At 33.8% G+C, this 115,343-nt stretch carries 91 protein-coding genes and 5 pseudogenes (2 of these 96 cut by a window edge); 54 read left to right on the top strand and 42 right to left on the bottom strand.

All coding sequences use genetic code 11. The features are described 5' to 3' along the window. From CYAN10605_RS06485 to CYAN10605_RS06455, 7 genes are all read right to left on the bottom strand, one after another. Positions 1–184: the 5' end (the start) of an IucA/IucC family protein gene (locus CYAN10605_RS06485; RefSeq protein WP_015219140.1), read on the bottom strand. 1,640 nt of this gene lie to the left of the window's left edge; 184 of the gene's 1,824 nt are visible here — the first part of the coding sequence; the start codon lies at positions 182–184; its stop codon lies beyond the left edge, outside the window. A 68-nt stretch (positions 185–252) separates the two neighbouring features. After that, positions 253–1,440, bottom strand: a complete 1,188-nt coding sequence (locus CYAN10605_RS06480; RefSeq protein WP_015219139.1) for an MFS transporter — start codon at positions 1,438–1,440, stop codon at positions 253–255. Continuing rightward, positions 1,437–2,738 (bottom strand): lysine N(6)-hydroxylase/L-ornithine N(5)-oxygenase family protein, encoded by a 1,302-nt coding sequence (locus CYAN10605_RS06475; protein WP_015219138.1) that lies wholly within the window; start codon positions 2,736–2,738, stop codon positions 1,437–1,439. The genes CYAN10605_RS06480 and CYAN10605_RS06475 overlap by 4 nt, the downstream gene beginning before the upstream one ends. 182 nt (positions 2,739–2,920) lie before the next feature. Beyond that, the gene (locus CYAN10605_RS06470) at positions 2,921–3,532 is read right to left on the bottom strand and encodes a GNAT family N-acetyltransferase (RefSeq protein ID WP_015219137.1); all 612 of its coding nucleotides are present in this window, start codon (positions 3,530–3,532) and stop codon (positions 2,921–2,923) included. Continuing rightward, complete coding sequence (locus CYAN10605_RS06465; RefSeq protein WP_015219136.1) at positions 3,525–5,375, bottom strand: IucA/IucC family protein; 1,851 nt, start codon at positions 5,373–5,375, stop codon at positions 3,525–3,527. Before CYAN10605_RS06465 ends, CYAN10605_RS06470 begins: the two co-directional genes overlap by 8 nt. Then, positions 5,353–6,876 (bottom strand): pyridoxal phosphate-dependent decarboxylase family protein, encoded by a 1,524-nt coding sequence (locus tag CYAN10605_RS06460; protein WP_015219135.1) that lies wholly within the window; start codon positions 6,874–6,876, stop codon positions 5,353–5,355. The genes CYAN10605_RS06465 and CYAN10605_RS06460 overlap by 23 nt, the downstream gene beginning before the upstream one ends. Positions 6,877–7,069: 193 nt before the next feature. Next, positions 7,070–8,506 (bottom strand): aspartate aminotransferase family protein, encoded by a 1,437-nt coding sequence (locus CYAN10605_RS06455; protein ID WP_041922437.1) that lies wholly within the window; start codon positions 8,504–8,506, stop codon positions 7,070–7,072. A 286-nt stretch (positions 8,507–8,792) separates the two neighbouring features. Between CYAN10605_RS06455 and ilvN the strand changes: the two genes are divergently transcribed. Next, the gene (gene ilvN, locus CYAN10605_RS06450; protein WP_015219133.1) at positions 8,793–9,311 is read left to right on the top strand and encodes an acetolactate synthase small subunit; all 519 of its coding nucleotides are present in this window, start codon (positions 8,793–8,795) and stop codon (positions 9,309–9,311) included. Between the two features lie 245 nt (positions 9,312–9,556). On the opposite strand, the gene CYAN10605_RS06445 is transcribed toward ilvN, so the two are convergent. After that, on the bottom strand, positions 9,557–10,513 hold the full coding sequence (locus CYAN10605_RS06445; RefSeq protein WP_015219132.1) for an MBL fold metallo-hydrolase: 957 nt from the start codon (positions 10,511–10,513) through the stop codon (positions 9,557–9,559). A gap of 341 nt (positions 10,514–10,854) precedes the next feature. Here CYAN10605_RS06445 and CYAN10605_RS06440 point away from each other — a divergent pair, with 341 nt between their 5' ends. Continuing rightward, positions 10,855–11,676 carry a DUF4382 domain-containing protein gene (locus CYAN10605_RS06440; protein WP_150108934.1) on the top strand — a complete coding sequence of 274 codons (822 nt, stop codon included), beginning with the start codon at positions 10,855–10,857 and terminating at the stop codon, positions 11,674–11,676. A 412-nt stretch (positions 11,677–12,088) separates the two neighbouring features. On the opposite strand, the gene CYAN10605_RS06435 is transcribed toward CYAN10605_RS06440, so the two are convergent. Then, a complete protein-coding gene (locus tag CYAN10605_RS06435; protein WP_015219129.1) occupies positions 12,089–13,000 on the bottom strand; it encodes a septal ring lytic transglycosylase RlpA family protein in 912 nt (303 codons plus the stop codon). 608 nt (positions 13,001–13,608) lie between these two features. Between CYAN10605_RS06435 and purM the strand changes: the two genes are divergently transcribed. The 4 genes from purM (at position 13,609) to CYAN10605_RS06415 (ending at position 17,951) form a co-directional block, all read left to right on the top strand. Continuing rightward, the gene (gene purM, locus CYAN10605_RS06430) at positions 13,609–14,631 is read left to right on the top strand and encodes a phosphoribosylformylglycinamidine cyclo-ligase (protein ID WP_015219128.1); all 1,023 of its coding nucleotides are present in this window, start codon (positions 13,609–13,611) and stop codon (positions 14,629–14,631) included. Positions 14,632–14,690: 59 nt separating this feature from the next. After that, positions 14,691–15,515 (top strand): septum site-determining protein MinC, encoded by an 825-nt coding sequence (gene minC, locus CYAN10605_RS06425; protein ID WP_015219127.1) that lies wholly within the window; start codon positions 14,691–14,693, stop codon positions 15,513–15,515. Between the two features lie 301 nt (positions 15,516–15,816). Then, on the top strand, positions 15,817–17,112 hold the full coding sequence (locus CYAN10605_RS06420) for a lipid-A-disaccharide synthase-related protein (protein WP_015219126.1): 1,296 nt from the start codon (positions 15,817–15,819) through the stop codon (positions 17,110–17,112). Between the two features lie 17 nt (positions 17,113–17,129). Next, positions 17,130–17,951 carry a pentapeptide repeat-containing protein gene (locus tag CYAN10605_RS06415; protein ID WP_015219125.1) on the top strand — a complete coding sequence of 274 codons (822 nt, stop codon included), beginning with the start codon at positions 17,130–17,132 and terminating at the stop codon, positions 17,949–17,951. A gap of 317 nt (positions 17,952–18,268) precedes the next feature. Here CYAN10605_RS06415 and CYAN10605_RS06410 read toward each other — a convergent pair whose 3' ends face one another. Together CYAN10605_RS06410 and CYAN10605_RS06405 are read right to left on the bottom strand one after the other, a co-directional pair. Next, positions 18,269–19,003: a precorrin-2 C(20)-methyltransferase gene (locus CYAN10605_RS06410; protein ID WP_015219124.1), complete on the bottom strand. Its 735-nt coding sequence runs from the start codon at positions 19,001–19,003 to the stop codon at positions 18,269–18,271. 356 nt (positions 19,004–19,359) lie between these two features. After that, a complete protein-coding gene (locus tag CYAN10605_RS06405; RefSeq protein ID WP_015219123.1) occupies positions 19,360–20,283 on the bottom strand; it encodes an SPOR domain-containing protein in 924 nt (307 codons plus the stop codon). Positions 20,284–20,725: 442 nt separating this feature from the next. On the opposite strand from CYAN10605_RS06405, the gene glcD reads away from it, so the two are divergent. Beyond that, positions 20,726–22,192 (top strand): glycolate oxidase subunit GlcD, encoded by a 1,467-nt coding sequence (gene glcD, locus CYAN10605_RS06400; RefSeq protein WP_015219122.1) that lies wholly within the window; start codon positions 20,726–20,728, stop codon positions 22,190–22,192. A gap of 172 nt (positions 22,193–22,364) precedes the next feature. Further along, a complete protein-coding gene (locus tag CYAN10605_RS06395) occupies positions 22,365–22,577 on the top strand; it encodes a hypothetical protein (RefSeq protein ID WP_015219121.1) in 213 nt (70 codons plus the stop codon). Positions 22,578–22,657: 80 nt separating this feature from the next. Here the strand turns inward: CYAN10605_RS06395 and CYAN10605_RS06390 are convergent. The 7 genes and pseudogenes from CYAN10605_RS06390 to CYAN10605_RS06360 form a co-directional block, all read right to left on the bottom strand. After that, positions 22,658–23,581, bottom strand: a pseudogene (locus CYAN10605_RS06390) (IS5 family transposase). 73 nt (positions 23,582–23,654) lie between these two features. Continuing rightward, positions 23,655–23,840 carry a hypothetical protein gene (locus CYAN10605_RS06385; RefSeq protein WP_015219120.1) on the bottom strand — a complete coding sequence of 62 codons (186 nt, stop codon included), beginning with the start codon at positions 23,838–23,840 and terminating at the stop codon, positions 23,655–23,657. A 76-nt stretch (positions 23,841–23,916) separates the two neighbouring features. Beyond that, entirely contained in the window at positions 23,917–24,912 is a 996-nt protein-coding gene (gene hpnA, locus CYAN10605_RS06380; protein ID WP_015219119.1) for a hopanoid-associated sugar epimerase, read from the bottom strand. 89 nt (positions 24,913–25,001) lie between these two features. Beyond that, positions 25,002–25,412, bottom strand: a complete 411-nt coding sequence (locus CYAN10605_RS06375; RefSeq protein WP_015219118.1) for an archaeosortase/exosortase family protein — start codon at positions 25,410–25,412, stop codon at positions 25,002–25,004. A 102-nt stretch (positions 25,413–25,514) separates the two neighbouring features. Beyond that, the gene (locus CYAN10605_RS06370) at positions 25,515–27,257 is read right to left on the bottom strand and encodes a two-component system response regulator (protein WP_015219117.1); all 1,743 of its coding nucleotides are present in this window, start codon (positions 27,255–27,257) and stop codon (positions 25,515–25,517) included. Between the two features lie 285 nt (positions 27,258–27,542). After that, the gene (locus CYAN10605_RS06365; RefSeq protein ID WP_015219116.1) at positions 27,543–28,607 is read right to left on the bottom strand and encodes a hemolysin family protein; all 1,065 of its coding nucleotides are present in this window, start codon (positions 28,605–28,607) and stop codon (positions 27,543–27,545) included. 129 nt (positions 28,608–28,736) lie between these two features. Then, on the bottom strand, positions 28,737–29,438 hold the full coding sequence (locus CYAN10605_RS06360) for a hypothetical protein (protein ID WP_015219115.1): 702 nt from the start codon (positions 29,436–29,438) through the stop codon (positions 28,737–28,739). A 74-nt stretch (positions 29,439–29,512) separates the two neighbouring features. On the opposite strand from CYAN10605_RS06360, the gene CYAN10605_RS06355 reads away from it, so the two are divergent. Continuing rightward, positions 29,513–30,268, top strand: a complete 756-nt coding sequence (locus CYAN10605_RS06355; RefSeq protein WP_015219114.1) for a DUF1995 family protein — start codon at positions 29,513–29,515, stop codon at positions 30,266–30,268. A 23-nt stretch (positions 30,269–30,291) separates the two neighbouring features. Here CYAN10605_RS06355 and CYAN10605_RS06350 read toward each other — a convergent pair whose 3' ends face one another. From CYAN10605_RS06350 to CYAN10605_RS06335, 4 genes are all read right to left on the bottom strand, one after another. Continuing rightward, on the bottom strand, positions 30,292–32,571 hold the full coding sequence (locus tag CYAN10605_RS06350) for a chorismate-binding protein (RefSeq protein ID WP_015219113.1): 2,280 nt from the start codon (positions 32,569–32,571) through the stop codon (positions 30,292–30,294). A gap of 298 nt (positions 32,572–32,869) precedes the next feature. Next, a complete protein-coding gene (locus CYAN10605_RS06345) occupies positions 32,870–33,718 on the bottom strand; it encodes a M56 family metallopeptidase (RefSeq protein WP_015219112.1) in 849 nt (282 codons plus the stop codon). 1 nt (position 33,719) lies between these two features. Beyond that, the gene (locus tag CYAN10605_RS06340) at positions 33,720–34,142 is read right to left on the bottom strand and encodes a BlaI/MecI/CopY family transcriptional regulator (protein ID WP_015219111.1); all 423 of its coding nucleotides are present in this window, start codon (positions 34,140–34,142) and stop codon (positions 33,720–33,722) included. A 175-nt stretch (positions 34,143–34,317) separates the two neighbouring features. Then, on the bottom strand, positions 34,318–35,418 hold the full coding sequence (locus CYAN10605_RS06335; RefSeq protein WP_015219110.1) for a TRAP transporter substrate-binding protein: 1,101 nt from the start codon (positions 35,416–35,418) through the stop codon (positions 34,318–34,320). 98 nt (positions 35,419–35,516) lie between these two features. Here CYAN10605_RS06335 and CYAN10605_RS06330 point away from each other — a divergent pair, with 98 nt between their 5' ends. Continuing rightward, positions 35,517–36,254 carry an HAD family hydrolase gene (locus CYAN10605_RS06330; RefSeq protein ID WP_015219109.1) on the top strand — a complete coding sequence of 246 codons (738 nt, stop codon included), beginning with the start codon at positions 35,517–35,519 and terminating at the stop codon, positions 36,252–36,254. A 101-nt stretch (positions 36,255–36,355) separates the two neighbouring features. Here the strand turns inward: CYAN10605_RS06330 and CYAN10605_RS06325 are convergent, their stop codons facing one another. Further along, entirely contained in the window at positions 36,356–36,898 is a 543-nt protein-coding gene (locus CYAN10605_RS06325) for a late competence development ComFB family protein (protein WP_015219108.1), read from the bottom strand. A gap of 137 nt (positions 36,899–37,035) precedes the next feature. On the opposite strand from CYAN10605_RS06325, the gene CYAN10605_RS06320 reads away from it, so the two are divergent. Both CYAN10605_RS06320 and CYAN10605_RS06315 read left to right on the top strand, forming a co-directional pair. After that, on the top strand, positions 37,036–38,868 hold the full coding sequence (locus CYAN10605_RS06320) for a bifunctional serine/threonine-protein kinase/formylglycine-generating enzyme family protein (RefSeq protein ID WP_015219107.1): 1,833 nt from the start codon (positions 37,036–37,038) through the stop codon (positions 38,866–38,868). A 314-nt stretch (positions 38,869–39,182) separates the two neighbouring features. Continuing rightward, positions 39,183–39,593, top strand: coding sequence for a hypothetical protein (locus tag CYAN10605_RS06315; protein WP_015219106.1), 411 nt, complete (start codon positions 39,183–39,185; stop codon positions 39,591–39,593). 110 nt (positions 39,594–39,703) lie between these two features. Here the strand turns inward: CYAN10605_RS06315 and CYAN10605_RS06310 are convergent, their stop codons facing one another. The 3 genes from CYAN10605_RS06310 to CYAN10605_RS06300 form a co-directional block, all read right to left on the bottom strand. Further along, positions 39,704–40,123, bottom strand: a complete 420-nt coding sequence (locus tag CYAN10605_RS06310; protein WP_015219105.1) for a heavy metal-responsive transcriptional regulator — start codon at positions 40,121–40,123, stop codon at positions 39,704–39,706. An 83-nt stretch (positions 40,124–40,206) separates the two neighbouring features. Continuing rightward, entirely contained in the window at positions 40,207–40,500 is a 294-nt protein-coding gene (locus CYAN10605_RS06305) for a hypothetical protein (RefSeq protein ID WP_015219104.1), read from the bottom strand. Between the two features lie 577 nt (positions 40,501–41,077). Further along, complete coding sequence (locus CYAN10605_RS06300; RefSeq protein WP_015219103.1) at positions 41,078–41,989, bottom strand: branched-chain amino acid transaminase; 912 nt, start codon at positions 41,987–41,989, stop codon at positions 41,078–41,080. A gap of 278 nt (positions 41,990–42,267) precedes the next feature. Between CYAN10605_RS06300 and CYAN10605_RS17800 the strand changes: the two genes are divergently transcribed. After that, positions 42,268–42,909, top strand: coding sequence for a cyclic di-GMP-binding domain-containing protein, MshE-related (locus CYAN10605_RS17800; RefSeq protein WP_015219102.1), 642 nt, complete (start codon positions 42,268–42,270; stop codon positions 42,907–42,909). Positions 42,910–43,458: 549 nt separating this feature from the next. Here the strand turns inward: CYAN10605_RS17800 and CYAN10605_RS06290 are convergent. Further along, positions 43,459–44,442: pseudogene (locus tag CYAN10605_RS06290) on the bottom strand (IS4 family transposase); the annotation flags it as partial. Between the two features lie 173 nt (positions 44,443–44,615). Between CYAN10605_RS06290 and CYAN10605_RS19120 the strand changes: the two are divergent. The 4 genes and pseudogenes from CYAN10605_RS19120 to CYAN10605_RS06260 all read left to right on the top strand — a co-directional run. Further along, positions 44,616–45,136: pseudogene (locus CYAN10605_RS19120) on the top strand (IS5 family transposase); the annotation flags it as partial. A gap of 541 nt (positions 45,137–45,677) precedes the next feature. Further along, positions 45,678–46,370: a photosystem II repair protein Psb32 gene (gene psb32, locus CYAN10605_RS06270; protein ID WP_015219100.1), complete on the top strand. Its 693-nt coding sequence runs from the start codon at positions 45,678–45,680 to the stop codon at positions 46,368–46,370. A 68-nt stretch (positions 46,371–46,438) separates the two neighbouring features. Next, entirely contained in the window at positions 46,439–46,693 is a 255-nt protein-coding gene (locus tag CYAN10605_RS06265; RefSeq protein WP_015219099.1) for a DUF6761 family protein, read from the top strand. Positions 46,694–47,207: 514 nt separating this feature from the next. Beyond that, a complete protein-coding gene (locus tag CYAN10605_RS06260) occupies positions 47,208–48,749 on the top strand; it encodes a phosphomannomutase/phosphoglucomutase (protein WP_015219098.1) in 1,542 nt (513 codons plus the stop codon). Positions 48,750–49,005: 256 nt separating this feature from the next. On the opposite strand, the gene CYAN10605_RS06255 is transcribed toward CYAN10605_RS06260, so the two are convergent. Next, positions 49,006–50,460 (bottom strand): TolC family protein, encoded by a 1,455-nt coding sequence (locus CYAN10605_RS06255; RefSeq protein ID WP_015219097.1) that lies wholly within the window; start codon positions 50,458–50,460, stop codon positions 49,006–49,008. Positions 50,461–50,847: 387 nt separating this feature from the next. On the opposite strand from CYAN10605_RS06255, the gene CYAN10605_RS06250 reads away from it, so the two are divergent. The 4 genes from CYAN10605_RS06250 to murI all read left to right on the top strand — a co-directional run bounded on the left by CYAN10605_RS06250 (position 50,848) and on the right by murI (position 55,713). Next, positions 50,848–51,303, top strand: a complete 456-nt coding sequence (locus CYAN10605_RS06250) for a hypothetical protein (RefSeq protein WP_015219096.1) — start codon at positions 50,848–50,850, stop codon at positions 51,301–51,303. 243 nt (positions 51,304–51,546) lie between these two features. Then, on the top strand, positions 51,547–52,110 hold the full coding sequence (locus tag CYAN10605_RS06245; protein WP_015219095.1) for a glutathione S-transferase family protein: 564 nt from the start codon (positions 51,547–51,549) through the stop codon (positions 52,108–52,110). Between the two features lie 339 nt (positions 52,111–52,449). Then, positions 52,450–54,435: an N-acetylmuramoyl-L-alanine amidase gene (locus CYAN10605_RS06240; RefSeq protein ID WP_041922710.1), complete on the top strand. Its 1,986-nt coding sequence runs from the start codon at positions 52,450–52,452 to the stop codon at positions 54,433–54,435. Positions 54,436–54,831: 396 nt separating this feature from the next. Next, entirely contained in the window at positions 54,832–55,713 is an 882-nt protein-coding gene (murI, locus tag CYAN10605_RS06235; protein WP_015219093.1) for a glutamate racemase, read from the top strand. Between the two features lie 751 nt (positions 55,714–56,464). Here murI and CYAN10605_RS06230 read toward each other — a convergent pair. Further along, positions 56,465–57,601, bottom strand: a complete 1,137-nt coding sequence (locus tag CYAN10605_RS06230; RefSeq protein ID WP_015219092.1) for an LptF/LptG family permease — start codon at positions 57,599–57,601, stop codon at positions 56,465–56,467. Between the two features lie 86 nt (positions 57,602–57,687). Here CYAN10605_RS06230 and CYAN10605_RS06225 point away from each other — a divergent pair, with 86 nt between their 5' ends. From CYAN10605_RS06225 to CYAN10605_RS19435, 6 genes and pseudogenes are all read left to right on the top strand, one after another. After that, a complete protein-coding gene (locus CYAN10605_RS06225; protein ID WP_015219091.1) occupies positions 57,688–59,271 on the top strand; it encodes an ArnT family glycosyltransferase in 1,584 nt (527 codons plus the stop codon). Between the two features lie 275 nt (positions 59,272–59,546). Further along, the gene (locus tag CYAN10605_RS06220; protein ID WP_015219090.1) at positions 59,547–60,455 is read left to right on the top strand and encodes an alpha/beta fold hydrolase; all 909 of its coding nucleotides are present in this window, start codon (positions 59,547–59,549) and stop codon (positions 60,453–60,455) included. 194 nt (positions 60,456–60,649) lie between these two features. Beyond that, on the top strand, positions 60,650–62,428 hold the full coding sequence (locus CYAN10605_RS06215; protein ID WP_015219089.1) for a hypothetical protein: 1,779 nt from the start codon (positions 60,650–60,652) through the stop codon (positions 62,426–62,428). A gap of 165 nt (positions 62,429–62,593) precedes the next feature. Then, entirely contained in the window at positions 62,594–62,824 is a 231-nt protein-coding gene (locus CYAN10605_RS06210) for a hypothetical protein (RefSeq protein ID WP_015219088.1), read from the top strand. Next, positions 62,821–63,084 carry a ParE family toxin-like protein gene (locus tag CYAN10605_RS06205; RefSeq protein WP_015219087.1) on the top strand — a complete coding sequence of 88 codons (264 nt, stop codon included), beginning with the start codon at positions 62,821–62,823 and terminating at the stop codon, positions 63,082–63,084. The genes CYAN10605_RS06210 and CYAN10605_RS06205 overlap by 4 nt, the downstream gene beginning before the upstream one ends. 62 nt (positions 63,085–63,146) lie before the next feature. Continuing rightward, positions 63,147–63,254 (top strand): annotated as a pseudogene (locus CYAN10605_RS19435) (IS982 family transposase); the annotation flags it as partial. Positions 63,255–63,266: 12 nt separating this feature from the next. Here the strand turns inward: CYAN10605_RS19435 and CYAN10605_RS06200 are convergent. Next, positions 63,267–63,626, bottom strand: a complete 360-nt coding sequence (locus CYAN10605_RS06200) for a helix-turn-helix domain-containing protein (protein ID WP_015219086.1) — start codon at positions 63,624–63,626, stop codon at positions 63,267–63,269. 101 nt (positions 63,627–63,727) lie between these two features. On the opposite strand from CYAN10605_RS06200, the pseudogene CYAN10605_RS18360 reads away from it, so the two are divergent. Further along, positions 63,728–64,782, top strand: a pseudogene (locus CYAN10605_RS18360) (IS630 family transposase). Here CYAN10605_RS18360 and CYAN10605_RS06185 read toward each other — a convergent pair. Beyond that, positions 64,779–65,042, bottom strand: coding sequence for a type II toxin-antitoxin system RelE family toxin (locus tag CYAN10605_RS06185; protein ID WP_015219083.1), 264 nt, complete (start codon positions 65,040–65,042; stop codon positions 64,779–64,781). The pseudogene CYAN10605_RS18360 and the gene CYAN10605_RS06185 sit on opposite strands and share 4 nt — an antisense overlap. 9 nt (positions 65,043–65,051) lie before the next feature. Next, positions 65,052–67,940 carry an excinuclease ABC subunit UvrA gene (gene uvrA, locus CYAN10605_RS06180; protein ID WP_015219082.1) on the bottom strand — a complete coding sequence of 963 codons (2,889 nt, stop codon included), beginning with the start codon at positions 67,938–67,940 and terminating at the stop codon, positions 65,052–65,054. A 379-nt stretch (positions 67,941–68,319) separates the two neighbouring features. Here uvrA and CYAN10605_RS06175 point away from each other — a divergent pair, with 379 nt between their 5' ends. The 9 genes from CYAN10605_RS06175 to cas6 all read left to right on the top strand — a co-directional run bounded on the left by CYAN10605_RS06175 (position 68,320) and on the right by cas6 (position 80,535). After that, the gene (locus CYAN10605_RS06175) at positions 68,320–69,636 is read left to right on the top strand and encodes a TIGR03279 family radical SAM protein (protein ID WP_015219081.1); all 1,317 of its coding nucleotides are present in this window, start codon (positions 68,320–68,322) and stop codon (positions 69,634–69,636) included. A gap of 216 nt (positions 69,637–69,852) precedes the next feature. After that, on the top strand, positions 69,853–70,725 hold the full coding sequence (gene folD / locus CYAN10605_RS06170) for a bifunctional methylenetetrahydrofolate dehydrogenase/methenyltetrahydrofolate cyclohydrolase FolD (protein WP_015219080.1): 873 nt from the start codon (positions 69,853–69,855) through the stop codon (positions 70,723–70,725). Between the two features lie 202 nt (positions 70,726–70,927). Then, a complete protein-coding gene (locus tag CYAN10605_RS06165; protein ID WP_015219079.1) occupies positions 70,928–72,913 on the top strand; it encodes an NAD(P)/FAD-dependent oxidoreductase in 1,986 nt (661 codons plus the stop codon). 306 nt (positions 72,914–73,219) lie between these two features. Next, positions 73,220–75,469: a type III-A CRISPR-associated protein Cas10/Csm1 gene (cas10, locus tag CYAN10605_RS06160; protein WP_015219078.1), complete on the top strand. Its 2,250-nt coding sequence runs from the start codon at positions 73,220–73,222 to the stop codon at positions 75,467–75,469. Positions 75,470–75,612: 143 nt separating this feature from the next. Continuing rightward, the gene (gene csm2, locus CYAN10605_RS06155; protein WP_015219077.1) at positions 75,613–76,143 is read left to right on the top strand and encodes a type III-A CRISPR-associated protein Csm2; all 531 of its coding nucleotides are present in this window, start codon (positions 75,613–75,615) and stop codon (positions 76,141–76,143) included. 3 nt (positions 76,144–76,146) lie between these two features. Next, positions 76,147–77,097 (top strand): type III-A CRISPR-associated RAMP protein Csm3, encoded by a 951-nt coding sequence (csm3, locus tag CYAN10605_RS06150; RefSeq protein WP_015219076.1) that lies wholly within the window; start codon positions 76,147–76,149, stop codon positions 77,095–77,097. A 169-nt stretch (positions 77,098–77,266) separates the two neighbouring features. Next, complete coding sequence (csm4, locus tag CYAN10605_RS06145) at positions 77,267–78,346, top strand: type III-A CRISPR-associated RAMP protein Csm4 (protein WP_015219075.1); 1,080 nt, start codon at positions 77,267–77,269, stop codon at positions 78,344–78,346. Positions 78,347–78,348: 2 nt separating this feature from the next. Continuing rightward, positions 78,349–79,626 carry a type III-A CRISPR-associated RAMP protein Csm5 gene (csm5, locus tag CYAN10605_RS06140; RefSeq protein ID WP_015219074.1) on the top strand — a complete coding sequence of 426 codons (1,278 nt, stop codon included), beginning with the start codon at positions 78,349–78,351 and terminating at the stop codon, positions 79,624–79,626. 153 nt (positions 79,627–79,779) lie between these two features. After that, positions 79,780–80,535: a CRISPR system precrRNA processing endoribonuclease RAMP protein Cas6 gene (gene cas6, locus CYAN10605_RS06135; RefSeq protein ID WP_015219073.1), complete on the top strand. Its 756-nt coding sequence runs from the start codon at positions 79,780–79,782 to the stop codon at positions 80,533–80,535. Between the two features lie 435 nt (positions 80,536–80,970). Here the strand turns inward: cas6 and CYAN10605_RS06130 are convergent, their stop codons facing one another. Continuing rightward, a complete protein-coding gene (locus CYAN10605_RS06130; RefSeq protein WP_015219072.1) occupies positions 80,971–81,846 on the bottom strand; it encodes an MOSC domain-containing protein in 876 nt (291 codons plus the stop codon). 131 nt (positions 81,847–81,977) lie between these two features. Here CYAN10605_RS06130 and CYAN10605_RS06125 point away from each other — a divergent pair, with 131 nt between their 5' ends. Beyond that, entirely contained in the window at positions 81,978–84,674 is a 2,697-nt protein-coding gene (locus CYAN10605_RS06125) for a TIGR03960 family B12-binding radical SAM protein (protein WP_015219071.1), read from the top strand. Between the two features lie 345 nt (positions 84,675–85,019). Here the strand turns inward: CYAN10605_RS06125 and CYAN10605_RS06120 are convergent, their stop codons facing one another. The 5 genes from CYAN10605_RS06120 to CYAN10605_RS06100 form a co-directional block, all read right to left on the bottom strand. Further along, on the bottom strand, positions 85,020–85,637 hold the full coding sequence (locus CYAN10605_RS06120) for a cytochrome c oxidase subunit 3 (protein WP_015219070.1): 618 nt from the start codon (positions 85,635–85,637) through the stop codon (positions 85,020–85,022). Positions 85,638–85,754: 117 nt separating this feature from the next. Beyond that, complete coding sequence (gene ctaD / locus CYAN10605_RS06115; RefSeq protein WP_015219069.1) at positions 85,755–87,401, bottom strand: cytochrome c oxidase subunit I; 1,647 nt, start codon at positions 87,399–87,401, stop codon at positions 85,755–85,757. Positions 87,402–87,519: 118 nt separating this feature from the next. Further along, positions 87,520–88,461, bottom strand: coding sequence for a cytochrome c oxidase subunit II (gene coxB, locus CYAN10605_RS06110; RefSeq protein ID WP_015219068.1), 942 nt, complete (start codon positions 88,459–88,461; stop codon positions 87,520–87,522). Positions 88,462–88,943: 482 nt separating this feature from the next. Continuing rightward, the gene (locus CYAN10605_RS06105; RefSeq protein WP_015219067.1) at positions 88,944–89,522 is read right to left on the bottom strand and encodes a TIGR04376 family protein; all 579 of its coding nucleotides are present in this window, start codon (positions 89,520–89,522) and stop codon (positions 88,944–88,946) included. 278 nt (positions 89,523–89,800) lie between these two features. After that, positions 89,801–90,370, bottom strand: a complete 570-nt coding sequence (locus CYAN10605_RS06100) for a Uma2 family endonuclease (RefSeq protein WP_015219066.1) — start codon at positions 90,368–90,370, stop codon at positions 89,801–89,803. 251 nt (positions 90,371–90,621) lie between these two features. Here CYAN10605_RS06100 and CYAN10605_RS06095 point away from each other — a divergent pair, with 251 nt between their 5' ends. Beyond that, a complete protein-coding gene (locus tag CYAN10605_RS06095; RefSeq protein WP_015219065.1) occupies positions 90,622–91,041 on the top strand; it encodes a DUF29 family protein in 420 nt (139 codons plus the stop codon). A gap of 248 nt (positions 91,042–91,289) precedes the next feature. Here CYAN10605_RS06095 and CYAN10605_RS06090 read toward each other — a convergent pair whose 3' ends face one another. Beyond that, positions 91,290–91,595: an endonuclease domain-containing protein gene (locus CYAN10605_RS06090; RefSeq protein WP_083887246.1), complete on the bottom strand. Its 306-nt coding sequence runs from the start codon at positions 91,593–91,595 to the stop codon at positions 91,290–91,292. 276 nt (positions 91,596–91,871) lie between these two features. Between CYAN10605_RS06090 and CYAN10605_RS06085 the strand changes: the two genes are divergently transcribed. The 12 genes from CYAN10605_RS06085 (at position 91,872) to CYAN10605_RS06030 (ending at position 110,261) form a co-directional block, all read left to right on the top strand. Then, a complete protein-coding gene (locus CYAN10605_RS06085) occupies positions 91,872–92,378 on the top strand; it encodes a type IV pilin protein (RefSeq protein WP_015219063.1) in 507 nt (168 codons plus the stop codon). 272 nt (positions 92,379–92,650) lie between these two features. Continuing rightward, positions 92,651–93,181 (top strand): prepilin-type N-terminal cleavage/methylation domain-containing protein, encoded by a 531-nt coding sequence (locus CYAN10605_RS06080; protein ID WP_015219062.1) that lies wholly within the window; start codon positions 92,651–92,653, stop codon positions 93,179–93,181. A gap of 30 nt (positions 93,182–93,211) precedes the next feature. Beyond that, entirely contained in the window at positions 93,212–93,979 is a 768-nt protein-coding gene (locus CYAN10605_RS06075; protein ID WP_015219061.1) for a hypothetical protein, read from the top strand. A gap of 28 nt (positions 93,980–94,007) precedes the next feature. Beyond that, positions 94,008–96,248 (top strand): O-linked N-acetylglucosamine transferase, SPINDLY family protein, encoded by a 2,241-nt coding sequence (locus CYAN10605_RS06070; RefSeq protein ID WP_015219060.1) that lies wholly within the window; start codon positions 94,008–94,010, stop codon positions 96,246–96,248. A 13-nt stretch (positions 96,249–96,261) separates the two neighbouring features. Then, entirely contained in the window at positions 96,262–98,436 is a 2,175-nt protein-coding gene (locus tag CYAN10605_RS06065) for an O-linked N-acetylglucosamine transferase, SPINDLY family protein (RefSeq protein ID WP_015219059.1), read from the top strand. Then, positions 98,437–100,614, top strand: a complete 2,178-nt coding sequence (locus CYAN10605_RS06060) for an O-linked N-acetylglucosamine transferase, SPINDLY family protein (protein WP_015219058.1) — start codon at positions 98,437–98,439, stop codon at positions 100,612–100,614. Further along, positions 100,615–102,471 carry an O-linked N-acetylglucosamine transferase, SPINDLY family protein gene (locus CYAN10605_RS06055; protein ID WP_051018107.1) on the top strand — a complete coding sequence of 619 codons (1,857 nt, stop codon included), beginning with the start codon at positions 100,615–100,617 and terminating at the stop codon, positions 102,469–102,471. Beyond that, entirely contained in the window at positions 102,464–104,494 is a 2,031-nt protein-coding gene (locus CYAN10605_RS06050) for an O-linked N-acetylglucosamine transferase, SPINDLY family protein (protein WP_015219056.1), read from the top strand. The genes CYAN10605_RS06055 and CYAN10605_RS06050 overlap by 8 nt, the downstream gene beginning before the upstream one ends. 9 nt (positions 104,495–104,503) lie before the next feature. Then, complete coding sequence (locus tag CYAN10605_RS17795; RefSeq protein WP_015219055.1) at positions 104,504–106,867, top strand: O-linked N-acetylglucosamine transferase, SPINDLY family protein; 2,364 nt, start codon at positions 104,504–104,506, stop codon at positions 106,865–106,867. Between the two features lie 128 nt (positions 106,868–106,995). Continuing rightward, the gene (locus tag CYAN10605_RS19115) at positions 106,996–108,264 is read left to right on the top strand and encodes a class I SAM-dependent methyltransferase (protein WP_015219054.1); all 1,269 of its coding nucleotides are present in this window, start codon (positions 106,996–106,998) and stop codon (positions 108,262–108,264) included. Positions 108,265–108,353: 89 nt separating this feature from the next. Next, positions 108,354–109,559: a tetratricopeptide repeat protein gene (locus tag CYAN10605_RS17785; RefSeq protein ID WP_015219053.1), complete on the top strand. Its 1,206-nt coding sequence runs from the start codon at positions 108,354–108,356 to the stop codon at positions 109,557–109,559. A gap of 426 nt (positions 109,560–109,985) precedes the next feature. Further along, on the top strand, positions 109,986–110,261 hold the full coding sequence (locus CYAN10605_RS06030) for a hypothetical protein (RefSeq protein WP_015219052.1): 276 nt from the start codon (positions 109,986–109,988) through the stop codon (positions 110,259–110,261). Positions 110,262–110,387: 126 nt separating this feature from the next. Here the strand turns inward: CYAN10605_RS06030 and CYAN10605_RS06025 are convergent, their stop codons facing one another. Next, positions 110,388–111,728: a class I SAM-dependent methyltransferase gene (locus CYAN10605_RS06025; RefSeq protein ID WP_015219051.1), complete on the bottom strand. Its 1,341-nt coding sequence runs from the start codon at positions 111,726–111,728 to the stop codon at positions 110,388–110,390. A 135-nt stretch (positions 111,729–111,863) separates the two neighbouring features. Then, entirely contained in the window at positions 111,864–114,101 is a 2,238-nt protein-coding gene (locus CYAN10605_RS06020) for a glycosyltransferase family protein (RefSeq protein ID WP_015219050.1), read from the bottom strand. Positions 114,102–114,202: 101 nt separating this feature from the next. Here CYAN10605_RS06020 and CYAN10605_RS06015 point away from each other — a divergent pair, with 101 nt between their 5' ends. The 3 genes from CYAN10605_RS06015 to CYAN10605_RS06005 all read left to right on the top strand — a co-directional run bounded on the left by CYAN10605_RS06015 (position 114,203) and on the right by CYAN10605_RS06005 (position 115,285). After that, positions 114,203–114,478 (top strand): hypothetical protein, encoded by a 276-nt coding sequence (locus CYAN10605_RS06015; RefSeq protein ID WP_015219049.1) that lies wholly within the window; start codon positions 114,203–114,205, stop codon positions 114,476–114,478. A 91-nt stretch (positions 114,479–114,569) separates the two neighbouring features. Continuing rightward, the gene (locus CYAN10605_RS06010; protein WP_015219048.1) at positions 114,570–114,908 is read left to right on the top strand and encodes a nucleotidyltransferase domain-containing protein; all 339 of its coding nucleotides are present in this window, start codon (positions 114,570–114,572) and stop codon (positions 114,906–114,908) included. Next, the gene (locus CYAN10605_RS06005; RefSeq protein ID WP_015219047.1) at positions 114,905–115,285 is read left to right on the top strand and encodes a HEPN domain-containing protein; all 381 of its coding nucleotides are present in this window, start codon (positions 114,905–114,907) and stop codon (positions 115,283–115,285) included. The genes CYAN10605_RS06010 and CYAN10605_RS06005 overlap by 4 nt, the downstream gene beginning before the upstream one ends. Here CYAN10605_RS06005 and CYAN10605_RS17780 read toward each other — a convergent pair. Beyond that, positions 115,278–115,343, bottom strand: partial view of a glycosyltransferase gene (locus CYAN10605_RS17780; protein WP_015219046.1) — the end only. The gene runs 2,313 nt beyond the window's last position; the window shows 66 of its 2,379 coding nt (coding positions 2,314–2,379); its start codon lies beyond the right edge, outside the window — the gene reads right to left on this strand; the stop codon is at positions 115,278–115,280. The genes CYAN10605_RS06005 and CYAN10605_RS17780 overlap by 8 nt on opposite strands.

The raw sequence follows: 115,343 nt of genomic DNA, 5'->3' as shown, positions 1-115,343 counted from the left end.
ATTTGTAACCAATACCTTCTGGTAAGTTTAGTTGATAGGAAATCAAAGAATCTCGTTGCTCAACGATTTCAGGGGAAATAATCTCCTCATAGAGAAATTCCGATAGCATTTTCGCTAATAATTTTTGACTGACATTTTGCCAAATAACAGGGTTAAAAGCAGAGTTGAGAGTATTAAATTGCATGGTTTTTTCTCCTAATATTTGCAAGTAATTAAATTCAAAAAAAGATATGGATGTGAAGGGAAATAATCCTATGAAAACCCTTCAGAAAGTTTGAGTCTAAAAATCGTCAATTTCGCCAGAGCTAAATTCAAAATACATAAAGTGGCGGCGGCAATGAGGGGGAATGCCAAACCATAGCTATTCACCAAGCTAGAAGCGAGTAAAGGCGCACCTAGGTGTCCAATGTTAGCAAAGGAAGTAATCAAACCATAATTAAAATGTAGATGATTGGATTTACTATTTTCAAACAGTTTGAGTTCTAAAACCCCTTGGGTAATCGCTAGAAAGAAACCATAAATCACCCTTGCCATAACGAATATAGGTAATGATTGGCTAAAACCTTGGAGGTATAAACTTCCAATTAATAGCATTATTCCCGTGGTATAAAGCATAGACAAACGGCTAGATGTGGCAAAACGGCGGATAAATGGCATAGATGCGATCGCCATTACACTAGGAATAAGAAATAGGAAACTACTGGTGATTAAATCAACACCAAAGGGCGTAGGCTCTGTCACATAGGCAGTAAAATAAGGTCTTACTAAATTATTCGCTAGTTGAAAAGTGAGAACCACCAAACCAATAGCGATAATAAATCCCCACGGGTTTTTCCCTGAATCAACATTTTTAGCAATATTTTTTTGCTGATTTAACTTGGGAATATTCTTAAGTAGCATAAAACATAAAGCGAATTGTAAAACATCACCCAAAGCCACCCCATAAAACAAGTGCAAAGGATGCTGTAAATTGAGAACCCAAGCCCCAACCACCGTCGATGACACAATCGCCCCATGAAAAACCGCCTGATAAACTCCCGTTAAAGTACTTCTCCTATGCTCCCCTCCCAATTCAATAATCAACGGATAAAGCAAAAAGTAACTACTCTTAAAAATAAGTAATAGAACCGTAATAAACGTAAATTGATAAACATTTTGTGTTAATGCCATCATTGCCGTCATTACCGCCGCACCTAATTGTCCAACAGATAAAAGTTTTCTCGCCTCAAACCGCTTCGCTAAAAACCCCCAAATGGGAGTAAAAAGCACCACTGTTAATCGACAAATAAAGATATAGTATCCCGCATAACTTAAATCCTGAACCCCGAAAACCTTACTAAAAAATAAAGGGTAAAAAGGAGACAGCAACACCTCCGAAAACAAAGACAAAAATACACAGAAAAACAAACCGATAATCATTTTTTGTGAAATAGTCTTCATCCAGCAACCCCAAACTCTTGGAAAACATTTTGAGAGGAAACAGGATAAATTTCTTCTCCCAACAGGGTATTAATAATCACAGAACTTCGGTGAGCGCCTAAGCCTAAATCTGGGGTGCCAATGCCATGGGTATGTAGTTCGCCATTTTGAACAAAAATAGAGTTAGGAATATCTTGGGTTAACTGCAAACGATAATCAAAATTAACATCATAGCGATGTTGAGAATCCCACTGAATTAATGAATTTAATCCGTCCATAAATGGGGGAATGGAATGCTGATAACCTGTTGCTAAAATAATACAATCAGTATCATGGCTCACATAAGCATCCTCTTGACAGTGACGATAACTTAATCGATAACCCATCTCGGTTTGTTCAACTTCTTTGACCTCCAACAAAGGACGAAGACGCACATTGAGGGCTTTTTGACCAATAGAACGCTCATACAATAGATTGTAAATATCAGCGATTAAACTAAAGCTAATTCCTTTGTAAAGAAGATTTTGCCTACTTCTGATCTGATCTCGTTTTTCTTGTGGTAAATGATAAAAATATTTGATGTAGTCAGGGGAAAAATGTTCTAGCCCTAACTTAGAATATTCCATGGGAAAGAAGCCCGATGAACGGGTATGCCATTCTAAATGATAGTGATACTTTTCTTGATCTTGCAAAAGCTGATAAAACACTTCGGCGGCACTCTGCCCAGAGCCAATGACGGTGACAGATTTTGCGGTTTGATATTGATTTTGTTTATGTAAAAATTCTGCGGAATGGAAAATATTTTCCTGAGATTGAAAGTTTTTAAAACAAGGGGGCATCGCAGGAGTTGTGCCAACCCCTAAGACTAAGTTTTTAGCTTTGTAACTGCTAGTTTCGGAGGTTAAGACATTTTTTGATTGAACTATAAAATATCCCTCTTCATGCCATGTAATGGACTCCACTTTTTCTGAAAAGCGACAACTTTTAAGCTGTTGTGAAACCCATTGACAATAATGATTGTATTCACGGCGATAAATTTTAAATTCTTCCAGAAAATAAAAATTATAAAGGCGAGAATGTTCTCGTAAATAATTCAAAAAGGTGAAACGACTACAAGGATCTGCCATAGTCACCAAATCCGCAAGAAATGGTACTTGAATGGTTGTTCCTTCCATCAGCAGTCCTTCATGCCATTGAAATTCTGTTTTTTGTTCCAGAAAAATGGTTTCTAGGTGGGAAATGGGTTCTATGAGGGCGGCTAAACTCAAATTAAATGGGCCAATACCAACCCCTAAAAGATCGTAAATTTTTTCGGTCATTGTTGATTGTTTGTCTAAATTTTTAGTGTGTACAAAACTTGCTTATTGAGAGGCTCTAAAATAATACCTTTAGCTCTTACTACGAGCTAATCAAAATTTGCTAATGTGAAAATATCTTGATTCCAGAGTTTTTCAAACTTGGTGCGATTTCCTAACACAAGGGCTAAAGTCCTTACCACGAGCTAATCAAAATTTGCTGGTGAGAAAATATTTTGATCCCAGAGTTTTTCAAATTTGGTGCGATCGCACTTCATCAATGCACCGGTTTTGTCGGGTAAATCAATTTCTTTTTGGAACTCAAAGCCACATTTTTTGAAGATATGGATCATTTTCTGATTTCTGGCATCGGGTTCAGTGATAATTTTTTGAGTTTCTGGGGTCTGAAATTGAAACATAGTCATGGCACGTAATAAAGGTAACGCCAAACCTTGCCCCAAAAATTGGGTATCCCCAATCAATAAATGAATGCCCTGATCAAATTTTTCTGCCGGATAGTAATTAGCAATAATATCATCCATCGCCCAGTAGGATTCCCAATAACTCATGGGAACGCCATTTAATGAACCGATGTACAATGTTTGGTGAGGATCTGCGATCGCCTTAGTGAGATGAGCGTGCATTTTTTCCAAGGAAAAGTTCAATTTCCAAAAAGGAATCACATGGGGGCAATTCATCCATTGATGAATCCGTTGTAAATCCTCCGTGAGAGTCACAGGGCGAAAAGAAATCTCTTTATCAATGGTGCGATCGTAAATAGTAAAATTTTCCTTCCTCGTTAAAATTGATTTAGACATAAGCACCTCCTAAAACGGGATTTTTCTTTTCTACTAAGGGATTGTGAATATCAACATAAACAGATTGAGTGGCCACAGAGCCAACCAATTCGTCCATATCATGGAAACGAGTTAACAAATTAGCTTTACTGCGCAGTGTAGTTTGTTTTAAATTCTCCAGTAATAATGAACCAGACAAATTCACATTTTCAAATTCTGTTAAATGTTTTCTTAGTTCCGCAAAAAGTAACGACTCATCAATCAATCCCGCCACACCAAAAGCATTAATTAAACCAAAAATATTATTAATGAAGAGATAGTACATTAATCGTTCATCAATCACCCCATCATCGCAGATTGTTTCGCTTTTCTCACTGATATTGGGCAAGATACTATTAAGCAAATATTGAAAAGAGCGACGGTAATAATAACCTTGATTGTCTCGATAAAAAAATCGATGGGGATAACCTTCTTTCAACTCTAAAAGACTATTTTGTTGGTGAGCTTCGAGGGCAATGCCATAGGTAAAATAAAGCCAAAGAATAGGTTTTAAGGAAATCTGCAAATACTCTTGAAACCACTTTAAGCTAATTACCTCCATGGAAACATTTTCTTTTTCGGCAAGGGTACGAATAATAGTTCCTAAACGGGAACTTTGACTTGTAACAGAATCTTGACAGAGGGCAATTAAACAGGTTGCATCGGTGGTGACGTTGGTAGGTTGAGCATTGCTATGGCTTTGATAATTTTCCGTGTGAAAAGGATTAGTTCTCAAAATCGTGGCGAATCCAGATTCTAAGCCATCAAGGGGGATGGTAATATAAGCGGGATCTCGAACAATATCAAAGTTAGGAAAATGTGCATACAAATCCTCTCCGATAGGACTAGAAAGGATGCGATTAACTTCTAAACCCCGCTCTAATTCCTTATACAGATTCCCTCGAATGGAGTTGGTAATTTTCACATTTAAGGAAAGTTTAAACATGAATTGTGATTGAGAATTATAAACAGTGCGAATGGAGGAAGTGGGTTGATAGGGTTTGCCCTGTTGTCCTATGTCTTCTAATAAGCCCTCGTTTAACAATTCCTGCACTTTGGGGGAATGTTTTAACCATTTTGCCTGCCATGGATGGACGGGAATCAGGGCATATTCATCTGGGTTACAATATTTATTTTTAAAAGATTCACTGATGGTTTGATCTGCCCGTAGTTCCTCTTTGATCAATTCTGTGGCTGTTTTTTCGAGGGTTGAACCTTCGAGGATGATGGATGAATGGGCGCGGAAGTAGTGTAAAGAAAATGCTCCTTGGGTTTCTGGGGAATAGATGGGTAATTCTTCCTCTAAAAATCCTTGGCGACTTTTGGGGGTGGGGTGAAAATGATGTCCAAAAATCAAAGATTGTTCGCTGTCAATAAAGTTTTGATGGAAGTCATATAAACTATCAATGTCTGGCTGACGATGGTTTAAAAACTGCTCGATGTTTTGGCAACTTTGGATTACCCGTAAAATTAATTCGTCACAGTTTTCTGAGCTATTACTATTTAGGCTTAATTCTTTGGAAATTAGTGCAGTTAAGGTTACGTAGTCTAGTTTTAACAGTTCACTGGTGTTTTGGGATTTGTAAAAAATGGGAAAGGTGAATAAGTGGCGATCGCACAATGACCAATAACGAACTCCTGCAAAAATATCTAAATTTTGACGAGGTAATGGACAACGAAGGACGACTTTCGCTTCGGTTAGTTCACTGATTTGCATTGCCAATGGCATATCGGGTGGTAATTTTTCATAGTCTCTGGTTTCTCGCAGATAACAATTAAGAAAACTTTGAATGGTAGCTTGTTCAGCAATTTTTTTTGAGTTCATGATTTATATCTGTTGTATGTAATGTTTGACCTAGGGATTTGATTTCGATCAGTAGTTTTTGGAGATCCTTCAAGGTTGTCAGAGGATTTAGGAGGGTAAATTTGAGATAGTTTCTGCCCTTGACTTGGGTTTGAGCAATAATCCCTTTGCCTTCGAGCATCAATTTTTTGGGGATTTGTTCATTGATGCGATCAATTTCGGTTGCTGTTCCTTGACTGGGTTGGTAGCGAAAGACAACGGCGTTGATGGTGGGTATATTCGCCAACTCCAATTCTGCATCTTCGGCAATAATAAGTGCGATCGCCCCTGCTAACTCAATGGTGCTATCAATCATTTCCCCAAAGGTTTCCACCCCCAAGGTTTTCAAAGATAGCCATAACTTTAAGGCATCAAACCGTCGGGTAGTTTGAATAGATTTAGTTACTAAATCGGGGATACCCTGAGCTTCATTGCTTTCTGGGTTGAGATAGTCAGCATGGAGCTTGATTAAGCCAAAATTAGCCTGATTTTTGAGCAAAAACGCACCGCAACTAATGGGTTGATAAAAGAGTTTATGAAAGTCAACGGTGATGGAGTCGGCAAGTTCAATGCCTTTGAGTTTATGACCATGATTTTGACTGAGTTTTAAGGCACCACCATAGGCGGCATCAACATGAAACCACAAACCATGATCTCGGGCAATTTTTGCCAATTCAGGTAAGGGATCGATACTACCAAAATCCGTAGTTCCCGCTGTGGCAACGATGGCAATGGGTCGTAAATTATCCTGTTGTAAAGTTCTTAGTTTTGCCGATAAAATCTCTGGTTTAAGCTGGAAATTTTCATCGGTTTCAATGGGAATAACCCCATTTTCCCCCAACCCCAGAATCGCCGCTCCCTGACGAATGGTAAAGTGAGCCACATCGGAACAAAAAATCCGAAATTGTTGGGCTTCTGGGGGTAATCCCTGCCGTTGAATGTGCCATTTTAAATGGGTTTTGGCATAGTTATCCCTCGCCAATAGTAATCCCATCAAATTGGATTGAGTACCACCACTGGTAAAAGTGCCGTCAGCAGAGTTGCTGTAACCAAACAAATCACAGAGCCATCGGGTTAATTGTTGCTCCAAAATAGTTGCACTGGGGCTTTGATCCCAAGAATCCATCGATTGATTTAAACTGCCGATGATCAGTTCAGCAGCGATCGCAGGAATCAGGGGAGGACAGTGGAGATGGGCAACACAGGCGGGGTGAGTCACCATGGCGCCATGGCGGATGATTTCGGCTAATTCAGGCTCAATTTGTGGATAATCTTGCTGAGTAAAGTTTTTTGGACAAAAATCCCGAAAACTCTCTTGCAATAAGGAAGGATTTAACCCAAAATAAGGTTTATCTTCTTGCAAAATATTATTAACTATTAGTTCTTGGGTAAGGGCGATCGCCTCTTGATAACTTTCAATACTTTCTGTTTGAGCCGTCAGAAAATATCGGTCAAAAGGACGTGCCTGACTCGATGATGACATAGAAAAAATGGATAAATGAATAATGGGATGAGGAGAGAGGGGGAGGTTAATTAAACACTTTTGCCCTCCCCCCTCGAGAGGGGGGATAAAGGGGGGTTTGCCCCTTGTCCTAGATAGGTTTACTTTTGCTCCTAGCTCCTTTGAAATCTATTAACTATTGGTCAATTACACTGCTGAAAATTTGATGTAAAAATCAGTTTACAGCCTCTACCGCTTGGGCAAATATTTCACTGATGGCATCAATTTGATCTGCCGTGATAATCAAAGGTGGGAGAAAACGAACTACAGTACCAAAACGTCCGCCCAACTCTAAAATTAAACCCCGTTCCAGACAAGCCTTTTGAATTTTTCTTGCTAGTTCTGGATATGCAGTCTTACCACCATGGGGATTAACAATCTCTACCCCCACCATCAATCCTCGTCCTCGCACATCACCAATACAAGGATGATTCCCTTGAATCTGTTGTAAATTCTGCATCAGGCGATCGCCCAAAACTTTTACAGAATCAACCAGTTGATTTTCCATGATATACTTAAGTGTGGCAGTACCCGCTGCCATAGCCAACTGATTACCTCGGAATGTACCAGCATGGGCGCCCGGTTTCCATAAATCGAGTTTCTCATCATACAGAACCACTGACAAAGGCAAAGAACCACCAATCGCCTTGGACAGTAACAACACATCCGGGGTAATCCCCGACCTTTCAAAGGCATATAAATTTCCCGTGCGTCCCCAGCCGGTTTGAATTTCATCCACAATTAAGGGAATATCCCGTTCGCTGGTAATTCGTCTCATCTCCTGCAACCAAGCATCTGGAGCAGGAATCACCCCCCCTTCACCTTGGACAACCTCCAAAATCATACCCGCAGGTGGCACAATTCCACTTTCTGGATCTTCCAATAAATACTCGATATAACGACTACTAATCTTATGTCCATTGTCACCACCCACCCCAAAGGGGCAACGATAATCATAGGGATAAGGAAGAAAATGAACATCCGCCATCAACCCCGGCACCGCAGACTTGGGAGCAATATTCCCCGTTAAACTTAAAGCTCCGTGACTCATGCCATGATAACCTCCGGAAAACGAGAGGACACTCCGTCGCCCTGTGGCTGTTTTCACCAATTTAAGAGCCGCTTCCACCGCATCAGCCCCCGTGGGACCACAAAATTGAATCTTTGCTCGTTTGGCAAAATTTTCTGGCAAACTGGCGAATAATTCTTCTACGAAACGATCCTTAATCGGTGTGGTCAAATCCAAAGTATGCAAGGGATAATTTCCTGTCAATGTTTGTTGCATTGCTTCGATGACTGCTGGATGATTATGCCCTAGGGCAAGAGTTCCAGCCCCTGCCAGACAGTCAAAATAGACATTTCCGTCCACATCCGTCACAAAAATCCCTTTTGCTTCGCGAATCGCCATGGGAATTCGCCTTGGATAACTACGGGCATTGGATTCTCGGAGTTGTTGACGATCGAGGTATGCCCGAGAATGATTCCCTGGCAGCGATCGCATTTGTACCGTTGTTGAATGAGGGGCTGATGACATCATTTGCCCTAAATCATTACAGAGTTGTTGCATCAGTTTTTTGTAATGAAGATTTTTATTGCGAATATCTACTAACAAGATATGGTTTCATATAATAGCTATAAATAGAAATAAATGTCAATAAATTTTGAAAATAAGGTTAAACTTCTTTTTTCTGATAACAGCTAATAAATTGATGGGTTACTAGCTCGGTGTCGTTGATTTTGATAAAATGGGATGTTGAATTAATTATTTATATTATCAGTGCGATCAACGTAGTCGCACCTTCGGTGACTGCGTCTAAGATAAAATTTCGCATAACGTATCGACAATTAATTCTCTTTCAATCCTTATTATTGTTAACGCATTCAGTATCTAAACATCAATGAAGCATACTATCTCAGTTTTGGTAGAAGATGAAGCAGGGGTTTTAACAAGAATTGCTGGTTTATTTGCCCGTAGGGGTTTTAATATTGAAAGTTTGGCAGTAGGACCTGCTGAACAATCTGGTATTTCAAGAATAACAATGGTTGTCCCCGGTGATGATGATACCATTGAGCAACTAACAAAACAATTACATAAATTAATTAATGTTATTAAAGTTACTGATATTACTAAAATTCCTTGTGTCGAAAGAGAGTTAATGTTAGTAAAAGTCAGTGCTAATAGCAGTAATCGTAGTGAAGTTTTACAAATTGTTCAGATTTTTAGAGCAAAGGTAGTAGATATTTCTGATGATAGTCTTATTTTAGAGGTAGTGGGTGATCCGGGTAAAATGGTGGCAATTATTTCTATGTTAAGTAAATTTGGTATTAAAGAAATAGCCCGAACAGGAAAAGTTGCCCTTGTCAGAGAGTCTGGAGTGAATACCGAATATCTCAAGTCTTTACAAGTAAAAGTTTAATCAACCTCACTTCGGTTTAAGTATATTGGATAAGGGTAGGTATCGGGTTTCAGGTTGCAGGTGTTGGGGATAGGGGGATGAGGGGATGAGGGGATGAGGGGAGAGGGAGAAACAAGTAATAAATAATAAATAAGTAATAAGTAAGTAATAAGTATTCGTGGTTTTTCATTCTTAATTCTTAATTTTTAATTATCAACTATTCACTATTCACTATTTACCTTTGCCCATTGCCCTTTTCTTAATTCTTAATTTTTTATACCTTGATAGGCAATAGTTAAAAATTGATCAGAAGTTAGAAAACCGTCACCCCATTCTTGATCTAAATCTGCAAGGGGTTTTTCTGAGATAATGTCATCTAAAGTCATGTTTTGAGCTATTCTCTCTTTTACTCTTTCATTAACTGTTTTTAACATCTCTTGAAATTTAATTAAAGAAGCGCGATCGCCTCTTTCTCCATGACCCGGTATAATAATAGTTTGCTCATTAGACAACGCCAAAATTTGGTCAATAGCAGAAATCATACCATCAATAGATCCTCCAGCCTCTGTGTCAATAAAAGGATAGAAGCCATTAAAAAATAAATCTCCTGTATGAATAATATTTTCTTTGGCAAAATGAATCACAATATCGCTATTTGTATGAGCAGGTGGGACAGCAAAAGCCTTGATATGATTACCGTTAACGTGAAAATTACTCACATCATTAAAAGTAATTTTTGGTAGTGCCGAAGCAGGAGATGCTTTTACATCCATTCCTAAGACAGGATAAGAGTGGTCTTTTTGCATCTGTTTAAAAGTGTTATCGTGGGCGATAATAACCGCTCCGTCATTAGCAAAGTTTTCATTACCTCCGACGTGGTCAAAATGATAATGAGTATTGATTAAATAATTAACGGGTCTTCTATTGATGAGCTTAATTTCATCTTTGATTTTATCTGATAGATAAGCAAATTGACTGTCAATCATTAAAACTCCATCATCTCCAACGGAAAGTCCAATATTACCGCCTTCTCCTGTTAGCATATAGATATTATCTTTTAGGGGAATGATTCTAACATTGATTGCCTCTGAATTTTGGCTAACTATTTGTCCATTATCTACTAATGGTTTTTCATGAGCGACAGTAGCTTTATTAATAATAAAAATACTAATAATACTCACAAAAAAAATTAAACCCAGAAAACGAGATATTTTTTTCAACATAAAATTCCTCAACTACAAATTCTTTTATATATTACTTTAACCTGAGTTTTGGATAAGCTGAAAGCATCCCAACTCGTAGTCAGAAAACCTTATAGCTTCTTCTTAGAAATAACGATAAAATTGCCTTAATCCGAACTGACTTAAACAAGGGGCTTAAGCCCCTTGCTAAAAACCCCTACCACCTGCAACCTGCAACCTGACACCTAACCTTATCGGATATTCTTAAACCGAACTGAGGTGAAGTTGCAAAATACCCATGGGGGGTTACAGCATTGTAGAAAAATAAATATTCTTTCATTATTAAGGTTGTTTGGTAAAAATATGTGAAAACCCTAATAATTGTGAAAAATTGGTTTAATTTTAGTTTTGTTAGCTTCATCGCTATTTTATTTCTATCTTCTTGCGGTAATAACTCTTCTAATACTACTGTGAGCGAAAATGAAGATTATGCAGGGGAGACTTTAACTCTTGTGGCCAATGGAGAAGATTTTATTCGTCAGGGCTTTACAAGTAAAGATGGTTGGCGTATCGATTTTAATCATGCTTACGTTACTCTTGATGAAGTCATTGCATATCAAACTGACCCTCCTTTTAATGCTGAAAGTGACGAGATGATTAACGCTTCTGAGTCTATTATTTTAGTTGATGAGGCGATAACTATTGATTTGGCTCAAGGAGATGAAAATGCTTCTCCCATCATAGTAGCAGAAGCGATCGCACCCACGGGAGTATATAATGCTATTTCGTGGAAATTAATCAATGATGCCCAAAGCAATTCTAGTATTGTTCTTGATGGTATAGCAGTAAAAGATGGTGAAACTATTAATTTTGTTCTTAACTTACCCATACCCCTAGAATATCAATGTGGGGAATTTGTGGGAGATGAAAGAAAGGGGGTTTTAGAAGCGGGGAAAGATGCCCAATTAGAAACAACTTTCCATTTTGACCATATTTTTGGAGATGGCGAGGCAACCCCAGAAGATGAGATTAATGTAGGTGCGATCGGATTTCAACCCCTAGCACAACTTTCCAATAATGGAGAATTAAATATTGATTTAGCAACCATGAAAGCCCAACTATCCCCAGAAGATTATGAAAAACTAGAAAAAAATCTTCAATCTTTGGGTCATGTGGGAGAGGGGCATTGTCGCTTAGTTAGTTAACCTGAGTTTTGGATAAGCTGAAAGCATCCCAACTCGTAGTCAGAAAACCTTATAGCTTCTTCTTAGAAATAACGATAAAATTGCCTTAACCCGAACTAACTTAAACAAGGGGCTTAAGCCCCTTGCTAAAAACCCCTAACGCCTGCAACCTGCAACCTGACACCTAACCTTGTTGGATATTCTTAAACCGAACTGAGGTTAGTTAGAGTCTTAGAGAGTATTTGAAAAGTTATCAAATATTCTTTTACTCCTCTCCTTTGGGAGAGGGATTGGGGGTGAGGATAATAAATTGTGAAACCCACTCTGAAATAGTTTCATCCTTATAATAAAGGGAATTTAAAGGACTTAAAACTCCCCAATATCCTAAGACCATAGCTGATAGTTATGATCACAAAACAAGGTCTAGTGAAACTTATCGTCCTAAAATTTGAATACGAACAGGGGCAACACCACTACTTTTCAAGCCAATTACCCTAGCCGCTCCAGCCGATAAATCGACAATACGACCACGAGTAAAAGGACCTCTATCATTAATACGCACTACCACTGAGCGACCATTATTAAGATTAGTCACCTTAACTCTTGTACCGAAAGGTAAAGAGCGATGAGCCGCAGTTAACGCATTTTGATTAAATCTTTCCCCACTAGCAGTTTTTCGTCCATGAAAACCCGGTCCATACCAAGACGCAATCCCCTGTGCCGCCTTGCGTAAATTTTTGACCCCCGCAAATGTTGCTTTCTGAGTTTGTTTTTTCGCAACAACTTTAGGTTGCCCTTTAACTTCCTTTAAAGGAGTTGCATTACCCATTAAACGACGCAAACGATTAGTAGCCTGTAAAGCATCATGGGCTAAATCTTCAGTGCTATCTGGTAAGATAACGTATTCGTTAATTCTCACTAACTCGTTATTAGCAAAAGTGATTACATAGTCCTCAGTTTTGGCATTCCAAGCAACGTTAATTTCTGATGCTTGAGCAGAGTTAGAAGATAATTGTTCTAGTTTTTTTGCAAAATTGGTGGCGTTATTGATTGCTTTACCATCAGGAGTATCAAGAAATGTTAGTAGGGGAATATTGTTATAGTGAAGCGTCACAGCATCTTGATCATCCCACTGATGTTGATAGAGTTTGGTAACGAGAAATTCTTTAACTGGGGCGGTAGAGGTTTTCGCTAGGACATTATGAATCGGAGAAGTGACTTCGCCATCTTGTGCTTGATAGCCATTAGCTCGAACAGTTGGAGCGATTAAAACCCCACTGATACTTAATCCGATGATAGTTGATAAGGCTGTTTTTACAGCTCTTTGACAATTTTTGTTATCCATAATGTTTCTTTAGTGAACAATGAAAGCCTTTAATATTGAGCTTTTCTGTTAGTTTGCTCCTTGTGAATGACACTTTATTTATGTGAGTGAACTTAAATTAAGTTAACATAAGGATTTTTACTTATGGTTAATTATTTCTTATTTAAAGTATATTGTAATATTTAATATAATTATATAGGTAGATAAAATAAATTTTAATATGTACCATAGTTAGTTTATTTAATTTTAAAAAAGCTCTCAATGTTTTAAATAACTAATCAATTAAACGGCTAAATACAAGTAAAAAAAATAGGATCTGTAAAAATAGTAGTATTTTGAGTAAGAAAATAACTTAAGGATTTATGTTTCTTGTGGCTACATGAATGTTTAAAAAAATAGAAGAGGCTGATGAATTGATTTATAAAGGAAAAAAAGATTATTAAAGTGAAATTATCTCATAAAACAAACTCTTTTAAAGGATAAATTTTGACCAAAATTAGACAATAATGGTATGATAATTTGGTCGAAAAATGATCAATAATTCCCGTGTCGATACGATAAGAAAATTTGATCAATTTAAAGAGTAAAATTTCATCTATTGAAAAAATTTATCTAAAGGAGATTGCACAATGGATTATAAACAGGCAGGAGTTGACGTAGAAGCGGGAAGAGAATTTGTCAAAAAAATATCGGAAAATGTAGCTAGTACCTATCGTAGAGAAGTTTTAGGCGGTTTAGGGGGGTTTGGTGGTTGCTTTGAAATCCCTGCCGGTTATCAACAACCTGTCTTAATTTCAGGTACAGATGGTGTTGGTACAAAATTAAAAATTGCCCATCAATTGAATCGTCATGATACTGTGGGAATTGATTTGGTGGCGATGTGTGTTAATGACATTCTTACTTCTGGGGCTGAACCTTTATTCTTTCTGGATTATTTAGCTACGGGTAAATTAAATGGTAATCAATTAGCAGAAGTTATCAATGGCATTGTTATTGGCTGTAAAGAGAGCGGTTGTGCGTTATTGGGGGGTGAAACAGCAGAAATGCCAGGATTTTATCAACAGGGTGAGTATGATATAGCTGGTTTTTGTGTTGGTATTGTGGAAAAAAGTAGAATTATTGATGGTAGTGCTATTCAAGCAGGAAATGTTGCGATCGCACTTTCTAGTAGTGGTATTCACAGTAATGGTTTTTCTCTGGTACGTAAAATAATTGAATCTGAGGGGTTAAGTTGGGATTATCAATGTGAAGAATTAGGAGAAAAAACCCTAGGAGAAATTTGTTTAACTCCCACCAAATTATATGTAAAACCTGTGTTGTCAGCATTAAAAACGGGGATTCCCATAAAAGGAATGGCACACATTACAGGAGGAGGCATCCCCGAAAACTTACCTCGTTGTTTGCCAACAGATAAATCCATAGAAGTAAAATTAGATAGTTGGACAATTCCCCCTATATTCCAATGGTTAAAGAAAAAAGGGAATGTGTCCTTAGAAGATATGCTTAATACTTTCAATATGGGAGTTGGCTTCGTGGTGATTGTGGAAGCCCAAGAAGCTGATAAAACAATTCAACATTTTCAAAGTAGTGGTATTGATACTTTTTTAATTGGTAAAGTAATTGAAGGGAAACAAACAATCATATTTAACTGACCATTAGTACCTATTTATATTTACCAACCCTCTATTCATTACTCATTATCAAGAAGAAAATGTCTATTGAAACAGAAAATCAGGATTCTCTCACAGAATCCCCGACACCTCCCCCATTAAAATTATTGAGTAGCAAAGAGCAAATTAACTTGATCAAAAAAGGGGAAATAATAGAAGTTAATCTTCCCCCAGTTAATAAAAGTGAAGCTAATCAGTGGGGCAGAATTATTGACGATTTTAAAATTAGATTGCAAAAAATAGACAAATCTTGGCAATTAGGTACAAAAACGGTCATTAAAAGTGGCGATCGCCTCTTAGATATAAGACAATTAAGTGAATTAGAAGGAATACTCGAAAACATCGGCTTAACCTTAGACATTATAATTACCCGTCGTCGTCAAACGGCTGTAGCGGTAGCCAGTGCCGGTTATTCTGTGAAGCAAGAATCATCTTTAGTCACCTTTAGCGACACTAAAAAAGAAAAAAAAGAAGAAAATCAAGCTCTCACAGAACCTTTATACTTAAAAACAACCATTCGCTCAGGAGTAGAAATTTGTCATCCTAGCACGATTATTATTGCAGGGGATGTTAACCCCGGAGCAACAATTATTGCGGGGGGAGATGTCTTAATCTGGGGTAACCTAAGAGGAATTGCCCATGCTGGTGCTAATGGTAATAAACAGGCATTAATTATGGCATTGAAAATGTTACCCACTCAATTACGTATTGCGGATTTAGTTGCTCGCGCCCCCGATAATCTTCCTGATAACTATATCCCAGAAATTGCTTATATTAGTAATGAAGGAATCAAAATCAACCCCGCAGAAAATTTTTATCGTTCCTATGAATTTATAGCAGACAAAAACTATTGGCAAATTAGATGATAACTTTTTTTGGGGATGAGGGGGTTTACCCCTTATTTATACAGGGCTGTTTCATACTAAAATCTTTGTTTAAGAGGGAGTAATAAGTAACGAGTAATGAGTAATGAGTAATGAGTTTTGATAATTTATTATGATTAATTGATTGTTTCAAGATTTTTTATTCTTACTTAAAATCTGCAAGTCAAAAATCCCCCCATCTCCCTCTCCCCTTATCTCCCGCTCTTTTTTTTTCTCGAAAATGAAACAGCCCTGCCTTATTTATATCAACGAAAATTTTATAGCGGACTCAGGTATAATCACAATGAATCGCCGTTTGTTAGTAATCAGTAATGGTCATGGAGAGGATGTAATTGCAGTCAAAATTATTCAAGAATTATGGAAACTACAAAAAATTAATTTCTCCTCTGATTCTAATCAAGAGTATTGCCCAATAAATATTACTGCTTTGCCCATGGTAGGGGAAGGTTTTGCTTATCAAAAAATAGATATACCCCTATTAGGAAAAGTTCAAAAAATGCCCTCGGGGGGGTTTATTTATATGGATGGTCGCCAGTTATGGAAAGATATTAAAAGTGGCTTAGTGGGTTTAACCCTTCATCAATATCAACAAGTTAAACAGTGGAGCAGGGAAGGGGGTTTAATTCTGGCAGTGGGGGATATTTTACCTTTACTTTGGGCAAACTTAAGTGGTGTTAATTATTTTTTTGTCGGCACGGCAAAATCTGAATATTATTTAAGAAATGAAGAGGGGTGGTTAGAAGATGTTAGTATTGTTGATCGCTTTTTGGGTTCGATTTATTATCCTTGGGAGCGTTGGTTAATGAGCAGTAAATCTTGTTTAGGTATTTTTCCCAGAGATAGTTTAACGGTTGAGTCTTTGCAAAATTACGGTATTCGAGCTTATGATTATGGCAACCCGATGATGGATGATGTGGACATATCTTTTTCTCCTGTCCAAAATCCAGATGATGAATATACCTTAAAAGTATTATTGTTACCCGGTTCAAGATTACCAGAAGCCCTCGATAACTGGCAATTAATCCTTTCTGCTGTGGATAGTTTATTAGAAATTCAAGATTTAGATTTAAGATTTGTGGGTGCGATCGCATCTTCTCTAAACTTAAATGTCTTTGCCGAAATTGCCCAAAAATTTCAATGGAAACCGATTCAAAAAAAATCAGTTAACATACCCATTGAAGATCCTGATAAAATGATTCTTACTAAGAATAAAGCTCAATTAATCTTGAGTCAAAATAGTTATGCTCAAAGTTTACAATATTGTGATATATCAATAGCGATGGCAGGTACAGCAACAGAACAGTTTGTCGGCTTAGGAAAACCTGCGATCGCATTTGCTGGTACTGGGGCGCAGTATAACCCAAAATTTGCGAAGAATCAAAGCCGCTTATTAGGAATATCCTTACAACTGGTGGAAAATCCTCAACAAGTAAAAGATAAAGTGCAAGAATTACTATCTAACCCAGATTTATGGCAATCAATCTCAGTTAATGGTAAAAAAAGATTAGGAAGTGCAGGGGGTGCAAAAAAAATCGCCCGTGAATTATTAAGCAAACTAACCCAAAGAAGTGAAGTATAGCAAAGGTAAATTTTAAGATGGATGCCCAAGAATTGATAGAAAGATATAACCGAGGGGAAACAAACTTTCAAAAAGTTGATCTTCAAAATCAAAAATTAACAAATACAGTGCTTCACAGAATTAACTTAAAAGAAGCTAATTTGAGTGGTGCTTGTTTTGAAGGATGTTTTCTCACCCAAGCAAACCTAAAAGAAGCAAATTTAGAAAATGTCGTTATCCAAGGAGATTTGAGTGCCGTTAACTTGATTCAATCCCAAATAATTAAAGGAGATTTGCAAAATAGTGACCTCACAGACGCTAGTTTAAGAAATGCAAATCTGAGTCATAGTAACTTTAGTCATAGTAAGTTAATTTGTGCATTATTACATGATGCTATTTTAAAAAACGTCAATTTGAGTCATGCAATTTTGATTAACAGTCTTTTAAGTCGAGCTAATTTGACAGATGCTAATTTACAGGGTGCTAACCTACAAGGGGCAAACTTAACTAATGCCATTATGATTAACACTAATTTAGAAAATGCCAATTTATCTCTTACTCAAATGAATTCTGTTAATGGTGTGGGTATCAAAGCATCCCATGCTAATTTCAGTCATGCTAATTTAAGCGGAGGGAATTTTGCTAACAGTATTTTTCATGGTGCTAATTTTTATCATAGTATGATGACTTGGTGTAGTCTCAAAATGGTGGATTTCTCCGAAGCCAATCTTTCTGAAGCAAATCTATTATGGTCAAATTTAACTCGTTCTAATCTAACTAAAGCTAATTTAGTTCATGCTAATATTAGTCAGGCAAACTTCGATCGAGCTGACCTAACAGAAGCTGTGATGAAAGAATAGCTAGAGAGTGTTTTTATTCTTCCAACTAAATTACTGAGTTCAATATAAAATTGTCTGGTGGTGCTGGGGGGAGTAGAAGAGAGAAAAGTCATAATAATTTGCAGAAAACTTATGTTTATTGATTTTCTTCTTGTTATTTTTTGTTAAATAATTGACGCTAAAGAAATATCATGCTTGAAACCAGCCACCGGCAATTTGTCTAAGTCAGACATTCCTACTGAACAACTGAGGTATATTAGACATCTGGTAGAAAATATTAATATAGGCTCGTAGTTAGGGCTTGGTTCCCTTATTTTGAGAATTGTTGGAGACGTTTATTAAATAGCTTGAGTGTTGTGGGGATTATTTTTGATAATCAAAATCGAAAAATAGTTTAACTTTAAATGGGGCAATAAAGTAAGATTACGATATACTTTTTCTTCTGGTTGAGTTGCTTTTTCTACTATATAAGAAGAGGATAATAAACCTTTTTGTGCCAAAATTTGCCATACTTTTTCATAAACAGAAGCTACTTTCATTAAAACAATGACTTCCGCCCAATCCAAAACTTTTTCTAACTCTTCTACCGAATAAAAAGCAGGTAAAACCACTAATTTTTCATCTTGCACAGTTAAAGGAATATCTAATACAGAAGCGGCAACCATTGGAGAAGATACCCCTGCAATTCTTTCTATTCTGAGATTAGAGTCAATTTTTTTGATATATTCAGCTAAATAAGTAAAAGTGCTATAAAAACTAATATCCCCTTCACAAGCAAAAGCCACATCTAAACCTTTAGCTAAAAATTCCCAAACCTGTAATGCCACTTTCCGCCATGACCTCTCTAAAATTTCTTGGGACAATGTATAGGGGAAAGTGAGAGATAGTTTTTTTTGGTGGGGTTGCAAATAATTTTGAATGATAGTTTCTGCTTTGCCCAATTTTTGATTAATTCCAGCAGGAAAAGCAATTATAGGACTATTTTTGATGACTTTTAAGGCTTTAATGGTTATTAACTCTGGATCTCCTGTACCAACGCTGACACCATAAAGAGTGCCAATTCTTGAATTCATCAATATTTATATGTCAATCTTATTTTTATTGTGCTAAATATATCATTTTATCTTACAGCGTCAGAATAAGCGGCTCTCTTAGTCCTCGTCGTGTAAATTATTGGTTAGGAAAAGGTATCAGGTGGCAGGTTTCAGGTTTTAGGAGAAAGTAACGAGTAAGGAGTAGAGACAAGGGGTGATGAGGTGATGAGGGGAGGAGGAGATGGGGAGATGAGGAGAAGGGGTGAGAGGGGGAAGTGAGAATGGGTTCGGAGTTTTTAATTTTTAATTTTTAATTCTTAATTATCAACTATTCACTATTCATTAATTGCCCTTTTCTCCATCACTCATAGATGAAAATTTATCCCAAACTCAGGTTATTTTAAAATAATAGCCTTAACCCCTATATTTGCAAGAGACTGGGATACTTGTTCGGCGTTTTCCTGAGTGCTAAACACCCCCACTTGTAGTAAAGATTGTCCTTGATAATTAGTTTTAAAGGCTTCAGGATAGAGAGATTTTACTCCCACTTCTTGGTTATTACCGTTAGTTTTAGCTAAAACTTTATATACAGTTTGACTATTGTTAGAAGAAGATTGTAAAGATTCAGAAGGCATATTATTGCCATTATTTTTGATATTCTCAGAATTTGTTGAATTAGAAAAAACTAAAATTTCCCGCAGATTTCTCCTTTTACCTAAATTATCCATAGAGGAGTTATTTGAGTTGTTGTTAACTGAAACGGAATTTGAGTTAGAGTTTTGAGGACTTACGCTTATATTGCGGATACTATTGTTAGAGTTTTCTACCACAATTTTATTCGTCGTGGGAGCATTATTAGAGGTAGTATTTTCTGTCGAAGGTGTAACGTTCAAAGGGGAAACAGAAACAGACAATTCGTTAGTAGGAGTAATATTTCGAGGATTAACATCAGCAGTTTGTTGGGGGCTATAAGGCTCATTTAGAGGAGGTATTGCAGGTAAGCTCTGGTTTGATTGGATGAGATTGCCGTCAACTATTTGCGGAGGAGGAGGAGGAGAGTTTCCTTTTACATAATAAATTCCTTCACTAGATATATTTTCTTTATCGATAACGGATAAGTTAGGTTTTGGAGAAGCGTGTGTATTGTCATTAGGACTTTGATTGCTTTCAAGAGGAATAGTCTCATATCCCGAATCATTATAAGGGTCAATGCTAATTTCGATCGCACCCGCACTAACTTTCTGAGGTGTGAGAAGCCATAGAGACGTTAACAAAATTAATGGTAAATGTTGAGGAGAAAGAACTTGATAATTATTCATGAGGAATTCGAGATTAATTTAAAACTTTAATATAGACATCAATTAACTATCAACAATCAGATTCTAACTTGTTTTTGTCTATTTTTTGTTATCCATAAACTATCTAATGTGACCATTTTCACAAAAATTTGTTTCCGAAGTATTTTAAAATTAGCTTCCTCTCAAAACCACTATTTCTCACACTTTCAACTCCATTGCTTCTAACTCTACATAAAGACAATGTCAACTTTTGGTTGACAATATAAATGTTTAGAGGAACATTGTCAATCAAAATACGGTTTTATCCTATCGCCCACTCTTTATAAGTCCCTCAATACCTAAATTCTTTCATAAAGTAAACCTGCTCTTATCCTATATTCTTAAACCAAACTGAGGTTATCATAGAAACTTAAAAAGTATTCATTCAAATTTTTAACCTCTCACCCATCTTTATAAATAAGCTATGTTTTTATCTTCCATTGACAATAAGTGGCAACCCATCATTAAAAAACTAGAATCTGTCTTAGGTAAAAATGGAGTTGTCAAACGAAAAGATGAACTTCTTACCTATGAATGCGATGGTTTACCTCAATATCGTCAACGCCCTGCCTTAGTCACTTTACCCAAAACCACAGAAGAAGTAGCAGAGATTGTCAAAGTCTGTAACCAATACGAAATTCCTTGGATAGCTAGAGGGGCAGGTACAGGTTTATCAGGGGGAGCTTTACCTGTGGAAGATTGCGTTTTAATTGTTACGGCAAGAATGCGTCAAATTTTAGACATTGATTATGATAATCAGCGTATTATTGTGCAACCCGGTATCATCAACAATTGGGTAACACAAGCGGTTAGTGGTGCAGGTTTTTACTATGCTCCTGATCCTTCTAGTCAGATTATATGCTCTATTGGTGGTAATGTGGCAGAAAATTCTGGGGGGGTTCATTGTCTTAAATATGGTACAACAACTAATCATGTTTTAGGTTTAACAATAGTAACTGCGGAAGGAGAAATTCTTAAAATAGGCGGGAAAGTTCCAGAAACTCCCGGATTTGACTTAACAGGCTTATTTGTGGGTTCAGAAGGTACTTTAGGTATTGCCACGGAAATTACCTTAAAAATTCTCAAAACTCCTGAGTCTATTTGTGTTGTTTTAGCAGATTTTCAAAGTGTGGAAGATGCAGGAAAAGCCGTTGCTGGTATTATTCAGGCTGGTATCATCCCCGCAGGTATGGAGATGATGGATAATTTTAGTATCAATGCGGTGGAAGATGTAGTAGCGACTGACTGTTATCCTCGCAATGCGGAGGCTATTTTATTAGTGGAGTTGGATGGTTTAGAGGTGGAGGTGAAAAACTATAAAGAGAAGGTTGCAGAAATTTGCCGTCAGTGTGGTGCAGGTAGTATAACCTCTGCGAATGATCAAGAAACTCGCTTAAAATTATGGAAAGGGAGAAAAGCGGCTTTTGCGGCTATGGGTAAAATTAGCCCCAATTATTTTGTACAGGATGGGGTTGTCCCTCGTTCTAAGTTACCTCAAGTATTAGCTGAAATCAATCAATTAAGCGAAAAATATGGTTATCGTATCGCTAATGTTTTCCATGCAGGAGATGGCAATTTACATCCTTTAATCCTTTATAATGGAGCGGTTGAGGGCGCTTTTGAAACGGTGGAAGAGTTAGGGGGGGAAATCCTTAAGTTATGTGTCCGTGTTGGTGGTAGTATTTCTGGTGAACATGGCATTGGTAGCGACAAGAAATGCTATATGAGTGATATGTTTACGGAAACTGATTTAGAAACGATGCAATATGTTAGAAGTAGTTTCAACCCCAAAGGATTGGCTAACCCTACTAAAATTTTCCCTACTCCTCGCACCTGTGGTGAGTCTGCCAACGCTCAAAAAACGGAATACAAGGGTGCGATCGCATTCTAATAGTTATAATCCGAGTTCAGAGTAAATTTTTATCTATGAGTGATGAGGAAAAGGGAAATTTAACTGTGGGGGCGACAAGGGAGCTGGAAGTATTGATGATAAAAGGATTTCAATGTTAAAGTTCTCGCAAAATTAGATATTCTGGAGCAAAATATTATCTTTGCCTGAAAAAATGTTTCAACTTCCTAATATTTATCAACAACATTTAAAGAATCAATTTAATTTACCTCAATATTTAGCCCTTTATCTGCTACTCAATCTACTTCAGAATCTCAAAACTATTCGACTAGAAGAAATAGCTCGACGTTTTCCTTATCCTATTAAATTACGAAGCAGAGTTAAGAAATTACAGAGATTTTTAAGTTTAATTGGCTTTGTTGCATGAATTAATAAATAGGGAATTTTGTTTCAACAGGTGCGATGTCAGCGAAGCTGAAGCACTGCGCGATCGCCTAAACCTTATATTTATCTGTTATTAACTATATAGCTATCTGCTTTAGCTATTTGTCTCATTCTATTCAACAACAGACATTGAACAAATAGTTCTACTGCCTGGTTATCAAAATTTCTACTACTTACTTTACCTCCAAATATTGTTTTTAACCTAAACATTGTTGTCTCTGAGATAGAACGTCGATGATAGCCACTTTCTTGTTTCCATTCTTTTCTTCCTATTTCTTCGATTCTGTCAATATTCTTATTTCTGTTCCCATCCATATCTGACCATTTTTGGGCATTTTTTTGTGGTGGTATTATTGCTTTTGCCCCTCTTTCTTCTATTGCTTGATAGCATTTTCTTTTGTCGTAAGCACCATCGGTGGACACTTGTTCTATTTCACCCTCGATTATTTCTGATCAACTTTTTAGTACATCACTATCATGACAATCATTTGTTGTTACCTCCGCCACCAGAATTTCACCGGTTTTTTCATCTACCGCTAAATGTAATTTTCGCCACGTTCTTCTTTTACTCATACCATGCTGTCTGGTTTTCCATTCTCCCTCTCCATAAACTTTTACTCCCGTTGAATCTATTACCACATGACCAGATGAAGATGTTTTTTCCACTGGTAATACTATCTCTAGTTTTCTGGCTCTACGAGAAACAGTACTATGGTCTGGTATTGATAAATCTATATTCATCAGGGAAAATAAAGATTCCATCAATCCCTGTGTTTGTCTCCCTGGTAAATTAAACAGTGATTTGACCATCAGAAAAGTTAATATTGCTTGGGAGGAGAAATAATTACTAGCACCTTTTTTACCAGATTTTTCCGTTACTAACCAATGAGACAGTGTATCCTCAGAAATCCAAAATGTCAGACTACCTCTTTGTTTTAAACCCTGATTATATTCTGACCAATTTCTGAGACGATATTTTTCTTTCATAGTTAAGTGACCGTATCTTGAGAGCAAAACAGATGTTATTATTTTATTCTATACACAAAAAGGCTTTAACTCATCATTTATGCAACAAAGCCACTCTGCTTCTTAATTTAATAAGATAAGGAAAACGTCGAGCTATTTCTTCTAGTCGAATAGTTTTGAGATTCTGAAGTAGATTGAGTAGCAGATAAAGGGCTAAATATTGAGGTAAATTAAATTGATTCTTTAAATGTTGTTGATAAATATTAGGAAGTTGAAACATTTTTTCAGGCAAAGATAATATTTTGCTCCAGAATATCTAATTTTGCGAGAACTTTAACATTGAAATCCTTTTATCATCAATACTTCCAGCTCCCTTGTCGCCCCCACAGCCAGTTAACTGCATCTCTAATAGCTTTGTCTATATCAGTTTGAGGTAAACCTAATTCTTTTACAGCCTTCTGAGAATTGTAAAACATATACTGACTAGACATTTTTACCGCTTCCACAGCTACGGAGGGATTTTTCCCTAATTTACTCAAAACATACTCATCTAAATAGGCAACAGCTAAAGGAAACCAAACAGGAAATTTAACTTTTGGGGCAGATTTATTCGCTATTCTGGCTAATTTATCAAGAAATTCTGCTAAAGTTAAGTTTTGATTTCCTAAAATATATCGCTCCCCAGTTTTACCTTTTTCCAAAGCTAAAATATGTCCTTTTGCTACATCTTGAACATCAATAAAATTTAAACCAGTATTTACAAACCCCGGCATTTTTCCCCTTAAAAATCTCACAATAATTTCTCCCGTGGGAGTTGGTTTTAAATCATATGCACCAATAGGAGTACTCGGATTTACTATGACAATATCTTGTCCCGATTTGATGGCTAAATGGGCTTCTTGCTCCGCATAATATTTGGATTTTTTATAATTACCAATTAAATTTTCTACAGGAGATTGATAATTTTCATCAGCTAAAACGCCATCTTTTCTGACCCCAATTGCCGCCACTGAACTGGTGTAAATAGTACGTTTTATATTTGCTTTTCGAGCGGCGTGAAAAACATTTTTTGTCCCTAAAACATTAGTTTGATATAACAATTCTTTATCTTTTGACCAAAGAGAATAGAGAGCGGCAACATGAAACAAATAATCACAACCTATCATTTTATTATAGAGATTTTCATCATTTAAACTCCCCTCTACTAATTCAATATCTAAATTTTTAACGTTCGTTAAATCTGCATTTTTTCTAACTAAAGCTCTTACCTGATAATTTTCTTGTAATAATAATCTTACCAAATTAGCCCCAACAAAACCTGTTGCACCAGTAACAAAAACTCTTCCTTTCATCATAATTAAAATACATAAAATTAAATAAATTTACAAAAAAATAACCTCTTATAGAGAGGTTTTAAATATTATTATTCAGATTAAACTTCTTAAGGTACACCTAAAAAGAATATAATTAATAATTCTCCTCTAAACTCTTTTAATCCCCGAAATCCAGAGGCAATTAAAGCTAAACCCGTGGCAAAAATAAAAGGGGCAATGCTTAATAAATTACTTTCTTTTTCGGTTGGAATTGAACGACTGACGAATAAAGTCCATGCAATTAGTGCTATGCCTATTATACAGGGTATTAATTTTTGTTGAAAATATATTTTTTTTCTTCGCTCCCAAAGTAAGGAATACACTGCTAACCAATACAAACCAATCATTCCTACATGAGCAACATTATTCATTTTCCAAAAAATAGTCAAATTTATGGTTATTAAGGCAGAGAGTATAGCCCATAACCAAAAACCTTTATTTTTAATTAATTCTTGTGGTTTTATTCCATTTATCTCCATTCTATTTTAAGTTTATTTTATGATTATAAACACTAAATACTATCATAGCTTTCATATTTTCATTCTTAAAATTTTTTAATTATCTATGATATTTTTGAATGATCAAATATTTATCTCTAATAATTCCTTAAATTGTTGAAACGGTAAAGCACGACTAAATAAGTAGCCTTGATAATAATCGCATTTATTTTTATGCAAAAATGAGAGTTCTGGTTCTGTTTCTACTCCTTCTGCAATAATTTTTAAGTTTAATTCATGAGCCATTTCTATTAAAGATTTTGTGATAGTGGCATTTTTTGGATTACTTTCAATTTTATTGATAAAGATGCGATCGAGTTTTAAAATATCAAAATATAAATTCTGTAAATATCCTAAAGAAGAGTAACCTGTCCCAAAATCATCGATCGCAATTTTTAAACCTACACTATGTAATTTTTTTAATTTACGTGAAGCCATTTGATGATTATTAACCAAGAGACTTTCACTAATTTCTATTTGTAATAAAGAAGGATTAAAATAATTATCTGCCAGAATCTTTAATATTTTTTGTTCTAAATAATCTTGATCAAACTGCCTTTTTGAAAGATTAATAGATAATCGCAAATCAGATTTAAAATTTTTATGTAGATAATTAAATTCTTCACAGGCAGTATTTAAAATCCAATTATTAATAGTTTCAATAATACCTATTTCTTCCGCTAAAGGAATAAAAATTTCAGGGGAAATATATTTATCTTCAGGATTATTCCATCTCAATAAAGCCTCAGCACCAAAAATTTTATTAGTTCTCATTTCGACTAAAGGTTGATAATAAATTTCTAATTCCCTATTTTCTAAAGCATTGTGTAATTTTGCCTCTAAACTTACCTGTTTTGCCGTAAAACTATGAAAAGCAGGGGAGTAAATTTTATATTGATTTTGTTCTAAATCTTTAGCCGCTTCTTTTGCTTTATACAAAAGTTGATCTATATTTTCTCCATGTATAGGATATAAACTAATTCCTATTTTAAAATCTATATATATTTCCTGTTGTTTATAAATAAATGGTGGAGTTATTTTTTCTAACAAATTAGTTGCTAAATCAATTGCTATTTGTTTTGTTTTGATTGGAGGAATAATTAAAGCAAAATCATCTCCATCTAATCTTGTTAATATATAGTCCTCATTTAAGTTAGCCTTTAATCTTTTTACCAAAGCCTTAAATAACATATTAGCAAGGTCTTGTCCCAACTCGTCCCGAATTAAATAAAAACGACCAAAATTCAAATAGAATAGAGGAATAAATTGAGATTTATTATCAATATCCAAGTCTGCTTGAGAATTTAATTGTTGATAAAATAACTCTAAAATACCATTAAAGTTTTCTACCAAAGATAATTGATTTGGTAATTGAGTTAACTCATCATATTTAGAGATAAAATTAAGTCTTTCCTGCTGAGATGTTAACTGATGAGTAATGTGATTTATTTGATTATATTTTTGCCATGCAATCCTAATATTTGTAACTAAATCTTCAGTTTTATAAGGTTTAACAATATAGCCATAGGGAGAAGTTTCCATAGCTCTATTTAACGTTTTCTCATCAGCATAAGCCGTTAAATAAATAATCGGAACACACATAATTTGATTAATTTTTTTTGCCAAATCTATGCCATCAATATCTCCCTTAATTTTTATATCCATTAAAATTAAATCCGGTTGATTTTCCTTGATTTTCGGTAATACTTTATCATGACTATTTTCCTTTCCTATTACCTGATAACCTAAATTTTCTAAATCTAACTTAAGACTCTCGGCGGCAATAATTTCATCTTCTATGATGAAAACTTTAAGGGGAGTATTCATGGTTTAGTTTTTTATATTTATTGGTACATCAATGAGAATTTAAAAATCTTTATTTCAATGAAAATTAAATTAAAGTTACAAATTTATTATATTTATATTTGATTATTTATTTTTTTATTACCCTTAATAACATAATTTAACTATATGTTAAGATTCATTCTAAATTTCTGTAGTTGCCCCTGACATCTTATTCTCTAACAATATGATAAATTAGTTTGTCTATTTAATGTTCAAAATAGTAACATTTAAAGTGATTCTTTACAAAACTTTTCAATTAATTTATATCTAGCTAACATGATTAAAACTAGAAAAATCCTCAATACCTTTAGAAATTAAGAGTCTTTCTCTTTTTCTCCTCGCAATTTCTCTCATATTGACGGTTTTATCTGTTTCATCAACAATATCACCTGTCAAAACTTCTAATACATCTTCTAATGTTACCACCCCAGAAACGCCACCATATTCATCAATTACTACCATTAAATGTTGTCGTAATTCCTGAAAATTTTTCAATAAAAGATCCGCCCTAATAGTTTCAGGTACAAAGTTCACATTTTTGGCTAAATTTGCGATTTTTTCTGACCCCTTACCTTTAATGACTGCGGTTAATAATTCATTCTTAAATGCTATTCCTAAAACATCATCAATGGAATCTTGAACGACTAAAATTCGACTGTGTTCAGACTTAATAATTGTATCTTGACATTCACTTAAAGTTAGATCACCTTTTAAGTAGGTAATAATAATTCTTGGAGTCATCAAATCGTACGCAGATAAATCATTAAGATGAAAAACTCTGTTAATCATTTCTGCTTCATCCGCCTCAATTACTCCCTCGTTGCTACCAATATTTGTTAATAACTTAATTTCCATTTCATTGGTTGTCGGCAAAACTTTTCCCTTGGTTAAAGGCTCTGTTATTTTTTCCATCAACCACACCAAAGGATTTAAAATAAAGGCTAAAAACTTAGTAGGAAAAGCCAACCATAAAGCAATATTATCAGCATATCTTTGTCCTAGAGTTTTGGGAATAATTTCACCAAATATAATAATTAAAAAAGTCAAAATGGCAGAAAAAACTCCTAACCATTTACTACCTAAAGCCTCTGTGGTGAAAGTACCAATTATGATACTACCCACAATATTAAAGATATTATTGAGGATAACGATCGCAGCTATAGGGCGACTCATTTTCTTTTTAATTTGTAACAAAACCAAGGCAGAAGACTTTTTTGACTGAGCCCACTGTTTTACTTTTATATCAGAAACAGATAGAAGCACAGTTTCAGTTAAAGAACAAAAAGCAGAACCAGCTAAAACAATAATGACGGAAATAAATAAGTTGAACATTATAAAGGAGTTAAGAGTTAGGATCAAATATTATTAATCATGGTTAAAGGGAGAAGTAGAGAGTAGAAATTTCTAAAATATTGATAAAAATTTCCCCAAAACTCAATCTCCTAATCCCTCAATAAATATTTATTGTACCCCTACAGAACGCCCTCCAGAACCAAAAGAAATAACTCTATCTTCTGTGAAAGGTATCCAACCGACTTCATAACCCATACTTCTTGCTTTTTGTCTTGCTACACGAAATGCCTCAAAACTGTCGGGACGTACTAAGAAAGCAACGTAGTTTATTTGTGGATCTAATTGTTTTAAAATAGTACCATAGTCAGAATCTGTCGCCATTAACTCTTTCTTGTTTTCACCAGAGGAAGTCGCTACTGGCTGATAAATAATTGATCCTTGTTCACTAATGGTAACTTGATAATCTTGATTACTGTAGTAAAAATTTTTTAATTTTTGTTCCCTTGAATTAACACAAGCCTGATATTCTTGAATTTCTTGAAGATAGAAACTATAGAGATAATCGGGAATATCATTGGGTATATTTGGATCAGAACAACGAGGTAAAGTGGTAACAACTTCATCTATTTCTTGACTAATTTGAGGATCGCTGACATAAAATATCTTGTTATCTCTCACTTCAAAAAAATTAGGTATTTTGTTTGTTTCTGAACGTAAAGGAGTGCGAATAATCGTACCTGCTTCTACTGCCAACAAACTCACAAATAAACCAATAAACATTAATACCCCTACGGTGTTAGTTAGAATGTCTAAGAAAGAATCTAAATTTTGACTGGGGTTACTTATTTTTCTGGCTCTTCTGTTTCTCATTGTTATATAAACTGATAATCTATAATGGTATTTTTACTCACAGAATGATTTTTTTGCATTTTTGAGAAATATTTATGACTGTTACTGTTATCCCTCAATCCCTAGAAGAAGCGATTATTCAGGCAAAATCAGCGTTAAAAGTTGCCCTTGAAAGTGGTTGTACTCGCATTACTATTGATTTAGTCATTCCTGAAATTGCCTTAAAAGCTCAATATTTAGCCCAAGAGTTTGCGGATTTTTTCTCTGAATATGGTGCAGGGCTGAAATTATTTTTCCCTGATACAGGGGCGGCGGCTTTGGCAAGGAGAGATTGGGGAGAGACGGAATTTCAAGTAACAGATATTGGTAGTAGTCGTAGTCCTATTGAAAGAAAAATTAGCGATACAGATCAAGTTTTTCTGGTAATTTCTCCTTCAGCAGTGGAAGTTAATTTAGTGGAAAAGTTATGTAACATAGCAGGCGATCGCCCTGTTATTTTATTAATTCCTCAATTAGAAGATGTTTCCATTGTGGGTATTGGTTATGCGGCTAGACAGTTAAGAGAAAGATTTATTAGTATTCTCGAATCTGCTTATTATTTTCGCCCTTTAGAGTCTGCTGTGGTGTTAAGAAGCTACCCCCAATTATGGCAAGTATGGCAACAAAATGAAGAAAATGAAGATTATGAGTTAATCGCAGAAGTTCCTCAAAAGCCTTTAGGGGAAAACCTCGATCGCATTTTGCAAGGTCAAACGGAGGATGATTCTGATAATAACAATAACACACCTCCTCCCTCTGCTTCTGGCTTGTTTGCTTCTCTCAAAAGTTTCCTCAAAGCCCTAAATAATTAGAGATAGGGGCTTACTTGAGTATCTTATTTCTTATTCTCGTTTAAAAATAGTGCGGCATTGAGTAAGGCTTGGGCTTTTAACATGGTTTCTGCAAATTCTAATTCGGGGGAAGATAAATAAGTAATTGCTCCGCCAACACCGATAGCAGTTTTTTCTGGGGTTATAATAGCAGTACGAATAACTATGTTTAAGTCCATCGTGCCGTTAAGGGCTAAAAATCCGATACAACCTGAATAAATGCCCCTTGCTTCCGTCTCTAAGTCGTCAATAATTTCTAAAGTGCGTTTCTTTGGTGCTCCAGTCATTGAACCACCGGGGAAACAAGCCTTAATACAATCTGTGGTTTTGATTCCTTCCTTGATTTTTCCTTTGACTGTGGACACCATTTGATGTACTGTACTATAAGATTCGATCGCCATTAACTTAGGAACAGTGACACTGCCCACCTGACACACTTTTCCTAAATCATTGCGTAATAAATCGACAATCATAAGGTTTTCTGCTTGTTCTTTTTCACTACACTTTAATTGATTTTTTAGCTGTTCATCTTCATCTTTAGTTTTCCCTCTTTTTACTGTGCCTTTGATGGGCTTTGATTCTAAATTTCCCTGTTTATCCAGATGCAAAAAACGCTCAGGAGAACAAGAAACAATACTTAAATCATTAAATCTAAAAAAACAACTATAAGGAGCTGAATTTTGAGTTCTTAAATAAGAATAAAAATCTAAAGAGTTATCAATATTAGGCAAATAAAGATGGTTTGTAAGGCAAATCTCATAACTTTCTCCTAATCTTATTTTTTGTAAAGATGATTCTATATTATCTAAATACTCCTTTTTATTTCTACTTAAATAAATCGACAAGCCACTACATTTATCATGATATAAATTGTCATTATTAGCTTTGAATATATCATTTAGATGCTCTTGCTTAGAATATTTGCCTGTATTTGAATTATCTTTTATACTAGAAACTTTTGAATTAACATCCCATAAAATGTCTGCTTTTTTAGGAGAGTTTTTTAATTGAAGATTAGAAGATTTTTCCCATGATTGATTATCATTATACTGATGTAGTAAAAATAGTTTTTCCGCTAAATTTTTAAACCAGTTATTAGCTTTTTGTTTAGAATTTTCTTTTCCTAAATAAACTAAATAAATACACTTGTCTAAATGATCAAAAACAATCATCCTATCTGCAAAAATAAATTGAGCATCAGGATAAGAAGATATATGTTTATTTTTATACCCACATAAGGCTTTTAATTCATAACCGAAATAACCAACAAATCCCCCATTAAAGTTAAAGGGTAAATCCAAATTATAATTATTATATTGGTCTAAATATTGTTGTAAAAAATCAAAAATATTATTCTTAATTATCTTTTTTTCTTCTTTTTTAAACTGAATTATAGTATTGGTATTAACATCATAACTAATAAAAAAACTATTTTCCCCTTCACAATCTCCCATATAAGAAAATCGAGATAAACCCTCTGCTATCATACTACTGTCTAACCAAAAACTAGGATTTGCATCTCGATATAAATGCTCAAAAACAATTTCGGAGTCAACATAAAAATCTAATTTTTGACTAAATAACTTGAATTTATCCTGTTTTTTATTATCTATACTCTTATTTAAAATTATTTTGTCTGCTACATTTTGAAAGCTATTTAATTTGATATTTTTTACATCTTTATTGTGAGATAAATAATATTTTTCTGAAAGAATATTAAAGTTAGTTAATATTTGCTCACCATATTCAGAGCAAATGGATTCAGGGTGAAATTGCACACCCCAAAAAGGTTTTAATTTATGTTTTATACCCATAATTAAATTATCTTCAGTATGGGCTATTATTTCTAAATTAGAAGGAAAATTGGCAGGATTATTCGCAATTAATAGAGAGTGATAGCGAACCACAGAAAAAGGAGAAGGAATACCATCAAAAATACTATTACTATTATGGTAAACTTTGCTAATTCTACCGTGATAAGGCTCTGGTGCTTTAGTTATTTGAGCATCATAATAATATCCTAATCCTTGATGTCCCAAACAAATGCCCAAAATAGGAATATTTGAGTTTAATAAAACATCTTGACAAACACCAAAATCTTTTCTATTTTTTGGATTACCTGGCCCCGGAGAAATAATTATATTATCAAAATTATTGTCTTCAATTTCTTGCCAAGATAATTGATTATTAGTTATAACAATAGGTTTTTCTTGATTTATTTCTGCAACTAATTGATATATATTGTAAGTAAAAGAATCATAATTATCAATAATTAAAGTTCTCATAAAAGTTGTTACAAAACAGTGCTTTAAAGCGTTAATTATTTTACTCTTGCCCTCAACCTATCTCCCAGAAGACAGGGGAAATTTTTTCTAACAATTCCTTATTTAACTTATTTAAGAATATTATATATAGCGTTTATTAAAACTAAGTAAACAAAAGTTTATAGTTACCCCTTTAGGGGTTTCAACAGTTCCGGAAATAAAGGGCTAAAGCCCTTACTACAAACCTTTTACCGTTTTATGAGCTACAGTTTTTTATACTATTATTACTTATTTTCCGATAATGAGAACTGCTATATATTTAACAAGGATTATGAAAAGGGAAAAACAGCCAAGGAATAAAAATAAATAATAACCAGATTATTTCTAAATAATTATTGTTAACAAGATCTTCTTTTTCTGCCATTAAATTATCAATTCTGACTTGTAAACGATTATCGTAAAATGTGCATTCTAGGTTGTGATTAAATTCAGAAGGTAGCGTCATTATAGATGATGTAACTTGTATCAAAGATTCTGCTATTAAAAGATAATCAACTTTTTTCGCCGCAATTTGATCCGCTCTTAATTCCCTCAATAATATTAAATTATCCCAAAGTTGTTCATTATTAGGTAAACAAAAACCTAATTTTTTAAGATAAAATAGCCAGAAAAATAAAAAAGGATCTCTACATTTCTTATGGGCTGATTCATGGGCTATAACTGCTAATAAGTGTTCTTGAGAAAGTAGTTTTATTAACCCTTGACTTAACACTAATTGGGAGTTCCAAAAACCTATCTGCGCGGCATAAGGAAAATCTGTTTCTAGGAGTTTAAACTTATAATTATTAATTTTTTGCACTGAACACTGTTGCAAAATTGACCAAGTTTTGAGATGGTCTAAGGTATTTTTAACAAGAGTAAATAAAGCATAAATTAAGAAACTAATAGATAAGTAATAGCTCAATTTACTAGCTTTTATTCCCCACATTTCTCCTTGATAACCCATACAAATAATAGCAATACAGGTCATCAATAAAATTAAAGTAGGAAAGGCAAATAAAAATAAAGATAAGCCCCATTTTTGCTGATATTTTTTACTAATAAATTGGCTTAATATTCTCAGACCATAGGCTAATAATAAACTGATAAAAATTAATAATAAGTGCATTTTATTGTTTCTCTCCTCTTTGTTTTCTTACTTCTGCTAAACGAGTGGCGATCGCCTCTATTTGTTCTATACTTGCAGTATCTAAGCTATCAGCGAAAGAAGCAACTACTTCTGGGTTACTAATAGCTAAAAAGTTATGTAATTGTTCATAGGATTGCACTGCTTGGGCTTGTTCACGGGAAATGAGAGGATACCAGAAAAACGCTCTACCCTTCTTTTTGTGCGTTAACCAGCCTTTTTTGGTTAGTCTTTGCAACACTGTCATCACTGAAGCATAGGCTAATTCTCGGTCTGGATCTGCTAAAATGCGATCGTGTATATCCTTAGCACTAGCACAGCCTAAATCCCAGATAATTTCTAAGATTTCTTGTTCTAAGAATCCTAAAGATAATTTTTGCGGTCGGTATTTTGGTAAAAAAGACATTTGATTCAATGAATAATTAATTTAGATTCAGAGTGATGAAAGAGGTTTCAGGTTTCAGGTTTCAGGTGTTAGGGAAGACGAGTTAGGAGTTCAGAATTACAATAATAAATACCATTGCCTGTTGCCTGTTCCCTATTGCCTACCTTAACCGACAATTTTATATCGAACTTAGGTTCTATTTAGGGTTAACAAAATTGGCAAAACTCAACTCATTAATACTGTTCCATTGTAAAATACCCTTTCTAAATTCTAACCATGATTGGTAAATTTCTTTAAAAGTAGGGTTTTGTTGAGCATTATTTTCATACAATTCAAAGGATATTTTTTCGGCTTGTTTAAGAATATCTTGAGGAAAAGGAACTAATTTTGTGCCTCCTGTAATGAGAGATTTTAAGGCTTGTTGATTGACAAAATCGTAGTGAGCTAACATGGTAATGTTGCTTTCTCTAGCACAGACTTCCATCATATTTTGATACTCTGTGGGTAATTTTTCCCAAGCAGATTTATTTATTAAAATTTCCAAAGAAGGACCTGGTTCCCACCATCCGGGGTAATAATAGTACTGAGCAACCTTGTTTAAACCTAATTTTTCATCATCATAGGGGCCTACCCATTCTGCCGCATCGATCGCTCCTCTGTCCAGAGCTAAAAAAACTTCCCCTCCCGGAATATTTTGAACCGTTACCCCTAATTTACCCATTACCTCCCCACCTAAACCGGGAATACGCATTTTTAAACCTTTTAAATCCGCCAGAGATTTTACTTCTCGCTTAAACCATCCCCCCATTTGCGCCCCCGTATTTCCTGCAGGAAAGTTGATAATATTAAAATCACTATAAACTTTTTGCATGGCTTCTAAACCGCCACCATAGTACCACCAAGCGTTATGTTGCCCCGCCAATAATCCAAAAGGGATACCCGTGCCAAAAGCGAGAGCCGAGTTTTTACCCACATAGTAATAACTAGCAGTGTGTCCACATTCAACAGTAGCATTTTGCACTGTATCTAATACCTCCAATCCCGGTACAATTTCCCCCGCCGCATAAGGAGTAATTTGAAATTTACCGCTACTCATCGCCTTGAGGCGATCGCACAAACCCACTACAGATCCATAAATAGTATCTAAAGATTTAGGCCAACTCGTCACCATACGCCATTTTATTTCAGGTAAACTATTCGCCGTAACCGAAGATTTATTTTGACTTTGACAAGAAACTAAGGTTGCTGAAGTTACCGCACTAATTCCCGCATTAGTTAAAAATTGTCTTCTTTGCATATATTTGATTAAATAATTATTTGATTGTCCTTAAAAAATATCATCTTAAAGAAATTAATTAATCATAAAATCATAAAATCATAAAATAAAAAATCATCATGATAACGATACGTTGTAATCAACATTTATTTCGCAACATAGAAGCGATTATTTTTGACAAAGATGGTACTTTGGCAGATTCAGAAAAATTTTTACGGGAATTAGCACATAAAAGAGCTCGTTTGATTGATGCAAATATACCCGGGACTTATGAACCTCTCTTAATGGCTTTTGGAGTAGAACAAAACTATCTTAATCCCACAGGTTTAATGGCAGTAGGTAGTAACAAAGAAAACCAAATTGTAGCGGCGGGATATATTGCAGAAACGGGAAAAAGTTGGTTTGAAGCCTTAGAAATAGCCTCCGAATGTTTTGAAAATGCAGAAAAAGCTTTTCCCACCAGAGGTTTAACTTCACCTTTATTTGCAGGAAGTTTAGAAGTCTTAGAAATGTTATCAAAAAAAGGCTTAAAAATAGCTATCTTGTCCGCCGATACCACTCAAGGAGTCAAAGATTTTGTCGAAAATCACCAACTTTCCCCCTACATAGATTTTATCATGGGTGTTGATGGTGGTCTTTCCAAACCAGACCCTCGCCTCTACTTACAAACTTGTCAGCAGTTAGGAGTAAATCCCCTAAATACTCTCATGGTAGGAGATTCTCAAGGAGACATTGCCATGGCAAAAAATGCCCAAGCAGGAGGCGTTATTGGTATCTGTTGGAAATATCCCCACGCAACCCACTTAAATACTGCTGATGTCGTAATTAGTGATTTAGCACAAATCAAAATTGCCTAACTTCCACTTATTACTCATTATTCATTTACTCGGCTTCGGGTGAACTCCATAGCTGTAACCTGCAATCTACAACCTGCAACCTTTTTTCTAAACCCCAACTTCTAATTACTCCCCTCATATAGAGAGGCTTGTGATTGTAACAGTTTACTCACTTGTTCAAAAACTCCCCCTGTTACCCCAGTCTTGTTAATTGCTTGTCTTTCAGGATAAAATGAGGGGCGATCGAGATATAGCGCAATAGCCTGCTCAACCTGTTCTAAAATTAAGCCGTGTAATTCTTCTTTAGCTTTTTTTCTTTGAAACTCCGCCCCTTCTTCGGTAGTAGCATAGAGAGGAGGTAAACGGTTTAAAGCATAGGCAGAAATATCTCCCACATCTAACAATGTATCGCTAGTAGTTTCAATTTCTGCTACTCGGCTAATGACTTCGCTTACCACAAGCTCTTCCATAACATTAATGAATTGTTTTTTAGGAGTGGCAGTAATTTCTCCTGTTAATAACGCCCCCATCAACTTATCTAAAGCCTTGTATTCTTCGGCAGAAAGTTCTCCAGAAGCATCACATAATCTACCTACTTCCGCTTCCATGGAAGGAGTGAGATAGCCCGTTTCTAATGCCTGTTCGACAATTTTTTCAATATCCATGAAACTTTGACAATTATTAAGATACCGATAATATTCTAATACTATTTGCTCAAGGAGATAGAATTAGATGAAATATTTATCAGAAATTACTGTTAGTTTAGTATGATTTATACAGTAGAGAAACATTTAGAAACTAAATGAGCAGTTGGAAAAAGGGAAAAAAACTTAATAACGGTCAATATATAGTTGAGTCCATTTTACTTCGAGGTGGCTCTAGTCCTTGTTATCGGGCGAGAGATGTTAAACGAGATATGTTAGTCACTCTCAAAACCACTAATATTACTAAAATTATGGAAGCGGAGAGGGGAGACTTAGCAGAAAAGTTAATCAAACAAGCTCAACAAGTTGCCCAAAAGTGTCAAAGTCCTTGCTTAATTAAGTTATATCCTCATGTGTTTCTCGAAGATGATCTCGCTTATATGGTGATGGATTATCCTGAAGGTAATGATCTTGCTAACTATATTGATGATAATGGCAAATTATCCCCAGAAGAAGCTCTGAAAATAATTACAAAGGTTGCCTCGGCGGTTAATATTCTTCATCAAAATAAATGTCTTCATCTTGATTTAAAACCTCAAAATATCATTATTGAAGATAAAACTCAAAATCCGATTATTGTTGACTATGGTTGGGCAGTAAAATTGTTTGCTTTAGCGGCAAGAAAGACTCCGATTTCTCCCAATGACTGTTTTTCTCCTCCAGAAAAAATCAAGGATTCTGGAAAGCTAGGGGTTTATAGTGATATTTATTCTTTGGCGGCAATTCTCTACGTTTTAACTACTGCTCAACTACCTTTAAATGCAAATTTAAGAAGTTTTCAAGATTTAGTACCCCCTATTCAATATAATAACCAGATGAGCGATCGCTTTTCTGATGCAATTTTAAAGGGTATGGCATTGGATATAAAACAACGCCCTCAATGTTTAAAAGATTGGCTAGATTTATTTAAACAAGCTCAAACCCAAGAAGAATCTTCAAGCCAAGAAAAACAAAAAATAATCGAACAAACAGAGTTTATTGCGCCTCCTCCAGAGGAAACGGTAGTACAAAGGTCAACTCAGATTATTACTCCCCCCACTATTACAAAACCAAAATATAATTATCCAAATATTGAAGAATTTAGCTTTGAAACTGTTACCCTCACAGAAGAAAAAAAATTATTTGGATTTGTTTCTAAGATTGAAAAAAATTTAACGACAAAAAAAGGACAATATTTCGTTGAATATTTAGGACAAGGGGTAAATTTAGAAATGATATTTATTCCCTCTGGTCAGTTTATGATGGGTTCAAGTAGTGATGAGCGTCATCGTGAAAAAGATGAAAGTCCTCAACATAAGGTTAATCTAAATTCTTTTTATATCAGCAAATATCCCGTTACTCAATTACAGTGGAAAACGGTTTCTTACTTTCCAAAAGTAACTCGCAATTTGAAGCACAAACCTGCTCTCTTTAGAGGTGATGCTTTGCCAGTCGAAAGGGTTTCTTGGTTTGATGTACAAGAATTTTGTAAGCGATTGAGTAAATATACGGGCAGAAATTACCGTTTACCCACTGAGTCGGAATGGGAATATGCTTGTCGTGGGAATACTAACACTGCTTTTTCTTTTGGGGATGTAATTACTTCCGAAGTGGCAAATTTTGATCGCCCCAATAAGGATAATAAGAATAAAAACATTAAATACGAAAAGAAAACAACCCCTGTGGACAATTTTTATCCCAATCCTTTCGGCTTATATGATGTTCATGGCAATGTCTGGGAATGGTGCGAAGACAATTATGTAAGTAGCTATACCCAAAAACCAAAAGATGGTACGGCGCATTTAACTTCTATGGTTAATCAAAATCGAGTTGTGAGGGGAGGATCATGGTCACTATCTTCGGAATATTGTCGTAGTGCAAAAAGAAATAGTTATGCTCCAGATTCTTCTTATAATTTTATCGGTTTTCGGGTGGTGTGCGTCTTAGATTGATTTAACTGAGGTTCAAGGGAATATTATGGCTCTTTTACAATGGTTATGATAAATTAATGGGGGATAACTTCCATAACTTTTCTTTAATAGTGTTTATAGTAAAATAGAAACTAAAAGTTTATAAATTATTATTTAATAATTGCCTCTTGCCCTTCTCCCCTTTTAAGGGGAGACACAGAGGGGTTTGCCTATCCTAACCAATAATTTACAGACTCAAAGTAATAGAGCTATTGTTTTTTCAACCAAAATATCAGAAAGGAAGTAATATAATTGCTAATTACTCATTAATATAAATACTCAATAGGTGCGATCGCATGAATATTTTTGATAAATTAGAACAGGATATAAGTAATCAAATTCAGAGTTTACAAGCTAAACAGCAAGAATTAATTGAAAAGAAAAAATACTTAGCGACAACCAAAGAAAAAATACAAAATTTTCTTACCTCTGCTCAAGAAATTCAGCAAATAGTAGGAGGTGAACCAGAATTGCTTAAGTCTATCCAAAAAGAATTAGGAAAAATTTTTTCCTCTCATAATAATCCACAACCAAAACTACCGATAAAAAAAGAAAATAGTACTACTCCTAACCTAGAATCTCCTCCAGAAAATAAACCTATTGATTCTGCTCTAAAAAGTGCAGATAATTCCGATGATACTGAAGAGGGAGAAGCCATCAAAATTTTTAACTTTGTCGATGCCCAAGGGAAAAATACCTCATTTTAAATCTTTGGTTGTAAGGGCTTTCTGATTCCCGAAAGCAAACTTTAAATTAGAGATAATAGAGAAAACTATGTTGAAGGAGTCAGGAGTTATAATCCTATAGAAGGAATTGACTAATGATTGATGTTGGCGATATTCGGACAAATATTATCTTTAACATTTTCAAAATTTTTAATTTCTTGCCAACTAGATAAAATACCATTTAACTCGTCTTTCAACATCTTCAATTCATTGATTTTTGACTCTATTTCTTCTAATTTATCTGTTAGTAATTGTTTTGCTACACTACAGGGAATTTGTTGTTGATCATATACAACTAATATTTGTTTTATTTCTTTTAATGTTAATCCCAAAGATTGCGATCGACGTATAAAATTTAACCTTTGAAAAACCGCAGGAGAAAATAAACGATAGCCATTGTTATCCCTCGAAAGATGAGGAGATAGTAACCCTAAATCAGCATAATAACGAACAGTTTTCACTGGTAAATTACTTTGTTTGGCAACATTCCCAATAGTAAAAGAATTAAGCATTTTTTCTGTGATTTATCATTCTTATTTCATTACACAACTTTAGCTTTAAGGTAATAAAAACCATTCGGATGAAATTTGAATAATCAGAAACGATAATCTCGTTTTCGTTTTAAAGGAGGCAAAGGAGTTAAACTATTCCTACTGGGTGGTAAGTATCGTCTAGTTCGAGACACGGTAGTTATTTTTTGAGGTTTTGTTGTTTGTAACCAACGCATAAATAAGCCTGTAGTAGCTATTAACAGACCTAACGATAAAAGAGTCCAACGTTCCTCAAATCCCCCTAAAATAGAATCCACAAAGCCGAATATAATAATAAAAGCAGAGATAGGTTCTTTGCGATAGATTTTTTTAATTGAATGAGAAAGTGACTTTTTCATAGTTTTAATTTAACATCTTTACTTTAATTTTACTCACAATTTAAAACTTTATTTTATAGAAACAAAAGTTCATCTAATCTGTCATATTGACAAGTTAATTAACCTCAGTTCGGTTTAAGAATATCTGATAAGGTTAGGTGTCAGGTGTCAGGTTGCAGGTTTCAGGTGGTAGGGGATGGGGGGATGAGGTGATGAGGGGAAAAGGAGAAACAAGTAATAAATAATAAATAATAAATAATAAATAAGTAGTAAGTATTTGCGATTTTTAATTCTTAATTCTTAATTTTTAATTCTTAACTATTTAACTTCAGTTCGGATTAAAGCAATTTTATTGTTATTTCTAAGAAGCTATAAGGTTTTCTGACTACGAGAAAATAATGCTTTCAGCTTATCTAAAACTCTGGTTAATTAGCAATTAACAATTAAAAAGCAATGGGCAATGAGCAAAGGAAGAATAAAGAATGAAGAATAATTAACCCTTAATTTTAATTTTATCCTCACAATTTCTAACTTCTGACCCTTTATTTCTACCCATTACTCATTACTTATTTCGTTCCCATATATTGAATATGTAAAATTAGACATCAATTACGGTAATCCAATCCTTATAAATTGGATCTCTATTCTCGGTAATTTCAGTTAGTTTTTCTTTCAATTTCATGGTTATTTTTTTATCCGCAGGAAGATGATAATTTTCCACTCTTTTTACGGGAGTAATCTTTGCCGCAGTACCACATAAAAATACTTCATCAGCAATAAATAATTCTGTTTTATCAATTTCTCTTTCTTCTACTTCAATTTCTAAATCTTTAGCAATAGTAACTATACTATCCCTAGTTATACCTTCTAAGATATCTTGATCTACATTAGGAGTGATTAATTTATTATTTCTAACAATAAAAATATTCATTCCCGTGGCTTCGCAAACTTTTCCTTGAGAATTCATTAAAATTGCTTCGTCAAAACCACTATCTACTGCCTCAGTTTTTGCCAAAGCGGAAGTAATATAAGCGCCACTAATTTTGCCCCGTAAAGGTAAACTACGGTCTTCCTGACGATACCATGAACTGATTCGGCAACTAATACCATCAGGGGATAAATAATCTCCCATTTCTAAACCGTAAACGAAAAAGTTTTTTTCAATATTGTGTAATCTAGGGGCAATACCTAAATCTGAAGTGTAAACAAAAGGGCGAATATAGAAGGGTTTACTTGGTTTATTTTTACTAACAAAATCTTTGATAACGGTCTTTATCTTATCCGCAGATAAATTATAGTGTAAGTATTTAGCACTGTTGCTTAAACGACGACAATGACGGTCTAAGCGAAATAATAACACTTGATGGGGATTTTGAGGATTAATTGTACCTCTCAAACCACCAAAAGCACCTGTACCATAGTGTAAGCCGTGAGTAGCGATAGAAATTTTTGCATCAGCAAAAGGAACAAACTGACCTTCAAAATAGGCTATTGGTAAAAAATCGGGCATGATTAACTATAAAAATATTTATTGATTCGATCGAAAATACAGATCCTTCAATAATATCATTAAATTCTATAATTTATCTGTTGATAACTCTTCAGTTTTTTTATCCATACTTTAAATCATCATATTTATTTGGTTATTTCTCACTTATCAGTTAAGATAATCAAGGAAATATATAGTAAATTATTATGTAAGTCTCTGCAAAAAAAAATAGGTATCTCATAACATCTTTCTGTTATTCACGCAAAAGAATCGAACACTTATTAGGAGTGATAAAATCAATGGAAAATAATCAATTAAAATACCATCAATTGAAAAATAAACTCATTGGAGAAATTTTGCAAGAAGCAGGGTTTGTCAATTCTGACCAAGTTGCAGTTGCATTGATGGAACAAAGTTTTTATACTCATTTAAAGTTGGGAGAAATTCTTGCACTTCATGGATGGGTGAATCAAGAATTAGTAGATTTTTTCGCAGAAAGAATACAATTGCCTCCAAAAAAAGAAGCAAAAAAAATAGGGGAATACTTACTAGAAGCAGGGTTATTGACGGAAAAAGATATTCAGGAAATTTTAAAAGAACAGCACAAATCTGGGGTTAAATTTGGCTCTCTGGCTGTCTTAAGAGGTTGTATTAAACAAGAAACTCTCAATTTTTTCCTGAAATATTTTACAAATGAAGGTTTAAACGATAACCACTTACAATATAAAATTCGCACCCTTTCAAAGCAAAGTAAGTTTACAAATTCTCATAAAAATACAACGCATAATGATATGGAAAAAGAAAAATCTTTTGTAACCTCATCCAACAATCACCGAGATAAACAAAGTTTAAACTCTAAACATACAAAAAATATAATTGACAATCAAGAATTAGTGGAAGATGATTTAGAATCAATGACTTGGCTGAAAACCTCTTATTAAAATAGGGAAAGTATGTATCCGAGAATAATAGTATCAGATGGCTTTGTTGCATAAATGATGAGTTAAAGCCTTTTTGTGTATAGAATAAAATAATAACATCTGTTTTGCTCTCAAGATACGGTCACTTAACTATGAAAGAAAAATATCGTCTCAGAAATTGGTCAGAATATAATCAACCTGAGTTCGGGATAAATTTTCATCTATGAATGATGGAAAAAGGGCAAGGGGCAAAGGTAAATAGTGTTGGGGTGAATAGTTGATAATTACTCGTTACTCGTTACTCATTACTCCCTTAAACCTAACACCTGCAACCTGCAACCTGAAACCTGACATCTATCCTTATCCAATATTCTTAAATCGAATTGAGGTTAATCAGGGTTTAAAACAAAGAGGTAGTCTGACATTTTGGATTTCTGAGGATACACTGTCTCATCATTGGTTAGAAGTTAAGGTTAAAAGCAAGGTGTAAAGGAATTTTCAAAGAAAAAGTTTTTTTGATTTTTTCCCAATTCTGGAAACGGAGCAATAATTAATTTCTGCCTTGGTTTTCTCTATTTCATTGATTGAACCTGTCCATAAATAACTCAGACCTAATAATCTTTTTACTGTATTAAATGCCTCCTCTATTCGCCAACGTTTTCCATATAAGTTGACCACCACATGAGGGGGTAAAATTTCAGGACTTGTTACTGATGTCAAATAAGAATGCCACTTATTTTTTGACCTAATTTCAACCAGACGTAAGGTCACAATTGGCGTTTTCTTCCTTCCATCACCTATATTTATTAGGCTGTCTCTCAAATCATGACTATTCGTAAATCGTTTTAATATTTCTATAGATGCCCCTTTTTTTATTCTCGTAATAAAATCAATATTTCTTGTTATTAATTCTTGCCAAAATAGAAAATGATAAAATCCTCTATCCAACAATAATAGAGTCTGACTTTTTACTAAATTTAGAATATTTTCCTCAAATTTAACCTCAGAAATACTGGGATTTTCTTCTACCCAAATTTCTACGGGTAATCTGGTTGCTAAATCCATCACTACTGCCATTTTCCCCGCTAATTTTCCTGTAGGAATATCTTTTAAACTATCTAATTTTCTGAACAATGCTTCCAATGTTGAACCATCAACAATCCAAATCTGCTTAAATTTTGTTAAAGAAAAACAGACACTATCAGGGAGTGGATGATTGGTTCTTTTTTGCCATCTTTCCTTGAATTTTGGTAGTAATTGTTTGAATACTTGTTCAAATAAAATGGAGGGAAAAGTTAAAAATCGGTCAGATAGTGCTTTTTGACTTACTTTTGTCGGATCTACCCACAAAAAACCCTCCCGATTCAAAATACGAGTTAATTCGTTGACACTGGGGACATTTCGCCATAAAAGAGTCAATATTGCTGCGGTCATTAATGATAAATTGAGAACACGATTTCTCATTCCCAAATCACGAAACAGACTCTGTTGGGCAAAAATAGAAGGGGTTAAAAGTTCAGACAAATGGGAAACAATAGCATCATTTTCACTCAAGGGATGATGTTTTTTCTGGGCGTGGTCTCGGTTAATTTTCTTGGTCATTCAAAGTAAGTAAGAAAAAGTAAATAATCTTAAATAGTAGCATTCATCAAGTTTTGAGCTGTTTATTAAGTTTTATTAGCAAAATATTGACTTTTTGCTCATTTATTTAACTTCTAGCTAATGGACAGCATGGTATGAGTAAAAGAAGAACGTGGCGAAAATTACATTTAGCGGTAGATGAAAAAACCGGTGAAATTCTGGTGGCGGAGGTAACAACAAATGATTGTCATGATAGTGATGTACTAAAAAGTTGATCAGAAATAATCGAGGGTGAAATAGAACAAGTGTCCACCGATGGTGCTTACGACAAAAGAAAATGCTATCAAGCAATAGAAGAAAGAGGGGCAAAAGCAATAATACCACCACAAAAAAAATGCCCAAAAAATGGTCAGATATGGATGGGGACAGAAATAAGAATATTGACAGAATCGAAGAAATAGGAAGAAAAGAATGGAAACAAGAAAGTGGCTATCATCGACGTTCTATCTCAGAGACAACAATGTTTAGGTTAAAAACAATATTTGGAGGTAAAGTAAGTAGTAGAAATTTTGATAACCAGGCAGTAGAACTATTTGTTCAATGTCTGTTGTTGAATAGAATGAGACAAATAGCTAAAGCAGATAGCTATATAGTTAATAACAGATAAATATAAGGTTTAGGCGATCGCGCCGTGCTTCAGCTTCGCTGACATCGCACCTGTTGAAACAAAATTCCCTATTTATTAATTTATGCAACAAAGCCTAATCATAATAACATTAGCATATAGTTGGTTAACATTTAGCGGTGAGGAAATAAAAAGAAAAGGAATAAGTGAATACTTAGTTAGACCGAAGGAAAAAGGAAGAAGTGATAAAAGATATAGTGATTTCTCCATTGGTTTTAATGGGCTAAATTTTCTTCAGGGAGTCTCAGTTTTTGAGGAACAATGGCAAGAATTGACCTCTTTATTTCCTCAGAAAAGCAGGTATTATTGTCAAGGGATGAGGGCTATAATGCATATACAATAAACTTTTTGAGTTCTTTGTCGCCCCGACAGTTTAACTGGTTCAATTTTTCCTGAAATAGATGAAATAAGTATTTATATCCCCAAGGGTGAAATGATCTAAAAAAACCCTAAAAATTTCTTAATGAGCGGTTATAACATGAGATAATTAAATCATTATTTTCAAATTGGGAGCAATTATTTTATGAATAAAATTAAATATATATTTGCCTATTTTTGTCTTTCCCTTCTATTGCTTTTTAATGTAGGAATCAATACTGCTTTTGCCACAGGGGTATATGATTTACCTGTAATTAATGCGGGGGAGGATGTTTGGGTTTATGACGATGCTGATGCGATTAGTCGAGCTACGGAGGGCAAATTAACCTCTATGTTACAGGATTTGGCTAAGGATACTGGTAATGAAGTACGAATGGTTGTAATTAATCGTCTTGATTATGGTCAAACTATCGACTCTTTAGCGACTGAGCTTTTTCAGACATGGTATCCTACTCCAGATTCAGCAAAAAATCAAACTTTGGTAGTGGTTGATACTCTTAGTAATAAAGGTGCGATCGCATCTGGAGATGGAGTGAGCAATTTATTAACCCCGGAAATTAGCGAAAGTTTAGTAAAAGAAACCTTGCCTTATTCCCTTAAGGACTTACAGTATAATCAGGCTTTAATTTCCGCAGGCGATCGCCTTGTAGCTGTTTTGTCTGGACAAGATGACCCCGGAGCTCCTCAAGTGGAAGAAATCAGCATAGAAGGGACTTTTACCACGGCGGAAGAAACAGATGATCGTAGTGCCACTATTTGGACAATAGTTCTTTTAGTTTTAGCAACAGTTATTCCAATGGTGACATATTTCTGGTATGTGGGATTCCCCGGTAATTAAGTTACAATGAAATTAAGAGAAGTTTAAAACTTCAATTTGCCAAAAATAAAAATTCAACCCAAAGAACAATGTTAACAGATCCTTTTGCCATCCGATACTATCAAAAATTAACTGATGGAATGGTGGATTTATGGCATAGAGGTAGTCGTTATGAAGAACTACGTATTTATATGGAGGGGTATTTAGCTTGTCTCCGTCAAACTAATGTTATCGAAGGCTACCTCATCCACCGTTTAGAAGAAGAGGCATATCGTTTTCTGCGAGATCCTTCTAATTTTGAACTAATGGCGACTCAAATGCAACCAGAAACAGATTATTACTAACCTTATTAAGTTTTTTAAAACGTCATTTGTTGTGCCAATTTAGATCGTTTTTAATTTTTGGTTATCCTAAGTGGAAAATTTTTCTACCGATTTAATTCATTTCTTTATCAATCAAATTTTTGCAAAATTTATAGTAAATTAAAAAGTTTATATTAGTCAATAAGTTTCAGTTGATATGTGGTTTTATTTAATCATTCTTCAACTGGAATTATTTTTTGTGTAAGAAAAGGCATCTGTTTAAAGTGTAGGGTTTCAGGTGTTGGGGTATTGGGGTGGTAGGGGTTGAATATATTCAACCCTTGCGGGAGGTTAATTAAACACTTTTGCCCTCCCTCCACCAGAGGGGGGTAAAGCCCTAACTACGAGCCTATATTAATATTTTCTACCAGATGTCTATTGAAATTTATCCCTCGATACGAATGATTGGTGTCGCTCACCATAAAGAGAATTGCTATAAGTTAAATAAGTCTCAGATTATCAACAAAGGATTAATCATCTATCAGAGGATTTTATTATGGTTAACTGGCAAAAATTACAAAACGGTTCAGATATAAGAGGGGTAGCTTTAGAGGGAATTGAAGGGGAAGAAGTTAATTTAACTCCAGAAGTAGTCAAGACCTTAGGAAAAGCATTTACTCAATGGTTGCAACAAAAAACAGAGAAGAAATTAAATCAATTAGTTATTTCTATTGGTAGGGATAGTCGTTTATCAGGGGAGGTTTTAGCTCAAGCAGTGACACTAGGTATTACTAGCTTAGGGGCAAAAGTTCTTAATTTTGATTTATGTTCAACCCCTGCTATGTTTATGAGTTGCATTACTGAGGGTTTTAATTGTGATGGTGCAATTATGCTCACTGCTAGTCATTTGCCTTTTAATCGTAATGGATTAAAATTTTTTACCCCTGATGGTGGTTTAGAAAAGCAGAATATAGCTGATATTTTGGCGATCGCAGAAAAAAATGTTTTTTCGGAAACTAATGAGGAAGGAAAGGTAGAAAATCACGATTTTATTTCCGTTTATAGTAACTTATTCGTTGAGAAAATTCGATCGCACGTTAACCACCCTCAACACTTTGAGCAACCCTTAAAAGGCTTAAAAATTATTGTCGATGCGGGAAATGGTGCAGGAGGTTTTTACGCCGAAAAAGTATTGAAACCATTAGGGGCGGATATAACTGGAAGTCAATTTTTAGAACCCGATGGAAATTTTCCTAATCATATTCCTAACCCCGAAAATAAAGAGGCAATGGCTTCTATTGCCCAAGCCGTAATCGATAATCAAGCCGACTTTGGTATTATTTTTGACACAGATGTTGATCGCTCCGCCGCCGTAGATAGTCAGGGAAAGGAATTGAATCGTAATCGTTTAATTGCCTTAATTAGCTCAATTATATTGAAAGAACATCCACGCTCAACTATTGTCACCGACTCTATTACCTCCGATGGTTTAACAAAATTCATAGAAGATTTAGGTGGAAAACATCATCGCTTTAAAAGAGGTTATAAAAACGTAATTAATGAATCCTTGAGGTTAAATAAAGTAGGCGAAGAATCATGGGTTGCGATCGAAACTTCAGGCCACGCCGCCTTAAAAGAAAACTATTTTCTTGATGATGGAGCTTATTTAGTAACGAAATTATTGATTGAATTGGCAAAATTACGCTTAAAAGGACAAAATTTAACAGATTTAATTTCAAATCTCATTGAACCCATAGAAAGCGAAGAATTTAGACTAAAAATCAATGTGGAAGATTTCCAAAACTACGGCAATAATGTCATTGATAAACTGGGGTTTTATGTAGAAAATCAAACCGACTGGGAAATTGTCACTCCTAACTATGAAGGCATTAGAGTTAGTTGTTCATCCCCAGAAGAACAAGGATGGTTTTTACTAAGATTATCATTACACGATCCTGTTATCCCCCTTAATATTGAAACCAATGTCCAAGGGGGAGTAAACAAAATCGCCTCTCGATTAACTGTCTTTTTCCAAGAATTTTCTCATCTTGACTTATCTGTATTTGACAGTAATGGGTTTAAGGGTTCTGAGTGTTGAGTATTTAGGGTGTTAGGGTGTTAGGGTGTTGGGGTATTGAGATATTTGGGGATGAGGTGATGAGGGGAGAGGGGGAGAGGGAGATAAGGTGTTAGGTTTCAGGTTTCAGGTTTTAGAAGAAAGTAATGAGTGTTCGGAGTTTTTAATTCTTAATTCTTAATTTTTAATTATCAACTATTCACCTTTGCCTTCCCCCCTCTCGAGGGGGGATAAAGGGGGGTTTGCCCTTTTAACTTTACCCTTTTCCTAATTCTGACTATCTCACCTCAAAAAGTTTATTGTCAGGTAAATTGCTGACTGCTCTTTGTAATTCATTCAAAGATTGATTATAACCAATAATAGCTTGGAGGAAATTTCCCCTAGCTTCGGTTAAACTTCTTTGGGCATTAATAACATCCGTTTGTGTACCAACTCCCGCTTGAAAACGTAATCTTGCTAAACGTAAACTTTCCACCGCCGTAGTAACAGCAGTTTCTGTGGTAGAAATATTTTCTTTGTTAGCAATCATATTATTATAGGCAGTTTCGATATTCAGGCGAATTTCATCCCTCTGCTTGGCAAAATTAGTTTCATCAATTTCAATGTTTCTGGTTTCTACATCTGCTCTTGCACTTGCTTCTCCACCGTCAAAAATCTCCCAGTTAAGTCTTGCCCCAACATTGTAACCATTAGCATAACCTGTACTGTCAAAAGTATCTGTAAAAGTGTTAGTAAAGTTATAGTTAGCAAATAAATTGACAGTGGGGCGAGTGGCGGCAAGGGCTATCTCTCTGTCTTGTTCATTAATCTCTCTTTGTACTAATAGTTGTTGTAATTCCGCTCTATTTTTATAAGCCATAATAATACTTTGTTCTAAATCATAAGGCCACTCCCCATTTTCTTGAATCTCATCGGCGGCGGTTAATTCCACATTTTGACCCACACTTAACACTTGTGCTAAATTTCGACGAGCATTTCTCTGTTCTGCGATCGCCCTAGTTAATGCTTGGTTTGCATTGGCTAAATCTACTTCTGCTTGTAACACATCAAAACGAGTTCCTAATCCAGCTTGTTCTAATAACTGGGCATCTCTCAAAGTTTGGGAAAAGTCTTCGATGGCCGCTTGGGCAATGGCAACTTGAGCATCAGCATTTTGCAATTCATAATAAGCATTTGTCGCCCGAAACCTAACATCCTCAGAAATACGCTCAACTTCTAACTGATTAAGATAAACTTCCCTGCTAGAACGAGCAATGTTTGCATTACGACGACCACCATCATACACATTATAACTTAACTCGATTTGTCCTAATAAAAGGCTGCGATCGCGCATAATGAAGTCATCTTCGCCGGGAGTATCATCTCCTCTTTGGTTAAACTCTAATTGACCATTAAGAGTGGGTAATTGAGTTGCTAAGGACGCATTTAAACTATCTCTGGATCTATCCAATTGTAATCTTGCCACTTCCAAGTCCTTATTATTATTCAACGCAATTTCAATGGCTTGATTTAAAGTTACAGGCTGTTGTTCTTCAATTTCTACCTCCTGAGTTTTAGTGGGAAAAAGAAGGGGATTACCACTAGAATTAAATTTGTCTGTTGATTGAACTTGAGCAGAAGAAGGATTTTGAGGAGAAGTATTTGTTTCAACATCTTGAGCTTGAGAGGGAGTTACACAACTCAATAGTAAGTAGGTAGTCAATAACAGAGAAGAACGTTTTTTGGAATACATTTTTATATAAAGGTAAGATTACTTTTAGCAATTCGATTATAAGTAATTTTATATTAGAATAATCAGACATAAATTATATAGCAGTTCTATTCTAAGTCATGTCATTTTCTCTCCCAGTTCTAGAGGCAAAATTTGACGTTAGGGCTTAGGGATTCACCATTGGGGTTTAAGAGTATAGGTTTAGAGTAAAAAATAAATTAAGAGACAGTGACAAAAAATTACAATCAATTAATTTTAAATAAAGAGAAAAATTGTGACTACTATCTTAAATCTAAGCTCAATCACTTCACTAAATCCAGAGCAATTTTATTCTTCGTAACGTTCAATTATAATAACCCTTAATTCAGTCAGGTATTAAGATTAAAAAAACATCTATTGACATTAACTATGACAAATCAAGTAATCACTCAAGGAATTGCAACTCAAGATTATTGCGTTTTCGGATTAGCCACCTACTTTCTAAGAGAAGAAGGAGAAACCAAAGAGGTTAAAATCATCGAACCTATCCCCTCAGCCGCCCTAGAAGCATTATTTAAGGGAATTCCTACCTCCTACGAAAAAGCGATCGCACTTACGATTGGTGAAATAATTAAAGAAGATAAACTGATTAAACCAAGTCTATTTCCTTCGGAAAGTTTATTTTGCGAAGACTTTATCAATCGCACATTTGCCGCTACCCGCACCTACCAAAACAAGCCAAGTGCAAAAGAGTTAATCAACCTAGGTGATTGTAAAACCGACTTAAACTATTCAACGGAAAGAAAAAGAATGCTGAATAATACCAATATTGTTTCCGATGATGATAATGTAAAACAACATCCTAATACTCACAAAAGACTTTAAAGTATTAATTTTATAAATTTATTCATGGTGTGAGTGGTGAAACAATGTCTTGGCATAAAAGTTATTTTTGATTCTTGCCTTAATTGTTTCTGTTTTTCTGCTATATGTGTAAAAGCAGGGAATGTTTTTCAAAATTACCATGCAAAACGTCATAATAGAGAGTATTCATCTCCGAAAATGAGTAAAAATACTTTCATAACGACGGAAACATTAACAGTAAATAATAATTAGCAAGAAATAGTAATGAATAGGAAAATAAAACTTTACGGAGGAAGTCGCAGTCGTGCTTCTATTATTCAATGGTATCTTGAGGAAATAGGAGCAGATTATGAGTTTATTCTCCTCGACATGGCAAATAAAGAACATTTATCCCCAGAATTTTTAAAACTAAACCCCATGGGGAAAGTTCCCGTAATTATAGACGGAGATTTTATTCTTTGGGAATCGGGAGCAATATTGCTATACTTAGCAGAAAAATATGGTCAGGAAATTGACTCTTTAGAAACAAGAAGTATTTTTAATCAATGGATTTTATTTGCTAATTCCACCCTCTCTACAGGTTTATTTATAGAAGCGAATCGGGAAAGGGAAATATCGAAACTACTTCCTCCTTTAGAAAAAATCTTACAATCCCATTCTTTTCTCTTAGGAGACAAATTAACGGTTGCCGACATCGCAGTTGGTTCTATGTTGGCTTACACTCAAATTTTGTTGAAATTAAACTTGAGGGATTATCCTGCTATTAGCAATTATATTGACACAATCTCTCAACGTCCTGCTTTCAGTAAAACTATTGGCAACAGATAATTTGAGTTCGTAAAGTTTGCTTGCGACTCTTACAACTCCTTTCAGTGGTGAACGGAGTTAAAATTTATATATTTTGAGGAAAAAATATCAGGAATTGATTTTATTATTTTCAATTCTTTGACTGATTAATAACAAATTCGAGGGTATTTAACTCTAAACCTCCCCTTATCCGATATTCTCGTGTTGAACCGAGGTTATTAAAAAGCTAATTGCTAAAACTTTCGACTTTTCACCTAAGAAACAATTTTTTCATGTCTCTGTCATTAAGTAATAATATGTTTATAAAAAATTAACATTACTATGAAGGGGATTTAAGATTTATAGCGGAGAATTACTATGATTAAATTTTATGCTTTTATATTAAGTTGTCTAACTTTTTTGTTGGTAACAACCCCGGCTTATGCGGGTAGATTGTTATTTTGGCGCTATGAAACAAATCAAAATAGATTACTTTTTACCACAGATCAAGGGGTACAACCTACGGCACAATTAATTGCTAATCCTACTCGTTTAGTAATTGACTTACCCGGAACTACTTTGGGAAGACCAACTATTAATGAAACTTACGGTGGTCTGATTACCAGTTTAAGAATTGGTCAGTTTGATTCTCGTACCACGAGATTAGTTATTGAATTAGCTCCCGGATATATTTTAGATCCCCAACAGATAAAAATTAAAGGCTTATCCCCCACTCAATGGTCTGTGGATTTACCTCAACCTCAACGGGGTAATTTTCCCGCTCCTTCTTCTCCTTCTGATCCATATAATTCTTCCAGTAATCCTAGTAATTCTAATAGTTCTAGCAATACTCGCAGTCTTAGTGCTAATAACAACAGTAGTGACAATAATACTAATAATACTAGTGAGACTACCGCTAGTGGCGGCAATGAGATACAAGTTACTTCTAGTGGCTTAATTGTGGGTATTGATGGGGATCATCGTAATCAAATAAAAGTCGATCGCAGTCGAGACAGAAAAAAAATTAATTTTGAAATTAGTAATATTAATATTCCTTCTAATTTACTCAAATCTTGGGCTGTTAATAAATATGGTGTAGAAAATATAGAAATTACTCAAAGACGTAATTCTGCATTATTAACCTTGAATGTTCATCCTGATAGTCCAGACTGGCAGGGAAGTTTTAGTCGTATGGGGGGGTTTGTTTTATGGCCTCAGGGGGGAATTAGTCGGGTAATAGATTTATCAAATAATAATAAGTCTGTTGTGGCACAATCTAATGTTTCTCCCGCCCGTGGTAGCATTAATAATTCTCAAAAAACGTTAATAGAATCCATTGACATTAATAATAACCAATTGGTAGTAAGAGGAAATCAACGTATTCAAGCGAAGGGAAGTTGGGCAACAGCAAATCAGGTTTACCAATTACGCATGGAAAACACGGATTTAGCCCCTAGTTTTAAATCCCCTTCTCTGCCCACAGGAAGCCCCATTTCTCGTTTACGCATTTGGCAACCTGATGATAAGACTGTGGTTCTTTTAATTGAACCTGCTTTGGGAACTAGAATTTATAGTCCTAGTCAATCAAATGAGCGAGTGGTGGCACTACCCTTAAGTGGTTATGTTAGTCGTTCATCCTCTTCCCCTGTTACTCCCAATCGTTTAAATTCTTCCAGTAGTAATTCTCAAGCTGTTACAAATATTCCCGTTACTCCTGCTCCTAATAGTGTAAGTCCTTTTGATTACACTCCGAGGGACAATTCTCGCCCTGTTTTACCTTCTACTAATTCTGCTCCCTTACCTAATCGACCTGTTACTAATGGTAAAATAGTAGTTATGATTGATCCAGGCCATGGCGGAAAAGATCCGGGCGCGATCGGTATTGGAGGAGTACAGGAAAAACACGTTGTTTTAAGTATTTCCCAACAATTAGCTCGTATTTTAGAACAGCAGGGCATACAGGTACGAATGACAAGAGATAGTGACTATTTTGTCAGTCTCCAAGGACGTACAGAAATGGCTAATCGTATTAATGCTGATTTGTTTGTGAGTATTCATGCTAATTCTGCTGGAGCAAATAAGCCTCAAGTGAGCGGTTATGAAACCTATTATTTTCAAAATGGTAAGGCTTTAGCGGATACTATTCATCGTAATGTTTTACGAAGAGTTGATGTAAATGATCGCAAGGTTCGACAAGCAAGGTTTTATGTGTTAAGAACTTCTAATATGCCTGCGGTGTTGGTGGAAACTGGTTTTGTTACTGGCAGAGAAGATGTGGCGAAGTTAACTAATCCTGCTTTTCAAAGACAAATGGCAGAAGCGATCGCCGCTGGAATTATTGAGTATATTAAAACTAACCGTCTTTGATTCGGTATCGGTTATCAGGGAAGAAAGAAAAGTTAAGCCTTTGAGTCATTTTTAGAACCTATTTAAAACTTATTAAAAATGGTAACTTAAATGCGTCTTAGCCTAGGAAGTTTTAGGGCTTTTAACTAATTTGAGTTTGATGAAAGAAATGTTGAAAAAAATAAGGCTTTGAGAACTATCATAAATAAAATTTTGCTTTTATTAAATGATTAACTCGAACAGAAAATTCTTGAAAATCAATTTATTGAGCTTGTTCATCAATCTATGTTAAGTTTAACTCCTAACCCTGAATTCCGAACTCACATTTAGCTAATGGTTAATTCCTAATTGTCTATTTACTTTTCTGAGTAGTTTTGCTTAAATTAAGATAATTTTGATTGCAATATTGAACGTTATATGAAAAATTCTTTGGGTAATAGAATTGGTGTGTTTGATAGTGGAGTGGGCGGTTTAACTGTTCTCAGAAAACTTTATCGTTATTTACCTCAAGAATCAATTCTCTATTTTGCCGATACCTTACGTCTTCCCTATGGTACTCGTACTAAGGAAGAAATTATTTTATTTGTGCGTCAAATTCTCGATTGGATGCAGTCTGAAGGTGTCAAAATGGTGATAATGGCTTGTAACACCAGTTCTGCTTTAGCATTGGAAACAGTACAGTCTGAGTATGATTTCCCTATTCTAGGTTTAATTCATCCCGGAGCAAAAGGTGCTGTTAAGGCAGGAAAAAGAGTCGGCGTTATCTCCACGGTGGCAACAGCTAAAAGTAATGCCTATAGAGATGCGATCGCGGAAATTAATCCTAATACACAGGTATGGCAAATGGGATGTCCCGAATTTGTGCCTCTGATTGAACAAAATCGCATTTATGATCCTTACACCAAAAAAGTGGCTCAACAGTATCTCAAGCCTCTTATAGAAGCGAATATCGATACTTTAATTTATGGATGCACCCATTATCCCCACCTTAAAGGAGTTTTATCGGAAATTCTCCCCTCTTCAGTACGATTTATTGATCCTGCAGATTATGTTGTAAGAGCGGCAGAAAAAGAACTAGAACTTATGAACTTACGTAATCATGGTTTATTGTTACCTACCCGTTTTTGTGTGAGTGGTAACAGCGATGATTTTGCGATAACATCCAAGCAATGGTTAGGTTTTACTCCCCATGTTGAAAAAATTCATTTACCTTCAAGCAAAGTAATAGAATTGCATAATAATTCAACAGAGATTGAGATAAATCAACATCATCTTTATGCAGAAAGTTTAATCGCTTGATCTATAAAAATTGAGAATTGAAGATTAAGAATCAATTAGGGAGGTTTCAAGTATCAGGTTTTAGTTAATTGTTAATTACGACTTGAAATAAACTTGACACCGCCGAGAATTTTATATCAAACTCGGATTAAATATTCTGGCTCTATTACTTCTCGTCGTGATAAATTGTTAGTTAAAAAAGGGAATAGGGAATAGGGAATAGAGAAGAGGAAAGAGGGGATTTTAAAACTCAAATTATATAAATTTTTTATTTTTGTTTAACTGAAACCCTCTTTAAATAAAAGTTTGAGATACCATTTATTATTAATTTGTCATAACTACTATAGAAGCAGGGTTTTTTCATTCTCAAAAATGTCAATTTTTGAAACTAACAAATAACCTCAGTTCGGTTTAAGAATATCTGATAAGGTTAGGTGTCAGGTGTCAGGTTGCAGGTTGCGGGTGGTAGGGGTTTTTAGCAAGGGGCTTAAGCCCCTTGTTTAAGTCAGTTCGGATTAAGGCAATTTTATCGTTATTTCTAAGAAGCTATAAGGTTTTTTGACTACGAGTTGGTCTGCTTTCAGCTTATCCAAAACTCAGGTTAACAAATAGTAACAGATACAGGAGTTTTTAAGTATTAATTAATCAATTATTAAGAAAAAACGCTCCCCTCTACTGTGGGAGAGGGGTTGGGGGTGAGGGCAAGATAATTTTGCCCTTACTTTGAAAAAACCCTGCTGTAGAAGAGCCTTAATTTTTAATTCTTAACTCTTTAACCATTTTCTTTTGCTAATAAAAAACCTCCTATTAATAAGCCAATAAAATTCGGAATCCATGCCGCCATCAAAGGAGAAATAATCCCAATTAATCCTAAGCTACTAATCATAAAGCTACCTAAATAATAAAAGAAAACTATACCGACACATAAGCCAAAACTTGTTGCTTTACTGGCATTATTTGGGCGACTCCCTAAAGACGAACCCACCAAACCAAAAATTACACAAACAAAAGGAAAAGATATTTTTTGAGCGGTGCGAACTTGAAACATTAATACTGTTTTATCATCCCCTAATAGTCTTAATAGTTTGATATATTCTAATGATTGAATGATGTTCATTTCGTAAGGATCTCTACTTTTTGAAGCTAATTCTAGGGGAGTTTTTGGTAAAGAAATTTGTGTTTTTTCGAAGAATTTACCCTCAGCTTTTATCTGATTTTTGGTGATGTCATAGATAAATCCGTTAAACAAATCCCATACTTTATCCTGATTATTCCAAGTACCCTTTTCAGAAATAATTACTTTATTTAGTCCTTTTTTTTCTGTATCTAGTATTGTCAAAGACTGCATATTTTCCCCATCAAATTCTTGGGCATAAAATAAGGTTTTTAAGTATTTATTATTTTTACCATTTTTTTCTTTTACATTTACATATTCAGGATAAAAAATATCTTGTCTTAATAGAAATTTCCTTTGTTCGTTGATTTGTTCTACTAAAATTGTTGTTGCTTTATAATTAGCATTGGGTACAATTAATTCATTAAAAATAAAGGTTAATCCTGTCACTATTAAACTCAAAATTAAAGCGGGTGTTATCAATCGGTAAAGACTTAAACCACAGTTATAAAAAGCAATTAATTCGCTATCTTTACTAAGACGACTATAAGTCATTAATGTGGTTAACAATACAGAAATGGGTAGCGCATAAGCTACATATTCAGGTATCTTTAAAAAGAAAATTTGTAACGCATAAATAAAGGGTAAGTTTGCATTGACTATTTTATAGCTTAAATCAGATAAAGTTGCGATCGCAACTCCCAATGTAGAAAAAATAGCAACACTAAAAATAAAAGGAGGAATTAACTCCTGAAATAAATAAGAATCTAAAATAGAGAATTTAAAAGGACGCATTCAACCTAAAATAATAAATTGATAACCCAAGAATTTTTCACCCTATATATTAACTTCATTTAGTTAGAGATTCATAACTAGAATCAATGATCAAATTAACAAAACTACTTTTTTCATCTTATCCAGTCGTTTTTATTCTGGTACTAGGATTAATTATCAGAATCATTATCGCTTTATTTTTGTTTCCGGGATATGATGAAGCATACTATTTTCTTTATAGTAAAAATTTAGATTGGAGTTATTTTGATCATCCTATTTTTGTGGCTTTAACCACGGGTATAGGTGTATGGCTAACAGGAGAAGTTAATCAGTTTACCATTAGAATTGGCACTTTAATTATTTCTACAGTTAGTTTTTATTTGTTATATGTAACAGGAAAAAAGTTATTTGGTTTTCAAAGTGCATTGTTTTCCCTGATTATAGCCTCTTTAATTCCCATTTTTACAGTTGCGATCGGAGTTTTAACTTTACCTGATGTTCCCTTAATTTTTTTTTGGACTCTTACTTTATACTATGCCAGTGAAGAATTTTTTTTCTATTCCCCCCAAGAAAAATATCAACCCAGTTTTCGTTTAGTTATTATCTGCATTTGTATTGGTTTAGCTTGTTTGAGTAAATACCACGGCTTTATTCTTGGTTTAGGATTAGTCGGATTTTGCCTTTTTAATTCCCCCTATCGGCGAGTTTTTACTTCAGGTTGGCTAATACTGGGAATTATTTGTTTTATTCTTACCCTGTTTCCCCTTTTATACTGGAATTGGCAACATAATTGGGCTTCTTTTGCCTTTCAACTATCTGGGCGCTTCCAGTCAGAAAACCCGACACCTTTCTCTATTAATCTACTTAATATAGTAGTTACTGCCTTAGCTACTATTGGTTATCTATTTCCTAGTTTTGGTTTTCCTTTATGGTGGGTTAGTGGAAACAGTAGTTATCAAGAGTTAGTTAAATCCTGTCATTATCCCTATCGACTAATTCTCTGGGTATCTTTACCTTTAACCGTTGGTTTTACTGTTTTGGGAGCGGTAACTCAAATATTACCAACATGGTCTATGCCTGGTTTTTGGGGATTAACTTTAATTTTGGGTGACTACACTTCAAAATGGTATAAATATAGGCGTAAATTCATTTATCGTTGGTTTTATTTATCTTTTCTATTTACTATCACTATTTTCATCCTTGGACTATTGCATTTTCAAATTGGATTACTACAAAAACCGAATCAAAACACTTTTTTCAACGGTATCATTTCCCCTCAAAATGACCCTTCTACAGAATTAATCGATATTGTACAATTAAGAAAACTATTGGCAAACTCTCCTCAATTTAATCAAGCCTTAAAAGAAGCAGACTTTATCTTTACCAATCAATACTATTTAGGTGGTTATATCGGAATGGCGATCGCACCTTTAACAACCATTCCTGTAACCTGCTTTAGTAATGATAGTCGAGGTTTTGACTATTGGCATCCGACAAAAAAAGAATTAATCGGCAAAAACGGTATTTATATTACATCAAAAAGATTTGCAGAAAATCAAAGTAATGGCACAAAATATAATCAATTTTTTAATAAATGGGATAAAATCACCCAAATATCCTTAAAAAGGTCTGGAGAAATCACAGAAACTTTTAATATCTATGTTGGACAAGGGTTTATCTCTCTTCCATAATCAACAGGTAAAGGTAAATAGTGTTGGGGTGAATAGTTGATAATTAAAAATTAAGAATTAAGAATTAAAAACTCTGAACACTTATTACTTTCTTCTAAAACCTGAAACCGTCAAACCCTGTACGGGCGAATGGCCATTCGCCCCTACTTCTCCCTCTCCCCTCATCTCCTCATCACCCTAACACCTGCAACCTTCCCTTATCCGATATTTTGCATCAAACGGAGGTTTAATAGAGCTAAAATGAAGAAAAATCCTCTAAAAAATATAGTCAAAACATGGAAAAAATAAAGATTCGTGGAATTAATCATCATTATCAATTCATTAAAACTCAGCAAGATTTAACTAAGCCTGTATTAGTTTTTATTCATGGCTGGTTATTAAGTCATCATTATTGGCTGCCGTTAATTGAACAAATAAAACATGAATATTCCTGTTTAACTTATGATTTAAAGGGATTCGGTTTGTCTCAATGGGATGAAAACACTTCTGTTAATAATAGTGAGTTTGATTTATCTGGTTATGCTCAAGATTTAAAGATTTTATTACAAGAATTAGCCATTGAAAAAGCGTGGTTAGTGGGACATTCCTTGGGGGGCAGTGTTGCCCTATGGACTGCGGATATATGTAGAGAAAAAGTTACAGGAGTGTTTTGTGTTAACGCAGGAGGAGGTATTTATTTACAAGAAGAATTTGAGCGTTTTCGTAAGGCAGGGGAAAATTTAGTTAAATTTCGTCCTTCTTGGTTTGTCAATGTACCTTTTTTTGATTTCATCTTTTCCCGTATGATGGTGAAACGTCCTTTAGGCAGACAATGGGGCAAACAAAGATTAAAAGATTTTCTCAGCGCTAATGAACAAGCTGCGATCGCATCTTTATTAGAATCCACCACAGAAGAACAAGTACACTACTTACCTCAAATAGTATCCCGTTTATCTCAACCAGTGTATTTCATCGCAGGAAAACAAGATAAGGTAATGGAAGTACAATATGTAAAGCATCTAGCCAGTTTTCATCAACTGTTTCAACAAAATCAAAAAAATGTTTATGAGATAGATAACTGCGGACACTTTGCTATGTTAGAACATACACAACAGGTAAAAGATTATATTTTAGAGATAATGATTGAACACAGTAGCCAAAATGAGATTCTCGCAGAATTTACCCCCTCAAAAGGTCAAAGCTAAAAAGGCAAGAGGCAAAGGGCAAAGATGAATAATTGATAACTCCGAACTCATTTTTTCCCAACCCCCCCAACGGGCTAAATTATTTCATAACAAATCAACTACTATTGCATTTCAGTATTAAGCAAAAGACTTTTTTCGGAATTACCATCACTTATTATAATTAAGCCATTATTTTAAAGAATTTTATAACCCCCATGAAAATAAAAAATATTGCTCTATATATTGCTCTATATAATTGTTTAACTCTAATTATTAGTAGTTTGTACATTCCCGTAAATGCGGGGGAAATGGAAGAATCAATCACAGTAAAAAACCCGACTACCGCAAACAGTTTACAAGATAGTCAAAATGCACAGTTACTTCTATCAGATTCAGAATCATACTCAGAAACCGCACAAAATCAAGACATCCTAGACGAAAATAATACCACCATTGAATATACCCTAACTCCTTTACAACTTACCCCTTTTGACCCCATGACGGTGGAAACCGCTAATACTCTGCCTCAAGGGGCTTTTTATACCACTTATGGAGCGAATATTTTTAGTACAGGTTCAGAAGGCGCTGGAACTGGCTTACAGGTTTACAATGGCTCTATTGACTATGGAATTAATAAAGATTTACAAATAGGATTAGCTTTATCTTTCTTTGATGACACTTTAAGTACCCGTTTTAATGGACGGCAAACAGATTTTGGTTTTTTCTCCCTTGCTCCTCGAATCAAATATAAATTTATTGATAAAGATAATTATGATGTTGCCGTAATTGGTTCTTTAGAATGGTTAAAAGTAACTTCAGAAAATGGTTTATTTAATGGAGGCGATCGCTCCTCCCAAGATAACACCCTCGCAGGAACAATTCAAGTACCTTTTACTTATAGCTTTGATGATGTTTATCAATGGCACGTTGTAGGGGGATTAAGCGTTTTTCCCGACACTGTCAACAATGGCGGAGACTTTTACGGTACATTTTTCAATATCGGTACAGGCATAAGTTTTAAATTTGCCGAACAATTTGGCTTCTTTGCCGATGTTAACGTACCTTTAGGTCCCGGTGGTAACAGCGTCAACACCAGAGGAGATATTGGTAAAAGCGTAGTTTGGAGTGCAGGATTAAACTATTTACATAGCCCTGCAGTAGGAGTAGATTTATCCATCACCAATAGATTAGGAAGCACCCCCGCCACTCGTTTATTAGCTTTTCCCCCCGATGGTGGCAATGTGGGAGTTGGGTTAAATGTGCGCTATACCCCCGACATTTTCGCCAATTATGCCCCTAGTTTTGGAGATACACCGATGACACCCCTAACCAATCGAGATAAACAATTACTCTTTGACGGTTTTATCTTAACAACCCCTAATACTATTCGTCAGGGTGCTTTTTCCCTAGACACAGGACTATCTCCCAACTATAATTTTCAATTAGGTTATGGTTTAAGCAACAACGCCCAACTAGAATTTACAGGACAACAAATTGCAGATACTGATGAACCCATCGGTAACTCCTTCAAATTAGGAGCGGCTACCAAATTAAACTTCTTAAATCAAGCTAATGGAGACCCCTTTTCTTTTGGTATTAGAGGGGCATTTGGTGAATCATCCGATGCAGGAGATGGCGTAGGCTCATTTTCTGCTGAAGCCGCTTTCACTTATTCCGCTAACGATAACATCGCCCTTTTCTTCAATCCCAAAGCAGGATTATTTGGAGATAATCGTATTTTAGGTGCTGGTTTAGGGATCAATTTTCAACCTTTTCCCGGTTTACAATTCATTGGTGAAGTTACTCCCATGGTAAGTAATGATCCCACAGTTTGGGCGGCAGGAGCTCGTTATATGCCTCCGAAAACTAATTTTGGTATTGGGGTTTATGGAAGTAATGCCGCAGGAAGTACAAACATCAGTAATGTTATTCGCCAAAAGGATAATAATGTTAGTGTTGGCTTTAATGTTATGTGGTTATTAGGAAATAATTAGGGGTTACTGAAAAATTGGTGTCAAGGAAGTAGATGTCAGGTATTAGATATCAGGTATTAGGTATATATAGCATAAAACAATATTGAGATCGTCAATAGTAAGTTCAGTAATAAATTGATAATATAAAAACAAGGGTTTCTTCTTATTCGCTATTAATTTAATGATATGTCATCAGAAAATATTGCAACCATTACCAAAATCATGGAATCTTTACCTGATTCAACCCAAGAGAAAGTAATTGAATATTTACGAGAATATCTAGCTACCTTACAAGAAGAAAAAGAATGGGATTATTTAGTTAATAAAAACCAAAATAAATTAATAGATTTTGCGAGGAAAGCCAAACAAGAAATGTTGGAAGGAAAAGCTCAATTGATGGATTATGAGCAGTTATGAAATCATTTACTCTGCCATCTTTTTGGAATTGTTACAAAACTCTTGATTTAAAAATTAGACAACAAGCAAGAAAAAGCTATTTTTTATGGAAAGAGAATCCTTTTCACCCCTCTTTGCATTTTAAATGTATTAATAGTCGAGAAAATATTTGGTCTGTTAGAATTACTAAAAATTATCGTGCATTAGGTATTTTTGAAAATCATAGTGTAACTTGGTTTTGGATTGGTAGCCACGATGATTATGAGAGATTTTTTTCTTAAAAAGTTATTAACAGCAATATTTTTTTATCTACTATAGACACGAATGCAAAACTATAGTCGTTTCAAATAAAAATTTTTGTACTAATCTTCTCTGTGGATTAATTGCCTACTGTCATACACCTAAGAAGCATTCTCTCCATTTAGAATGGCTTTTACTTCAATCTGCTTAACCCAAACTCAGGTTAAGTAATCATGTCTAAATCTATCTTTAAATTTTCAGCTATTTTTTCTAAATTTTTTTGAGTGGCAATATAAATATTATTTTCAATTTTTTCTAATTCTTGAACATCAATTTTGGTTTTTTTTGATAATTCTATAATGCTTATACCTCGATATTGACGATAAACTTTAATGGGATTTTCTCCCTTTAAACATATACTATCAACTACCTCAAAGGGGAAAGTTTCTTCTGATTTATTTTTAGCAGTGTCATAGGCTTTTATATCAGCTAACATTTCTGCATCTTCTATTAATTTTTGGTAAAAATCATAGGGAATAACCGCATAATCTTTGCCATTTTTGTTAATAATTTCAGTTGTCATTTATAAATACCTCCTCTGGTATCAATCTCTAATATCAAATCCGCTTAATTGCACATGGTATAATCAAGAGGATGTATATTTGTTGTCGTAGATTTTGACCAATGCCTTCAAGAATCAAAATTGAACCCCATTTAAGTTTACAAGAATTAGAACAAGGGTATCGAAAAGCCAAACAAGGGATTGAAAAAATTCACTACCAAGTGATTTGGTTATTAGCACAAGGGAAACGAACCTCTTATGTTTCCCACGTTACAGGATATAGCTTAAGTTGGATTTACGAACTTGTTCGTAGTTATAATCGTTCGGGTGCAAAAATGTTGGGGGATCAAAGACAACATAATCGGGGTAGAAAACCGTTATTAGACGATCAACAATTAGCTCTGCTATATCAAAGATTACAATCACCCCCCGATGATCAAGGACTTTGGAATGGTGTCAAAGTCGCAAAATGGCTCACTCAACTTCTAGATCGTACTATTTCTCCTCAAAGAGGATGGGAATATCTTAAAGGATTAGAATATCGTCTCCGATGTCCTCGTCCAAATCATCAAAATTCTAGCTGCCTTGAACAAAATGAATGGAAAAATCAACTAGCAGAAAAAAAAAAAAGATTCAACAAGAATATCCCGACGCGGACGTTCAAGTGTGGGCTGAGGATGAGCATCGTTTAGGACTCAAACCAGTATTGAGAAGAGTATGGGTAGAAAAAGGTTATCAACCGATAGCTACGGTCAATTGGCGTTTTCAATGGTTGTGGTTATATGGCTTTGTGGAACCAAATACAGGAGAGACATATTGGTGGCTACTACCATATGTAAATACTGAATTGTTTAATCGAGTCTTAAAAGATTTTGCACAGCACTATGAAATAGGTAAAAACAAAAGGGTGATTTTAGCAATGGATCAAGCTGGTTGGCATCCGATTAAAGAAACGACGGAAATACCAGAGGGAATCCACGTTATGCTGATGCCTTCTCACTCTCCAGAATTACAACCGGCAGAACGTTTGTGGCCATTAATAAATGAGGCCATCGCTAATAGGACATTTAAAAATTTAGAAGAGTTAGAAGAGGTAGTTATTAGTAGATGCAAAAAAATTATGGAAGAAAAAGAAATAGTTAAAGGAATAGCCAATTTTTATTGGTGGCCTAATTAATATCTTTTAGTGTGGCTAATTAAACGGATTTGATATAAAACTAAAATAACAATTCTATCATTGTTTATCTCATAAATAATTCGCCAATCCCCTATTCTTAATCTATATCCTTCTCTACCAACTAGCTTTTTTAGGTTAGGATTCTCTCTATAGGGATTTTGGGCTATTTCTGTTAATTTATTTTGAATACGTTTAACTAAATTTTTAGGAATTTTATTTAGTTTTTTAATTGCTGTTTTACTATATTCAATTTTATACATTCTCTTATTTTACAATAATTTTTTAAGATATTTTGCGAGGTAAGATTTTTTCGATTTTGCAATATCTTCAGGTATCCCAATAGCGACTATTTCCCCTCCTTTATCTCCCCCTTCCAAGCCTAAATCAATAATCCAATCCGCACATTTAATCACATCTAAATTATGCTCAATAACAATGATAGAATTACCTTTGTCTGCCAATTTTTGCAAGACATTTAATAAGTGGTGAACATCATAAAATGATAAACCAGTAGTCGGCTCATCGATCAAATAAATGGTTTTACCTGTAGCGCGGCGAGATAATTCCGTTGCCAATTTTACCCGTTGGGCTTCTCCTCCTGATAAAGTGGGTGCAGACTGCCCTAATTTGACATAAGTTAAGCCTACATCCACAAGGGTTTGTAAACGATTTACCGCGCGGGGAATATTCTCAAATACTTTTAAGGCTTCCTCTACGGTCATATTTAAGACATCGGCGATCGAATTTCCCTTATACTTAACTTGGAGAGTTTCACGGTTATATCTTGCACCTTTACACACATCACATTGGACATAAACATCAGGTAAGAAATTCATAGAGATAACGTTAACTCCTTGCCCACCGCAGGCTTCACACCTACCACCTTTGACATTAAAAGAGAATCTTCCTGCTTTATATCCCCTTGCTTTGGCTTCGATGGTTTGAGCAAATAATTCCCGAATCACATCAAAAACTCCTGTATAAGTAGCAGGATTCGATCGAGGTGTGCGTCCAATGGGAGATTGATCGATTACAATAACTTTATCGACTGCTTCGATGCCTTCTAAGGAGTCTAACTGTTTAGGAAAAGGCACACGACGACTGAGATAATGTTGCAAAGAGGGATAGAGTAACTCATTGACGAGGGTAGATTTACCACTACCAGATACCCCCGTGACACAGACAAATTTACCTAAAGGTATCTCTACATCAATATTTTTGAGGTTGTTACGATGACAGTTTTTCAAAATAAGAGATTTACCGTTACCTTCTCTGCGAGTGGAGGGAATTTCAATCTTTCTTCTGCCCGATAAATACGCCCCAGTTAGGGATTCTTTACTGTTAACTAGTTGTTTTAAATTGCCTTGACAGACAATATCTCCTCCGTGAATACCTGCTTTTGGTCCAATATCGACGATGTGGTCTGCACTCTTGATCGTATCCTCATCATGTTCTACAATTATAAGTGTATTCTGAAGATCTCTTAATTTTTTCAGGGTAGCTAAGAGGCGATCATTGTCCCGTTGATGCAAACCGATACTAGGTTCATCTAATACATACAATACTCCTGTTAAGCCTGAACCAATTTGAGTGGCTAAACGGATGCGTTGGGCTTCTCCTCCTGATAAAGTCATGGCAGTGCGATCGAGACTTAGGTAATCCAAACCTACGTCAAGGAGAAATTTTAAACGGTCTTTGATTTCTTTGAGGGCTAATTCGCCGATTTGAGCTTGTTTGGGAGTGAGTTGAATCTTGTCGATACGTTGTAGGGCTTCGGCGATAGAAACACTGGTTAAATCATAGATGGAATATTGTCCTAATTTAACGGCAAGGGCTTCGGGTTTAAGTCTTTTACCGTGACACACTTCACAGGTTTGATACTCTAAATACTGCTCTAATTTTTGTTTAATTAAATCTGAGTTGGTTTCCTGATAGGTTTTTTCGAGCATGGGAATAACTCCCCGATAGTAGCCATATTGTACCTGTAAAATTTCTTGATCACCATAGAGAATGATATGCTGTTGCTTTTCTGTTAAACTTGACCAAGATTGAGTCAGTTTAAACTTATATTCCTTTGCTAAGTATTCCAATAGAGACGCATAATAGGGATTATCTTTTTCCGCCCAAGGTGCAATGGCATCTTTGACAGGAGCATTGGGATCTGGTATGACTAAATCAGGAGAAAACTGCCTTAAACTACCCAAACCATGACAATGACTACAAGCACCATAGGGAGAATTAAAGGAAAAAAGACGGGGAGATAACTCCTCCATTACCGCTCCATGAGTAGGACAAGCAAAGTTTTCTGAAAAAACAATCTCATCAGGAAATTCTCCTCTTATTAAGTCACTCTCCGAAAACTCCCCCCTTATTAAAGGGGACTGGGAGGGATCATTTTCTGCTATATTGAAGTTATCAATGGTATTCTGGGCATTTCCTTTGTCCAAAATCTCGACTATGGCAATTCCTTCCGCTAACTTCAAACAAGTAGAAAGAGAATCAGCGAGTCTTTCTTGAATACTAGCCTTAACTACGAGACGGTCAACCACAACACTGATATTATGCTTTGATTGGGGCTTTAACTCGATATTATCTCCTAATTCCCTAATTTCTCCATTGATTTTCACCCTCACGAAGCCCTGAGAGCGTAAACTAGATAATAATTGGTGATGATTCCCTTTCTTTCCTCTGACAACAGGGGCTAATAGATGTATCTTTGTCTTCTCAGGTAAACTTAAGATGCGATCGCACATTTGGTCAATGGTTTCAGGAGCGATAGAATGACCACAATGGGGGCAATGAGGTACTCCTGCTCTACCATAGAGTAACCGTAGATAGTCATAAATTTCCGTAACTGTGCCTACCGTTGAGCGAGGATTATGGGAAGTGGATTTTTGATCAATGGAAATAGCAGGGGATAAGCCTTCAATACTATCCACATCGGGTTTATCTAATTGTCCTAGAAATTGACGAGCATAGGCACTGAGTGACTCAACATATCTGCGTTGTCCTTCTGCAAAAATGGTATCAAAAGCAAGGGATGATTTGCCACTACCAGATACCCCAGTGAATACGATTAACTTATTGCGGGGTAATTCTAAATCAATATTTTTAAGATTATGTTGCCTTGCGCCACGAATAACTATTTTTGAGGACATTTGACCCTTTTTTTTTTTGCATTATAATTTATAATTAAAGTTAATTACTAATTGCTAATTGCTTGGGGCATAATCCTATTATGCCCCTGTTTTATTATGTATATTCTAAATAATTAGATAGTCTTCACCAATAAGAAGCAAATAAAGATGAATATGTAACCATGAGCATTATTTTTGAGCAGTAAAACTGAAAATTTACTCTGTTGAAAATATGATAATTAAAATTTTATCTCTCACTTAATTTAGCATAACCCTTCAAAACTAACAATAAATCCTTACTAGTTCAATACCCTCAACAGTAATATTTGTTTGAGCAAAAGGTTTAATTTAAAGATAAAATATTATCAGTACAGCTTTTTTATCTACAGAATTAAAGGGAATGAAATCAGCATCTATCAGTCATATAATACCAGATTCGATCGCATCTGAAATTGGTTTTGAAATAGGAGATAAAATAGTTAGTATTAATGGTATAAAACCTAGAGATTTAATTGATTATCAGTTTTTGTGTGCCGATGAATATTTAGAAATAGAAGTAGTGGATAAATGGGGAAAAAATCACCTTATTGAGATAGAAAAAGACTATGATGAAGACTTAGGATTAGAGTTTGAAACAGCCCTTTTTGATGGTTTAATTCAATGTAATAATAAATGTCCTTTTTGTTTTATTGATCAACAACCCCCCGGTAAAAGAGAAACCCTTTACCTCAAAGATGATGATTATCGCCTTAGTTTTCTTTATGGTAGTTATTTAACATTAACTAATTTAACTGCTAAAGAATGGTCAAGAATTGAGCAAATGCGCTTATCCCCTCTTTATGTATCAGTTCATGCTACTGAACCAGAAATTCGGAGTCATTTATTAAAAAATCAACGGGCAGGAGAAATTAAAAAACAACTGGCTTGGTTTGAAGAAAAAAGATTGCAGATTCACGCTCAAGTAGTAGTTTGTCCTAATATAAATGATGGTGAACATTTAACGACAACATTACAGGATTTATTTTCTTTCCATAATGGAGATATTCCTGCGGTAATTAGTACAGCAGTTGTGCCTGTTGGCTTAACAAAATTTCGCCCGGATAAAGATGAATTAATCCCTGTTAGTAGGGAAAAAGCAAGAGAAGTAATTAAACAAGTGCAACAATTACAAGAGAAATTTAGAGAAAAATCAGGTTCAACTTTTGCATGGTTAGCCGATGAATGGTTTTTAATTGCCCAAGAAGAATTGCCACCAGAATCTCATTACGAAGATTATCCTCAAATTGGCAACGGTGTAGGCTCAATTCGTCAATTTATTAAAGAATTTGGAATGATTGCTGAGGCTAAATTACCTAGTAAAATTGAACAAAAAAAAGAGTTTATTTGGATAGTGGGAAATGCAGTAGAAACAGCTTTTCAACCATTAGTAAAAAGACTTAATCAAGTAGAAAATTTAACAGTAGAATTAAGAGCATTTAATAGTATTTATTGGGGACAAGAAATTACAGTCACAGGTCTTTTAACTGGTCAAGATTTACTATATCATTTAGAAAAAGAGAACATAAATAAACAGATTCTTTTACCTTCTTTAATGCTGAAGCATGATGAAAAAAAATTCTTGGATGATATGACGATTGAAGAATTAGAACAAAAATTGACAACAAAAATTTATACTGTTAAAGATATTAATCAATTAATAGACATCGCTATTAGTTAGTTTGGATAAGCAACAGAGGATTTTTCAATAATAAAAGACCAAATTTTATAGTTACTTCAATTAACTTTGAGACACTTTTAAAAACTGGCTCTATTACTTCTCGTCGTGATAAATTGCTAGTTGAAAAAGGGAAAAGGTGTCAGGTGAAATAAAAAAGTAGAATGACTATATATTTTCAAGTATATTTGATTTAGTAAATATAATATTGATCACGATATGGTAGCTCAAATTTTAGACGGTAAAAACTTAGCAAAAAAAATTCAATCCCGTTTACAAGCTGACATTGAAAAACAAGTAGCAATAAAAAATAGACGCCCCGGATTAGCTGTTTTGATGGTGGGAGATAATCCTGCTAGTGCAGTTTATGTGAGAAACAAGGAAAAAGCCTGTCAGAAAATAGGTATGGAATCTTTCGGCAAACACTTTCCTGATACGGTGTCTCAAAAAGAATTAGAAAATGTCATTGAAGAATTAAACTGCGATCGCAATGTAGATGGTATATTGGTACAATTACCCTTACCAGAAAAATTTGATGCGGTTGGCTTACTTCATAAAATCGCCCCAGAAAAAGATGCAGACGGCTTACATCCAGAGAATTTAGGGAAATTAGTAAGAGGAGAAAAAGGTTTAAGAAGTTGCACTCCCGCAGGAGTTATGGAAATCTTAGCGGATAATAATATTGATTTAGAAGGAAAAAAAGCCGTTGTGGTTGGTAGAAGCATATTAGTTGGTAAACCTCTTGCTTTGATGCTATTAGAAAAAAACGCTACGGTTACTATTGCCCATTCTCGCACAGAAAATCTAGCCGCCGTCACCCGTGAAGCCGATATTTTAATTGCCGCCGTTGGAAAGCCAGAAATGATTACCGCCGATATGGTTAAACCCTCTGCGGTAGTAATTGATGTGGGAATTAATCGCTTAGAAACCGAAGACGGAAAAGGATATTTAGTGGGTGATGTTGCCTATGAGCAAGTTAAAGAAGTAGCAAGTTATATTACTCCTGTACCCGGAGGCGTGGGACCCATGACAGTGGCAATGTTATTACAAAATACCTATGACAGTTATTTGAATCGTGTGGAAAAAAATTAAATGATGGAAGTAAGCTAAAACGCATTTATTTCAATTTTTACCCTTTGCCTTTTCCTACATCAACTTTTCTCTTTTCACTGTGCCTAACACAACCCAAAAGTTTGAGGAGTAGTTAACGAATAGCAAAAAACACCATCAATTAGAGATAATTAATTAATAATCATAAAATCTTGATAAATATTAATTAAAATATCTCTTAGCAATGAAAGTTACAGAAATTTTATATATAGAAGTCTCTCAACCCAATCCTAATATAGTTTGTCAGTGGTTGCATAATACTTGGCAACCCAGTGTGGGTAAAAAAGTTAACACTTCTGATGGTATCCGCTTAGAATTAGCTGACAATCATCACTTATCAATTTTTGTTTGGGGATTACAGAGAACTACATATTTAAAAATCTTTCGTTGGGGAGAAAAACAAGTATTAGCAGAAAATAAAATCAAAAAAGAATTTGAAAAAGCAATTAAGGCTCAATTTCCTCCTTATTATCCCTCCTTACCCGACATTGACTTAAATCAAAATAACATCTTTTCAGCTCTTGAATCTTACTACCCTAAAACTGTTAAATATTTTCAAAAAATGCCCCAAGGAGAATATGATTTAAAACGGGCTTATTGGTGGGAAAAAAATTGGCGTGAAAGTGTTAAAAATAAAGATAAAAATATTAATTTAACTCCTAAACAAGTTATCTTTAAAGATAAAACTACAGGTAAAGCAGATTATGATTTAATCTATGTAGGAGGTGCTTTAGGTGCAATTCATGCCGCTTTAATGGCGAAACTAGGCTACCACGTTTTATTAATTGAACGCTTAAAATTTGGCAGAATGAACCGAGAGTGGAATATTTCACGGGAAGAGTTTCAAGTTTTAATCGATAATGGTTTATTTACAAAAAAAGAATTTGAATCAATTATTGCGGCTGAATATAAAGACGGTTTTAGTAAGTTTTTTGATGCCCATAATCCTAGTAATTTAAAAGCTAAAGTTTTGCATACTCCCAAGGTTTTAAATATTGCCATTGATACCAGCAGGTTGTTAACTTTATGTGGACAAAAATTAAAGCAATATGGGGCGGATATTTGGGAAGAGACGGAGTTTAATCGAGTCACTATTGGCAAAGATTTAGTCACAGTAAATACGACTTATTCCCCAACAGGAGAGGAAAAAGAAGCCACGGGAAGATTATTAATTGATGCCATGGGCACTGCTTCCCCTATTGCTTGGCAATTGGCAGGAGATAAGACTTTTGATAGTGTTTGCCCTACTGTTGGTGCTATTGTTGAAGGATTTGAGCCTGAAGTGTGGGATTTTGACTATGGGGATGTTTTATTTTCTCATGGGGATATTTCAAGAGGAAGACAGTTGATTTGGGAATTATTCCCCGCCGAAGGTAAGGAGGTAACAATTTATTTATTCCACTATCATCAAGTCCATCCTGATAACCCCGGCTCATTACTAGAAATGTATGAGGATTTCTTCTCGATTTTACCAGAATATCGTCGTTGTGATCTGGATAAATTAACTTGGAAAAAACCTACTTTCGGTTACATTCCGGGGCGCTTCACCGTTTCTAAAGATGATCGAAAAATAGGATGCGATCGCATTTTATGTATTGGAGATGCAGCATCAGTGCAGTCTCCCTTGATTTTTACAGGATTTGGCTCATTAGTGCGAAATTTAGGCAAATTAACCAATCTTTTAGACATAGCCTTAAAATATAACCTGCTAGATGGAGAATCATTGAATCAAATTCAGGCATATCAAAGCAATATAGCCGTTACTTGGATGTTTTCCAAAGGGATGATGGTGCCTACCCATAAAACCTTGCCACCTCAAAGAATTAACTCTATGTTAAATACATTCTTTGGTTTACTTGCCTCGGAGCCTGAAACAGCAGATACCTTTATTAAGGATCGCACAGATTGGCTAACTTTTAACAGATTAGCACTAAAAGCGGCTAGTCAGAATCCTCCCCTTCTCCTGTGGATTTGGCAAATGGCAGGAAATAAAGATATTTTTAAATGGTTAGGCTCTTATTTTAACTTTACTATTGATGCGTTCAAAAACTTTTTATTTAGCCCTTGGTTTCCCCAATGGTTAGCCTCTCAAGAATCATGGCTACCAGAATATAACCCGAAACTATGGTTTAACCTCAAAGTATTTGCATCCAACTTACCAAAAAAATAATCAATAGGGAGTGCATATGCTCTCCTTAACCTTAACAATAGCCTTTTTCTCTCCTTCCCATCATCACCTCATCCCCCCTTTTCCCTTTCCCTTATTCCCAAAAAAACTAGAAGCCTCTTAGAAAGCCCCATTCTTACATCTAACTCAGTTTCTTTTAAGAAATATTACATTTATATTGAAATTTAATCCAACTATTTTAATATTCAAGTAGTATTCTTGAGTTTTCTTAACCCTGAAGATGATAGCCAACATTAAATAACTTCTTAAAAATCACATCCTATTTTTTTTTACACACAACAAGAATTAATGGAAAATAAAGAAGTAACAAGTCATTCAATCGCCCTTTCTGTTTTGCAAGAAGGAATAAAGAAACTAGCCCAGTGGTTGGAGTTGGATTTTCCCTCACTGCCATTAATGCAACATCAAGCAATTATTCGGGCAAAAGAAGTGATGTCATGGCAAAATGAATCAGAATTTAAACCCTTGAATTTACTTTTTGACTCCATTCATCTTCAAGGTTATAAGCGACAAGAAAATGTCCATTATTTACCGCCTTCTATCATTAAAAACGAATCCCCCATTTTAGAATTACCCGCATTAGAAATTCCCGACATTAGCAATTTTAAAAAACAAGTAAAAGAAATAATTGGTAACTTGAATGAGGAAGATTTAAATAATTTGTCTTTATTGAATCTCTGTTTAGAAAAAATAGGCTCTTATGTTAGTTATGGAGACAATGACATTGCTTATAGTGATTTTGTGAAATCTATCGTCATGATAGCCGTTAGTCTAAAAAATAATCCCTCCGCCGATAGTATTGGTTTGATTGGAGGAGATTTATCAGGAATTCAAAAATTTATCTATACAATTTCTGCTGATGGTGCTTTAAAATCTTTACGAGCTAGAAGTTTTTTCCTTGAATTAGTGACAACGGAAATCACTCAACAATTATTAACAGAATTGAATTTACCTCTTACTAATGTTATTTATGCAGGAGGAGGAAATTTGTATATTCTAACCAATAATAATCATGAAGAAAATAAACGAATAACTAATATTATTAAAGCTCGTTTTAATGATTGGTTTAGTAAAAGCTATCAAGGAAAAATGTTTCTTGCTTTAGACTATGTAACTTTACCAGTGGATAGTTTAAGCAATGATAAATTGTCTGAATATTGGCAAAAAATTCCCAAAAAATTAGGAAAACAAAAACAGCAAAAATTTAGTAATCAAATTAGAGATTTTTTAACACCCCAACCTAGTTATGAATCTTGTCAAGTTTGCCATCGAGATGACCAACTCAAGTTGAAGCCTTTAAATCCTCATGATGCTTATTCTTCCTCTGCTTGTTGGGTGTGTCGCACCATGTTTGATTTAGGTAGTCGTCTATTTAAAATTAAGGCTATTGTTCGAGCAAAAAGAGCAAAGAATAAAGGTTTTGATCGCACTGAAAGGGTAAATAAAATTGTTTTACCCGGTTATGAATACTATCTCTATGAAAATATTAATAAGGCTTTATCTCTCGTTAATGCAGAGACAATTTTTTTAATTAACAATTGGGATTTAAGTAATTATAAAAATGAAAAAATTGAGCCTATTTTACTAGGTAATTACGGCAAAAAAACAGAATTAGAAAATGAATCGGGTTTCATGTCTGCGGGCGAAATGGTGAAAATCGCAGAAAATTCAGGAAAAATTGGGCGAGTTGCTTATTTACGCATGGATGTTGATAACTTAGGCAAGATTTTTGCTCAAGGGTTAGGTGAGAAATTAAATTTACCTCGTTTGGCTAGTTTATCCCGTCAAATGACCTATTTTTTTAAAGTTTATCTTAATACTTTAGCAACAGAAAAAAATTATAATTTGTTATTTATCTACGCTGGGGGAGATGATTTATTTATCAGTGGCGTTTGGAATGAAGTTATAGATTTTGCTTTTGAAATTTATCAATCTTTTCGGAAATATACTGGTTATAATCCTAGCGTTACTTTATCGGCGGGAATTAGTTTTGCTGGGGCGAAATATCCTCTTTATCAATCAGCAAATGAATCAGGAGAAGCGGAAGAAAAAGCTAAGGGAAATGGCCGTGATAGTTTGGGTTTATTTGGGGAAGTTTTTAAGTGGGAAGAATGGCTAGGTAAAAAAGATATTCATGTTAATCAGTTAGAAAGATTAGATAATTTAAGAGAATATTTAGGGGGTGATGTTTATTTAAGTTTGTTTGGTGTTAAACCTATTGTGGATAGTTTACAGAAAATAAATAATAGTTATTCTCGTAATTTTATTCAGAATTTATTGGCAACGGCTAAAATACAAGAACAAAAAATTAAAGAAGCACAAAAAAGAAAAACAGGTCTTATTTATAAAGAGGAAATAGATGATTTAAAATATTTTTTACACTTACCAAAAATAGCTTATACCTTGACTAGATTACCTAATGAGGTTATAAATCATCCTCAATTTGAACCTATTAAAACTTCTTTAAAAAGCCCTTATAATTCCCGTTATTACCGTGCGATCGCAATTTGGTTAGAATTATTAAATCGTTCATCATAAAAAGGGGGAAAATAATGTCCAAATTAATTAATAAAAAAATATATAAAAAAATACCAATACCAGATAATTGAATTAACGATTCGATTGTTTTTACTATTGGATTAAATTTAGAAATATATTGGTCTTTGATAAAAAAATAAATAATGGATAAACCAAGGTTAAACCAACCACCAAATCGGGGTAATATAACTCAAAAAACGCAAAATTCTAACAAAAATAATAATAGTCAGAATAAAAGTGAGGGTCAAAAACAGACAAATATGACAAGCACTCAGACAATTTTAAATAGTTTAAAAAACACAGAAACATTTAAAGAATATCCCATCCGAGATTTAGTTAAACATTCGGAAGAATTTGGTAGATATTTAAAAAATCAACGGTTAGAAACCAACCAAATTCGTAAGTTTTTAGACGCAATAAATCGTCTTAAAGTTAAACTAACTCAAGCAGGAGAAAATGAGGATAAAGCCCAATTATTTCGATTAGTTGAACCCGAAATTGTCTTACTAAAACCCAAATTAGCCTACGCCGCCGCTAGAGTGGATGCCGCTAAACCTTTGAGTGAGGTTATGGCACAAGTCATCGATAAAGTTCAATCATTAGATGATTTCGAGCGTTTAGTTCAATTCATCGAATCTATTATTGCCTATCATAAAGCCGCAGGAGGAAAATAAATCATGGCACAAGTTATCGACAAGCCCCAAAGAAATTTATTAGGTAAAATTATCATTAAAAGTGACATTCTTGTTAAAACTGGTTTACATATTGGTGGTGGTGCTGAAAATCTTGACATAGGAGGCTTAGATAAATCTGTTATTCGAGATCCGATAACCCTACAACCATATTTACCCGGTTCATCCATGAAAGGTAAATTACGCTCACTTTTAGAGAGAATGCTAAATAAACCCCTAAATCGCTCCGGTGGTAGTGGTACCTATCGCTACGAAAGTGATGATACAGAAGATGGTTATAGTGATGTGCAAGGTAATTTAGTAAAGTTTGAAGGAGCAAAACACTGTGAATTAAGTCGGGTTTTTGGTTCAACGGGCAAAGATTGTTGGATAGAAAAGACTGTTGCCGATAGTCAACAACTCGATTATAAACAGACAAAAACCATTGAAGGGAAAGAGTATGCCAAAATCAAGGGGCGCAACTACAGTGCTAGATTAATTGTCCGAGATGCTCATTTAAAAGCCGATTCGGCTCAACGTCTGCAAAATATTGACACGGGCTTATATATGACCGAGTGGAAATTTGAAAATGGCATCGATCGAGTCACTTCCGCCGCCAATCCCCGTCAAGTGGAGCGTATTCCCGCAGGTTCTGTATTTGAGTTTGAAATTGTTTATACGGTAGAGGATGAAACTCAGGTAGAAAAAGACTTAGAGAATATTGCGATCGCACTTAAAATTCTGGAAGATGATGCCCTAGGGGGGCATGGTTCAAGGGGATATGGCAAAATAAACTTTACTAACTTTAACATAAAATATCGCACTCTTGACTTTTATCGTCAAGCTATTACAAAGAAACAAGAGGATAAATTTCTTCTGGATAATATTGATAATACAGATAATTTATTAGAGAGATTTCAAGATGTAAAAGGATTGTTAAATCCGAAACAAAATTAGCTTGTAGTAGCTTAATTTATTGAGCCTTTTTGCTATGAAGTTTTTTACAAAATTACGCAAAAAATACCTATATCATTAGGTTTTTAATCTGACAAAAGTGCAAATAAATAGAAAAGTAACTCAACTTAAACATTTTTCCTGCTTGAGAGAAAAATTTTACAAATAAATCATGTCTAATTGGAAACTAATTCATCTTAATTTTACTAAAAATTTAGCTCATTTCGGCGAAGTTGGTATAGGTTTAGAAGAAACCCAAGAAAGAGTCAAATCGGATACTTTATTTAGTGCTTTAATTACCTCCTACGCTCGTTTATTTGGCAAAAAAGAAGTTGAAGATTTATTGAACCAAATTAATCAAAATCCTCATTTATTTCGCCATAGTTCTACTTTTATTTATCATCGTAATCAAGATAAATTTACTTACTATCTACCCAAACCTTTATTATTTCCTAAAAACTATCCCATTAAGGACGATTTAGCTTTTACTAAAACCTACAAAAAACTTAAACATTTACCCTTGACAATCTGGCAAAAATGGTATCAAAAAGCAGATTTTACTCAAGATGATATAGAAGAATTAACAAGTAAAACTCAAGGAAAAAATAATAGTCATAATTACTTAGCACAACAAGGGGTATTTGATTATCAAAATAATTTTGAAATTAAGAAAAATCCCAAGGTAGCAATCGATAGAAATGATAGTAGCACCAATTTTTATCACACGGGTTTTGTACAGTACAATTACCAAGATGAAAAGGAATATTCTGGATTATATTTTCTGATTAATTTTGCTGAAAATACAAAAGAATTAGAAATAAAAATATGCGCCGCTTTACACCTTTTGGCAGAAGAGGGTATCGGTGGAGAAAAATCCAGTGGTGCGGGAAGATTTACCCCCGAATGGTTAGAATTGCCTCCCCAATGGCAAGATGTTATTAACTTTAATCAGGGAGATTTATACAGTTTAATTAGTCTATTTTGGAATTCTTCTATTTCTTCAGAAATTATCGATAAAAGCTACTATGAAATTCAAGAAAGAGGAGGATGGATAGGCTCACCTTTTTCAGGGCGACAACTAAGACGGAAGATGGTACGAATGTTTACAGAAGGTTCAGTATTTTCCACTATCCCTCAAGGGGAATTAGCAGATGTCACCCCTAGCGATTTCAAAAAAGTTCATAAAGTTTATCGCAGTGGTATTAGTCTTTCTTTGCCCATTCAAGTCCAATTAACTTCTATCTCTGAATAATCATGAATACCACAACTTTACAACCTCTCACCTTCACCAAGAATTATCAAACTGCTAAGATACGTTTAACTAGCCCTATTTTGAGAATTGGAGGTGCTGTATCTCAACTTAATCCTTATGAATATATACAAGCTGGTGGTAAGGTTTATTTGCCTAATCAGGAAGCCTTAGCACGGGTTTTATTGGAGAGGGGCAAGTTACAGCAATATATTCAAAAAATTGAGGATAAAGAAGATATTAAATATCTTTTAGACAGTATTGACGAAAACTGGCAGAATTTAACAGATAGTTACGATAATCAAGTTTTTCCTGCTATTGGTATCAGTCGTAAATGGGTAAATGGTAAAATCTCTGACTTACGCCCCATGATTCGTAATGGTTTTGGTGAGCCTTATATACCCGGTAGTAGCATAAAAGGAGCAATGAGAAGTGCGATCGCATTTTTCCTACTTAAACATAGAGAAGAATATAATACCCCAAAGAGAATTAGTCAAATAGAAGCACAATTAAGACAAAAAATTAATAATGGGGAATTAAGAAGAAGAGCAAAATTTGCCGATGATAGACTATTTATGAGTGATTTATTTGAAGATTTTAGCCTAGGATATAAAGATAAAAAATATCAACCAAGAATAGGTCCTTATACTGACTTTTTAAGAGCTTTAGATATTAGTGATTCTACCCCCTTGTTAGCCCAAACTGTACCCAATAAAAAAACAGGAAAACGAAAAACTTATAATATTCCCGTTGTTACTGAAGTAATTGTTTCTAGTCATTTTCATGATTATAATGCTAAATATAAAGCCTCTTTATATACAGAAATGATTTTTAATGTACGCTGTGAATTTACCATTACTTTAGATGTAGAAATGCTATCTTGGTTTAATCATAATCAAGGTATGAAATTGCCTTTTAATAGTATTGAAGAATTAGTTAATATCTGTCAAGAATTCAGTCAAATTCAATGGGATGGGGAATATGATTATTGGAATAATATTAATGATAATAAAGATAAAGGAAAAAATTTAGATTTTGAGTCAATTAGAGATTTTTATGAAGAGGAAAAATGCCCCTATCAGTTAAGATTGGGATGGGGTACAAGTATGGGAGGCACTACCATTAACTGGTTGATAAATGACGATTTAAGAGAGCAAATAAGAGACACTTGTGGGTTAAAAGCTCCTAATTTTCAAGCCCCAAAATCCCGCCGCACCATTCTTAATCGAGATAGTCACATTCGTTATGTGCCGGGTTGGACAAAGTTAAATATTATTAATTAGGAAATATTTAAAAAGTGTTTTGATTAAGGTAGTCAAGAGTAAAAGCACTTAGTGAATGATGAATAGTTGATAGTAAAAAACTTCCCTAACCCTGTAGAAAAAGGGCTGGAGATGAAAGCAAAATATAATAAAATAATTCAGTGAAAATTATCAATGCTAATTAAGTCAACATGGACATTAACAGTAAATGAAATAACTCTTTTGCCTTGTAGTTATACAGTTTTTTTAATTAAAAATTTGTATCAAAAAATGTCCTTAGATTTTATAAATAATCCTATCCCTGAAATTACTTTTTCTGGCATAATTGGTAATTGTAAAAAAGAAGGAAACTTTTATATTTTATTCCCTGATGAAAAATATTATCTTTCATTGTCAGGATTAGAATTTAATGCCAGCAATGCTATCCAAAACTTAAAATTTAATTCTTCCTTAGACTTTTTAGGCATTCAATTAGATGTAATTAATAGAGAAAATAAAATTACTTCTTATGAAGAAATATATAGTAAATTAGTAGCAAATGATCCTCATAGTATAAGAGAATATACTATTAATTTTTTGACTCCTACTGCTTTTGCACAAGGAAAAATTAATTTACCTTTACCGATTCCTAGTTTAATGTTTCGTAGCTGGTTAGATAAATGGAATTATTTTTGTAATATTTATTTAGGAGGAGATGAATTAACGCAATATTTATCAGAAAACATCTATTTTAATTATTATAAACTATATAGTCGCCAACAATATATTGGTCAGCAAAAAAAGACAGGTTTTATCGGAGAAGTTAAACTCAAAATACCTTTAAAAGTTGACACTTTATTGATTAATGTAGTTAATCTTTTAATGAATTATTCAAATTATTGTGGCACGGGAATAAAAACTCGTTTAGGCATGGGCAACACATCTTTTTGAATCTATTTTTAGAGTAATTAAATATGGCTTTCTCACCGTGACTATGTAAATTATTGGTTTAGGTAGTAGGAAACCCCTCTATATCTCTCCTTAAAAGAGGAAAAGGGGAAAAGGAAATTATTTAATAATAATTAATAAACTTTTAACTTTTGTTTTACCATAACTCCTGTACAGCACGATTTATATAAGTTATTTTTCATAGTTTGCTATAATTACTGTAGAAGAATCTTAAATATCTATTTATTTTGGCTCTATCACTTCTCGTCGTGTAAATCATTAGTTAGGGTAGGCAAGAGGCAAGAGGCAATAGGCAATAGGAGATTATTAAATAATAATTTATAAACTTTTAGTTTTTGTTTTACTATAAATACTATTCAATAAAGGTTATGGAAGTCCTGTTTCTCTTAATTTATCATAACCACTGTAGAAGAGCCTTTATTTTTCGTGTTTTATAGTTTGATGCGATGAAACGTGAATAACACCCTCTGACAAGGCTATCATATTTTGACCAAACATAATTCCATCTTGAGTTTTTCGAAAATTACCAAGAGTTAATAATGGCTCTTTATAAGGGTTTCTTGCTCCCGTTTTTTGATGTGTAGTAATGATTATGCAACGACTGCAAGGTTTAACTAACTTAAATTTAATCAAATTAATTTCAATTTCTTCCCACGTATCTTCAATGAAGGGAGTATCGGTATCAATAACAATATTAGGGCGAAAATTTTTCATGGGAATTTGCAAGTTATCTTGAGGATATTTTACTTTTAATTGATGGTTTAGTTCAGCTAAAGAGGCAGTATTTGTTAATAAAAAAGGAAACCCGTCTGCAAAACTTACAGGTTGATTTTCTTTTAAACTATATTTACTATTAATAGGACGAATATACTGAGGAGATTGTTTTACTAAGTAACAATTGGTATTTAATTTCAAAGCATTTTTAAACCATTTTGCTACTTCTTCTCCTTGATCTATACCTATGGTTTCATCTCGCCAAACAGTAACTTTTCTGGAAATATTTTCTTCTAAAATAGTCAACTCAAAGGGCGAAATGTCATTATTTTCACTACTTAAAATCAAGTTATTATCACTAATATCTACTTTTATAGTTGCTAACTGAGGATATTCTCTCTGAGTTAAAAATTTACCTTGTTCATTAACTAACATAAAAGTGCGATCGCCTACGGTACAATTACAAGAATTATTGATTAAACATAAACCTTTTGCTGTAACTTGTGCTGATTTAACTTCGATTCCTTGACAAGACTTAATAGGATAAATATATAAATTAACTATTTTTAAATTATTCATAATTATTTTCTAATTCTTTGTGTGAATCTTAATAAACTTTTCCATAGATTAGCTTATATTTTCTGATTTGATTTATCTTCAAACAGGACAGTTTATAATTAAGGTTTAAAGTAATTCTTATAGAGAAAATAATGTCGATCGCATCTGATACACTAATTACACCAGAAATATTTAAACCCGCCCGTTATTTAGGTAACGAATTGGGGGCAAAACATAAAGACTTTGACACCGCAAAAGTTAGATGGGTATTGACTTATCCTGAAGTTTATGAAGTAGGAGCATCCAATTTAGGGCATATCATCCTTTATAATATTATTAACGCACAACCGCAACAAATGTGCGATCGAGCCTATTTACCTGCCCCCGATTTAGCCAGTAAGATGAGGGAAAGAAATATACCCTTATTTGCCTTAGAAACAAAAAGAGATGTTAAAGAATACGATATTTTAGGGTTTAGCTTAAGTTATGAATTAGGAGCGACTAATATCTTAGAAATGCTTAGTTTAGCTCATATTCCCTTAACTTGGCAAGAAAGAAAAGATACCGATTACCCCTTAATATTCGCAGGAGGGCAAACTGCAACCTCTAATCCTGAGCCTTATGCTGACTTTTTCGACTTCGTGGCATTGGGTGACGGGGAAGAATTATTACCTGAAATCGGCTTAATTATTGAAGAAGGCAAACGAGACAGGTTAACCAGAACAGAGCTACTACTGGATTTAGCTCAGATACCCGGGGTATATGTGCCTCAATTCTACGATTTACAAGCCGATGGTAGTGTTAAGCCCAATCGTGATGATGTGCCTGAGAGACTATTAAGACGAGTTGCCACACCTATCCCAGCCTATTCTATCGGTTTAGTTCCCTATGTGCAAACAGTTCACGATCGCCTCACAGTAGAAATTAGAAGGGGTTGTACCAGAGGATGTCGTTTTTGTCAACCGGGGATGTTAACTCGCCCTGCAAGGGATGTTGAGCCTGATGAGGTGGTAGATAGCATCGTAGAAGGGATGAAACAGACAGGATTTAACGAATTTAGTCTATTATCTCTCAGTTGCTCTGATTATCTCTCATTACCTGCGGTAGGCATCGAAATAAAAAACCGTCTCCATGAGGAAAACATCTCCTTATCCCTTCCCTCCCAAAGAGTCGATCGCTTTGATGAAAATATTGCTAATATTATCGGTGGTACTCGGAAAACGGGCTTAACCTTTGCCCCGGAAGCAGGTACACAGAGAATGCGCGATATAATCAATAAAGGTTTAACCAATGAGGAATTATTGCGGGGTATTCAAACCGCAGTGAGGGAAGGCTGGAATCAGGTAAAACTCTATTTCATGATTGGCTTACCGGGAGAAACCGATGCGGATGTGATTGGTATAGCGGAAACCGTCAGATGGTTGCGTCAAGAATGTCGTCATCTCAGCAGTAAGCGTCTCAATTTTAACATTACCATTTCCAACTTTACCCCTAAACCTCATACTCCTTTCCAATGGCACTCCGTTTCTACTTCCGAATTTATACGCAAACAAATCCTTTTAAAGCAGGAATTCAACGGAATGCGTGGAGTTAAAGTCAATTACACTGATGTGCGTATTTCTGCCATTGAAGATTTTGTGGGGAGAGGCGATCGCACTCTTGCTCCTGTAGTACGTCGTGCATGGGAATTGGGAGCTGGTATGGATTCATGGTGGGAAAGCATCGATAAGGCTTATGGTGCATGGAATCAAGCCATTGAAGAAGCAGGTTTGAGTTGGAAATATCGTCAGGTGCAAAATGGTGAATGGAATATTTTTGACGGTTTACCCTCACCCCTAACCCCTCTCCCAGAGGGCGAGGGGAATACCCTCACCCCTAACCCCTCTCCCAAAGAGCGGGGGGAATCTCCTCCTGTGGGTGGGGTAAGAGGGGGGGTTTACGATGCACCCTTACCCTGGGATCATTTAGATACTGGTATTGAGAAACAATGGCTCAAAGAAGACTTAGAAAGGGCGTTACAGGAAGCCACTGTGCCTGATTGTGCCTTTGATGGTTGTAGTAGTTGCGGTGTGTGTAGTCCTGATTTTGGTCATAATATCGTGGTAACACCTCCTCCTATTCCCGACTATTTAGGGGATTTTCAACCCAATCAAGAGAAAGCCCAAAAAATTCGGGTATGGTTTGGTAAGCAGGGGGATATGGCTTTAGTTAGTCATTTGGATTTAGTTAGACTATTTGATAGGGCTGTAAGAAGGGCAGGTATTCCCATATCCTATACAGGGGGATTTCATCCCGGACCAAAAATTTCCATTGCCCTTGCTTTATCATTGGGTATGACAAGTAATGGGGAGATAGTGGATTTTGAAAATCATACCCCCATAGATATAGAGGAATTTAAGCAGAAATTAATTGCTCAATTACCCCTAGAATTACCCATCCTAGCGGTGCAAGAATTACCCGTTAAATCTCCTAAAGCTACCCAGTTATTGAACAAAGCCGAATATTTAATTACCCTTTCCAGTGATAATAAATATAGCCTATCTCAATGGCAAAATTGGATTGAAGATGTGAAGAATTCTTCAGAAATTTTAATGTCAAAAACAGATAAAAAGGGCAAGAAAAAAATGGTAAATTTAAGGATTAATCTTGATGATATTTCTTTAGTAGAAAATGATGATCAAGCAACAAATACCGTTAAATTAAAATATCTAGGTAGCGCTGTCAATGATGGCTCTTTATTAACTCCTGACCATATTTGCTATATGTTAGAGCAAGTCAGTAAACAGGATTTAACTCTCATAAAAGCCCATCGGGAGAAAATTATTTTAGCTGATTATATCACTCAATAAATGTTGAATTTGCTTTCCCAAATATAATCGCATACGGTGGGTAAAACCCCACAACTTTTATATTAAACTCAGTTCTGTTTAAGAATATCAGATAAGGTTAGGTTTCAGGTTGCAGGTTGCAGGTGTCAGGGTGTTTAGGGGATGGGGATGAGGAGAGAAGAGGAAGTAGGGGCGAATGGCCATTCGCCCCTACAGGAGTTAGGGGTTATTATTTACCCCAACACTATTTACCGTTGCCCTCCCCCCTCGAGAGGGAGGATAAAGGGGGGTTTGCCCTTTGACCTTTGCTTCTTGCCCTTTTCCCCATCACTCATAGATAAAAATTTATCCCGAACTCAGGTTATCTTATACCAACGGTAATAAATATACTAAAACAAAAAGGATAATCCAAATTACATCCACAAAATGCCAATATAATTCAGAGGCTTCTACACCAAAATGCTTACTAGCAGTATAATGACCCTCAGAGCGCGATCGCACCAAAACCGCCAAAGTGAAAAGTAAACCGGCAGTAACGTGTAAACCGTGAAAACCAGTCAAGACATAAAAACAGCTAGCAAAAAGGTTGTCAGTCAAACCGAAACCAGTGTGCATATATTCATAACCTTGACCAACTAAAAAGATTATGCCCATGATTGCGGTGAGGGCAAACCAAAACTGTAAACCCTTGACATCATTATTTCTAATAGCGGATTGCCCTTTGTGCATAACAAAACTACTAGATACAAGAATAATGGTATTAATAGCAGGTAAACCCAATTCTAACTCAATACCATCCATAGGCCATTCAGGTAAAGTAGCGTAGTAAATCATATAGGCACTAAAAAGCCCAAAAAAGATCATACTTTCTGCTACTAAAAACAAGACTAACCCGAACATTCTATAATCAGGGTGGCCATGATGATGCCCTGATTCGGCTTCATAACCTACGGTAACTTGATTTTCTATTGCTGAACTTTGCATAGTAACTTAGTTAGTTTGTGAATTTTTCTTAAATTTCTTGCAGAAATGAGGGAGTTTTTATGAAAAGCCGATAAATTGATGACTTTTCTATCTCCCTAACACCTCAATACCCCTAACTCATTTCGCACTGACTTCCGCTAACATATCCTTGACGGTTTCGTCTTCCGAATTTGATTCGCTGTCAATACCGTAGTCATAAGGACCACTCCATAAAATTGGTTCTTCTTCAAAGTTTTCAATGATTGGAGGTGAAGCAGTTTGCCATTCAAGAGTTAAAGCCTTCCAAGGATTACGCTCTGCTTGTGTACCTTTCCATAAACTCCAAGCCATATTAATCAAAAAAGGAATTGTGGAAACAGCTAAAGTGTAAGCCCCTGCGGTGCTAAGTAAGTTTAAAGGTTGAAATTCTACATCATAAAGGGCAATACGGCGATTCATCCCCATTAAGCCTAATTGATGCATGGGCATAAAGGTAATATTTAATCCTAAGAAAGTGAGGATAAAATGTAATTTTCCTAAACCCTCATGGTAGTTTTTACCCGTAATCTTGGGAAACCAGTGATAAAACCCTGCAAATAAAGCTAAAGCCGATCCTCCAAATAATACATAATGAAAATGTCCTACTACAAAATAAGTATCATGAACATGAATATCAAAGGGTACAGAAGCCACCATTACCCCTGTTAAACCACCGATTAGGAAGGAAGAGACAAAACCCACTGCAAATAACATGGGAGTGTTTAATTCGATTTTCCCGCCCCACATGGTGGCACACCAACTGAAAATTTTAATCCCCGTAGGCACGGCAATCAGCATAGTTGTTGCCATAAAGAACATTCTTAACCAACCGGGAGTACCACTGGTAAACATATGATGAGCCCAGACAATTAAACCGAGGAAGCTAATGGCTAAACTAGAATATGCGATCGCACGATAGCCAAAAATAGGCTTACGGGAATGAACAGGAATAACCTCAGAAACCACCCCAAAGAAGGGTAAAATCATGATGTAAACCGCAGGGTGAGAGTAGAACCAGAAAAGATGCTGATAGACGACAGGATCGCCGCCTCCTGCGGGATTGAAGAAATTTGTACCTGCAATTAAGTCAAAAGAAAGAAGAATTAACGCCCCCGCTAAAACGGGAGTAGATAAAAGAATTAAAGCAGAAGTTGCCAACATAGACCAACAGAATAGAGGCATACTGTGTAAATCCATGTCTTTGATGCGCATTTTCAGGATGGTAGTAGCAAAATTAATACCCCCTAAGATGGAAGAAGTACCCAATAACAGGATACTCAAAATCCAAAACTCTTCTCCCCATTTACCAGTCATTAAACTCAAAGGAGGGTAAGAAGTCCAACCCGATTGAGGCGCACCCACCAAAAAGCTACTTATTAATAATACTCCCCCCGGAGGTATTAACCAAAAAGCAACGGCATTTAAACGAGGGAAAGCCATATCTTCTGCCCCAATCATCAAAGGAATGAGATAATTAGCAAAAGCCGCCCCTGCGGGTACAATCCAGAGGAAAATCATGATCGTACCGTGAAGGGTAAACATTTGATTGTATAACTCAGGAGAGATAAAATCAGGATCAGGAGTAGCTAACTCCGTGCGCACCACTTCAGCAAATGCACCACCGATAAAGTAAAAGAGAAAGGAAGTAACGAGATATTGAATACCGATAACCTTATGATCTGTGTTAAAGGTAAAGTAATCTATTAACTTCCTCTGTTTATGATTAGATGTTGTTGTATTGCTCATAAATTGGATTAGATTCAGATTAAAAATGTTATTGATGAGGAAGGTGTCAGGTGAATGAATAATTAAGAGTAAAAAACTCCGTTCACGACCGAAGGCGAACTCCCTGAACCCCGAACTCTTAATGTAGTTGTGCCAACGTCTCAGGAGTAACTCCCAAATGATGAGAGTGCATCTCCAGACGAGATTCTTCTGTCATGGGCTGAGACAATAAAGCCATTGTTTCCTCTTTGTCTTCTAAAGATGCGATGGTATTTTCTTGCACCCATGCTTGATAGTCTTCTTCACTATCTACATGAAGCACCGTTTTCATCCCGCCGTGATAAGGACCGCATAATTCAGCACAAATGATGGGATATTCCCCAATTTTATTGGCTTTAAAAGATAACTCTGAATCCCTACCGGGTAAAACGTCTTGTTTTAATCTTAATTGAGGTACCCAGAAAGCGTGAATCACATCTCCAGCTTTCATGTTTAATTTAACCTGTTTATTCACAGGTACATGGAGTTCTCCCGTAACTACCCCAGTATCAGGATAAGTAAAAATCCATGCGTATTGAATACCGTTGACATCTACTTCCAAATCCGCTTTACTGCTACCGATACCAAGAGATAAATGTCCTTGATGGGGATTAAAAGCGACTAATTTTGCTCCATTCTCTGCCATCTGCATTTCTTCTTGGGGAAAATCTCTGGAAGTTTCGGGATCTAAACCACCTAAATTGTTATAAACTTCAAAGCTATAAACCGCTAAAATGAACACGATTACTGTGGGAATAGCAGTCCAAACTATCTCTAAGGGTACATTTCCCTCAATGGGAGGTCCATCAGTGCGATCGCCTTTTTTTCGCCTAAATCTAATGATGGAATAAATTAAAACTCCTTCTACGATTAAGAATAAGCCCGTAGCTATAGTCATCATCAAGTTAAATAAACCATCCACTTGTGCCGCCCCTTCCGAGGCTTCAACGGGCATCAAGCCGTGATTTTGACCATACCACAAACTGATCAAAGTAAGCAGAATACCTGCGATCAAAGTGATAATATTACCTGGTATATTCACAACGATTAAATCCTAAACTGCTGAATAATAAAACTTTTTCTTTTTTAAGGATAAGTCAAATTTTTTTATCTGTAGCAAAGGATTAATCATTCTCTGATATTTCTTTAAGTTTTTTTAATCATTACTCACTTATCCCTAACCCCTTAAAATCCATAAGTAACCTCAGTTCGGTTTAAGAATTTCCGATAAGGTTAGGTGTCAGGTGTCAGGTTGCAGGTTGCAGGTGGTAGGGGTTTTTAGCAAGGGGCTTAAGCCCCTTGTTTAAGTCAGTTCGGATTAAGGCAATTTTATCGTTATTTCTAAGAAGCTATAAGGTTTTTTGACTACGAGTTGGTCTGCTTTCAGCTTATCCAAAACTCAGGTTAAGTAACTCAGGGCTGTTTCAATGTCAGTTAGCAAAAATATTGGGGTGTTTAGATATTTGAGGCATTAGGGAGACTTTGTAAATAGAACAAGAAGTTATAGACTTCCCGAGTATATCCCTAACTCATCTTTTTTTTCAATTCCTCCAATTCCACAGATACTTCCCAATCTCTAAATTTTTTCTCTAAATCATCATTACTGTTATTAAATCCAGAGTTACGATAAGACCCGTAAGAGTTATAATTGGAGGTATTGGAGTTAGATTGTGTCCACTGTTTAGCTTTTTCTAACTCTTTAACCTTTAAATTAATTTCCCTTTCTTTATTCTCAAGATTGATCAGTTTACTATTATTTTCAAGTATCTGATTTTTTACTTTTTCCATTTCCTGCCAAGCAAAATTTCCTTGAGAAAGTAATGTATTTTTTCTTTCTTCTGCTTCTTTAGCTAAATCATTTCTATTCGCTTTTTCCGCTTTTTCTATTCTTTCACACCATATTTTTATATCTTGAACTAATTTTAAAATATCTAATTCTAGTTGTTTTCTTCTTGACTCTAATTTATTAATTAACCCAATAGTATCTTCTTTTTCTTGCTTGATTTCCTGAGCAATAATTGTCAAATTTAGTTCAGGATTATTTTGTAAAAATTCATCTAATTTAGATTCTAAAAAATTGGTAAAATTTTCAAAAATACTCATATATTTACTCTGTTTTCTTAGGAATGAAACAGCCCTAATTATCCTTAGTGTTAGAAACTAGCGTAGTTCATAATAGGAATCTTAATCAAGCTCGATCGAGGTTTTTGTTTTCAATTATTATCAATCATTATAGATAAAGTCTTGATCTTTTTAAAAATATTTAGAGAGTTTTAAGATGGTTTCCAAGTGGAGAATTTACCTATCTTCTTGATGGTTATAATTCTTTGTTAAGAAGGGCTAGGGAAACTCATGCAAGTATTTTTTTTTAGCCAAATCTTTCAACTAAAATCAACTTCTAAGGCAAAATTAGGCAATATTTCTTCCCCAGATAATACGCAAGGCATTTTGACAAGGGTTCTGGGTTTTTGATGATGATAGATTTCTACCTCTCTATCTTGAGGATTAATTAACCAACCTAACTTTAAGCCACTATTCAAGTATTCTTCCATTTTCTCTTGTAGAGGCTTTAATCTGTCACTTTCAGATCTTAATTCCATCACAAAATCGGGACAAATAGGGGGAAATTTCTTTTTTTCTTCGGCGGTTAAACTATCCCATTTTGACTGTGATACCCACGCCACATCAGGAGAGCGATCGCCCCCATTAGGCAATTTGAAGATAGTGGAGGAACTAAAAACCTGTCCTAACTTATATTGACGATTCCAGAAAATTAAATCAGCGATTAAATTAGCTTCCCGATTACCACTTTCACCACCAACAGGGGACATAATGATTAATTCTCCTTGAGGACTTTTTTCCATCGGTATATCAGGATTAGCAAGGCATAACTGATAAAATGCTTCGCTAGTTAACTGGTTGAGGGATTCAACATTAATTACTGTCGCCATAATGATTAAATCATTTTTGTTTATAATTTTAACATCTCTTTTCGTCTATTATAGATGCGATGCCAAAGACATAGAGTGCGATCGCGAGGGGACTTGTTACCCAGCACGCACCTCTTAAGACACAAATACCCCGAGTGTTGAGGATCAAGTTTTGGAGGAGTATGAGGAAAAGTCTCTTCATGATTTAGACAATAATGCTATGATCGTGAGCAAGAAAGAGTCTTGATTAGAGTATCCAATCAGCATAGAAAATGGAAGAGTTATTAGCACTGCGTCAATACATAGAAGAAAAAAACTACGATCGCGCTTTGGAATTGGTTGCTGAATTAGAAGAAATGTCAAAGGAAGATAAACTTAACAAAATTTTTAGTTATGCTGTAATTTTATTGCTACATTTAATTAAACAACAGGCGGAAAAAAGAACAACTCGCTCTTGGGATTTTTCTATTTATAACTCCATCAAAGAAATTAAAAAAATTAATAAAAGGCGTAAATCAGGGGGTTATTATGCCACAGAGGAAGAATTAAAGGAAATACTTGCAGATGCCTTTGATACAGCGATTAGGAAAGCATCTCTTGAAGCCTTTGAAGGTAAATATAATCCCGAAGAGTTAATGCTAAAAATAGACTATGATAGTATTCAATCTTCAGCTTTAAAATCTATCTTATAAATTCAAAAAGATGGGATGCCAAAGGCACAGCTACGTTGCACGCACCTCCGAAAATCAAATATGGTATATTTATCGCTTGACTTCACGCTCGAGAATTTCAGCGATAGAGTATAGTCAGTATTATAAAGTTGCTCATTCATCATTCCATGATTTTTAACTCATTTTTTTTACTTCGGATTTTACCACAAATCTTACGCTCTAAGAAGCGATCGCACCCATCATTCAAATTCCCCCCTTATTAAGAGGGGCTAGGCGGGATCTAAAGAATCTAACTCAAAACCGATCGCACCACAAACTCCCTCAAAATTCCTCAAAACATCATCATTACTAAACCGAAGCAACCTCAAACGATAATTCTCCAAAATAGCCGTACGGGTGAGATCTCGCTCTATGCCCTCTGGTTGAAAATGAGAATCTCCATCAACTTCGATCACTAATCTTTTTTGACTACAATAAAAATCCACAATGAAATTATCAATGGGGCGTTGTTTCATGAACTTATAGGTTAAGCGTCGCAGATATTCAGACCATAATTTTCGTTCCGCAGGAGTCATATTTTTTCGCAACTCTCTCGCTCTTTCCTTAAGCTTGTAGTTATAGGGGAGGAAAAAGTCGTTTATTTTCGGTTTTTACTTTTCATTACATACAAACTTCTTCGTTAATGTTAATAAGGGTCATAAGATCCCCCCTAACCCCCCTTATTAAGGGGGGAATCAGAAAAAAGAAAAAAATTTTTTGATCAGGTGATAGGTTTTTGAGCGAATCTGGGTAATGTATAAGTAAGAGAAAAAACAAACTATTTAAAATATCCCTCACAGGAGCATTAAAATATGAAACCCGAAGTAACTTTAAAATATTTAGCTTACCTCCGCAACAAAAAAGCCAATAACGAAGGTTTTACCTTAATTGAACTCTTAGTCGTAGTAATTATTATCGGTGTCCTCGCCGCCGTTGCTCTCCCTAACTTATTAGGACAGGTTGGTAAAGCTAGAGAAACAGAACTGAAAAACGCTGTGGGTACTGTTAACCGCTCTCAACAGGCTTATCACTTTGAGCGTCAAACCTTCGCTCCCAGCATTTCTTTCTTAGGCGTTAAATTACCTCAAGAGTATTTAACAGATACAGGCATGAACCTTGTAGCTAGTTCTGACAGTGCATCAAACTTCAGTGAAAACTCTAATGCGGCAACAGATGGTACTCGAGCTTTCTCAGGATTAATTAGCCACTCTGGTGGAGAATTTACTCAAATTCTTTGTCAAAGCAACGAGGTAACAAGTAGTGTTGCTGTACCCACAAACGATACCACTTGTGCTAATGGAAGTGCTCAGGTAAGATAAAATCCTTCCTCTGGAGAATTTACTTAATACTATCTTAAATAATAAGAGTTCTTTAAGCCTGATGCATCAATATTTTGAGCATCGGGTTTAAGTTTTTTTTCCCAATACATTTAATAGTTTTCTCATACTTTTCGTCTTTCATTGTAATGGGACGATTAGTTTTAAAAAGTTTTTGGGTAACATAAAAACAGAAAAATATCTCTACTTTAATAGAAATAAGTTTGTTCTGCTGAGGTCTAGTTCTGAGAATAAGAAGATTCTAGAGGATAATTATGTGGCAATTATTTTACAAAATGTTTCTCCGCTACCATAAAAATAATAATGATGGTTTTACCCTCATCGAACTCTTGGTTGTGATTATTATTATTGGGATTTTGGCAGCAACTGGATTACCTAACCTACTCGCACAGGTAGGAAAAGCCCGAGAAGCAGAGATGAAAAATGCTCTAGGTACTGTGGCGCGTTCTCAAATGGCTTATCATTGGGAACAACAGGTGTTTTGTTGTGATGGTCGAACTCCAGATCAAATTTTAGAAGCCCTCGGAGTTCCTATCAACAGTAAATATATTAGTAGTTGGACTTTCGACACTTCTACTGTTGCTTCTCAAGTTACCTTTAACATTACTAATAATAATTGGGATAAAGATGGCACAAGGGGACTTTCAGCTGGAGTATTTTTTGATCCCGCCCTCGTAGATGCCTATAGCTCAATTATTTGCCAGAGTTTTGATCCTAGTGCCACCACAGCTTACCCAGTCATTACTGACCCAGTTTGTGGAACTAATGCTTATCAGCTAAGATAATCATAACCCATAGGATTATAATTAGCATCAATGAGACGTTTTTGGAATTTAGCAACTTCAATTATATTTATTATCTTCTGTATATCCGTTATTGGTTACTTACAAATCCCCATCACAAGCAGAAAAAGCCAAGCCATATCTAAAGAAGAAGCTATAAAACAGGAAAAAAGAGATTATCTAACTCTTACTTTCCTCAAGAATTTACCCAATTTTGGTTTTAATAACTTAGTCGCTGATTGGATTTATCTACGGTTTGTTCAATACTTTGGTGATGAAAGCCGGGATTTGACAGGATATACTCTCAATCCAGAATATTTTACTGCTTTTGTGGATAAAGACCCTCGTTTTATCGAACCTTACTTTATCTTCGCCCCTGCCACTACTCTCTTTTCAGGCAGGCCAGATGTTAGCGTGGATTTAATGAGCAAAGGCTTACAAGCTATACAACCCCAACAACCGAAAGCCTACCAAGTGTGGTACTACAAAGGTATCGACGAACTCCTATTCACCAGTCAACCACGACAGGCAAAAATATCCTACCAAATAGCAGCCCAGTGGGCAAAATACCACGATAACCCTGAAGCCCAAAATCTCGGTCAACTAGCCCAAGATACTGCCAACTTCTTAAAAGAAAACCCCAACAGCAAAAAAGCTCAAGGCGCATCTTGGATGAGCATTTACACCAATGCCAGAGAAGATTCTGTAAGAGAATTAGCTCTACAAAATATCGAACGCTTAGGAGGTGAATTAAGAATAGAAGGTAATAGGGCAACATTAACCTTTCCTGAAGAAAAATAAATTCACACTTACCTCCCATAGATAAAATATGTATAGTTGGCATCCTTCCATTATTCATCTACTAGAAGAAAAAAAATATTCAAAAATAATTGACTATTATCAACAAATTATCAACACAGATCCCAATAATATCATTAATTATTGGTATTTAGGATTAGCCTATTTATTAAATAAAAACTTAGAAAATGCCCAAGCTACTTGGTTATTATGTCTATCCAACATCGAAGAATCTGCATATGATCAAAGTATAGAAATTCTTAAAAATATTCTTGAAACTGAAGCTCTACGACAGTTATATTCTAGTAATTACTCCCTAAGTTTATTAATCCGACAACAGATAAACGATCTTGACGAGACTGATGTTAATAATCAACTACACATTATTAATTTAGAACTTTTATTAGAAACTTTTAATATAGAAAATATTTTACATTATGACATTATCAATAAAATAAAAAATAGTGCTCCTGATACTCTAAATTTATTACTAGTTTTAACTATTTTAGAAGATATTTTAAAAAAATATACCCATGGTTTAAGTGTATTATTAGCAGAATCAATTTTACACTATTCTCAAGGTAATCAGGAGGTAATGAATAAAATAAAAAGTGTGGCTATTTCCATGGGAGAAGAAAAGAATCATATTAATTATGCTATTGATTTATTAGAGCTTTGTAATTATTTTAATCACGAAGATAGTCGTATTTTTATTCACCTTAATAAATTTTATGAACGAATAAAAAACTATGAAAAACAATTGAATATCTGTCAACAGTATTACCAAAAAGCTAGTAATTATATAGAAAAATTGAGTAGTATTAATTGCTTATTATCCTATTATCGCACCATGGGAGACAGGGATAATTTTGCTCAATTAGTCAGCGAACAAAGTCAATTATATGAACAGATAGAAGAAAAAAAAGATAGTTTAAAAGACGAACAAAATAAAGAGATTATCATCATAGGAATAATTGACTTTTTTTATTGTCAGGATTTGCCACAATATAACCGTAATTTAATCAATAAAGTTGCTCAAGTTTTTCAAGATATTAATAAACCTTGTTATCCTAATTTTGTTTTTCAATATCAACATCAAGAATGTCTATTACCTCCCAAAGCTGAAGCAGATCAAGGGCAATTTTATCCTTTAAAATTAAGAATAATAGAACCTAAAAAAGTTTTAAAAATAGGTTATATCGCTCATACTTTTAACGACCATGCCGTAGGTTATATTTCCCGTTGTTTAATTCGTAATCACGATCGCACCAAGTTTGACATCAATCTTTACATGGCTCAGGGAAAAATCGATGAAATAACCACCAAAGACTTTCAACCCTATGTTTCTCAAATATTTAGGGGCAATAGAAATGTCAGAGCGTTAACTGAAAAAATTTATGACGATGACATCGATATTTTAGTAGATTTAGACAGTGTAACTCAAAACTTAACCTGTACTGTTATGGCTGTAAAACCAGCACCAATTCAGGTTACATGGTTAGGTTTAGATGCCAGTGGCATACCCAATATTGATTATTTTATCGTTGATCCTTATGTTTTACCAGAAAATGCCCAAGAATATTACCAAGAAAAACTATGGCGTTTGCCCCATAATTATTTAGCCATTGATAACCTTGAAATAGGAGAAAAAACTTTAACCAGAAAACAACTTAATATCCCCGATGATGCAGTTATTTATCTTAATATGCAAAATGCTGCTAAACTTAATCCCCATATTGTTCAAATGCAAATGGAAATTATCCAGAATGTTAAAAATAGCTATCTTCTTTTTAATGTAAGAAAAGATAAAAATGTCTTAAAAAAATATCTTTATTCCCTCGCCGATAAGTTTCAAGGGGTGAAAGATAGAATCAGATTTATTCCTAGTTATCCTCCCGCTATTTATCGAGCAAACTTGGCGATCGCAGATATAATCTTAGATACTTACCCTTTTAATGGTGCCGTAACCGTTTTAGATAGTCTGTGGCAAAATATCCCCTTAGTAACAAGGGTAGGGCAACAATATCACGCCCGACAGGGTTATAGTTTTTTAAAAAATTTAGGTATAGAAGAAGGTATTGCTTGGACTGACCGGAAATATATAGAATGGGGTATCAAATTTGGTAATAGTGGCAAATTAAGAGAGAAAATTAGAGAACAATTACAACAATCAAAACTCAATTCTAGTCTATGGAACACTGAACAATTTACCAGAGACATGGAAAAAGCTTATCAACAAATGTGGCAAATTTACTTAAAAAGTATAGGGTAATAAAAAAATAAAGATGAAAAATCACTATCAGCAATGGTTATCAAAAGTCACCCCAGAGGATTCTAGCCAGAATTATCACAATTTAATAGATTACTATCTCGGGGCGATCGAAACAAATCCCGATATAATTACTAATTACTGGTATTTAGGATTAGCTTATTTATTAGATGAAAATTTAACCCAAGCCCAAGAAACATGGTTTTTTATCTTCGCCCAAGTAGCACAAGACTTACAACAATATTCCCAAGAATTATTAGAAATACTCAATTTAGAAGCCCTCAGACAAGAAAAATTATCCCATAACAAACTCCACTTATTAATTTGCCAACAAATAGCAGAAATTGATCCCGAAAATATTAATAACCTTCTTACAGTCGTTATCCTACAAATCAAATTATCTGAGTTTGAGATTAACCAATTAGAAGAATATAATCTAAAAGAATTAATCGCCACAGCAGATAAAGATAGTATTGATTTTGCCCTCATTCTTGATTTTATTCCTCATATCTTAGAATATCCTTACGAACAAACTGTTTTATTAATCCAATCAATCCTGACATATACCCAAGGCAATGAAAAAATAATCACTAAAATTGTTAATCTTGCCACCGACATAGAAAGAAAAAAACAATACACTATTTATGCCATTCGTTTACTAGAAGTTTGTAACCTATTTCCCCATCAACAACTAGATATTTATCGCAACCTATATAGTTTTTATAAAAAAACCAAAGACATCGACAAACTTATCGCTATTTGTGAACAATATCGAGATAGAAGCCATAATTTCTCTGATAAACTAGAAAGCCAGAATTTACTACTTAATACCTATCTCACCGTTGCCCAATGGGATAAAGCCTTAATCTTAGCTGAACAACAGTACAAATTATATGAAAATATAGAGAATCATATCGAAGACTTAAAACAATCTCAGAGTAAAGATAGTTTTATCATTGGTGGTATAAACTTTTGGTATCTCAAAGATGATCTTAGCTATAATCGTAAGCTAATCAACCAAACTGCCAAAATATTTCAACAGGTTAATCAATCAAATTATCCTTCATTTACCTTCCATAAACCTCAAAAAAAAGAAAAGCTAAAAATAGGCTATCTCGCCCACACCCTAAAAAATCATTCCGTTGGTTTTCTCTCAAGATGGTTAATGCTTTATCACGACAAAGAAAACTTCGATATACATCTATACATGAATCAAAATCGTGAAGATGACATCACCGAAAAATGGTTTAAACCCCACGCCTCAAAAATAACGAAAGTTCAAAAAGATACCCGTAGTTTAATTAATGCTATCTACAATGACAAAATCAATATTTTAGTAGATTTAGACAGTTTAACCTTAAATAGCTCTTGTTTGGTAACTGTGGCAAAACCAGCCCCCATTCAAGTGACATGGTTAGGCATGGATGCTACAGGAATACCAAATATAGATTATTTTATTGCCGATGATTATGTAATTCCGCCACAAAGCGAACAACACTACCAAGAAAAAATTTGGCGATTACCCCATACTTATCTGGCGGTGGATGGTTTTGAAATGGCTAATCCTACTTTAAAAAGAGCTGATTTAAACATTCCAGAGTTTGCCGTTATATTTTTAAACGTACAAAATTCTGCAAAACTCAATCCCCATTTGGTTAACCTACAAATGCAAATTATTAGTCAAGTAGAAAATAGTTATTTGATTTTTAAAGTAAAACAAGATGAGACAAGGTTAAAAAAATATATCTATGAATGTGCTGATAAATTTGATAACATTCAAGATAGATTAAGATTTATTCCTTATGATGAAACCGTAGAACTACATCGGGCAAATTTGGCGATCGCAGATATTTTCCTCGATACATATCCCTACAATGGCGCCACCACAACCCTCGAAGCACTATGGGCAGAAATCCCTACTGTGACTAGGGTAGGAGAACAATTTGCCTCCCGCAATGCCTATGGATTTATGATGAATACCAACATTCAAGAAGGTATTGCGTGGACAGATGAAGAATACATAACATGGGGTGTAAAACTAGCAACAAATGAAGATTTAAGGAGAGATATTAGCTGGAAATTAAGGCAATCTAAAAGAAAATCTCCCTTGTGGAATAGTAAACAATTTACCAAAGAAATGGAAAACGCTTATCAGCAAATGTGGCAAATTTATCTCGAGGAGAATCAATAAATGTTTAATGTTGATAATAGTATTGATGATTTTTTACAAAATCAAAAATATCAAGAACTACAAGAACTTTTAGAAACAAAATTAGAATCAGATCCTGATAATTTAATTAGTTATATTTATTTAGGTTTAGTTTATTTTCTCCTAGATAAAAGAGAAGAAGCCCAAGCAACATGGTTTTTAATTCTCATGGCAGAAGATGAATTTGCCTCAACAAAATTAATAAAAATTTTAGACCAAGAAGCACACCGACAATGGAAATTTAATAATTATCAACTATCCTACAACTTAAGGGAAATTATCAAAGATAATAATCCATATCTAGTCAATAATTTATTGTTAATGGCAGAATTAGCAATTAATTTAAAGATAATTAATAATGATTATTTAGTCAATCTATCTTTAGTAGAAGCCATTAAAAATACACAAAAAAAAGATATAGATACAGATATTTTATCCTCTGTTTTTGCACAAATTTTAGACTTTCCCTTTTTAATTAATATTGATTTAGCCGCCGCTATCCTTGAAAATCAAAATGGAGATAAAAATTTACTACAAATTATTTCCAATAAAGCCCATCAAGTTGGTTTGGAAAATAATTATTTATATTATGGAGCAGAACTTACAAAAATTTGTTTGCAGTATCAACCGGATAATTTATCCCTCATAAAACAAATATATAAATGTTATAACGGGGCAGAGGATTTTCATAAATTAGAAGAAACCGCTTTGAATTTTATTAAATATAGTACCAATGACGTAGAAAAATTATATGGTATATATTTATTAATGCGTGGCACTGTTCAGGTTGGAAAATGGGATAATTACTTCGATTTATATCAAAAATATTTTTCTTTACTATCGCAGTTAGAATTACATGAAAATAATAATTTTGAAGGATACATAGAGTATATGTTAGTCTCTATATGTCAATTTCTTCTCTACTTTAACGATACACCTAAAATTAATAGAAAAGTAATTAATAAAATATCAAATTTATATCAAAAATTAACCAGAAAACGCTATACAGAATTGTTAGAAAATCAACTCTCTTCAACTCAAAATAATACTTCTGTAAAGAAAAAGTTAAAAATAGGTTTTCTATCCGAAGCTCTTAGAGTCAATTGTGTAGGGATTTTGAGTCGTTGGTTGATCCAATATATAGATCGAGATAAATATGATATTTATATATACAAAATCAAAGGTAGAGAAGATTTTTTTACCAATCAATGGTTTAAAAATAAAGTTACTCAATACTATTGTTTTGATGAAATAAAAGATACTTATGAGCAAATCAAGAAAGATGAAATAGATATTCTCATGGAGTTAGATTCTTTCACCCATAGTTTTACGAATGCAGTAATGACACTAAAACCAGCTCCCATTCAGGTTAGTTGGTTAGGTTTAGATTCTACAGGGATACCTGCTGTTGATTATTTTATCGTTGATTCTCATGTATTGCCTGAAAATGCTTCTCAGTATTATCGTGAAAAAATCTGGCGTTTACCCCATACTTATATTGCAGTTGATGGCTTTGAAGTCAATACTCCATCTTTAAAAAAGGAAAGTTTAGGTATCTCAAACAGTGCGATTATTTATTTGAGCTTACAAACAGGCTTAAAAAGACACCCTGAGTATATTCGTTTGCAAATGAAAATCTTACGGCAAGTTGCTGATAGTTATTTTTTAGTGTCGGGATATAAAAATGAATTGAGTATGAATAACATCAAAAATTTATTTACACAAATAGCCCAACAAGAAGGAGTAAATCCAGATAGAATTAAGTTTTTACCTTATATGCCATTGCAGGATTATCGAGCTAATTTATTCATCGGCGATGTGGTTTTAGACACATACCCTTTCAATGGTGCAACCACAACCCTCGATGCTTTATGGTTAAATATTCCTTTGGTGACTAGAGTCGGGCAACAATTTCACTCCCGTCAGGGTTATACATTTTTACAAAATTTGGGTATCACTGAAGGTATGGCTTACACTGATGAAGAATACATCCAATGGGGAGTTAAGTTTGGTACGGATGAGGAATTAAGAAAAAAAGTTTACTGGAAATTAAAAGAGTCGAAAAAAACTTCTCCATTATGGAATGGTAAACAGTTTGCCAAAGAAATGGAAAAAGCCTATCAACAAATGTGGGCAATTTATCTTCAGGGGAATCGATAAATGATGAATTATCACCAAGAAATAAAACAGCTTTTAGAAGCTAAAAAATACCAAGAATTGATTTCTTATTTAGAAGATAATATAGAGGATATTTCGCAAAATCAATTGAGTGTAAATTTATTTTGGGATGTTATTCCCCAATTATTATTAGTAGAAAGAGAGAAAGCCTTACCTTTATTAAGAAAGGGAATTAATTTTGTTAATAATATTGATGAATGTGTTAAAAAACTTGATCATGTTTACCAATTATCAAAGAGTAAATTTCCTGATTTTTCTATTCAGTTACTAGAACTATGTATAAAAATAAAACCGAATGACCTCTATTTAGAAAAAAATCTGACTTGGCATTATTTATTACTTGAAGATTATCAACAGGCCTTAACTTTAGCACAACAAATATATACTAAAGCAGATAATTTAGGTCTGAAAGTTTACCTTCATTATTTAATTTTTGAAGTGATAACTGCAGGGGGAATGTGGGATATTCTTCCCCCATATTTAGAAGAGTTTAAAATCAATTTATATAAAACCATTGAATCTCAAGTTGCTCCAAGATTTATTGAAGATGTATTTGTGAGTATTACTCCTCCATTAATAGCAAGAGAAGATAATCTTTCTCAAAATAGATTTTTACAGAATCAAATTGCGAAATTATTTACCAAAGAAACTAGAGCAAAATATTCATCTTTAATATTATCTTTATCGAAACAGACTCAAGTAAAGAAAGACAATATAAAATCAACAAAAAAATTAAAAATAGGATATATTTCCAGTGCCTTTCGCCATAATCCTGTGGGTTATTTATCTCGGTGGTTATTAAAATATTATGACCGTGATAAATTTGAGGTTTTTATTTATTTAATGAGTGATTATGAAGATGAGATAACCCAACAATGGTTTTTTAAAAATGCTACTAAATATCGTAAATTTCCTGTTGCTAATATTACAGAAATAGTTAACCAAATTAGTCAAGATGAATTAGATATTTTAGTGGATTTAGATTGTTTAACTAATCATAGAACTTCTCAAGTAATGACTTTTAAGTTAGCCCCTATTCAGGCAAGTTGCTTAGGTTTAGATTCTACGGGGATTCCTACCATTGATTATTTTATAGCAGATTCTTTTGTTTTACCTGACAATGCCCAAACTTATTATCAGGAAAAAATTTGGCGTTTACCTAATTGTTATCTTGCGGTGGATGGTTTTGAAAGTGGTACACCTAGATTATTATCGAAGGTAGATGGGATAGTAAACGAAGATGCAATTATTTATTGGACAATTCAAACAGGATGGAAAAAGAGTGAAAAATCCTTAAGATTGCAACTAAAAATTTTAAAACAAGTTGATAATAGTTATCTTTTTATTCAATGTAATGGCAATGATAAAAGTATAAAAAAAATTGTAGAACAAGAGGGAGTGGACGTTAATAGAATCAAACTTTTACCTTTTGTACCTCTCCTCAATTACAGAGCTAATTTTTTCTTAACTAATATTCTACTAGATAATTATCCTTTTAATGGGGCAACTAGCACCCTTGATGCTTTATGGTTAAATATTCCCCTTGTCACTAGAGTTGGTGAACAATTCCACGCCCGTCAGGGTTATACTTTCCTTAAAAATTTGGGTATCACTGAAGGTATTGCTTACACTGATGAGGAATATATTCAATGGGGAGTTAAGTTTGGTACGGATGAAGAATTAAGAAAAAAAGTATATTGGAAATTGAGACAATCTAAGAAAACATCACCTTTGTGGGATGCTAAACAGTTTACTAGGGATATGGAAAAGGCATATCAACAAATGTGGGAAATATATGTTAGCAAACAAATAAAAAAAGAATCAGTTGAACATGAATAAGATTAATTATGCCGATGTTGTCAAATTTTATCGGAAAGGAGAAGTAAACAAATTAATTAGTATTTGTGAAAAATCTATATCATCTTTTCCTAATGATATAAATAATTATTGGTATTTAAGTTCTGCTTATTTATTAAATAATCAAATAGATATGGCTCAATCTATATGGATGTCGGTGTTGTGGGAAAGTGATGATATAGACAAAACAACTCAAGAATTAGTAGATTTTATCCACAAATTAGCAAGAGAATTAGTTATATCAAATTATTATCAAGAAGCTAAATTATTTTATGAACAGTTGATAACTTTAGATGAAGATAATTTACTCAATTATAAATGTTTACTTGATTTAAATTTACAAATAAATAGTCAAGAAGAAGCAGAAATTATTTTTAAGCATCTAATCAATTCTAATTATTCAGATCATGCTATTTATTTAGAATATGCTCAATTTTTAGCGAAACAATATCGTCACGAAGAACTATTTTTAATCTTGAAGCAAGGTGTCGAAAAATTCCCTTTCGAGCAAAATTTATACTTGGCGATGGTGCAATTTCTCAAGAATAACGGTAGGGCAAAAGAGGCGATCGCCTTTGCTGAACAAGGTTTAAAATTGAATCCTGATAATATAATTTTTCAGTTAGAAAACGCCAAAATATTACCCATTATTTATGAAAGTGAAGAAGAAATAGAGTTTTATAGAAAAAGATTTACTGAGCATTTAGATAATATCTTTCAAAATTTGTGTCTAAAAAATGAAATGGAGAAAAAAAATGCTTTAACGGCTATTAGTTTAAGTACGAATTTTTATCTTCAATATCAAGGTAAAAATGATCTCAAGATTCAAAAAAAATATGGCGATTTAGTAGAAAAAATTACTAAAGCTAATTATCCTACAACTAGCAAATATACAGTAAACAATGATAATAAAAGAAGAATTAAGATAGGTATTATTTCTTGTCATTTTAGAAATCATAATGGGGCTAATTGGGCATTAGGATGGATTAAGTCTTTAGATAAAAACAAGTTTATTATTAATTGCTACTACTTAGAAGTTACAGAAGATTATATAACAAAAGAATTTATCAAATATAGCGATAATTTTTACTTTTGTTCATCAGACTTGAACACAACTATAGAAACAATTAATAAAGATCAATTAAATGTTGTAATTTATACAGATATAGGAATGAAACCTATTACGAATATTTTGGCAAGTATTCGTTTAGTATCAATTCAGTGTGTTACTTTTGGGCATCCAATTACTTCTGGTTTATCTACCATAGATTATTACATATCCAGAGAGTTAATGGAAACGGAAAATAGTAAAAATTATTATACAGAAAAGCTCATTTTATTACCAAATAATGGTTTTTATTTAGAAGATATAAATTTACCAAAAAAAATAACAAACAGAGAAGCATTTGGTTTTGATCATAATTCTATCCTTTATTTATCCACTCAATCTTTATTTAAATATTTACCACAATTTGATTATATTTACCCTGAAATTGCTACTCAAATTCCTTTAGCTAAATTTATTTTTATTGAATTTCCCATTAGTAAATATGTTAATCATATATTTAGAAAAAGATTAAAAAAAGCCTTTGTTAAATATCATTTAAACTATCATGACTATTGTATTATTTTACCTCGTTTAAATGAAGAAAAATTTATGAGTTTACATATGGTGGGAGATATTTTTCTGGATACATTTACTTGGTCAGCGGATAATACTTGTAGATTAGCTGTAAGCTGTGATCTCCCCATTGTAACTTGTCCGGGAGAGTTTATGAGGAGCAGACATTCTTACGGAATTTTAAAAATGATTGATATGGAAGAGACTATTACTTATTCAGAAAAAGAGTATATCGAGATGGCAATAAAACTAGGAAATAATTTGCAATGGAGACAAAACATAATTGATAAAATGAAAAAGAATAAACATAAATTGTTCTATGATTTAGATTGTATTCAAGGATTAGAAAAATTTTTGACTAATGTTGTGGTTAATAAAATTTAATGTAAAAAAATGAATCAAAAATCTGCCATTGAAACATTTTTACAATGTGACAATTATAATGAATTGGTTACTTTTTATGAACAAAAGCTAGAAAAAAATTCAGAAAGTTATGTTAATTATATCTATTTAGGTCTAGCATATTTATTAAATGAAAATCAATTGGAAGCGCAGACAACTTGGTTTTATCTTTTAACTCAAGAAAACCCAGAATATTTTGATGTACTAATTACAGTTTTGGATCAAGTAATCGTAGGTTTGATTAACTATAATCGCTTTAACCCCGCCATCTTAGCCTATCGAAGTTTAAGGGCGATCGCACCTCATTACAAACAATTACAGTTAAAATCCAATAATCTTATTCAAAAGTGGATTGAAGAAGCCATACATTTCACTAAAAATGGTTTATTTTACGAAGCTAAACATCAATATCAGTTACTAATTAAATTTGAATATAGTCAAGGTTCTCTATGGCGAAATTTGTCTTTAATTCATTATCAACTGTCAGAATATGTACAAGCCTATCAAGCTATCTCACAGAGTATTAATTATGAGCCTGAAAACCATCTTAATTTTTATTATGGGGCAATATTTTTGGAAAAACTTAATAATGTTGAAGATGCAATAAAATTCTATCAAAAATCGATTAAGTTAAATCCCAATCATCTGGATAGCTATAATAATTTAGGAAATCTATTATTAAATAATAATCAAATAAAACAAGCAGAAAAATATTATCTATTAGCAATTAATGTTGATAATAAATACTTTGGTGCCTGCCTTAATTTAGGTAATTTATATTTAAAAGGTGATAGAATTACCTTAGCCTTAGATTATTATAATCAAGCTCTAAAAATTAGCCCAACTTATGAAAACTTTTTGTGGATAGTTAACAATATTCGCTCTTTTAATTATATTCAAGAATCTATTAATTTTGCTCGTCATAATTGTTCTTTATTGCCCGACAATTTATTTGCTTCCCTAGAGTGCGATCGCATCTTACCTTTTGTATATCAAAAAGAAGAGGAAATAAACAATCACCGCCAGAATTTAACAAGATTTTTACAAAAAATATCTGAGATAAATTTAGATATAAAAAATAATAGTTTATTTGCTTTACAATTAATAGATACTCACACTAACTATCATTTACATTATCAAGCGCAAAATGACTTAGAATTACAAATATTATATGGTAATTTCATTCATAAAGTAATGAAAGTTAACTATCCTAGCTATTGTCAACCACTGAAAAAAAATAAACATCCAGAAAAAATAAGAATAGGTTATATTTCTTACTGCTTAAGATCCCATGTTGTGGGCAAATTATCCTTAGGATGGATAAAACATCATAATCAAGATAAATTTGAAATCTACTGTTACTATTTAGGAGATTTTTCTGAGGACAAAATAACCCAAGAATTTAAACAGCATAGTAATAAGTTTTATCATTTTAAAGATGATACTAATATCGAAATTATTGCTCAAGCAATAAAAGATAATGATCTAGATTTTTTAGTGTTTTTGGACTTAAGTATGTATCCCAGAATGTCTCAATTAGCAGGATTAAAGTTAGCTCCGATTCAATGTGTTACTTGGCTTCACCCCATCACATCAGGAATTCCTACTATTGACTATTTTATTTCTAGTGAATTAATTGAAAAAAATAATACTAATAATCATTACTCAGAAAAATTAATTAAATTACCCAATCTAAGCATTTGCTATTCTCCAAAAAACTCAAAAGTAGATGAAGATAAAGCTAAATTTAATTTGAAGCAGGAAAATATTATTTACCTTTCTTCTCAATATTGTTCTAAATATTTACCACAATATGATTATGTCTATCCAGAAATAGCAAAAAAAGTAGAACATTGTCAATTTGTTTTTATTCATCCCAGAATTAATAATAATAATGATAAAATTACACCTCAGCTATGGGAAAGAATTAAACAAAGTTTTAGTAACTATCAATTAGATTGGCAAGATTACTGTATATTTTTACCTACTATTAAAAATTCCAAAGATTACAGACAACTATTAAAAAGTTGTGATATATTTCTTGATACTATTGGCTTTACAGGATTTAATTCTACCCTCGATGCCTTAGAGTCTTTCTTACCTGTTATTACCCATTCAGGTGAATTCTTCCGCACTCGACAATCAGAAGGTATTTTAAAAATGATTCAAGTGACAGATACTGTTGCTGATGATGTAGAAGATTATATAATAAAGGCGATCGCCCTTGGTACTAATAATGAATTAAGACAAAAAATAAGTGATAAAATAAGGAAAAATATTAATTTATTATATGAAGATTTAACTTCAGTTAAAGCCCTAGAAACCTTTTATTTAGATACCGTCAATAATAATTGATCAACACTAAAAATCACAGTTCCTCAAATTCAATTAGAGTATTATATTTATACCATTGTGAACACACTAGGGCATATTTTCATCGAGCCGTTTATTAATTCATAAAAAATAACTTTTAATAATAACCCATGGATAGTCAAAAATTTGTGCAACTCATTCCCGAAATATTTGATTTTGATAATATTGAATCCATCGAAGCAAAAAAAAATCAGATAGCTTCTATTTTAAAAAAAGTTGATAGCACTATTAATCCCTATGTTTTTTTGTTACTTAATACTGCTATTAGTTGTTTAGAAGAAAACGAAATATATTGCGAAATATTAAAACAATCTAGCACTACTTTAATTCCCATTTTAGAAAGTAATCCTCAATTAATGGCTTACGGAATTATTGATAATGAAACTATTGATATTGATAATATTAATTATACCTTAGAATCATCAAACTATAGTGATCAAGTTTGTATTTATGAAGGAGATATAACAAGTTTTTGTGAAGATTTACAGTCTTTAGATAGTGAAGATAAAATAGGTTTATTTCACCTAAATGGAAATAGACCTTATCGAGAAATACTGTTAGCTTTAATGAATATCAGACCATTATTAGCAGAAGAAGCCTTTATTATTATTTCTCAGACAGAAAATGGAGCAACAAAAAATGCTATTTCTGATTTTCAAAACTTTAATAATAGTGACAATATTCACGAATTATTGGTTGTCAACCCAGAAACAAAATCTTATCATTTCATGGAGCAAGAATTAGTAATTTTGCTGTATCGAAATAATGTAATTAATAAGCAAATTAAAAGAATCAATAATGCAGGATTAACTAAACTTAATCAGGCAACAGAAAATCATAAAAAAACCCTTCTTCATGTGGGTTGTGGCCCTTCTAATCCTAATGCTTTACCCCAAGATTTTCGAGGAGATGACTGGGTAGAAATTCGCTTAGATATTAATCCTAATGTACAACCTGACATTATTGGTACTATTACTGATTTAAGCGGTGTTCCTAATAATAGTGTAGATGCGGTTTATTCTTCCCATAATTTGGAACATATATATAATTTTGAAGTACCCATCGCCCTTGCTGAATTTAAACGAGTTTTAAAAAATGGTGGTTGTGTAATGTTTGTCGTGCCAGATATGCAAACCGCTGCAGAATGGGTTATGCGAGGAGAAATGGAAGATTCTCCTTTATATCAATCTCCTGCTGGCCCTGTTCCAGCACTATGGATGTTTTATGGCATGGGTACTACTTATCCAGGAATGCCTTATATGGCACATAAAACAGGTTTTACTACTAAAAATTTAGCCAAACAATTAGGGGAAGCTGGTTTTAATAATTTAAAATTAATTAGAAGAAGTTTTGATATTATTGCTTATGGTTATAAATAGTATCGATACTTATTCAAGGCAACCATAAGAACATGAAAATATCCAAAAGCCAGTATTAAATTTAATTACTTTATTGGTCATCAAATAGAATGAAAAAATTTGCGATCGCCCTTATTAAGTCAAAACTTCACCATAAATGTTTGTTAGAAACTCAGGAAGCGATTCACCATACCTTACAAGATATGGGTTTCGATAGTGTTTTAACTGATAATTTGGAAAGGTGCGATCGCCAATATATCATTTTGGGAGTTAATAATTTACTTTACCCGAATCAGATTGAATTACCCCCTAATTCAATTATTTATAACCTTGAACAAATCTACCCCCAATCCCCTTGGATACAATCAGGTTATCTCGATTACCTATATCAATATCCTATCTGGGATTACAGTTTATCGAACATCGCCCAATTAAGAAAATGGGGTATTAACAAAGTTCAACATTTACCCATAGGCTACCATCCCTGCCTTACGAACATTCCTAAAAATGATAATCAAGATATTGATGTGTTGTTTTATGGCTCAATTAATGAACGTCGTCAAAAAATTATTCATAGTTTAGAAGCAAAAGGAATAAAAGTTAAAGCACTTTTTGGAGTTTATGGAGAAGAAAGAAATAGTTATATTTCCAGAAGTAAAATTGTTTTAAATATGCACTTTTATGAAGCTCAGGTTTTTGAAATCGTTAGGGTATCTCATTTGTTAGCCAATCAAATTTTTGTTATTTCTGAAAAAAGTAGTAACTCCGAAGAAGAAAACTATTTTCAGGGAGGTTTAGTTTTTTGTCCATATGAAAATTTAGTTTCTACTTGCCTAGATTATTTAAGCAAGGATAAAGATCGAAAAATCATCGCTAAAAATGGTTATCATTTATTTAAAAGTCGTTCTTTAAAAGACTATTTAAATCCTTTAATTAATTCTATTTCTCAAAATATTAATAATAACCATAAATTTATCAAAGACTTTTATCGCAAAAATCAGGCTAAAAACGCCTTTGATCAAGGTAATTATCAAGGTGCGATCGCACTTTATGAACAAAGTTTACAAATTGATCCAGACTGTTTAGAAACTAATATTTATCTTGCTTTAGCATTCTTATATAATGGAGATGACCTAACCGCAGAATTAATTTTATATTCATTTATTGATGATAAAGAACAGAACGAGTATGAATTACACTTAGTAAAAGAAAAAATAATTAAAATACTACGTCAAGAATTAAATAAAAATTTACAATCAAATAATCAAAAATTAGTAGATAATATTAAGGTATATATTAAAAACTTCTTATCTTAAACAGGGACAGTAACTATTGTTAAAATATGAAATATATTGCAATTTCTAAGTATAATAATTAGAATATTTTGATAGTAAGCTAAAACTATTTTACAACAATGGAATATATTGAATACGATTTTCCTAATTATCTTAAATTGATTGATCAAGAAATAGACAAAAAAACATATCTCCGAAGATCAACCGACAAATTTAAATTATCTTTTAACAAGGGGAAAATATTTTAAGCGAGAATTATATCAAGAAAACAGGTATTTATTTCCTATCCATTTTGCTATTCCAGAGGAAAAAATTATTAAGAATATAGATAATTTAGAAAAAATAAATTTTTTTGCTCCTTGTAATCCAACAGATAAAACTACTTATGTTTACGATACAGAAAAAGCATATTATCAACAATACCAAGAAAGTTTTTTCGGAATTACTATGAAAAAAGCAGGGTGGGATTGTTTACGACACTATGAAATTATTGCTCAAGGATGCGCCCCTTATTTTCTTGATATTAGAGAATTACCTTATTTAACTATGCATAGATTTCCTCGTTATGAGGTTTTAAAACTAATGCAAATTGCTGATAATTATTTAGAAACAGAAAATTTAGATTTAGATAACTATTTGACCAGTTTTGAAAGTTTATTAAATTATACAAAAAAGTATTTAACCACAAAAAGTCTAGCACAGTATTTTGTAGAATTTATTTAATATTAAACAATACTATATTTAGTAAATAAGACAGTTATATAAAATAAAATGTGAATAACTTATCCTATAAACTTTTACAGAAAAATAAGAGAAATAATGTCTCATAATTGCTCCATATAAATCTGTTTATTCCCCAACTTTTTCCACTAAAATATATAGAAAATTTTCCAATCTAACAATAACATTAATCAACTCATCATAAGCCACTTCCATAGCCTTTGGTTGTAAAGAAACTAAATCATTTGGTTGAATAATTAACCAACGTTTAACTAACTCCTCTAAGGTAACACTATCTTTTTCCCAAAGAATAATTAAACAACTAGCAATATCACTTTCAATATCAATATTACCCTTAGCAGGAAACGAAATATAACGATTAAAAAGAAAAGATTGTTTAGTTCTAATAGCTTTTAATAAGTCCTCTTTTATTTTCTTATATCTTAAGCGAGGATGTAAAGAAATTTTAGCTGTTTCCCAATCTTTTTTATCCCAATTAATCACAGGATTTATAGAAGATTGAATATTATCATTAACACACCAAAAATCAATTAAACGATGAATTGGATTTAATAATTCATAAAGAGATAATTCTTCTTCTTGGGAAACCTCCCCCAATCCTAACTCCCAAATATCAGGTAAACTATCAGGATTTTGAAACAAATCTCGAATATTCCACTTTCTCCACATTACCATACTTAAAAAACTCAAATGGGAAGACTTTAACATCTCAAATACTTGAGGAATAGTAAAGCCTTTATCCCCTTGTAAAAGATAGTTAACTAAAATAGATTGTTTTTGTTTTTGAGGAGGAAAAGCCATGGAAGCAAATTTATTTTTCCATAACTGTTTCGCTGCAACCGAATCATTTAAACTATTGAAAGTTTCTTTTACTAATTCAACTTCTAAATCATCTGGGTTACTGTCCATCAAACCCATATTTTTAAACAATTTTTGTAACCTAAAAAAGTTAAACCTTTGATAATAACTATGAAAATTAACCCTAATAATTCCTTGCTCATTAAGTAAAGATTGAAATAGTTTTAATACCTTTTCAGCATCAGGTAATAAATAAATAACTTCATCACAGTTAATATAGTCAAAACGATAATTTAATTTGTCAATATCTTCTATGGAAAGAGTATAAAATTCAGAGTTAGTAAAACCATGATGATTTAATCTTGTTTTGGCAACCTCTACAGATTTTGGAGATAAATCAATCCCAATAATTTTTGCCCCCGGATTAGCATAAGCTAAAAATAAAGAAGTCCATCCGCTACCGCATCCCGCATCTAAAATAACTTTATCCTTGGTGTCAATTATTTTTTGTTGGGACAAATAATAAGGGGTGGTTAAATCGTGAATAAATAAAGTGTCATAATATTCTTCGGGAGATTGTTCGATGGGAATTTGTGGATAGGGTAGATTGTCGTATTGTTCCTGTAATAAGATTGTCGTTTTTTGATTCATATCTTGAAATTGAAAATTTAATAGTTATTTTTTAGTTTTACTACTAACTAATTATAATAATTAGGTCTATGCAAAATGACATAATTTTTTATAAATATGGATTCGTTTTTTTGCTGAGTAGAGCAATTAAATATTTTAAATACTCACTTGATTATTAATTAATCCTCCTAAACTTTGCCACTGACTGGCAGTAAAATTAACAAAGTTAATATGTAAATTATCTGATAATTCTATGCCTTCAATTAGCATTAAATTTATGGCTATTTCTGAGAAAAATAAGCCGACTTCTTCTTGATCGACGTTATTGAGATTGACTAATAAAGTGCAGTTTTCTTGATCAGAAAGGTTCATTAATACCGTACCAATTTCTAAAGCTAATTCTTCTTGATCTGCTTTCCAATCAGGAAAGATAGCATAGTTATTACCATTACCCTTAATAGCAACTAAATCCTCAAGATTAAGTTGATTAACAATGTCTTGATTGTCACAATTTAAAGTTATTTTGGCAGTTATTTTGGGTAATATTTTCTGCCATTGCGACTCCTCGAGATTATCAATAAAAGTAAAATTAAGGATACTTTCTAAGTCTAAATCTTCCTCCATCATCAAATTCATGGCAATACCTGATAAGAATAAATTAGCATCTTCTTCCGTTATACCAGTGGTGTCAATAACGAGGGTTATTATGCCCTCACCCCCAGCCCCTGTCCCACTGGGCGAGGGGAGATTTGCTCCTTCTGGGTTTGATCCCCCCCTAGCCCCCTTAATAAGGGGGGAGTTTTTAGCTAGGGAAGAAATAAGGTTATATAATTCTTCTATTAATGTTTCTTCGTCGCTTTGCCATTCTGGGATAATTAAATGGTTAATTTCTGTTAATTTGATTTGATCGGTAAATTCCTCTTTGATGAATATATTTCCCTTTTCGACATGGATAGTAAAAAAATCTGTGTATTTATTAACTGTAAATTTTATATGAGGATATTCTTCTCTCAAAATAATAGAAATTTCTTGCCAACTATGATCATCGTTGGAAATAACTGTAAAATATTGTTTATTTCCCTGTAAAAACAAGCCTATATTGATTGATTCTATAATTAAAATATCATAGTTATTATTATGTTTATCATTAGTAAATTTAACCTTATGTAAATTCTTTGAAGCCCCAAGGTATTCTATAAGTTTTTTAAAATTATAGGGAATATAATTAAAAATTGATGCCGTTATTCTTGGTAAATCTAAAAAATCTTCCACATAACAATTAAAAAATTGAATATCAATAAAAATTGTCAAATTTTCTGTATATTTATGAATATCCTGCACAATTTGATATATTTCTATTCTTTTTTGTGTATATTGAGATTCTGGAAAATAGTTTATTCTCTCAATAAAATTGCTATAATAAATCTCGTTTATAAATTTCCCTTCTAAAATATTTTCTAAATTGTTTTTATGCTTTTCGGGAGTATAATTTTCTAAATATCTCTGATGACTTCTTTTTTTATATTCTTCAATTAGTTCAGGATATTGGACAAAATATTTAATTTTATTGATTAATTGTTCAATATTTTCAAAAGATTCATATTCTTTTCCTTCTTCTAATAACAGATTCATTCCTGCTTCTTCTGCAAGGGTATCTGTTAACAAAAAACCCCCTGCAGAAATAATCTCAAAAAAGCGTAAGTTTAAGTCTCCATTTAAGCTAATATTTAATGAAATTTGGGCTTGAGAAAAGGCTTTTAATGAATCTCTTTGAGATAGTCTTCCAGACCAAAAATTTGGTATTTGTTGATGTAAATATTCAAGTATTGCTTTTCTTCGGGGATGAAATTTGCTGGCTTGTCCGACAAAAATTACTTTATCTGTAAAAAAATCTGGTTCAATGGTAGAATCCTCAAAGTCAATGGTTTTTAAATCACCTTGAGGAGGATTGAGAAATAATCCGGGTAGCCAATATAAATTAGGGATTCGGGCAAGATAATAATACCAAAGATGATGACGTTTATGATCTGTGATGTAAAAATCATATTTTTCTGATTTGGCATACTCTATCATTCTTTCTAAGGGTTTTACACCGTGTTGAGTATCCCCTAGTATTAATATTTTTGGGCAGTCTAAGGCTGTGACATTACGAGGAATTACGTTGAAAAATGAATCGACTTTGGCAATAAATAAATCTGGTTGCCAATTCGGATAGTTTTCTGTCAGTATTTCTCTAACATCATAAGATGTACCTATGGGTAAATTAATAATTTTATCGGCTTGATCTGGGTAACTGGTAATATAGATTTCATCATGGGAAAAAATGGGATGTCTTTGACGCTCAATATAAGACCAATGATGAGAATATAAAATTTTTTGTTTTGATAAGTCCATTGAGAAAGAAATGTTAAGGATGTATTTAGATGCCCAATATTAAAATTATAATCTTCAATAAGTAAAGCATTTTATTTTTCCCCATCATCGTTAAATTTTTTATGAATTCTATAACTGCAATTCCTCAACTTTCAGAATCTCAAAGTTATCAACAGTCAGAGAGTTTTTACAAAAATTTAGTCGAGTCTGAGCTTCACAAAATATTGCATTACTATAATTTAGTCAATGGTAAGGAAGAAAAGGCTCAAGGAGTTTGGTTTACTGTTATTTTTGGTACTAAAAATTTAGATTATAAAAGTCATTTGGAGGAAGCTGGTTTTAAGGTTAAAGTTATTCCTTATTTAAATAATTTTACAGAGCAACAAAAAAAATTATAGATTAAGTAAAAAGGATGATATTTATTTTTATTAATTATAATGATTAGATTAAATTATTTGATTTAATGTTTAGTAAAAAAATGAATTGGACATGGCTATTAAAAATATACAAAAATCAAAAGTTAACGCTATTTTAGAAATTTTTAAAGAAAAAATTGTGACTATTTATCAAGACGAGTTGATCCAGTTAATTTTATTTGGTTCAAGAGCAAGAGGGGATGCTAAACAAGATTCAGATATTGATATTTTAATAGTTTTGAAAAATTTTAATCAAGATAAACATAAATATGAAAAAATGATTAACTTAGTTTCTGATTTATGCTTAGAATATGATTTATTAATTAGCTGTGTTTATGTTAATGAATCTCAATTTAAGAGCGAAAAAAGCCCTTTAATGATTAATATTCATAAAGAGGGTATATTCTTATGAAGAATGAACAAAAATTATTGTTAGAAAAAGCTCAGGAAAGTTTAAGAGCATCTAAAATACTACTAGAAAATCAATTACCAGATTTTGCAGTGGCAAGGGCTTACTATACAATGTTTTATATCGCAGAGGCTTTTTTACTAAAACAGGACTTAACTTATTCCAGTCATAGTGCCGTTATTGCAGGATTTGGACGGGAATTTGCTAAGACAAAACGTATTCCCGTTGAGTATCATCGTTATTTAATCGAAGCACAACAGAAGCGTACTGAAGCTGATTATAATTTAAAACCCAATATCACTTTACAGGAAGCAGAAAATATTATTAACAAAGCCCAAAATATGCTTGATTTTACTAACAATAATATCGATATTATTTAATGTTTAATTCTTTAATTAGGGTTTGATTTTCATGGTTAATTTTTATTTTTTTGGTAAT

Origin of the sequence: Cyanobacterium aponinum PCC 10605 (genome assembly GCF_000317675.1) — a bacterium.
In the GTDB taxonomy this organism is placed as follows: domain Bacteria; phylum Cyanobacteriota; class Cyanobacteriia; order Cyanobacteriales; family Cyanobacteriaceae; genus PCC-10605.
Note: the sequence above shows the minus strand (reverse complement) of the source record. Positions and strands in the feature narration are given on the sequence as shown.

What these genes read in the sequence shown, in the direction of transcription:
- CYAN10605_RS06480 (WP_015219139.1), bottom strand. Translation starts at nt 1,440, where the DNA reads ATGAAGACTATTTCACAAAAAATGATTATCGGTTTGTTTTTCTGTGTA.
- CYAN10605_RS06475 (WP_015219138.1), bottom strand. Translation starts at nt 2,738, where the DNA reads ATGACCGAAAAAATTTACGATCTTTTAGGGGTTGGTATTGGCCCATTT.
- CYAN10605_RS06470 (WP_015219137.1), bottom strand. Translation starts at nt 3,532, where the DNA reads ATGTCTAAATCAATTTTAACGAGGAAGGAAAATTTTACTATTTACGAT.
- CYAN10605_RS06465 (WP_015219136.1), bottom strand. Translation starts at nt 5,375, where the DNA reads ATGAACTCAAAAAAAATTGCTGAACAAGCTACCATTCAAAGTTTTCTT.
- CYAN10605_RS06460 (WP_015219135.1), bottom strand. Translation starts at nt 6,876, where the DNA reads ATGTCATCATCGAGTCAGGCACGTCCTTTTGACCGATATTTTCTGACG.
- ilvN (WP_015219133.1), top strand. Translation starts at nt 8,793, where the DNA reads ATGAAGCATACTATCTCAGTTTTGGTAGAAGATGAAGCAGGGGTTTTA.
- CYAN10605_RS06445 (WP_015219132.1), bottom strand. Translation starts at nt 10,513, where the DNA reads ATGTTGAAAAAAATATCTCGTTTTCTGGGTTTAATTTTTTTTGTGAGT.
- CYAN10605_RS06435 (WP_015219129.1), bottom strand. Translation starts at nt 13,000, where the DNA reads ATGGATAACAAAAATTGTCAAAGAGCTGTAAAAACAGCCTTATCAACT.
- purM (WP_015219128.1), top strand. Translation starts at nt 13,609, where the DNA reads ATGGATTATAAACAGGCAGGAGTTGACGTAGAAGCGGGAAGAGAATTT.
- minC (WP_015219127.1), top strand. Translation starts at nt 14,691, where the DNA reads ATGTCTATTGAAACAGAAAATCAGGATTCTCTCACAGAATCCCCGACA.
- CYAN10605_RS06420 (WP_015219126.1), top strand. Translation starts at nt 15,817, where the DNA reads ATGAATCGCCGTTTGTTAGTAATCAGTAATGGTCATGGAGAGGATGTA.
- CYAN10605_RS06415 (WP_015219125.1), top strand. Translation starts at nt 17,130, where the DNA reads ATGGATGCCCAAGAATTGATAGAAAGATATAACCGAGGGGAAACAAAC.
- CYAN10605_RS06410 (WP_015219124.1), bottom strand. Translation starts at nt 19,003, where the DNA reads ATGAATTCAAGAATTGGCACTCTTTATGGTGTCAGCGTTGGTACAGGA.
- CYAN10605_RS06405 (WP_015219123.1), bottom strand. Translation starts at nt 20,283, where the DNA reads ATGAATAATTATCAAGTTCTTTCTCCTCAACATTTACCATTAATTTTG.
- glcD (WP_015219122.1), top strand. Translation starts at nt 20,726, where the DNA reads ATGTTTTTATCTTCCATTGACAATAAGTGGCAACCCATCATTAAAAAA.
- CYAN10605_RS06395 (WP_015219121.1), top strand. Translation starts at nt 22,365, where the DNA reads ATGTTTCAACTTCCTAATATTTATCAACAACATTTAAAGAATCAATTT.
- CYAN10605_RS06385 (WP_015219120.1), bottom strand. Translation starts at nt 23,840, where the DNA reads ATGTTTCAACTTCCTAATATTTATCAACAACATTTAAAGAATCAATTT.
- hpnA (WP_015219119.1), bottom strand. Translation starts at nt 24,912, where the DNA reads ATGAAAGGAAGAGTTTTTGTTACTGGTGCAACAGGTTTTGTTGGGGCT.
- CYAN10605_RS06375 (WP_015219118.1), bottom strand. Translation starts at nt 25,412, where the DNA reads ATGGAGATAAATGGAATAAAACCACAAGAATTAATTAAAAATAAAGGT.
- CYAN10605_RS06370 (WP_015219117.1), bottom strand. Translation starts at nt 27,257, where the DNA reads ATGAATACTCCCCTTAAAGTTTTCATCATAGAAGATGAAATTATTGCC.
- CYAN10605_RS06365 (WP_015219116.1), bottom strand. Translation starts at nt 28,607, where the DNA reads ATGTTCAACTTATTTATTTCCGTCATTATTGTTTTAGCTGGTTCTGCT.
- CYAN10605_RS06360 (WP_015219115.1), bottom strand. Translation starts at nt 29,438, where the DNA reads ATGAGAAACAGAAGAGCCAGAAAAATAAGTAACCCCAGTCAAAATTTA.
- CYAN10605_RS06355 (WP_015219114.1), top strand. Translation starts at nt 29,513, where the DNA reads ATGACTGTTACTGTTATCCCTCAATCCCTAGAAGAAGCGATTATTCAG.
- CYAN10605_RS06350 (WP_015219113.1), bottom strand. Translation starts at nt 32,571, where the DNA reads ATGAGAACTTTAATTATTGATAATTATGATTCTTTTACTTACAATATA.
- CYAN10605_RS06345 (WP_015219112.1), bottom strand. Translation starts at nt 33,718, where the DNA reads ATGCACTTATTATTAATTTTTATCAGTTTATTATTAGCCTATGGTCTG.
- CYAN10605_RS06340 (WP_015219111.1), bottom strand. Translation starts at nt 34,142, where the DNA reads ATGTCTTTTTTACCAAAATACCGACCGCAAAAATTATCTTTAGGATTC.
- CYAN10605_RS06335 (WP_015219110.1), bottom strand. Translation starts at nt 35,418, where the DNA reads ATGCAAAGAAGACAATTTTTAACTAATGCGGGAATTAGTGCGGTAACT.
- CYAN10605_RS06330 (WP_015219109.1), top strand. Translation starts at nt 35,517, where the DNA reads ATGATAACGATACGTTGTAATCAACATTTATTTCGCAACATAGAAGCG.
- CYAN10605_RS06325 (WP_015219108.1), bottom strand. Translation starts at nt 36,898, where the DNA reads ATGGATATTGAAAAAATTGTCGAACAGGCATTAGAAACGGGCTATCTC.
- CYAN10605_RS06320 (WP_015219107.1), top strand. Translation starts at nt 37,036, where the DNA reads ATGAGCAGTTGGAAAAAGGGAAAAAAACTTAATAACGGTCAATATATA.
- CYAN10605_RS06315 (WP_015219106.1), top strand. Translation starts at nt 39,183, where the DNA reads ATGAATATTTTTGATAAATTAGAACAGGATATAAGTAATCAAATTCAG.
- CYAN10605_RS06310 (WP_015219105.1), bottom strand. Translation starts at nt 40,123, where the DNA reads ATGCTTAATTCTTTTACTATTGGGAATGTTGCCAAACAAAGTAATTTA.
- CYAN10605_RS06305 (WP_015219104.1), bottom strand. Translation starts at nt 40,500, where the DNA reads ATGAAAAAGTCACTTTCTCATTCAATTAAAAAAATCTATCGCAAAGAA.
- CYAN10605_RS06300 (WP_015219103.1), bottom strand. Translation starts at nt 41,989, where the DNA reads ATGCCCGATTTTTTACCAATAGCCTATTTTGAAGGTCAGTTTGTTCCT.
- CYAN10605_RS17800 (WP_015219102.1), top strand. Translation starts at nt 42,268, where the DNA reads ATGGAAAATAATCAATTAAAATACCATCAATTGAAAAATAAACTCATT.
- psb32 (WP_015219100.1), top strand. Translation starts at nt 45,678, where the DNA reads ATGAATAAAATTAAATATATATTTGCCTATTTTTGTCTTTCCCTTCTA.
- CYAN10605_RS06265 (WP_015219099.1), top strand. Translation starts at nt 46,439, where the DNA reads ATGTTAACAGATCCTTTTGCCATCCGATACTATCAAAAATTAACTGAT.
- CYAN10605_RS06260 (WP_015219098.1), top strand. Translation starts at nt 47,208, where the DNA reads ATGGTTAACTGGCAAAAATTACAAAACGGTTCAGATATAAGAGGGGTA.
- CYAN10605_RS06255 (WP_015219097.1), bottom strand. Translation starts at nt 50,460, where the DNA reads ATGTATTCCAAAAAACGTTCTTCTCTGTTATTGACTACCTACTTACTA.
- CYAN10605_RS06250 (WP_015219096.1), top strand. Translation starts at nt 50,848, where the DNA reads ATGACAAATCAAGTAATCACTCAAGGAATTGCAACTCAAGATTATTGC.
- CYAN10605_RS06245 (WP_015219095.1), top strand. Translation starts at nt 51,547, where the DNA reads ATGAATAGGAAAATAAAACTTTACGGAGGAAGTCGCAGTCGTGCTTCT.
- murI (WP_015219093.1), top strand. Translation starts at nt 54,832, where the DNA reads ATGAAAAATTCTTTGGGTAATAGAATTGGTGTGTTTGATAGTGGAGTG.
- CYAN10605_RS06230 (WP_015219092.1), bottom strand. Translation starts at nt 57,601, where the DNA reads ATGCGTCCTTTTAAATTCTCTATTTTAGATTCTTATTTATTTCAGGAG.
- CYAN10605_RS06225 (WP_015219091.1), top strand. Translation starts at nt 57,688, where the DNA reads ATGATCAAATTAACAAAACTACTTTTTTCATCTTATCCAGTCGTTTTT.
- CYAN10605_RS06220 (WP_015219090.1), top strand. Translation starts at nt 59,547, where the DNA reads ATGGAAAAAATAAAGATTCGTGGAATTAATCATCATTATCAATTCATT.
- CYAN10605_RS06215 (WP_015219089.1), top strand. Translation starts at nt 60,650, where the DNA reads ATGAAAATAAAAAATATTGCTCTATATATTGCTCTATATAATTGTTTA.
- CYAN10605_RS06210 (WP_015219088.1), top strand. Translation starts at nt 62,594, where the DNA reads ATGTCATCAGAAAATATTGCAACCATTACCAAAATCATGGAATCTTTA.
- CYAN10605_RS06205 (WP_015219087.1), top strand. Translation starts at nt 62,821, where the DNA reads ATGAAATCATTTACTCTGCCATCTTTTTGGAATTGTTACAAAACTCTT.
- CYAN10605_RS06200 (WP_015219086.1), bottom strand. Translation starts at nt 63,626, where the DNA reads ATGACAACTGAAATTATTAACAAAAATGGCAAAGATTATGCGGTTATT.
- CYAN10605_RS06185 (WP_015219083.1), bottom strand. Translation starts at nt 65,042, where the DNA reads ATGTATAAAATTGAATATAGTAAAACAGCAATTAAAAAACTAAATAAA.
- uvrA (WP_015219082.1), bottom strand. Translation starts at nt 67,940, where the DNA reads ATGTCCTCAAAAATAGTTATTCGTGGCGCAAGGCAACATAATCTTAAA.
- CYAN10605_RS06175 (WP_015219081.1), top strand. Translation starts at nt 68,320, where the DNA reads ATGAAATCAGCATCTATCAGTCATATAATACCAGATTCGATCGCATCT.
- folD (WP_015219080.1), top strand. Translation starts at nt 69,853, where the DNA reads ATGGTAGCTCAAATTTTAGACGGTAAAAACTTAGCAAAAAAAATTCAA.
- CYAN10605_RS06165 (WP_015219079.1), top strand. Translation starts at nt 70,928, where the DNA reads ATGAAAGTTACAGAAATTTTATATATAGAAGTCTCTCAACCCAATCCT.
- cas10 (WP_015219078.1), top strand. Translation starts at nt 73,220, where the DNA reads ATGGAAAATAAAGAAGTAACAAGTCATTCAATCGCCCTTTCTGTTTTG.
- csm2 (WP_015219077.1), top strand. Translation starts at nt 75,613, where the DNA reads ATGGATAAACCAAGGTTAAACCAACCACCAAATCGGGGTAATATAACT.
- csm3 (WP_015219076.1), top strand. Translation starts at nt 76,147, where the DNA reads ATGGCACAAGTTATCGACAAGCCCCAAAGAAATTTATTAGGTAAAATT.
- csm4 (WP_015219075.1), top strand. Translation starts at nt 77,267, where the DNA reads ATGTCTAATTGGAAACTAATTCATCTTAATTTTACTAAAAATTTAGCT.
- csm5 (WP_015219074.1), top strand. Translation starts at nt 78,349, where the DNA reads ATGAATACCACAACTTTACAACCTCTCACCTTCACCAAGAATTATCAA.
- cas6 (WP_015219073.1), top strand. Translation starts at nt 79,780, where the DNA reads ATGCTAATTAAGTCAACATGGACATTAACAGTAAATGAAATAACTCTT.
- CYAN10605_RS06130 (WP_015219072.1), bottom strand. Translation starts at nt 81,846, where the DNA reads ATGAATAATTTAAAAATAGTTAATTTATATATTTATCCTATTAAGTCT.
- CYAN10605_RS06125 (WP_015219071.1), top strand. Translation starts at nt 81,978, where the DNA reads ATGTCGATCGCATCTGATACACTAATTACACCAGAAATATTTAAACCC.
- CYAN10605_RS06120 (WP_015219070.1), bottom strand. Translation starts at nt 85,637, where the DNA reads ATGCAAAGTTCAGCAATAGAAAATCAAGTTACCGTAGGTTATGAAGCC.
- ctaD (WP_015219069.1), bottom strand. Translation starts at nt 87,401, where the DNA reads ATGAGCAATACAACAACATCTAATCATAAACAGAGGAAGTTAATAGAT.
- CYAN10605_RS06105 (WP_015219067.1), bottom strand. Translation starts at nt 89,522, where the DNA reads ATGAGTATTTTTGAAAATTTTACCAATTTTTTAGAATCTAAATTAGAT.
- CYAN10605_RS06100 (WP_015219066.1), bottom strand. Translation starts at nt 90,370, where the DNA reads ATGGCGACAGTAATTAATGTTGAATCCCTCAACCAGTTAACTAGCGAA.
- CYAN10605_RS06095 (WP_015219065.1), top strand. Translation starts at nt 90,622, where the DNA reads ATGGAAGAGTTATTAGCACTGCGTCAATACATAGAAGAAAAAAACTAC.
- CYAN10605_RS06090 (WP_083887246.1), bottom strand. Translation starts at nt 91,595, where the DNA reads ATGACTCCTGCGGAACGAAAATTATGGTCTGAATATCTGCGACGCTTA.
- CYAN10605_RS06085 (WP_015219063.1), top strand. Translation starts at nt 91,872, where the DNA reads ATGAAACCCGAAGTAACTTTAAAATATTTAGCTTACCTCCGCAACAAA.
- CYAN10605_RS06080 (WP_015219062.1), top strand. Translation starts at nt 92,651, where the DNA reads ATGTGGCAATTATTTTACAAAATGTTTCTCCGCTACCATAAAAATAAT.
- CYAN10605_RS06075 (WP_015219061.1), top strand. Translation starts at nt 93,212, where the DNA reads ATGAGACGTTTTTGGAATTTAGCAACTTCAATTATATTTATTATCTTC.
- CYAN10605_RS06070 (WP_015219060.1), top strand. Translation starts at nt 94,008, where the DNA reads ATGTATAGTTGGCATCCTTCCATTATTCATCTACTAGAAGAAAAAAAA.
- CYAN10605_RS06065 (WP_015219059.1), top strand. Translation starts at nt 96,262, where the DNA reads ATGAAAAATCACTATCAGCAATGGTTATCAAAAGTCACCCCAGAGGAT.
- CYAN10605_RS06060 (WP_015219058.1), top strand. Translation starts at nt 98,437, where the DNA reads ATGTTTAATGTTGATAATAGTATTGATGATTTTTTACAAAATCAAAAA.
- CYAN10605_RS06055 (WP_051018107.1), top strand. Translation starts at nt 100,615, where the DNA reads ATGATGAATTATCACCAAGAAATAAAACAGCTTTTAGAAGCTAAAAAA.
- CYAN10605_RS06050 (WP_015219056.1), top strand. Translation starts at nt 102,464, where the DNA reads ATGAATAAGATTAATTATGCCGATGTTGTCAAATTTTATCGGAAAGGA.
- CYAN10605_RS17795 (WP_015219055.1), top strand. Translation starts at nt 104,504, where the DNA reads ATGAATCAAAAATCTGCCATTGAAACATTTTTACAATGTGACAATTAT.
- CYAN10605_RS19115 (WP_015219054.1), top strand. Translation starts at nt 106,996, where the DNA reads ATGGATAGTCAAAAATTTGTGCAACTCATTCCCGAAATATTTGATTTT.
- CYAN10605_RS17785 (WP_015219053.1), top strand. Translation starts at nt 108,354, where the DNA reads ATGAAAAAATTTGCGATCGCCCTTATTAAGTCAAAACTTCACCATAAA.
- CYAN10605_RS06030 (WP_015219052.1), top strand. Translation starts at nt 109,986, where the DNA reads ATGAAAAAAGCAGGGTGGGATTGTTTACGACACTATGAAATTATTGCT.
- CYAN10605_RS06025 (WP_015219051.1), bottom strand. Translation starts at nt 111,728, where the DNA reads ATGAATCAAAAAACGACAATCTTATTACAGGAACAATACGACAATCTA.
- CYAN10605_RS06020 (WP_015219050.1), bottom strand. Translation starts at nt 114,101, where the DNA reads ATGGACTTATCAAAACAAAAAATTTTATATTCTCATCATTGGTCTTAT.
- CYAN10605_RS06015 (WP_015219049.1), top strand. Translation starts at nt 114,203, where the DNA reads ATGAATTCTATAACTGCAATTCCTCAACTTTCAGAATCTCAAAGTTAT.
- CYAN10605_RS06010 (WP_015219048.1), top strand. Translation starts at nt 114,570, where the DNA reads ATGGCTATTAAAAATATACAAAAATCAAAAGTTAACGCTATTTTAGAA.
- CYAN10605_RS06005 (WP_015219047.1), top strand. Translation starts at nt 114,905, where the DNA reads ATGAAGAATGAACAAAAATTATTGTTAGAAAAAGCTCAGGAAAGTTTA.